The sequence below is a fragment of the Janthinobacterium sp. SUN211 genome (genome assembly GCF_030587315.1).
Lineage (GTDB): Bacteria > Pseudomonadota > Gammaproteobacteria > Burkholderiales > Burkholderiaceae_D > Janthinobacterium > Janthinobacterium kumbetense.
The window spans coordinates 1197312-1312654 of sequence record NZ_JAPWIC010000001.1; the positions used below are offsets into that span (position 1 = coordinate 1197312).

General features: G+C 65.1%; 101 protein-coding genes (1 of these 101 only partly in view). 53 read left to right on the forward strand and 48 right to left on the reverse strand.

Annotation, left to right across the window (positions count from 1 at the left end):
* From O3301_RS05210 to O3301_RS05230, 5 genes are all read right to left on the reverse strand, one after another.
* On the reverse strand, positions 1-297 hold the 5' end (the start) of the coding sequence (locus tag O3301_RS05210; protein WP_305055759.1) for a TonB-dependent siderophore receptor. It extends 2193 nt beyond the left edge of the window; 297 of the gene's 2490 nt are visible here — the first part of the coding sequence; the start codon lies at positions 295-297; its stop codon lies beyond the left edge, outside the window.
* A 100-nt stretch (positions 298-397) separates the two neighbouring features.
* Positions 398-1402 (reverse strand): FecR domain-containing protein, encoded by a 1005-nt coding sequence (locus tag O3301_RS05215; protein WP_369812168.1) that lies wholly within the window; start codon positions 1400-1402, stop codon positions 398-400.
* On the reverse strand, positions 1392-1913 hold the full coding sequence (locus tag O3301_RS05220; RefSeq protein ID WP_251348349.1) for a sigma-70 family RNA polymerase sigma factor: 522 nt from the start codon (positions 1911-1913) through the stop codon (positions 1392-1394). The genes O3301_RS05215 and O3301_RS05220 overlap by 11 nt, the downstream gene beginning before the upstream one ends.
* A 110-nt stretch (positions 1914-2023) precedes the next feature.
* Positions 2024-2524: a GNAT family N-acetyltransferase gene (locus tag O3301_RS05225; protein ID WP_305055760.1), complete on the reverse strand. Its 501-nt coding sequence runs from the start codon at positions 2522-2524 to the stop codon at positions 2024-2026.
* A 98-nt stretch (positions 2525-2622) separates the two neighbouring features.
* Positions 2623-2850, reverse strand: coding sequence for a hypothetical protein (locus O3301_RS05230; RefSeq protein ID WP_077405728.1), 228 nt, complete (start codon positions 2848-2850; stop codon positions 2623-2625).
* A gap of 164 nt (positions 2851-3014) precedes the next feature.
* Here O3301_RS05230 and O3301_RS05235 point away from each other — a divergent pair, with 164 nt between their 5' ends.
* On the forward strand, positions 3015-4208 hold the full coding sequence (locus tag O3301_RS05235) for a hypothetical protein (protein ID WP_305055761.1): 1194 nt from the start codon (positions 3015-3017) through the stop codon (positions 4206-4208).
* Positions 4201-5148 (forward strand): AAC(3) family N-acetyltransferase, encoded by a 948-nt coding sequence (locus O3301_RS05240; protein ID WP_305055762.1) that lies wholly within the window; start codon positions 4201-4203, stop codon positions 5146-5148. Before O3301_RS05235 ends, O3301_RS05240 begins: the two co-directional genes overlap by 8 nt.
* Positions 5149-5198: 50 nt before the next feature.
* Here O3301_RS05240 and O3301_RS05245 read toward each other — a convergent pair whose 3' ends face one another.
* Positions 5199-7466, reverse strand: a complete 2268-nt coding sequence (locus O3301_RS05245) for an OPT family oligopeptide transporter (protein WP_305055763.1) — start codon at positions 7464-7466, stop codon at positions 5199-5201.
* A gap of 211 nt (positions 7467-7677) precedes the next feature.
* On the opposite strand from O3301_RS05245, the gene O3301_RS05250 reads away from it, so the two are divergent.
* A complete protein-coding gene (locus tag O3301_RS05250; RefSeq protein ID WP_305055764.1) occupies positions 7678-10002 on the forward strand; it encodes a penicillin-binding protein 1A in 2325 nt (774 codons plus the stop codon).
* Positions 10003-10046: 44 nt separating this feature from the next.
* Here O3301_RS05250 and O3301_RS05255 read toward each other — a convergent pair whose 3' ends face one another.
* Entirely contained in the window at positions 10047-10703 is a 657-nt protein-coding gene (locus tag O3301_RS05255; protein WP_052140174.1) for a TetR/AcrR family transcriptional regulator, read from the reverse strand.
* Positions 10704-11078: 375 nt separating this feature from the next.
* Between O3301_RS05255 and O3301_RS05260 the strand changes: the two genes are divergently transcribed.
* Together O3301_RS05260 and O3301_RS05265 are read left to right on the forward strand one after the other, a co-directional pair.
* Positions 11079-11993, forward strand: a complete 915-nt coding sequence (locus O3301_RS05260; protein WP_305055765.1) for a triacylglycerol lipase — start codon at positions 11079-11081, stop codon at positions 11991-11993.
* Positions 11994-12003: 10 nt separating this feature from the next.
* Positions 12004-12915: a lipase secretion chaperone gene (locus O3301_RS05265; RefSeq protein ID WP_305055766.1), complete on the forward strand. Its 912-nt coding sequence runs from the start codon at positions 12004-12006 to the stop codon at positions 12913-12915.
* 3 nt (positions 12916-12918) lie between these two features.
* On the opposite strand, the gene O3301_RS05270 is transcribed toward O3301_RS05265, so the two are convergent.
* From O3301_RS05270 to O3301_RS05285, 4 genes are all read right to left on the reverse strand, one after another.
* Positions 12919-15696, reverse strand: coding sequence for a winged helix-turn-helix domain-containing protein (locus O3301_RS05270; RefSeq protein ID WP_305055767.1), 2778 nt, complete (start codon positions 15694-15696; stop codon positions 12919-12921).
* 51 nt (positions 15697-15747) lie between these two features.
* Positions 15748-16665 carry an EAL domain-containing protein gene (locus O3301_RS05275; RefSeq protein ID WP_305055768.1) on the reverse strand — a complete coding sequence of 306 codons (918 nt, stop codon included), beginning with the start codon at positions 16663-16665 and terminating at the stop codon, positions 15748-15750.
* On the reverse strand, positions 16665-18263 hold the full coding sequence (locus O3301_RS05280; protein ID WP_305055769.1) for a methyl-accepting chemotaxis protein: 1599 nt from the start codon (positions 18261-18263) through the stop codon (positions 16665-16667). Before O3301_RS05280 ends, O3301_RS05275 begins: the two co-directional genes overlap by 1 nt.
* Before the next feature lie 344 nt (positions 18264-18607).
* The gene (locus O3301_RS05285) at positions 18608-20383 is read right to left on the reverse strand and encodes a methyl-accepting chemotaxis protein (RefSeq protein WP_305055770.1); all 1776 of its coding nucleotides are present in this window, start codon (positions 20381-20383) and stop codon (positions 18608-18610) included.
* Positions 20384-20722: 339 nt separating this feature from the next.
* Here O3301_RS05285 and O3301_RS05290 point away from each other — a divergent pair, with 339 nt between their 5' ends.
* The 7 genes from O3301_RS05290 (at position 20723) to O3301_RS05320 (ending at position 29072) form a co-directional block, all read left to right on the forward strand.
* Positions 20723-21658 (forward strand): 5'-nucleotidase, encoded by a 936-nt coding sequence (locus O3301_RS05290; RefSeq protein ID WP_077405756.1) that lies wholly within the window; start codon positions 20723-20725, stop codon positions 21656-21658.
* Positions 21659-21876: 218 nt separating this feature from the next.
* Positions 21877-25320, forward strand: coding sequence for a transcription-repair coupling factor (mfd, locus tag O3301_RS05295; protein ID WP_289914340.1), 3444 nt, complete (start codon positions 21877-21879; stop codon positions 25318-25320).
* Between the two features lie 55 nt (positions 25321-25375).
* Positions 25376-26218: a phosphoserine phosphatase SerB gene (gene serB / locus O3301_RS05300; protein ID WP_289911456.1), complete on the forward strand. Its 843-nt coding sequence runs from the start codon at positions 25376-25378 to the stop codon at positions 26216-26218.
* Between the two features lie 98 nt (positions 26219-26316).
* On the forward strand, positions 26317-27045 hold the full coding sequence (locus O3301_RS05305; protein WP_305055771.1) for a nucleotidyltransferase domain-containing protein: 729 nt from the start codon (positions 26317-26319) through the stop codon (positions 27043-27045).
* Positions 27042-27965: a TIGR04222 domain-containing membrane protein gene (locus tag O3301_RS05310; protein WP_305055772.1), complete on the forward strand. Its 924-nt coding sequence runs from the start codon at positions 27042-27044 to the stop codon at positions 27963-27965. The genes O3301_RS05305 and O3301_RS05310 overlap by 4 nt, the downstream gene beginning before the upstream one ends.
* A complete protein-coding gene (locus tag O3301_RS05315; protein WP_305055773.1) occupies positions 27955-28809 on the forward strand; it encodes a DUF692 family multinuclear iron-containing protein in 855 nt (284 codons plus the stop codon). Before O3301_RS05310 ends, O3301_RS05315 begins: the two co-directional genes overlap by 11 nt.
* The gene (locus O3301_RS05320; protein WP_305055774.1) at positions 28806-29072 is read left to right on the forward strand and encodes a hypothetical protein; all 267 of its coding nucleotides are present in this window, start codon (positions 28806-28808) and stop codon (positions 29070-29072) included. Before O3301_RS05315 ends, O3301_RS05320 begins: the two co-directional genes overlap by 4 nt.
* A 7-nt stretch (positions 29073-29079) precedes the next feature.
* Here the strand turns inward: O3301_RS05320 and O3301_RS05325 are convergent, their stop codons facing one another.
* Entirely contained in the window at positions 29080-30969 is a 1890-nt protein-coding gene (locus tag O3301_RS05325; RefSeq protein ID WP_305055775.1) for a serine hydrolase, read from the reverse strand.
* Positions 30970-31055: 86 nt separating this feature from the next.
* On the opposite strand from O3301_RS05325, the gene O3301_RS05330 reads away from it, so the two are divergent.
* Positions 31056-31418, forward strand: coding sequence for a hypothetical protein (locus tag O3301_RS05330; RefSeq protein WP_289897546.1), 363 nt, complete (start codon positions 31056-31058; stop codon positions 31416-31418).
* A 39-nt stretch (positions 31419-31457) separates the two neighbouring features.
* Here O3301_RS05330 and O3301_RS05335 read toward each other — a convergent pair whose 3' ends face one another.
* The 4 genes from O3301_RS05335 to phaC form a co-directional block, all read right to left on the reverse strand.
* Positions 31458-32624, reverse strand: coding sequence for a cystathionine beta-lyase (locus tag O3301_RS05335; protein ID WP_305055776.1), 1167 nt, complete (start codon positions 32622-32624; stop codon positions 31458-31460).
* Between the two features lie 209 nt (positions 32625-32833).
* Positions 32834-34189, reverse strand: a complete 1356-nt coding sequence (rimO, locus tag O3301_RS05340; RefSeq protein WP_176389289.1) for a 30S ribosomal protein S12 methylthiotransferase RimO — start codon at positions 34187-34189, stop codon at positions 32834-32836.
* Positions 34190-34383: 194 nt separating this feature from the next.
* Positions 34384-34947: a polyhydroxyalkanoate synthesis repressor PhaR gene (gene phaR / locus O3301_RS05345; protein ID WP_010399000.1), complete on the reverse strand. Its 564-nt coding sequence runs from the start codon at positions 34945-34947 to the stop codon at positions 34384-34386.
* A 225-nt stretch (positions 34948-35172) separates the two neighbouring features.
* Positions 35173-36918, reverse strand: a complete 1746-nt coding sequence (gene phaC, locus O3301_RS05350) for a class I poly(R)-hydroxyalkanoic acid synthase (RefSeq protein ID WP_305055777.1) — start codon at positions 36916-36918, stop codon at positions 35173-35175.
* A gap of 91 nt (positions 36919-37009) precedes the next feature.
* Here phaC and O3301_RS05355 point away from each other — a divergent pair, with 91 nt between their 5' ends.
* Entirely contained in the window at positions 37010-37234 is a 225-nt protein-coding gene (locus O3301_RS05355) for a hypothetical protein (RefSeq protein WP_306508607.1), read from the forward strand.
* A 16-nt stretch (positions 37235-37250) separates the two neighbouring features.
* On the opposite strand, the gene pgeF is transcribed toward O3301_RS05355, so the two are convergent.
* A complete protein-coding gene (gene pgeF / locus O3301_RS05360) occupies positions 37251-38036 on the reverse strand; it encodes a peptidoglycan editing factor PgeF (RefSeq protein WP_305055778.1) in 786 nt (261 codons plus the stop codon).
* Positions 38036-39061, reverse strand: coding sequence for an RluA family pseudouridine synthase (locus tag O3301_RS05365; RefSeq protein ID WP_099667537.1), 1026 nt, complete (start codon positions 39059-39061; stop codon positions 38036-38038). Before O3301_RS05365 ends, pgeF begins: the two co-directional genes overlap by 1 nt.
* 89 nt (positions 39062-39150) lie before the next feature.
* On the opposite strand from O3301_RS05365, the gene O3301_RS05370 reads away from it, so the two are divergent.
* On the forward strand, positions 39151-39954 hold the full coding sequence (locus O3301_RS05370; RefSeq protein ID WP_219116005.1) for an outer membrane protein assembly factor BamD: 804 nt from the start codon (positions 39151-39153) through the stop codon (positions 39952-39954).
* Between the two features lie 35 nt (positions 39955-39989).
* On the opposite strand, the gene yaaA is transcribed toward O3301_RS05370, so the two are convergent.
* A complete protein-coding gene (gene yaaA / locus O3301_RS05375; RefSeq protein WP_305055779.1) occupies positions 39990-40760 on the reverse strand; it encodes a peroxide stress protein YaaA in 771 nt (256 codons plus the stop codon).
* Between the two features lie 30 nt (positions 40761-40790).
* Here yaaA and O3301_RS05380 point away from each other — a divergent pair, with 30 nt between their 5' ends.
* The 3 genes from O3301_RS05380 (at position 40791) to O3301_RS05390 (ending at position 43637) form a co-directional block, all read left to right on the forward strand.
* Positions 40791-41225 (forward strand): putative toxin-antitoxin system toxin component, PIN family, encoded by a 435-nt coding sequence (locus O3301_RS05380; RefSeq protein WP_034781135.1) that lies wholly within the window; start codon positions 40791-40793, stop codon positions 41223-41225.
* 83 nt (positions 41226-41308) lie between these two features.
* Entirely contained in the window at positions 41309-42487 is a 1179-nt protein-coding gene (locus tag O3301_RS05385; RefSeq protein ID WP_305055780.1) for a pyridoxal phosphate-dependent aminotransferase, read from the forward strand.
* A gap of 46 nt (positions 42488-42533) precedes the next feature.
* Complete coding sequence (locus tag O3301_RS05390) at positions 42534-43637, forward strand: HD-GYP domain-containing protein (RefSeq protein WP_099667534.1); 1104 nt, start codon at positions 42534-42536, stop codon at positions 43635-43637.
* A 38-nt stretch (positions 43638-43675) separates the two neighbouring features.
* Here the strand turns inward: O3301_RS05390 and O3301_RS05395 are convergent, their stop codons facing one another.
* Together O3301_RS05395 and O3301_RS05400 are read right to left on the reverse strand one after the other, a co-directional pair.
* On the reverse strand, positions 43676-44134 hold the full coding sequence (locus tag O3301_RS05395) for a nuclear transport factor 2 family protein (protein ID WP_289904694.1): 459 nt from the start codon (positions 44132-44134) through the stop codon (positions 43676-43678).
* Between the two features lie 229 nt (positions 44135-44363).
* Complete coding sequence (locus tag O3301_RS05400; protein ID WP_305055781.1) at positions 44364-45044, reverse strand: DUF2625 family protein; 681 nt, start codon at positions 45042-45044, stop codon at positions 44364-44366.
* Between the two features lie 320 nt (positions 45045-45364).
* Here O3301_RS05400 and O3301_RS05405 point away from each other — a divergent pair, with 320 nt between their 5' ends.
* Together O3301_RS05405 and O3301_RS05410 are read left to right on the forward strand one after the other, a co-directional pair.
* Complete coding sequence (locus tag O3301_RS05405) at positions 45365-46216, forward strand: helix-turn-helix transcriptional regulator (RefSeq protein WP_099667531.1); 852 nt, start codon at positions 45365-45367, stop codon at positions 46214-46216.
* Positions 46217-46245: 29 nt separating this feature from the next.
* Positions 46246-47280 carry a serine hydrolase gene (locus O3301_RS05410; protein ID WP_305055782.1) on the forward strand — a complete coding sequence of 345 codons (1035 nt, stop codon included), beginning with the start codon at positions 46246-46248 and terminating at the stop codon, positions 47278-47280.
* Positions 47281-47287: 7 nt separating this feature from the next.
* On the opposite strand, the gene O3301_RS05415 is transcribed toward O3301_RS05410, so the two are convergent.
* From O3301_RS05415 to O3301_RS05490, 16 genes are all read right to left on the reverse strand, one after another.
* On the reverse strand, positions 47288-48190 hold the full coding sequence (locus tag O3301_RS05415) for an alpha/beta hydrolase (RefSeq protein WP_305055783.1): 903 nt from the start codon (positions 48188-48190) through the stop codon (positions 47288-47290).
* Positions 48191-48216: 26 nt separating this feature from the next.
* Complete coding sequence (locus O3301_RS05420; protein WP_305055784.1) at positions 48217-49278, reverse strand: tetratricopeptide repeat protein; 1062 nt, start codon at positions 49276-49278, stop codon at positions 48217-48219.
* Positions 49279-49295: 17 nt separating this feature from the next.
* A complete protein-coding gene (locus tag O3301_RS05425; RefSeq protein ID WP_251348319.1) occupies positions 49296-50201 on the reverse strand; it encodes an ExeA family protein in 906 nt (301 codons plus the stop codon).
* On the reverse strand, positions 50202-51989 hold the full coding sequence (gene mshL / locus O3301_RS05430) for a pilus (MSHA type) biogenesis protein MshL (protein WP_289897537.1): 1788 nt from the start codon (positions 51987-51989) through the stop codon (positions 50202-50204).
* Between the two features lie 38 nt (positions 51990-52027).
* The gene (locus O3301_RS05435) at positions 52028-52429 is read right to left on the reverse strand and encodes an MSHA biogenesis protein MshK (RefSeq protein WP_257218982.1); all 402 of its coding nucleotides are present in this window, start codon (positions 52427-52429) and stop codon (positions 52028-52030) included.
* Complete coding sequence (gene gspM / locus O3301_RS05440) at positions 52414-53103, reverse strand: type II secretion system protein GspM (protein WP_305055785.1); 690 nt, start codon at positions 53101-53103, stop codon at positions 52414-52416. Before gspM ends, O3301_RS05435 begins: the two co-directional genes overlap by 16 nt.
* Entirely contained in the window at positions 53103-53783 is a 681-nt protein-coding gene (locus O3301_RS05445) for an MSHA biogenesis protein MshA (RefSeq protein WP_305055786.1), read from the reverse strand. Before O3301_RS05445 ends, gspM begins: the two co-directional genes overlap by 1 nt.
* Positions 53780-54739 (reverse strand): agglutinin biogenesis protein MshI, encoded by a 960-nt coding sequence (locus O3301_RS05450; RefSeq protein ID WP_077405827.1) that lies wholly within the window; start codon positions 54737-54739, stop codon positions 53780-53782. The genes O3301_RS05445 and O3301_RS05450 overlap by 4 nt, the downstream gene beginning before the upstream one ends.
* A gap of 131 nt (positions 54740-54870) precedes the next feature.
* Positions 54871-55323 (reverse strand): agglutinin biogenesis protein MshP, encoded by a 453-nt coding sequence (locus tag O3301_RS05455; RefSeq protein ID WP_305055787.1) that lies wholly within the window; start codon positions 55321-55323, stop codon positions 54871-54873.
* Positions 55320-56222, reverse strand: coding sequence for a prepilin-type N-terminal cleavage/methylation domain-containing protein (locus tag O3301_RS05460; RefSeq protein WP_305055788.1), 903 nt, complete (start codon positions 56220-56222; stop codon positions 55320-55322). Before O3301_RS05460 ends, O3301_RS05455 begins: the two co-directional genes overlap by 4 nt.
* Positions 56219-56776 (reverse strand): prepilin-type N-terminal cleavage/methylation domain-containing protein, encoded by a 558-nt coding sequence (locus tag O3301_RS05465; RefSeq protein WP_305055789.1) that lies wholly within the window; start codon positions 56774-56776, stop codon positions 56219-56221. The genes O3301_RS05460 and O3301_RS05465 overlap by 4 nt, the downstream gene beginning before the upstream one ends.
* Entirely contained in the window at positions 56766-57356 is a 591-nt protein-coding gene (locus O3301_RS05470; protein ID WP_305055790.1) for a type II secretion system protein, read from the reverse strand. The genes O3301_RS05465 and O3301_RS05470 overlap by 11 nt, the downstream gene beginning before the upstream one ends.
* Positions 57357-57460: 104 nt before the next feature.
* The gene (locus tag O3301_RS05475; RefSeq protein WP_305055791.1) at positions 57461-58015 is read right to left on the reverse strand and encodes a type II secretion system protein; all 555 of its coding nucleotides are present in this window, start codon (positions 58013-58015) and stop codon (positions 57461-57463) included.
* A 32-nt stretch (positions 58016-58047) separates the two neighbouring features.
* Entirely contained in the window at positions 58048-58554 is a 507-nt protein-coding gene (locus tag O3301_RS05480; RefSeq protein ID WP_305055792.1) for a type II secretion system protein, read from the reverse strand.
* Positions 58554-59789 carry a type II secretion system F family protein gene (locus O3301_RS05485; protein WP_289904674.1) on the reverse strand — a complete coding sequence of 412 codons (1236 nt, stop codon included), beginning with the start codon at positions 59787-59789 and terminating at the stop codon, positions 58554-58556. The genes O3301_RS05480 and O3301_RS05485 overlap by 1 nt, the downstream gene beginning before the upstream one ends.
* A gap of 1 nt (position 59790) precedes the next feature.
* The gene (locus tag O3301_RS05490; protein WP_034781098.1) at positions 59791-61494 is read right to left on the reverse strand and encodes a GspE/PulE family protein; all 1704 of its coding nucleotides are present in this window, start codon (positions 61492-61494) and stop codon (positions 59791-59793) included.
* Positions 61495-61702: 208 nt separating this feature from the next.
* Between O3301_RS05490 and O3301_RS05495 the strand changes: the two genes are divergently transcribed.
* The 17 genes from O3301_RS05495 (at position 61703) to O3301_RS05575 (ending at position 82625) form a co-directional block, all read left to right on the forward strand.
* Complete coding sequence (locus O3301_RS05495; RefSeq protein WP_305055793.1) at positions 61703-62431, forward strand: ABC transporter ATP-binding protein; 729 nt, start codon at positions 61703-61705, stop codon at positions 62429-62431.
* Positions 62428-63960: an ExeA family protein gene (locus O3301_RS05500; protein ID WP_305055794.1), complete on the forward strand. Its 1533-nt coding sequence runs from the start codon at positions 62428-62430 to the stop codon at positions 63958-63960. The genes O3301_RS05495 and O3301_RS05500 overlap by 4 nt, the downstream gene beginning before the upstream one ends.
* Before the next feature lie 107 nt (positions 63961-64067).
* On the forward strand, positions 64068-66035 hold the full coding sequence (mshL, locus tag O3301_RS05505; RefSeq protein WP_305055795.1) for a pilus (MSHA type) biogenesis protein MshL: 1968 nt from the start codon (positions 64068-64070) through the stop codon (positions 66033-66035).
* The gene (locus O3301_RS05510; RefSeq protein ID WP_305055796.1) at positions 66032-67447 is read left to right on the forward strand and encodes a tetratricopeptide repeat protein; all 1416 of its coding nucleotides are present in this window, start codon (positions 66032-66034) and stop codon (positions 67445-67447) included. The genes mshL (O3301_RS05505) and O3301_RS05510 overlap by 4 nt, the downstream gene beginning before the upstream one ends.
* Before the next feature lie 7 nt (positions 67448-67454).
* Positions 67455-69158 carry a GspE/PulE family protein gene (locus O3301_RS05515; RefSeq protein ID WP_099667516.1) on the forward strand — a complete coding sequence of 568 codons (1704 nt, stop codon included), beginning with the start codon at positions 67455-67457 and terminating at the stop codon, positions 69156-69158.
* Positions 69158-70363, forward strand: a complete 1206-nt coding sequence (locus O3301_RS05520; protein ID WP_305055797.1) for a type II secretion system F family protein — start codon at positions 69158-69160, stop codon at positions 70361-70363. Before O3301_RS05515 ends, O3301_RS05520 begins: the two co-directional genes overlap by 1 nt.
* 7 nt (positions 70364-70370) lie before the next feature.
* Entirely contained in the window at positions 70371-71927 is a 1557-nt protein-coding gene (locus tag O3301_RS05525) for a hypothetical protein (protein WP_305055798.1), read from the forward strand.
* Positions 71924-72595 carry a hypothetical protein gene (locus O3301_RS05530; protein WP_305055799.1) on the forward strand — a complete coding sequence of 224 codons (672 nt, stop codon included), beginning with the start codon at positions 71924-71926 and terminating at the stop codon, positions 72593-72595. The genes O3301_RS05525 and O3301_RS05530 overlap by 4 nt, the downstream gene beginning before the upstream one ends.
* Entirely contained in the window at positions 72592-72999 is a 408-nt protein-coding gene (locus O3301_RS05535; protein WP_289910493.1) for a hypothetical protein, read from the forward strand. The genes O3301_RS05530 and O3301_RS05535 overlap by 4 nt, the downstream gene beginning before the upstream one ends.
* Positions 72996-73754 (forward strand): hypothetical protein, encoded by a 759-nt coding sequence (locus tag O3301_RS05540; protein ID WP_305055800.1) that lies wholly within the window; start codon positions 72996-72998, stop codon positions 73752-73754. The genes O3301_RS05535 and O3301_RS05540 overlap by 4 nt, the downstream gene beginning before the upstream one ends.
* Complete coding sequence (locus O3301_RS05545; protein WP_305055801.1) at positions 73751-74467, forward strand: type II secretion system protein; 717 nt, start codon at positions 73751-73753, stop codon at positions 74465-74467. Before O3301_RS05540 ends, O3301_RS05545 begins: the two co-directional genes overlap by 4 nt.
* Positions 74467-75240 (forward strand): ABC transporter permease subunit, encoded by a 774-nt coding sequence (locus O3301_RS05550; RefSeq protein ID WP_180278756.1) that lies wholly within the window; start codon positions 74467-74469, stop codon positions 75238-75240. Before O3301_RS05545 ends, O3301_RS05550 begins: the two co-directional genes overlap by 1 nt.
* Positions 75240-75962 (forward strand): hypothetical protein, encoded by a 723-nt coding sequence (locus O3301_RS05555; RefSeq protein ID WP_305055802.1) that lies wholly within the window; start codon positions 75240-75242, stop codon positions 75960-75962. The genes O3301_RS05550 and O3301_RS05555 overlap by 1 nt, the downstream gene beginning before the upstream one ends.
* A 76-nt stretch (positions 75963-76038) precedes the next feature.
* Entirely contained in the window at positions 76039-76611 is a 573-nt protein-coding gene (locus O3301_RS05560) for a prepilin-type N-terminal cleavage/methylation domain-containing protein (RefSeq protein WP_099667508.1), read from the forward strand.
* 27 nt (positions 76612-76638) lie between these two features.
* The gene (locus tag O3301_RS05565) at positions 76639-77001 is read left to right on the forward strand and encodes a YgiW/YdeI family stress tolerance OB fold protein (protein WP_099667507.1); all 363 of its coding nucleotides are present in this window, start codon (positions 76639-76641) and stop codon (positions 76999-77001) included.
* A gap of 234 nt (positions 77002-77235) precedes the next feature.
* Complete coding sequence (locus O3301_RS05570; protein ID WP_305055803.1) at positions 77236-81705, forward strand: PAS domain-containing protein; 4470 nt, start codon at positions 77236-77238, stop codon at positions 81703-81705.
* Complete coding sequence (locus O3301_RS05575) at positions 81702-82625, forward strand: diguanylate cyclase domain-containing protein (RefSeq protein ID WP_099667505.1); 924 nt, start codon at positions 81702-81704, stop codon at positions 82623-82625. Before O3301_RS05570 ends, O3301_RS05575 begins: the two co-directional genes overlap by 4 nt.
* Before the next feature lie 323 nt (positions 82626-82948).
* Here the strand turns inward: O3301_RS05575 and O3301_RS05580 are convergent, their stop codons facing one another.
* The 6 genes from O3301_RS05580 to O3301_RS05605 all read right to left on the reverse strand — a co-directional run bounded on the left by O3301_RS05580 (position 82949) and on the right by O3301_RS05605 (position 87461).
* Positions 82949-83404, reverse strand: coding sequence for a MaoC family dehydratase (locus tag O3301_RS05580; protein WP_305055804.1), 456 nt, complete (start codon positions 83402-83404; stop codon positions 82949-82951).
* Complete coding sequence (locus tag O3301_RS05585; RefSeq protein ID WP_099667501.1) at positions 83397-83894, reverse strand: MaoC family dehydratase; 498 nt, start codon at positions 83892-83894, stop codon at positions 83397-83399. The genes O3301_RS05580 and O3301_RS05585 overlap by 8 nt, the downstream gene beginning before the upstream one ends.
* Positions 83891-85036 carry an acyl-CoA dehydrogenase family protein gene (locus O3301_RS05590; RefSeq protein ID WP_305055805.1) on the reverse strand — a complete coding sequence of 382 codons (1146 nt, stop codon included), beginning with the start codon at positions 85034-85036 and terminating at the stop codon, positions 83891-83893. The genes O3301_RS05585 and O3301_RS05590 overlap by 4 nt, the downstream gene beginning before the upstream one ends.
* A gap of 16 nt (positions 85037-85052) precedes the next feature.
* On the reverse strand, positions 85053-86243 hold the full coding sequence (locus O3301_RS05595; RefSeq protein ID WP_305055806.1) for an acyl-CoA dehydrogenase family protein: 1191 nt from the start codon (positions 86241-86243) through the stop codon (positions 85053-85055).
* A 182-nt stretch (positions 86244-86425) separates the two neighbouring features.
* The gene (locus tag O3301_RS05600; RefSeq protein WP_305055807.1) at positions 86426-86776 is read right to left on the reverse strand and encodes a VOC family protein; all 351 of its coding nucleotides are present in this window, start codon (positions 86774-86776) and stop codon (positions 86426-86428) included.
* A 97-nt stretch (positions 86777-86873) separates the two neighbouring features.
* Positions 86874-87461 carry a TetR/AcrR family transcriptional regulator gene (locus tag O3301_RS05605; RefSeq protein ID WP_305055808.1) on the reverse strand — a complete coding sequence of 196 codons (588 nt, stop codon included), beginning with the start codon at positions 87459-87461 and terminating at the stop codon, positions 86874-86876.
* A gap of 156 nt (positions 87462-87617) precedes the next feature.
* Here O3301_RS05605 and O3301_RS05610 point away from each other — a divergent pair, with 156 nt between their 5' ends.
* A complete protein-coding gene (locus O3301_RS05610) occupies positions 87618-88826 on the forward strand; it encodes an MFS transporter (RefSeq protein ID WP_305055809.1) in 1209 nt (402 codons plus the stop codon).
* A 12-nt stretch (positions 88827-88838) separates the two neighbouring features.
* On the opposite strand, the gene O3301_RS05615 is transcribed toward O3301_RS05610, so the two are convergent.
* From O3301_RS05615 to O3301_RS05630, 4 genes are all read right to left on the reverse strand, one after another.
* Positions 88839-90428, reverse strand: a complete 1590-nt coding sequence (locus tag O3301_RS05615; protein WP_289904642.1) for an aspartate:alanine exchanger family transporter — start codon at positions 90426-90428, stop codon at positions 88839-88841.
* A 244-nt stretch (positions 90429-90672) separates the two neighbouring features.
* Positions 90673-91167, reverse strand: coding sequence for a hypothetical protein (locus tag O3301_RS05620; RefSeq protein WP_305055810.1), 495 nt, complete (start codon positions 91165-91167; stop codon positions 90673-90675).
* A 232-nt stretch (positions 91168-91399) separates the two neighbouring features.
* Positions 91400-93685, reverse strand: coding sequence for a 5-methyltetrahydropteroyltriglutamate--homocysteine S-methyltransferase (gene metE / locus O3301_RS05625; RefSeq protein WP_305055811.1), 2286 nt, complete (start codon positions 93683-93685; stop codon positions 91400-91402).
* A gap of 280 nt (positions 93686-93965) precedes the next feature.
* Entirely contained in the window at positions 93966-95000 is a 1035-nt protein-coding gene (locus O3301_RS05630) for a LacI family DNA-binding transcriptional regulator (RefSeq protein ID WP_305055812.1), read from the reverse strand.
* A 418-nt stretch (positions 95001-95418) separates the two neighbouring features.
* On the opposite strand from O3301_RS05630, the gene araD reads away from it, so the two are divergent.
* From araD to glpK, 15 genes are all read left to right on the forward strand, one after another.
* Complete coding sequence (gene araD, locus O3301_RS05635) at positions 95419-97086, forward strand: L-arabinonate dehydratase (RefSeq protein ID WP_369811582.1); 1668 nt, start codon at positions 95419-95421, stop codon at positions 97084-97086.
* 37 nt (positions 97087-97123) lie between these two features.
* Positions 97124-97936: an HpcH/HpaI aldolase/citrate lyase family protein gene (locus O3301_RS05640; RefSeq protein ID WP_305055813.1), complete on the forward strand. Its 813-nt coding sequence runs from the start codon at positions 97124-97126 to the stop codon at positions 97934-97936.
* A gap of 75 nt (positions 97937-98011) precedes the next feature.
* Positions 98012-99115: an ABC transporter ATP-binding protein gene (locus O3301_RS05645; RefSeq protein ID WP_099388104.1), complete on the forward strand. Its 1104-nt coding sequence runs from the start codon at positions 98012-98014 to the stop codon at positions 99113-99115.
* Between the two features lie 48 nt (positions 99116-99163).
* Positions 99164-100426 (forward strand): ABC transporter substrate-binding protein, encoded by a 1263-nt coding sequence (locus O3301_RS05650; protein ID WP_305055814.1) that lies wholly within the window; start codon positions 99164-99166, stop codon positions 100424-100426.
* Between the two features lie 76 nt (positions 100427-100502).
* Positions 100503-101417 carry a carbohydrate ABC transporter permease gene (locus O3301_RS05655; protein ID WP_305055815.1) on the forward strand — a complete coding sequence of 305 codons (915 nt, stop codon included), beginning with the start codon at positions 100503-100505 and terminating at the stop codon, positions 101415-101417.
* Positions 101414-102244 carry a carbohydrate ABC transporter permease gene (locus O3301_RS05660; RefSeq protein ID WP_034755232.1) on the forward strand — a complete coding sequence of 277 codons (831 nt, stop codon included), beginning with the start codon at positions 101414-101416 and terminating at the stop codon, positions 102242-102244. The genes O3301_RS05655 and O3301_RS05660 overlap by 4 nt, the downstream gene beginning before the upstream one ends.
* A gap of 2 nt (positions 102245-102246) precedes the next feature.
* Complete coding sequence (locus O3301_RS05665) at positions 102247-103143, forward strand: aldose 1-epimerase (RefSeq protein ID WP_305055816.1); 897 nt, start codon at positions 102247-102249, stop codon at positions 103141-103143.
* The gene (locus tag O3301_RS05670) at positions 103136-104044 is read left to right on the forward strand and encodes an SMP-30/gluconolactonase/LRE family protein (protein WP_305055817.1); all 909 of its coding nucleotides are present in this window, start codon (positions 103136-103138) and stop codon (positions 104042-104044) included. The genes O3301_RS05665 and O3301_RS05670 overlap by 8 nt, the downstream gene beginning before the upstream one ends.
* A 27-nt stretch (positions 104045-104071) precedes the next feature.
* A complete protein-coding gene (locus O3301_RS05675) occupies positions 104072-104860 on the forward strand; it encodes an SDR family NAD(P)-dependent oxidoreductase (protein ID WP_305055818.1) in 789 nt (262 codons plus the stop codon).
* A gap of 23 nt (positions 104861-104883) precedes the next feature.
* Positions 104884-106338, forward strand: a complete 1455-nt coding sequence (locus O3301_RS05680; RefSeq protein WP_289910515.1) for an NAD-dependent succinate-semialdehyde dehydrogenase — start codon at positions 104884-104886, stop codon at positions 106336-106338.
* Positions 106339-106403: 65 nt separating this feature from the next.
* A complete protein-coding gene (locus O3301_RS05685; RefSeq protein ID WP_305055819.1) occupies positions 106404-107801 on the forward strand; it encodes a porin in 1398 nt (465 codons plus the stop codon).
* Between the two features lie 82 nt (positions 107802-107883).
* Positions 107884-109905 (forward strand): alpha-glucosidase, encoded by a 2022-nt coding sequence (locus O3301_RS05690; protein ID WP_305055820.1) that lies wholly within the window; start codon positions 107884-107886, stop codon positions 109903-109905.
* Positions 109906-109912: 7 nt separating this feature from the next.
* Positions 109913-110674, forward strand: a complete 762-nt coding sequence (locus O3301_RS05695; protein WP_305055821.1) for a TSUP family transporter — start codon at positions 109913-109915, stop codon at positions 110672-110674.
* Positions 110675-110720: 46 nt separating this feature from the next.
* The gene (gene glpD, locus O3301_RS05700) at positions 110721-112280 is read left to right on the forward strand and encodes a glycerol-3-phosphate dehydrogenase (protein ID WP_305055822.1); all 1560 of its coding nucleotides are present in this window, start codon (positions 110721-110723) and stop codon (positions 112278-112280) included.
* Entirely contained in the window at positions 112277-113767 is a 1491-nt protein-coding gene (gene glpK, locus O3301_RS05705) for a glycerol kinase GlpK (RefSeq protein WP_305055823.1), read from the forward strand. The genes glpD and glpK overlap by 4 nt, the downstream gene beginning before the upstream one ends.
* A 185-nt stretch (positions 113768-113952) precedes the next feature.
* Here the strand turns inward: glpK and alaC are convergent, their stop codons facing one another.
* A complete protein-coding gene (gene alaC, locus O3301_RS05710; RefSeq protein WP_289914286.1) occupies positions 113953-115170 on the reverse strand; it encodes an alanine transaminase in 1218 nt (405 codons plus the stop codon).
* Positions 115171-115343 lie beyond the last annotated feature (173 nt).

Sequence of the window (115343 nt, forward strand, 5' to 3'; positions counted from 1 at the left end):
CGCGTCGTCCACCGTGTAGCTGCCGCTGACGCCGCCGCTGCGCAGCCCTTCCGTCGCGGCCGAGCCAAAGGCGATCAGCAAGCCCGCTTCACGTCCCAGCCGGTTCAATGTCGCTTCCAGCGGCCCGGCCGGGATGGCGTAATGGCGCAAGGACGCGGCCTGTCCGGCCGTTTGCGCCTGCGCCGGCGCGCCAGCCAGGCTGGCCAGTGCGCCCAGGCACAGGGCGTGCACCAGGTGGGCCAGCGGCGTCATGGCCAGCAAGCGCGTGGATGGGGGGAATGTGCTGCGGTCGTTCATGGCATGCCTTCGTATCATGGGATGGGTGGAACGGGCCAATACCTGCGCCCTCACTTCCCTTGACAAGGCAGCGTACAAAAACAGTCCATGTATTTTCAGTTTATTTTTTCGCCGCGCGCGGCCGCAAGGTGACCCAGTAGCGCGTCAGGTAGTGCAGCTCGACGGGCAAGGCTTCCACCAGCGCCAATAGCACCCTGTCGGTATCGGCCAGCGGATAGGCGCCCGACACCAGCATGTGCGCGAGCGCAGGATCGCATCCCAGGTGGCCGCGCCGGTGGCGCGACAACTCCAGCAGGAAATCATCCAGGCGCATGTGCGCGGCGACCAGCATGCCGTCCGCCCAGGCACCGGCGCCGGCATCGAGCGCATGCGCCGCGCCCACGCCGTCGCGCGTAAAACCGCCCTCCTCGCCCGCCCGCAGCACGCGTGGCTGGCCGTCGGCCGCAGCAGGCCGCAGCTCGACGGCCCCCTCCAGCACGCCCACCTGCACGAAGCCCGCGTGCTGGCGCACGATGAATCGCGTGCCCAGCGCGCGCGCCGTGCCGTCGGCGGTGTACACGCGGAAGGGCCGCTGCTGCGCATCGGGCGCCGTCTGCAGCAGCACCTCGCCGCGCAGCAGCTGCACCGCGCGCTCGCTGGCGTCATAGCGCAGCTGGATGGCGCTATCGGTATTGAGCACCAGCGTGCCGCCGTCCGGCAGGCGCACCGTGCGCCGCTCGCCCGTGGCCGTGCTGGCATCGGCGTTCCACGACTGCCACGCCGGTGTCTGGCGCAGCATGGCGGCGCTGCCGCCCGCCACCACCAGCGCCGTGAGCAGGCGCACCGCGCGGCGCCGCTGCGCGCCTGCGGGTGCGGCCAGGGCGGCGCTGGCCAGCGGCGGCGGAATGCCGGCCAGCTGGCCGCTGACGGCCTCGATGCGCTGCCAGGCCCGCTCATGTTCGGCTTCCTCGGCGCGCCAGCGCTGCCATGCCTGCAGCTGTGCGGCAGTGGCGTCGCCGCCCTGCAACGCCAGCCACCACTGCACGGCCCGCCGCGCCACGGCGGGCGCCACGCTTGCGGCGGCACCCGTTCCGTCCAGGGCGAGGCTTGCCTCTTCATCCATCATGCTGCTCCGGGAAAAAGCAGCGCAGGGCCGCCCGGGCCAGATGGCGCTTGACGGTGGACAGGGAAATGCCCAGTTCAGCGGCGACCTCCTGCTGCCCCATGCCGTCGAGCTGCACCAGCAAAAAGGCTTGCCGCGCCTGCGCCGGCAGCCCGGCCAGGCGCCGGTCCAGCTCCACCAGCCGTTCGAGGAACATCAGGCGCACTTCGGGCGGCGGCGCCACCGGCTCCGGCATCAGGGCAAGGGCGTCGAGGTAGGCTTGCTCGATGGCGCGCCGGCGCACATGGTTGATCAGCAGGTTGCGGGCGATCGTCGTCAGGTAGGCGCGCGGCTCCTGCACGCCCTGCATGCCCTGCGGCGCGAGCACGCGCAGGAAGGTGGCCTGCGCCAGGTCGGCCGCGTCGAAGGCGTTGCCCACCTTGCGCTGCAGCCAGCCGCGCAGCCAGCCATGGTGCTGGCGATACAGAATGGCGATGTCATCGAAATCATGCAGGGAGACGTGGTCGGCGGACATGGAGCGGCGGGTCTGGCGGGCAGCACAAACTTAATGAGAATTATTCTCAATTATAGGCAGAAGTGCGCACCCAGGCAAGATCCGCGGTCGCCGCAGCCATGGCAGGAAGCTCAATCCGGCCTGCAGTCAGCCTGCAGCAAACCGAAGACATGCAGGTCGACAAACACGCCGTTTAACAGTTCCGCCTGCCGCAGCACGCCTTCGTGCGCAAACCCCAGCCGTTCGGCCAGCGCCATGCTGGCCCCGTTACCGGCCGCGCACTGCAATTCGATGCGGTGCAATTGCAGCGCGCCAAACGCATGCGCGAGAACGGCGCGCACCGCCGCGCTGGCGATGCCCCTGCCCTGGAACTGGCGTCCGAGGTAATAGCCGATTTTCGCCTTGCGGTCCTCTGTATCGATGTCTTTCAGGCGGATGCTGCCGCACAAGGCCGTGCCGAAGAAGACATGCCACTCCAGCACTTCGCCGCTGGCCGCGCGCGCACAAGCGGCCTGCAGATACCCCTGCGCCTCGACGAACGAGTCCAGTTGCACCACGGCGGGCAGGTAGGCTTGCAGGTGTTCGCGGTTTTCCGCCACCAGCGTGGCGAGCGCCTGGGCGTGTTCAGGCAAGGTTGGAACAATGGAAATATCAGGAAATGCTGAAAGAGTCAGGTGCATATGTCCCTGGCGGGCCGGTAAAGTTAGAGTAGAAACACGCGGGCGTATCGCTACGCCGCAATCGAATGCGACACGCTCAGCCACTCGCCCGGCTGCAAATTCGCCGCCGCCTCGCGCGTGGCCAGCACGCTGTCCGGGTCCAAGTCGGAGCGTTTCAGCTTGTAGGAGTAGGCGAAATCATCGGCATCGAATGCCTGCCCCGCCTTCACGTAATACTTGAAGCCGACGAACGCGTCGGGATTGGTGACGACTGTGTATTCAAGCGTGACGCTGTTCATGGCGGGCCTCGTCGACAACGGTGAAGTGTCTATTATGCGTCAATTCCGGCGGCAGCGATGCGACGGCCAATCCTTGCGGCAAGTCAATAACCCTGCCGCCTGCCGGCGCTACAGTAGCCTGTGCCAACCAGCACGCCACTGCTGCCATTACGACCATGACTGCCATGCGCACCTTGCTCACGAAGATCAGGAACACGCTGTCGCCGCAGGCGAGCCTGCCGGCGGCGGCGCGCATGGAGCGGCTGTCGGACCGGCGCGGCCTGCCCGCCTTCGACCCCGGCCCGCAAGCCGTCGTCAAGGCCTGCACGGCCTGGCTATGCGCGGCGCAGGACCATTCCAGCTCAAACGACGGCGGCGTCGCGCGCGACTACAGCCTGCTCACAGGGTGGTCGAGTTCCTACCCGGAGACCACCGGCTACATCATCCCCACCCTCATCGCCCTGGCGCAGCGCACGGGCGATGAGGGTGGGGATGAGGCGCTGCACGGGCGCGCGCGGCGCATGCTCGACTGGTGCCTGGCCATCCAGTTCGCACAAGGCGGATTCCAAGGCGGGAAGATCGATTCGACGCCGCGCGTGCCCGTCACTTTCAATACGGGCCAGATCCTGCTCGGCCTGGCCGCCGGCGTGGCGGCGTACGGCGCGGCCTACGCAGACGCCATGCATCGCGCGGCAAGCTGGCTGCGCGACAGCCAGGATGCGGACGGCTGCTGGCGCCGCCATCCGACGCCGTTCGCCAGCGCCGGCGACAAGGCCTACGAAACGCACGTCGCATGGGGCCTGTTCGAAGCAGACCGCGTCGCGCCGGGCCACGGCTATGGCGCGGCCGGCTTGCGCCAGGTCGACTGGGCGCTGACAAAACAGCGGCCCAATGGCTGGTTCGCGTCGAACTGCCTGGACAACCCGCTCCTGCCCCTGACCCATACCATCGGCTACGCCTTGCGCGGCCTGCTCGAAGCGCACCGCTTTTCGGCGCGCGCCGACCTGCTCGACGCCGCCGCGCGCACGGGAACAAGCGTCGCCAGGGCCGTGGCGGCCGACGGCTACCTGGCCGGCCGCCTCGGTCCGGACTTCCAGCCGGGAGCGAACTACGCCTGCCTCACGGGTTCCGCCCAAAACGCGCATTGTCTGTTCCTGCTGTATCGGCTCACGGGCGAGCGGCCCTACCTCGACGCGGGGCGCCGCCTGAACCGCTACGTGCGGCGCGCGGTCAGCATCGACGGTCCCGCGCACGCGCGCGGCGGCGTCAAGGGCTCGTTTCCCGTCGATGGCGACTACGGCACCTGGGCTTACCTGAACTGGGCCGCCAAGTTCTGCATCGATGCCAACCTGCTGGAATTGGAGTTAGGCCATGCTTGACGGGGCCAGACGCGCCGCCAGGGCCGCGCTGCAAGCGTGGCGCCGCGCCGCCGGCGCCCGGCACGTGCGCCAGAATGCCCCCCACGTGACGCGCGCCGGGCTGACTGCCGGCCTGGCGCGGCTGGGCATCGCGCCAGGCGATACGCTGTTCGTGCATTCCTCGCTGAAAAGCCTGGGCTATGTGGAAGGCGGCGCGCCAGCCGTGATAGCCGCCCTGCAGGACGCCGTCGGCCCGCAAGGCGCCCTGCTGCTGCCCGCCTACTATCTGCCGGGCGGCACCGTGCGCGCCGCCTGCGCCATGCCCGATTATGTATTCGACCCGCGCCGCCACGGCACGCACATGGGACGCCTGCCGGAAGCCTTCCTTGCCAGCCCCGGTGTCCGGCGCAGCATCCACCCGACGCACTCCGTCTGCGCGTGGGGCCGCCATGCCGCCGACCTCACCGAAGCGCACCACCGCGCGCCCTCGATCTTCGGCATGGGCTCTCCCTGGCAGCGCTTCATCGGCTGCGACCATGCGAAGGTGCTGGGCCTGGGCATTTCCATGGGGCCGGTGACGTTCTATCACGCGCTGGAAGACGCCATGGGCGAGGCCTTTCCCGTGCCCGTGTGGGAAGACGAGACAAGGCTGCTCGCTTGCCTGGACCACGACGGCCGGCGCTGGGACGTGCCCGTGCGCCCTTTCGATCCGGCCATCGCACGGCGCCGCATCGACCATCCCGGCCGGGAGGATTTGCGCGAGTACTTTCAGCGGGAATTCGATGCCGCCGGCCTGCGCGTCAACGGGCAAGTGGGCGACGCGGCGTCGTGGTGCATACCCGCGCAGGCGTTTTATGACCACCTGCGCCACATGGCGTCAGAGCACGTAACGATCTACGCGAGCGCGGCGCAACTGGCGGCGCGGCCCGTATCGCAGCCATCGTTTCATGCGCGCGCATAAAAAAACCGCCCGGTGCGACCCGGGCGGTTTTCCTTGGAGTGGCTATGACATCAAGCCTGCGAACTGTCCGCTTTCTTCTCGCGCGCCACGATATACAGCAGCACGATGATGAGCGCATACGGCAGCAGCGACAGCGCGTCCGAGTGCAGGCCCGCGTAGAACGGGTTGCCGTGCTCGGCCCAGTCGGCCATCATCTGGTCGAAGTGCGTCAGCACGCCGGCCGTGATGGCGATGATGATGCCGGCCAGCGCGCCGCCGGCGATGTAGCCGGACGCCAGCAGCACGCCCGAGCTGCGGTCGCCCGCCAGCTGGCGCTCTTCCTCGTTCAGCTTGGCGTTGTGTTCCAGCTTGTTGTTGCGGCGGTCCGCCAGCCAGCGCACCAGGCCGCCGACGAAGATCGGCAAGGTGGACGACAGGGGCAAATACACGCCCACCGAAAACGCCAGCGATGGAATGCCGGCCATTTCCAGCACCACGGCGATCATCACGCCGAACAGCACCAGGGTCCACGGCAGCTGCTGGTCGAGGATGCCCTTGATGATGTAGGACATCAGCACGGCCTTCGGCGCATCGTATTTCTTCACTTCCGAACCGTCGGGACGCTTGCTGTAATGGCCATTGATACCCGGATCGACCAGGTAAGCCAGCTGGCCATCATCCTTGACAAAATACTTGCCGGCCGGGCCGCCCACGGTATCCGTCTTTTGCCAGACTTTATACGTGTTGTGGTCCGTCTCGGCTTGCGGGCCATGCAGCTCGCCCGTCACCGTCAGCTTCGACGCATCGACCGTCAGGCCGGGCGCCACTTGCGCGGCCGGCACGTAGACGGTGCTCGCCTCGTTCAATTTGAGCAGAATCGGACCAAGGATCAGGGCGGACGACAAGGCGCCCGCCAGGATCGCGTACTGCTGCAGGCGCGGCGTGGCGCCCACCAGGTAGCCCGTTTTCAAGTCTTGCGACGTGGTGCCCGCATTGCTGGCGGCGATGCAGACGATGGCGCCCACCGACAGGGCCGTCACATAGTAACGTCCGCCCGTCCAGCCCATGATGAGGAAGATCAGGCAAGTGAACAGCAAGGTGGCCACGGCCATGCCGGAAATCGGGTTCGACGACGAGCCGATTTCGCCCGTCAGGCGCGACGACACGGTGGCGAACAGGAAGCCGAAGACGAGGATCAGCAGCGCGCCGAGGAAATTCATGTGCAGCGGCGTGGCGAAGGTGATCACGGCGATGATGGACAGGCAGCCGATGACGACCCATTTCAGGGGGATGTCCTGGTCCGTGCGCAAGGTGGAATCGCTCTTGACGCCCTTGCCGATGCCTTTCAGGCCGGCCGACAGGCTGCGCCAGATCATGGGCATGGCGCGCACCAGGGAAATCAGGCCGCCGGCGGCCACGGCGCCCGCGCCGATGTACAGCACGTAGGCGCTGCGCACGTCGTCCGCGCCCATTTCGCTGATCAACTTGGTGCCCGGCGAAAGCACGGTGGTCAGGCTGTCGCCGAAGAACTTGATCATCGGGATCAAGAGCAGGTACGACAGGACGCCGCCGGCCGCCATGGTGGCGGCGATGCGCGGGCCGATGATGTAGCCCACGCCCAGCAATTCAGGCGAGATTTCGGCGCCGATGGAGCCGCCCTTGAGCGGCGCGGCGAATTCCACGCCCGGCGTATCCTTCCAGCCCTTGAACGAAATATTGAACACTTTATACAGCAAGCCGACGGCAAAGCCGCCGAAGATGATCTTCGCGCGGCGCTTGGCGTCCAGCGCGGCAGCCGAATCCTTCTCGATGCTTTCGCCCGCGGCGATGCGCGATTCTTCCGTGGCGGCCGCCTTCAGCACTTCGGCGCACGCCGTGCCTTCGGGGAATTTGAGTTCCTTGTGCTGGTCGACGATCATGGTGCGGCGCATGGGGATCATCATCAGGATGCCCAGCAGGCCGCCGAGGACGCCGACCAGCATGACGCGCGAGATTTCCAGGTCGAAGCCGAGAATCAGGATGGCGGGCATGGTCACGCCCAGGCCGAAGGCCAGCGATTCGCCGGCCGAACCGGCCGTTTGCGTGATGCTGTTTTCCAGGATCGACGAATCCTTGCCGCCCACCTTCTTGGCCAGGCCGAACAGGGTGATGGCGATCACGGCGACGGGAATCGAGGCACTGACGGTCAGGCCCACTTTCAGCACCAGGTAGAGCGAGGAAGCGCCGAAGACCATCCCCAGGATGACGCCCATGAACAGGGCGCGGAAGGTCATCTCGGGCAGCTTCGCATCGGCCGGGATGTAGGGCCTCACGACGCTCGGTGTTGCATCTTTTGCCATGGATATTTCCTTAATTTTTAAAAATAAACAGCCCGGATTGACGCCCGGGCTATTTTCTTGAAGCCGAGACTATCGCACAGCCGCGTTTCGATGAAAAGGTTTTTTGCTCCCGGTCCCCGAGGCCCGCCCGCCGCCCTGCCCGCGCGGGAAGCACCGGCGCATTGGTCTATAATCGCTGCCACCGTGCCTTGCACGCTCACGTGAGACTGCCTTGACTGCCAAACGAACCGGATTCCCCTGGCCTTCCCGCCGCGCCACCGTGCGCGGTTTCATCATCGCCGGCTGCGCCGCGCTGGCCGCCGCCCTGCTGCTGGCCGCCTACCTGTTCCTGTATGTGCGCCCGCGCCTGCCCGAGCTGGACGTCATTACGGACTACCAGCCGAAGATTCCGCTGCGCGTCTACACGGCCGACAATGTGCTGATCGGCGAATTCGGCGAAGAGCACCGCGACTTCGTGCCGATTGCGCAAGTGCCGGAAATGATGAAGAAGGCCCTGCTGGCCATCGAAGATGGCCGCTTCTACGAACACCACGGCATCGACTTCGTGCGCGCCGGCGGCGCCGTGCTGTCGAACCTGCGCCACGGCTTCGGCCACGGCGGCGGCTCCACCATCACCATGCAGGTGGCGCGCAATTTCTTCCTGACGCGCGAAAAAGTCGCTTCGCGCAAGCTCAATGAAATCATGCTGGCCCTGAAGATCGAGTCGGCCCTGTCGAAAGACCAGATTCTCGAGCTGTACATGAACCAGATGTACCTGGGCCAGCGCTCGTTCGGCTTCGGCAGCGCGGCACAGACGTATTTCGGCAAGCCCTTGTCCGAACTGTCGATCGCGGAAATGGCCATGCTGGCGGGCCTGCCGCAAAACCCTTCGCGCCACAACCCGATCAGCAATCCGAAAAAGGCGCACGCGCGCCAGCAACTGGTGTTGAAGCGCATGCGCGACCTCGATTACATCAGCGAAGGCCAGTACCAGCAGGCGCTGGCGCAGCCGCTGCATATCAACAGCCGCGGCAAGCAGGGTTTCGACACGCACGCCGAATACGTGGCCGAACTGGCGCGCCAGGCCGTGTATGCGCAGTACAAGGAAGACAGCTACACCAGGGGCATCAGCGTCTACACGACGATCTTGAAGGCGGACCAGGATGCGGCCTACGCCTCGACGCGCCGCAACGTCATCGCCTACGACCAGCGCCACGGCTACCGCGGCCCGGAAACCTTCATCGACATGCCGCTTGAGGCCGAGCAGCGCGACGACGCCATCGATGCTGCACTGCAAAAACGCCCGGACAGCGACGGCCTGATCGCCGCCGTCGTCACGGAGGTCTCTAGCGGCAAGGTGGTGGCCGACATCGGCGACGGCGACGCCAAGGCCATCACGGGCGAAGGCTTGCGCTTTGCCGCCCCCGCCTTGTCCGCCAAGGCAGGCGCCGGCATCAAGCTGCGCCCGGGCGCCGTGATCCGCATCACCCAGGACGCCAAGGGCAACTGGGCCATCACGCAAGTGCCGCTGGTGGCCGCCGCCTTCGTCTCGCTGGACGCGGAAACGGGCGCCTACCACGCCATGGTGGGCGGCTTCGACTACAACCTGCAAAAGTTCAACCACGTGACGCAAGCCTGGCGCCAGCCCGGTTCGGCCATGAAGCCCTTCGTGTATTCGGCGGCGCTGGAAAAAGGCTTTTCGCCGGCCACCCTGATCAACGACGTGCCACTGGAAATGCAGGCGGGCGGCAAGGTATGGGCGCCGCAGAATGACGACTTCAAGTTCGACGGCCCGATCACCATGCGCTACGCGCTGGCGCAATCGAAGAACGTGGCCTCGGTGCGCATCCTGCGCGCGCTGGGCGTGTCGTACACGCACGACTTCATGGAAAAATTCGGCTTCGACCTGGCCCGCCAGCCCAGCAACCTGACGATGGCGCTGGGCACGGGTTCCGTCACGCCCGTGCAGATGGCGGGCGCCTACGCCCTGTTCGCCAATGGCGGCCACCAGGTGGAACCGTATTTGATCGACCGCATCGTCGACGCCAAGGGCGCGGTGCTGATGCAGACCAAGCCGCCCGCGCCGAACGACGAGAAGACCTTGGCGCTGGACCCGCGCAACGCCTTCGTGATGGACAGCATGCTGCGCGAAGTCACGCGCACCGGCACGGGCGCGGCGGCGACGAAAAAACTGGGCCGCAGCGACATCGCCGGCAAGACGGGCACCACCAGCGACGCCGTCGACGGCTGGTTCGCCGGCTATGGCGGCGGCATCGTGGCGGTGGCGTGGATGGGCTATGACGAACCCAAGTCCCTGGGCGGACGCGAATTCGGTTCCTCGCTGGCCATGCCGATCTGGATCGACTACATGCGCACGGCCCTGTCGACGCGCCCGCAAGTCACGCGCGCCGTGCCGGCGGGCCTGAGCCAGGTCGACGGCGAGTGGCTGTACGACGAATTCATCGACATGAACGGGATCAGGACGCTGGATATGGAGGCGGAGACGCCGACGGATCCGGCGGCCGTGCCGGAGACGGTGCCGGTGGAAACGAACTAGTGAAAAAGCCAGGAGCGATCCTGGCTTTTTTTTCGGCGGCCTTCTTACGGCGCCTTGACCATGCTCAGGTAGCCGCGCACCGTACTGACGACGCTATCGGCGAAATCGTCGACATTGACCTTCGCTGCGCGGTACTTCCAGCGTTTCACGTACCAGTCCTGGAACAGGGCCAGGCAGTGCGCGGCCAGCAAGGTGGGATCGCCCTGCGGCTTCGGTTCGATTTCCCCGATCGTGGCGGCGATCAGGGTCTGCACGTACAGTTCCGAATTCTTCGCCATGCTGCGCTGCTCCACCTGCAGCACGCGCGAATCCATGAAGACAAAATAAAACCACGGCTGCAGCACTTCGGACAGGTAGATCGACGAACGTATCATCGCTTCCAGGCGGTCCAGCGGCGACTTCACGTCGGCAAACAGCAAGGGCAAGGCTTGCGTGGCGTGGCGCACCACGTCCTCGATCATTTCGGCCAGTTGATCCTTGCTGGTGATGTAGCCATACAGGCCGCCCATCGACAAGCCGGTCTCGCGGCATAAATCGCGCAAGCTCATGGCGCGGAAACCCACGTCATTGGCCAGGCGGAAGGTGGCGACGAAGATGCGTTCAAGATTTTCCAGCGCCGGCTTGCGGCGCTTGACGCCGATGCGCTCCGCGTGGCGGTCAAGAATATATTCCCAGATGTTTTCGCCATTTAAAGGCGTCATCTGCTGAAACTGTTCAAAATTAAAATGGGTCGACAAGTGCATTCCCAAGTAACGGTGTAGGAGCGATATCCATGCCATGCCGGTACGCGGCATTGCAAGATGGCGGGACGGCTGATGCCGGGCCGATTATAGCTCAGGAAAACAACTATTTGACTTTTCAACTATGCAATGGGCACATAAGCAACGCCAAATTCCCACAGTTATTGCGCTGCATCATGCAATTCAAATGCAATTTAAATCCAGCGGTGCTACATTCAAAAAACCGAGCGCTCGCTATTTTTAATGCATCGAGAATGTACAGGAGTGCACGGTTCATCGCTACAGCATCGACATTTCCACTCATTTCCACTATTAATAATACATAACGGAGACAAAATGAAGACACGCTTCTGGCAACTGCTTTCCACCCTGCTGTTTTCCCTCGCCATCCTGCCCGGCAGCGCCAGCGCCGCCGGCTACACGCAAACCAAGTACCCGATCGTGCTCGTACACGGCCTGTTCGGCTTCGACAAGCTCGGTCCCGTCGAATATTTCTATGGCGTCCCCGCCGCCCTGCGCAGCGGCGGCGCGCAAGTGTATGTGACCACCGTGTCGGCCGCCAACAGCACGGAAGTGCGCGGCGAGCAGCTGCTGTTGCAGGTGCGCCAAATCCTCGCCGCCACGGGCGCAAGCAAAGTCAATTTGATCGGCCATAGCCATGGCGGCCCCACGGCCCGCTATGTCGCTTCCGTGCGCCCCGACCTGGTGGCGTCCGTCACCAGCGTGGCCGGCGTCAACAAGGGCTCAAAGGTGGCCGATATCCTCAGCGGCGCCATTCCCAACACCAGCGGCGCGCTGGGCAACGCGCTCGCCTCCCTGATCGGCATTTTGTCGGGCAACAAGGGCTTGCCGCAAAACGCGGGCGCCTCGCTCACCTCCCTGTCCACGGCCGGCTCGCTGGCCTTCAACAGCCGCCACCCACAGGGCGTGCCCACCTCCGCCTGCGGCGAAGGCGCCTACCAGGTGCAAGGCGTGTACTATTTCTCGTGGAGCGGCGCGCAACCGTACACGAACGTGCTCGACGTGGGCGACCCTGCCCTGGCGGCCATCAGCCTGGCCTTCGGCGGCGTCAAGAACGATGGCCTGGTGAGCAGCTGCTCCAGCCACCTGGGCAAGGTGATCCGCGACGACTACGCCATGAACCACCTCGATGAAGTCAACCAGTTCGTCGGCATCGTCAACCTGTTCGAGACGAACCCCGTCACCGTCTTCCGCCAGCAAGCCAACCGCCTGCAAGGCCTGGGACTGTAAGGAGAAGCGCATGCACGCGAAATGGATCATCGGCGGCAGCCTGGCAGCCCTGGCCCTGTACCTGGTGCTGCGCCCAGGCGAGCCGCCCGCCCCGCCGCCGGAAAAAGCGGAACCGGACCTGTTCGCGTTCGTGCGCTCGATGCAAGGCACGCGGCCCGACGGCGACGTGACGGTGGCTGCCGGCGACAAGCTGGTGGTCGATGCGGAACTGGGCCACCTGTTCGACTACTACCTGGCGGGCCTCGGCGAAAAGCCGCTGGCCGCCATCCGCAGCCAGATCGAGGCGGAGCTGGACAAGCGCCTGGCGCCCGTGCCCGCGCGCGAAGCGAAGCGCCTGCTGGGGGCCTGGCTGGCCTACAAGCAGGCGCTGGCCGGCGCGGAACAGGCCTTGCCGACGCAAGCCGATCCCGCCGTGGCGGCGCGCGCGCGCCTGCAAGCCATGCGCGCCCTGCGCGGCAATTACTTTACGCCAGAGGAAAGCGCCGGCCTGTTCGGCGCCAGCGACGCGTATGACGACGACGCCGTGGCGCGCATGGATATCCTCGGAAACACGACGCTCGATGAAGCCCAGCGCCAGGCGCAGCTGACGGCGCTGGACCAGAAAATGTCGCCGGCCCAGCGCGCCGCGCGCGATGCGCCGCTGCAGGTAGCCAGGCTGGATGAATCGGTCAAGGCCTTGCGGGCACAGGGCGGCGGCGAGAATGAAGTCTACCGCCTGCGCGCCAGCACCTTCACGCCGGCGGCGGCGGCCCGTCTGGGGGAACTGGACCGCGAGGAATCGCAGTGGCAGCAGCGCATCATCGCCTACCAGGCGCAAAAAAACAGCCTGCCCGGCGGCGCGCAGGATGCGGCGGCCCTGCAGCAGCTGCGCAACGCCAGTTTCACGCCGGAGGAACAGCGCCGGCTGGGCGCCTACGAATAGCATTCAGGCCAGCTGCGCCAGCAAAGCTGCCGCCGCCATCACGTCCGTCGTGTCGCGCCCCTGGCTATAGAGCGCATGCACAGGGGCCAGCACGGCATGCGCGGCGCCGCCGCGGCCTTGCGCCAGCAGCACGGCCGCCAAGCTGGTGGCGCAGCGCAGTTCCCAGCCCGGCGCCTGCTGGCCCCTGGCCAGCTGCAGCGCTTCTTCCAGCTGCACCCGCACCGCGTCCAGGCCGGCCGCATCGTCGTGCGCCAGCGCCCGCCAGCGGTGGTGCGCGTCGCGGCGCAGCACTTCCGGCGCGCTCCACGGCGCCAGGCCCGTGCGTGCGCGCCGCAGCGCGTGGCTATCGGCGGCCGCGTCGTGCAGGGTGGCCATCAAATCGACCTGTATCGGCCAGCTGCGCACCGAAGGCCAGGGGAATGGCGTCATCGCCTCGCCCCCGTCGAGCAGGCGCTGGTAGGCGGCGCCCCAAGCGCTCCAGTACAGCAAGCCATAGCGGGCCGCGTGCTCGCACAGAAGGCAAGTCCACGCCTGCGCCAGTTCCCGCCGCCCGCACCACAGGGCGACGGGAATGGCATGGATGGCCAGCGCCACGCACAGCGTGACGCCATTGTGCTCGAAGCCCACCGTCACCGCCTCGCGCGCCAGCGCCAGGGCGTCGTCGGGGCGGCCCTGCATCCACAGGCAGCGCGCCAGCGTGCCGCGCAGGCACACCTGGTGATCGGCCAGCAAGGCATTGTTGAAGCCAAGCTGCGCCGCACCCCCAGGGTGCGCGAGCACCATGCGCGCCAGCGCCGCCGACTGCGCGTAGCGTCCCTGCACATACTCGCCCACGGAGCGCATGCGCGCCAGCACCAGGTGCATCGCCGTGTCGTCGCGCGTTGCGCACAGGACGGCAAGCTCTATGACGTAACTGTCGGCGCGCTGGAAATCGGCCAGCTTCAGGCAACAGATCCACATGCCGCAAATCGCTTCGGCCCGGCGGCTGCCATCGTCCGTGCGCATGGCCAGCGCATAGCCGCGCTGGAACGAACGCAGCATGGTGCCGGTAATGCCTTGCGTATGCAGCAGCAGGTGCGCCTGCGAGGCATGCAGCTGCATTTCGCTGTCGGGGTCGTCCACCGCATGCGTGGCCATGCGCTCGAGCGCCCGCTCGACGCGCACGCGGTATTCATCCATCAGCGACAGCTGATAGAACAGGGTTTGCGCGGCCAGGGTCAGCGCCACGCCCAGCGCCACGTCGCCCTCCTCGCCGAAAGCCCAGTCGATGGCGGCCCGCAGGTCATCGACATGGCGGCCGTAGCGCGCGCTCCAGTGGGCCGGCGGCATGCTTGCCCAGTCGGCGGCGATGCGTGCGGCCAGTCCCAGGCAATGGCGCGCATGGCGCAGCAGCACGGCGCCCGCGCCACCGCCCGCCGACAGCTGCGCGCCAGCATACGCGCGCGTGGTGTCGAGCAGCCGGTAATACACGTGCTGGCGGCAAAATTCGATGCTGACGAGGGACTTGGCCACCAGGTCGGCCAGCGTGTCGAACACGTCGCATCCCGCCACGGCGCTGGCCGACTCCAGGCGGAAGCGGCTCCTGAACACGCTCAGCGCCTGCAGCGCCTGGCGCTCGCGCGCGTCGAGCAGGCCGTAGCTCCAGTCCAGCGTGGCGCGCAGGGTCTGGTGGCGCAAGGGCATGTTGCGCGCGCCGCGCGTGAGCAGGCGAAAGCGGTCATCGAGCTGGCGGCGCAATTCGTGCAGGCCGAAATGGGCAATGCGCCCGGCCGCCAGTTCCAGCGCCAGCGGGATGCCGTCGAGGCGCCGGCAGATGTCCACCACCACGGGCACGTCGGCGTCGGCCAGCACGAAGGCGTCGTCGACGGCCGCGCAGCGTTCGCAAAACAGCTGCACCGCGGAGAAATGCCGGGCCGCCGCCGCATCGGGCACGGCATCGGCAGGCGGCAATTCCAGCGCGGGCAGGCGCTGCAGCTGTTCGCTGGTGAGGCGCAGCGGCTCGCGGCTGGTGGCCAGCACATGCAGCAGCGGCGCGCCCTTGAGCAAGGCATCGGCCAGCGTGGCAGCCGCGCCGATCACGTGTTCGCAGTTATCGAGCACGAGCAGCATGTGGCGCGGGCGCAGGTAGGCCAGCAGGACCGGCATGGCGTCGCCGGCCGGCACCGCCACCCCCAGCGCCGTGGCCAGCGCCAGCGGCACCAGGCGGCCCTCGTCCAGCGGCGACAGGTCGACGAAACACACGCCGTCGGCATAGCGGCGCAGCACGCGCGTGGCCAGGCCGACGGCCAGGGTGGTCTTGCCGATGCCGCCCGGGCCGGCAATGCACAGCAGGCGCAATTGCAGCAGCTGGTTGGCCATCGTTTGCAGCACCTCGGCGCGGCCCAGCATGCGCGTCAGCATGACGGGCAGGTTATGCCGCGGCTCGGCGCCCGCCGCACCGGACGCCGGCCGGCCCGTGTGCGCCAGCGGCGCCAGGAAGCCGTAGCCGCGCCCGGGGATCGTGGTGATGTAGCGCTGGCCGTCGCGGCCGTCGCCGAGCGCCTTGCGCAACGCCGCCAGGTGCACGCGCAAGGTCGCGTCGTCGACCACGGCATTGGGCCAGACGATGGCCACCAGTTCATGCTTGTCGACGATGTCGCCGGCGCGCTCCAGCAGTGCCAGCAGCAAGTCCATGGCCCTGCTGCCCAGGCGCAGCGCGCGGTCGCCCTCGAACAGCAGGCGTTCTAGCGGCAAAAGGCGAAACGGGCCGAAGACATAGGCCGGGACGGGACTGTTTATCATTCTTGCGTGGTGGTGTAGGTGTTAAAGCACGCGGCTTGCAGTGGCCATATTCTACTGAGCATCCGCGCCATGCCGCATGGCGCCATGTTGCGGCACCGTTACAAGGCCGGCGGACAGCAGCGCGGCCACCTCGGCCGCGGGCGCCGGGCGGTGCAGATAAAAGCCCTGTACCTGCGGGCAGCCCAGCCGCCGCAACTGCGCCAGCTGTGCACCGTCTTCCACGCCCTCGGCCAGCGCCAGCAAGCCCAGGCCGCGCGCCAGCGCAAGGGTCGAGGCGACGATCACGGCGTCGCTACCGCAGCTATCCACGTCGCGGATGAAGGAACGGTCGATCTTGATGGTCTGAATCGGCAGCATCCGGACATGGCTCAAGCCCGAATAACCGGTGCCGTAATCGTCGAGCGAAAGGGCCAGCCCCAGCGCGCGCAGGCGGCGCAAGCCCTGCGCCGCCTGCGCCATGTCGTCGATGCGGCAGCTTTCCGTCACTTCCAGCTCCAGCAGGCGGGCAGGAATGGCGTGGCGCCGCAGGCAGTCCAGCACGAAGTCGGGCAACTGCGGCTGGCACAGCTGGCGCGCCGAGACATTCACCGAGACCGGCACCAGGGGCAGGCCCGCCGCGCGCCACTGCGCCAGCTGGCGGCAGGCCGCATCGATGCCCCAGTTGCCCAGCGCGGCGATGGCCTGCGTCTGCTCGGCCAGGCCGATGAATTCGTTCGGGTAGACCAGGCCGTGGCGCGGATGATCCCAGCGCAGCAACGCTTCCAGGCCGACCAGGCGCAGCTGCGCCGTGTCGAACTTGCCCTGGTAGTGAAAGCGGAATTCGCCGTCGACGATGGCGCCGTCCAGGCGCGCCTGCAACTCCCGGCTGCGCGCCGACGCCCTCGGCTTGCCGCCCTGCCCCTCCCGCGCCTGGCGCCGCGCCCGCCACAGCACGACGCAGCCGCGCCAGAACCTTGCCAGGCGCGCCACTAGGCCAGCAGGCGCGGCACGGCCGGCGCGCTCCGGCGCGGCAAGGTGTGCGCCGGCCCCTGCTGCAGGCGGAACACGCTGACCACCTGCAGCAGCTTCGCCGCCTCGCCTTCCAGCGATTGCGACGCGGCCGCCGCTTCTTCCACCAGGGCGGCGTTCTGCTGCGTCACTTCATCCATCTGCACGACGGCCTGGCTGACCTGGCCGATGCCCGTGCTTTGCTCGGCGCTGGCGGCCGTGATGTCGGCCACCATCTGGCTCACGCGTCCCACGGCCGCCACCACGTCCCGCATCGTGGCGCCGGCCTGCGCGACGAGGGCCGCGCCCGCGTCCACCTGCTGCGTGGAATTGGCGATCAGGGCGCGGATATCGCGCGCCGCCGCCGCGCTGCGCTGCGCCAGGTTGCGCACTTCCGTCGCCACGACGGCAAAGCCGCGCCCCTGCTCGCCCGCGCGCGCCGCTTCCACGGCCGCGTTCAGGGCCAGGATATTCGTCTGGAATGCCAGCATGTCGATCACGCCGATGATGTCGGCGATCTGCGCCGACGACGCGCTGATGGCATCCATCGTATGGATCACCTGTCCCACGGCTTGCCCGCCGGCGCCGGCGATGTTCGCCGCCTCGACGGCCAGCACGCTGGCATGGCGGGCATTCTCCGCGTTCTGCTGCACGGTAGAGCTGAGTTCCTCCATGGCCGACGCGGTCTGTTCGAGCGAGCTGGCCTGCTCCTCCGTGCGCGACGACAGGTCGATATTGCCGGCCGCAATCTGCGACGATGCCGTGGCGATGGTATCGGTACCGCTGCGCACCTGCTGCACGATGTCGAGCAGGTTGCCGTTCATGATGCACAACGCATCGAGCAGCTTGCCCGTTTCATCGCCCGCATGGCGGCCGAAGGTCGACGTCAGGTCGCCGGCGGCCACGGTCTGCGCCACCGTCAAGGCATGGCGCAGCGGGTTGACGATGCTGCGCGTGACCAGCCAGGCGGTGACGAGCGAAAACAGCACGGCCAGCGCGCTCAGCGCCAGCATCATGTTGCGCGCCGTCGCGTATTCGTGGCTGACCTGGGCGCCCGCCTCCTCCATCAGGTCATGCTGGAGCGCGATCAGGCTTTCCAGCGCCGCCATGTAGCGCAGCTGGTCGCCGCGCACCGTGCCGAGCAGCAAACTGGTCGCTTCCTCGCGCGCCCCCTGTTCCAGCAGGGCCAGCACCTTGTCGCGCCCGCCGTTGAAGGTGGCGCGCGCCTGCGTCACGGCCGCCATCTGCTGGCGCCCCTGCGGCGACAGCACCACCTTGTCCAGCTGCGCCAGGCCCTTTTCCGTTTCGCCGCCCGCCCTGGCGATGGTGGCCCGCTCCTGCGCCAGCTGCTGCGGCTCCGTCATCAGCAGCAGGTTGCGCGAGGAGCGCGCGATGATGTTGACATTCTTGATGATGTCGTTGGCCAGCACGGTTTTCGGATATTTGTCGTCGATCACGTCGCGCATGCGCAGTTCCAGGCTGGACAGGCGCAGCATGCCCTGCATGGCGGTCGCCAGCAGCAGCAAGGTCAACAACGCAAAGGAGCAGCGCAGGCGCGTGCCGATTTTCATATTTGCCATCTTCATTCGCATCCTTCAGTGTGGTGCATCGGTCATTGCGCCGGGCTCGCATGCAAGGCTGACGGCAATGGCTGCCGCCTGCCACGAATGGCTGGACGCAGCAGGCGGAGGGGTCAGCCGGGATGTGGCCGAGGCGGGAACAAGGGTGGTACGGCAGGCAGTGTGAGTTATCTCACAAGCAATGTCGCGTTAAGTTTTGAAAAGATTTGCTTAGATGGCAAAACAGCTATTTTTATAACGCTGTTTTTTTAGTAAGTAGTAACCGCAGTGCGAACCTGTGCGCGCATGTAGAAACGGCCGCGCAAGGCGGCCGTCCGTTAGCGCAGGCTGGCGCCGTCAAGCCATCAGAACACTTCCCACTCGTCGTCGCGCGGCGCGCTCTGGCGCTGGGACGGCACGGCGTGCAAGGCCGGGCGGCCCGCGGCGGGACGGGAAGCCGGACGCGGTGCGGGACGCTTCGGCGCCGCGCTGGCCACCGCGGCGCGCGTCGCGGCAGGCTTTGCGTTCGCGTTTGCGCGCGCTGCAGGCGCCTGGGCGCCATCGAGCTTGAAGACGCTGACCGCCTCGGCCAGCTGGCCCGATTGCTCCTGCAGCGATTCGGCCGCGGCGGCCGCCTCTTCCACCAGGGCCGCGTTTTGCTGCGTCACCTGGTCCATCTGGCCGATGGCCTGGTTGATCTGGTCGATGCCCGAGCTTTGCTCCTGCGTCGCCAGGCTGATTTCGGCCATGATATCCGTCACGCGCTGCACGCTGGAGACGATTTCGGCCATCGTGCTGCCCGCCTCGGCCACCAGCTTGCTGCCTGCGTCGACGGCCACCACGGAGTCGCCGATCAGGGTCTTGATTTCTTTCGCTGCGCCAGCCGATCGTTGGGCCAGATTACGCACTTCCGTCGCCACCACGGCGAAACCGCGTCCCTGCTCGCCCGCGCGCGCCGCTTCCACGGCCGCGTTCAGCGCCAGGATATTCGTCTGGAAGGCGATGCCGTCGATGACGGAAATGATGTCGACGATCTTGCGCGACGAATCGTTGATGGCGTCCATGGTCTCGACCACCTTGCCCACCACGGCGCCGCCCTTCACGGCCACGCCCGAGGCGCTCAGCGCCAGCTGGTTGGCTTGCTGGGCATTGTCGGCGTTCTGCCGTACGGTCGACGTCAGCTCTTCCATCGACGACGCCGTCTCTTCCAGCGAACTGGCTTGCTCTTCCGTGCGCGAGGACAGGTCCAGGTTGCCGCTGGCAATCTGCGACGACGCCGTGGCGATGGTCTCCGTGCCGCTGCGCACCTGGCCGACGATGCTGACCAGGCTGGAATTCATGTCCTTCAGCGCCTGCAGCAGCTGGCCCGTTTCTTCCGTCGTGTGCACCTCGATCTGGCTCGTCAGGTCGCCCGAGGCCACCGTCTGCGCCACTTTCACGGCCGAATTGATCGGCTGCGTGATGGCGCGCGTGATGTAGGCGGCGCAGCCGATGCCCAGTGCGGAGGCCAGCAAGCCGAGGATGACCATCAGGCTTTCCGAGCGGATCACGGCCGCGCTGCCGTCCTTGACGCTGGCGTCGGCCACGCCGTTATTGAGCTTGATGATGTCGTTGAGCGTGCCTTCGGCCTTGCCGAACAGCGCGCGCGAATCCTGGTACTGCTTGTAAAAGCCCACGAACAGCTCTTTCTGCCGCGCTTCGTCGCGGTTGTCGGCCAGCTGGCGCAGGATGGCGCGCACCTTGTCGTCGTCCGCCTTCCAGGCCGTCCACTCGCCCTGGAAGCGCTGCCACAGCACGGCTTCCTCGGGCGTTTGCGGCAGCGGTTCGTACAGCTTGCGGCCGGCCTCGATATTGTTCCAGGCGCGCGTGCGCAGCTGCAGCGCTTCCGCGAACTTGTCCTGTGCCTGATAATTGTTTTCATAGATGGCCGCCGTCAGGGTGGCGGCGGCGACGGCCGTCTGGCCTTCGCTGATCATCATCAAGCCCTGGATCGACGGCAGGCGCACGACGCCGATTTCATTGACGGCGCGGCCGACGGTGGCGATGCCCGTGTAACCGCTGATGCCCACCACCAGCAAGGCCGCCATCATCACGGCGACGAGCGTCGCCAACTTCCATTTGATCAGTAAATTCTTAAACATGGCTAGGCCCTTTATATAATCACGATTTTTGCTGGCGAGGTTGAGGCTGGCATGTTCGAGTAAAACAGCTGACACTTGTATAAAGGTGGCGGGGATGGGGCGTACGCTTCGTTACAATTGGCGAGATTTGATAATAGGAGCATAGTGGAAAACGGGAACGCTGACTGCTACATACTTGATACAAATCAATATTTATTTCCTGACTGTGGCGCGCCTTGCACAGTGGCATCAAAAAGCCATCCGATGCCCTGCTTTGGTGCAAAAAATCCCCGCGCGCCGCTATTGGCTACGCAGTTAATAGTCGTATAAGATGGTCAACACCCACACCACAGGTACAGCATGGCTTATCCTATCGAACACAAACTGGTGATCGGGGTCGCTTCCAGCGCCCTGTTCGACCTGGCCGAATCGCACCAGATCTACCTCGACAACGGCCCCGAGGAATACCGCAAGTATCAGGAGACGCACATCGACACGGTTCTGCCGCGCGGCGTGGCCTTCCCCTTCATCCGCCGCTTCCTGAACATCAACAAGCACTACCCGCGCCAGTCGCCCGTGGAAGTGGTGCTGTTTTCGCGCAATTCGCCGGAAACGGGCTTGCGCGTGATGCATTCGATCGCCCACTACGGCCTGGACATTTCGCGTGCCGCCTTCATGACGGGCAAGTCGCCGTATCCCTACCTGCCCGCCTTCAATGCCTCGCTGTTCCTCAGCGCGAACGAAGGCGACGTGCGCAGCGCCCTGGCCTGCGACTATCCGGCCGGCCTGGTGCTGCCGTCGCGCACGGAAGACGACGAAAACGACGAGGAATTGCGCGTGGCCTTCGATTTCGATGGCGTGATCGCCGACGACGAAGCGGAAACCGTCTTCAAGCGCAACAATGACGTCGATGAATTCCACGCCCATGAAACCCTCAACGTGGGCACGCCGCACCGCCCCGGCCCGCTGGCCGGCCTGTTCCAGAAGCTGGCCACCATGCAGCGCCTGGAAGAAAGGGCCCAGCGGCGCGACCCCGGCTATAAAAAGATCCTGCGCATCGCCATCATCACGGCGCGCAACGCGCCCTCGCACGAGCGCGTCGTGACGACCCTGAAAAGCTGGGGCGTGGCGGCCGACGAGACGTTTTTCCTCGGCGGCATGGACAAATCGCGCGTGCTGGCCGTGTTCAAGCCGCATATCTTCTTCGACGATCAATTGAGCCACCTCAAATCGGCGGGCGGCACCATCCCGATGGTGCATGTCCCGTTCGGCATCGCGAATGTCCGCGCAGGATAAAACCTGCTGCGCGTCGTGCTTTGCGGCCTGCGATGCTCACTGTGCTCAAGCACAGTTGCGCTTCTTAGCCACAAATCACTGCCGCTCGCGACGGTTTTCTCAAGCGCGGAGATATAAGTGATGGTCTATAATCTCGCCTGTCAGCGCCGTCACTGGCGGCGCTGCGCGCACCACAGCTGTCCCACTCAACTGCCTCTGCCACTAGTGTCATCGCCTGCATGTCCTTAGACTTAACAAAAGCCCTCCCCAAGCCCGGCAACCGCTACGCGCTGCCCGCCCTGTATGGTTCATCCGACGCCTATGCCCTGGCGCTGGCCGCGCTGGAATTAAAAGCGCGGGGCCAGATGCTGGCCGTAGTGGTGGCGCAGGCCAGCGACGGCCAGCGCCTGCTCGATGAAATCCCGTGGTTTGGCGGCAAGGACTTGCGCTGCCACCTGCTGCCGGACTGGGAAACCCTGCCCTACGACGCCTTTTCGCCGCACCAGGACCTGGTCTCCGAGCGCCTGGCCACCCTGCACGAAATCCAGACGCGCCAGTGCGACGTGCTGATCGTGCCGGCCACCACGGCGCTGGTGCGCCTGGCGCCGCCATCCTTCCTGGCCGCCTACACCTTCTTCTTCAAGAAGGGCGAAAAGCTCGACGAAGCGCGATTGAAGTCGCAGCTGACCCTGGCCGGCTACAGCCATGTCTCGCAAGTGATGTCGCCCGGCGAATACTCGGTGCGCGGCGGCCTGCTCGACCTGTTCCCCATGGGTTCCGCCCTGCCCTACCGGCTGGACCTGTTCGGCGACACCATCGAGACCATCCGCACGTTTGACGCCGACACCCAGCGCTCGCTGTACCCCGTGCATGAAGTGCGGCTGCTGCCGGGGCGCGAATTTCCCATGGATGAAGCGGCGCGCACCACCTTCCGCAACCGCTGGCGCGAACAGTTCGAGGGCGACCCATCGCGCTCGGTCGTCTACAAGGACATCAGCAGCGGCATCGCCTCGGCCGGCATCGAATATTATCTGCCCCTGTTCTTCGAACAGACGGCCACCCTGTTCGACTACCTGCCGCCCGACGCCTCGCTGGCCCTGGTGGGCGAAATCGATGCGGCCATCGGCCGCTTCTGGACCGATACGCAGTCGCGCTACCGCTTCTTAAAAGCCGACCGCGAACGGCCTATCCTGCCGCCCGAATCGCTGTTCCTGTCCGACGAGCAGTTCTTCGGCCTGGCCAAGCCGTATCCGCGCCTGGCGATCGCCAAATCGAACGATGCGCTGGCGTCCGAACTGTCGGCCCCCGTGCCGAACATCGCCGTCAACCGCCGCGCCGACGACCCGCTGGCCAACCTGCGCAGCTATTTGCTGCAAGCGGGCCGCCGCGTGATGATCTGCGCCGAATCGAACGGCCGCCGCGAAACCCTGCAGCAGTACTTCACCGAATACGACCTGCACCTGACGCCCGTGGAAGGCAGCGACGGTTTTCTGCAGTCCGACGCCAAGCTGATGCTGGGCGTGGCGCCGCTGCACGCGGGCTTCGAACTGTTTACGCCGGAAGGTCATTTATCCTTCATCACGGAGACGGAGCTGTATGCCGGTTCCGGCCGCCGCGTCGGCACCAAGAAGCAGGAAGGCGTGACGCAGGTCGAATCGATGGTGCGCGACCTGTCGGAGCTGAAGATCGGCGACCCCGTCGTGCACATCAACCACGGCATCGGGCGCTACATGGGCCTGACCAGCATGGACCTGGGCGAAGGCGAGACGGAATTCCTGCACCTCGAATACGCGAAGGACACCAAGCTGTACGTGCCCGTATCGCAGCTGCACGTCATTTCCCGCTATTCGGGCGCCTCGCCGGAAGACGCGCCCTTGCACTCGCTCGGTTCAGGCCAGTGGGAAAAGGCGAAAAAGCGCGCGGCCGAACAGGTGCGCGACACGGCCGCCGAGCTGCTCAACCTGTATGCGCGCCGCGCGCTGCGCCAAGGCCATTCGTTCGAATTCTCGTCGCACGACTACCAGCGCTTCGCCGACAGCTTCGGCTTCGACGAAACGCCGGACCAGGCCGAAGCCATCCACAACGTCATCAAGGACATGACTTCCGGCAAACCGATGGACCGCCTCGTGTGCGGCGACGTCGGCTTCGGCAAGACGGAAGTGGCGCTGCGCGCCGCCTTCATCGCCGTCATGGGCGGCAAGCAGGTGGCCATCCTGGCGCCCACCACCCTGCTGGCCGAGCAGCATGCGCAAACCTTCGCCGACCGCTTCGCCGACTGGCCCGTGCGCATCGCGGAATTGTCGCGCTTCCGCAGCGGCAAGGAGATCACGCAAGCGTTCAAGGGCATGGCCGACGGCACCATCGACATCGTCATCGGCACGCACAAGCTGCTGTCCGACGACGTGAAGTTTACCCGTTTGGGCCTGGTCATCATTGACGAAGAACACAGGTTCGGCGTGCGCCAGAAGGAAGCCTTGAAAGCCCTGCGCGCGGAAGTCGACGTGCTGACCCTGACGGCCACGCCGATCCCGCGCACCTTGGGCATGGCGCTGGAAGGCTTGCGCGACTTTTCCATCATCGCCACGGCGCCGCAAAAGCGCCTGGCCATCAAGACGTTCGTGCGCAGCGAAGGCGAAGCCATCATCCGCGAAGCGTGTTTGCGCGAACTCAAACGGGGCGGCCAGATCTACTTCCTGCACAACGAGGTGGAAACCATCCAGAACCGCCTGGCCATGCTGACGGAATTGCTGCCCGAGGCGCGCATCGCCGTGGCGCATGGCCAGATGCACGAGCGCGACCTGGAAAAGGTCATGCGCGACTTCGTCGCCCAGCGTTTCAATATTTTGCTGTGCACGACGATCATCGAAACGGGCATCGACGTGCCGACGGCGAACACCATCATCATGCACCGCGCCGACAAGTTCGGCCTGGCGCAGCTGCACCAGCTGCGCGGCCGGGTCGGCCGTTCGCACCACCAGGCCTACGCCTACCTGCTGGTGCACGACGTGCAGGGCCTGACCAAGCTGGCGCAGCGCCGCCTGGACGCCATCCAGCAGATGGAAGAACTGGGCAGCGGCTTTTACCTGGCCATGCACGACCTGGAAATCCGCGGCGCCGGCGAAGTGCTGGGCGAAAGCCAGTCCGGCGAGATGACGGAAATCGGCTTCCAGCTGTATTCGGACATGCTGAACGAAGCCGTGCGCTCGCTGAAAGCGGGCAAGGAGCCGGACCTGGCCGCGCCGCTGGCGTCGACGACGGAGATCAACCTGCACGTGCCGGCCCTGCTGCCGGCCGACTTCTGCGGCGACGTGCACGAGCGCCTGTCGATCTACAAGCGCCTGGCCAACTGCGCCACGCAGGACAAGATCGACGATATCCAGGAAGAGCTGATCGACCGCTTCGGCAAGCTGCCCGACGCCGTCAAGGCCCTGGTCGAGACGCACCGCCTGCGCATCGCCGCGAAAACCGTGGGCATCGTCAAGATCGACGTGCATGGCGAGGCGGCCACCCTGCAATTCATGGCCAAGCCGCCCATCGACCCGATGCGCATCATCGACTTGATCCAGAAGAACCGCCATATCAAGCTGCATGGCCAGGACAAGCTGAAAATCACGGCCGCCATGCCGGACCTGGCCGCGCGCGTGACGCAGATCAAGACCACCATCAAGCAATTGACGGTTTAGACTATTCCTATCATTTATGCAGGGCTGACCCATGACCAATACCAAGACCATCACCATGAATCTGATCCTGCAGGGCCTGGACGGCGATAGCGCCCGCCTCGAGCGCATCGCCGCGCTGGCCGCACCGACATCCATCACGCGCCTGGGCCCGAACGCCGTGCGCTGCGAGCAGATCGCCTACTCGCCCGCGCTGCGCCCCACCATTGAAGTGGCGGCCCAGGCGGCGCAACTGGACGCCACCTACATGATGGGCCAGCGCGAGCTCGGCGAATTCAAGCTCGTGGCGATGGACATGGATTCGACCCTGATCACCATCGAATGCATCGATGAAATCGCCGACATGCAGGGTCTCAAACCGCAGGTGGCGGCCATCACGGAAGCGGCCATGCGGGGCGAACTCGATTTCAGCTCCAGCCTGAAACAGCGCGTGGCCCTGCTCGAAGGCCTCGACGCGTCGGCCCTGCAGCGCGTCTACGATGAACGGTTAAAACTGTCGCCGGGCGCGGAAGCCATGCTGGCGGCCGTGCAAAAGGCGGGCTTGAAAACCCTGCTGGTGTCGGGCGGCTTCACCTTCTTCACGGAGCGCCTGAAGGAACGCCTGGGCCTCGATTACACGCATGCGAACGAACTGGAAATCGTCGACGGCAAGCTGACGGGCAAGGTGTTAGGCGGCATCGTCGACGCCGAGGAAAAGCAGCGCACGGTGGAAAGAGTTTGCGCGGAGCTGGGCATTTCCCCGTCCGAGGCCATCGTCATGGGCGACGGCGCCAACGACTTGAAAATGATGGGCATCGCCGGCCTGTCCGTGGCCTTCCGCGCCAAGCCCGTGGTGCGCTCGCAGGCCGACGTGGCGCTGAACTTCGTGGGACTCGATGGCTTGCTCAACGTATTGACCTGAGTCGGCGCCATCTGGCGGACGGTGCGCGCACGATGGCATAAGTTTGCTATATTGCAAACTTATGCGCATCCTGCCAACCCATCGTGAAAGAACACCGCATGCCGCCACCGTTGCCAGAAGAGATACAACGCCACCTGGATGTGTTTGTCGCCGCCGCGCAAAACACCTTTGGTGACGACCTTGCCGCCGCCGTGCTGTTTGGCTCGGCCGCCGATGGCCAGGTGCGCGCCACCTCCGACGTCAACCTGCTGTTGCTGCTCAAGCGCTTTGCGCCGCAGGCGGCCGATGCGCTGCGCGGGCCCTTGCGCCTGGCGCACGCCGCCATCGATTTGCAGGTGATGTTCCTGCTCGAGGGCGAATTGACGCAGGCCGCCGACGCCTTCGCCGTCAAGTTCGCCGACATCATCGCGCGCCACCAGGTGCTGCATGGCGCCGACCCTTTCGCCAGCCTGCGCACGAACCGCGACGCCGTGCTGCGGCGCTTGCGGCAAGTGCTGCTGAACCAGCAGGTGCGCATGCGCGAACGGTATCTGCTATTGAGCCTGAATGAAGAACAGCTGGCCGGCGCCATCGCCGACGCAGCCGGCCCCCTGCGCTCGTCCGCGGCGTCGCTGGCGCAGCTGAAGGGCAAGTCCGGGCTGTCCGGCAAGCAGGCGCTCGAAGCATTTGTCGACCAGCTGGGCGAGCCAGCCCTGCACGCGGCCCTGCAAGCCATGTCGGCGGCGCGCGAAACGGCGCGCCTGGCGCCCGGGCAGGCCTTGCCCGCCTTCACAAGCCTGATGACGATTACCGAACACTTGCGCGAACACGCGGAGCAGATGCGGTGAACGGCGCCAATCCGTTCGACTGGAGCGGGCCCTGGTTCCTGCTCGCCTACCTGGTCTTTGGCATGCTCGTGTACTACCTGGCGCGCGAGCTGCTGATACGCATGGAATTGCGCAATCCGCACGCCCAGCTGTCGCTGGCCGATGATCCCTACCGCATCGCCTTCCTGCGCGGCGGCGCCCTCGAAGCCGTGAAAGTCGCCACCATCGTGCTGGTCGACCGCGGCTTGCTGCGCGCCGACGGCCCGCTGCTGGAAACGGTCAGCGCCGACAGCCTGCGCTTCGCCAGCCATGACATCGAACGCGACGTGCTGCAGCTGTACCTGGGCCGCCAGGGACACAGCAAGGAACTGGCCGTGCAAGCCGAAATGCTGCCCTCGTGCCGCGCCTACCTGGAAACCTTGACGCAGCAGCAATTGCTGGTCGGCCCGCCGCTGCTGCGCCGGCGCGAACGCATCACCTGGACGGCGCACTGGCTGCTGCTGACGGTGGCCGCCGTCAAGGCCGTCATCGCCATCAGCCGCCAGCACTACAACCTGCTGTTCCTGGCGCTGCTGCTGGCGATCTTCCTGCTCATGCTGCGCGGCTTGCGCACCCAGGCGACCAGCTGGAGCGCGCAGCGGCTGCTGACCGACCTGCGCATGCTGTTTGGCCGGCTGAACATGCGTTCATCGCGCCTGCAGGCGGGCAGCAGCAGCGCCGACATGGCCCTGCTGGCGGCCATCTTCGGCCTCGGCGCCCTGCCGCCGTCGGTGTACGCGTATGTCGCCCAGCTGTACCCGGTGCCGCGGCAAAACGGCGGTGGCGATTCGTCGTCCGGCAGCTCGGGCGACTCCGGCGGCGGCTCGTCGGGCGGCGGCGATGGTTCTTCCTGCGGCAGCGGCTGTGGCGGTTGCGGCGGTGGCGGCGGCTGTGGCAGCTAGCCAGGGGACCGCGCGCGACCGCGTCGGCCTTGGCTGGCGCGGCGAACTGGCGACCGGCATCCTGTCCAACCTGGCGCACATCGACGTGCTGGAAGTGATCGCCGACGATTATTACCACGCCGCGCGCGCCGGCATCGCCGCCTTGCGCAGCCTGGCGCGCCAGGTGCCCGTCAGCCTGCACGGCGTGGGCATGGGGCTGGCGTCGACGATTCCCGCCGACCCGCGCCGCCTGCATGCGATGGCGCGCCTGATGAAGGAGGTGCAAGCGGAATCGTGGTCCGAGCACCTGAGTTTCGTGCGCGCCGGCGGCGTGGAAATCGGCCACCTGGCGGCGCCGCCGCGCACGCCGCGCAGCGCCGCCGGCGCCATCGCCAATATCGCGCTGGCCACGCGCATCGTCGGCAGCGCGCCGCTGATGGAAAACATCGCCACCCTGGTCCAGCCGCCCGCCAGCACGCTGGACGAAGCCGAGTGGCTGACGCACATCCTTGACGGCGCGCAAGTGCCGCTGCTGCTGGACCTGCATAATCTGTATGCGAACGCCGTCAATTTCGGGCATGACCCGGAGCAACTGCTGCTGCGCCTGCCCCTGGACAGGGTCGGCGCCGTGCACCTGAGCGGCGGCCACTGGATCGACGCGCCTGGCGGCGGCCAGCGCCTGCTGGACGACCATATGCACGACGTGCCGCCCGCCGTCTTCGCCCTGTTGACCGTGCTGGCGCGCCAGGCGCCGCAACCGTTGACGGTGATCGTCGAACGCGACGGCAATTACCCGTCGTTCGGGCATGTGCTGGACCAGCTGGAGCTGGCGCGCGCGGCCTTGCGCGCGGGGCGAAACGCATGAGTTCCCCCGCACTGGAAACCTATCTGGCAAGGCTCTACACGGACGACGCCCTGCGTGCCGCCTTCCTGCTGGAACCCCGTGCACACGCGTTGCGGCATGGCTTGTCGCCGCAGGAGGCGGACGCGATGGCGGCGATGGACCGCATCGGCCTGCAGATGGCGGCCGCCAGCTATCGCGCCAAGCGGACCGGCCGCACCGGGCATGGCAGCCAGTCCAGGCCAGCGCAACGCTGGTGGCGCCGGCTGCTGCACGCCTGGCGCTGAGCGCCGGCTACAGGTGCCACAGGCGCAGCGGCAGCAATCCCCACCAGGCCAGCACCAGCAGCAGTTGCAAGGCCGCCAGCAAGGCCACCCAATCCCATTTGGCCCACGAACCCGCCTCGGCCGCCGTGCCGCGGCTGCGCCAGCAGCGCGCCAGACCGAACGCCGTCGCCAGCGGCAGCGCGCCCGTCGTCAGCGCCAGCAGCACGCTGGCGATGGTGACGTCGCCCAGGCGCAGGTAGGACTGGAAATAGAAAAACGGCAGCGGCAAGAGCAGCGCCAGCAGCGACAGCAAGGGCGCGAACAGGTGGTCGCCCCGCCCCAGGCTGCGCAGCGCGGCGCGCCAGACGCCCACCACCAGCACGTACAACAAGCCAGCCGCGCCCAGGGCCAGGCTGCCCCACAGCACCAGCATGCGCAGCATCGACGCGCGCTCATAGCTGCGCAAGCCGTCGCTGAGCACATGCTTGCCATCCTCCTGCATCAGCACGTGCGATGGCGTGCTGCGGTCGCTGGCGCGGAACAGCAAGCCGCCCACCGGTTCCAGCTCCTTCGGCTCGCCCTGGAACGGGATCAGAAACAGCGATTCGCCATCCCATTTCAGGCGCGTAAAGCCGAAGACGGCATCGACCCAGGCCATGCTGGCCATGGGGCTGGGCGACGGCAGGTAGACGCCCTGCCAGTTTTCCACCGTGGGCGCGGGCGTGCCGCGCGGGGCCGGCGCGCGCAGCGGCAGTTCCAGGTCGCGCAGCAGCAGGCGGTTGAAGCGTTCATAGTCGGCTGCTTCCGCATCCGTATTGAAGGCAACAAAAAAGGCGCTGTCCTGCTCCGGGTACAGGCACAGCATGGCGCGGAAACCCACGGCCGTGCCCGGATGGCAAGCGCCCACCACATTGTGGCGGTCGCGCACGGCCAGCGCCAGGCCGTGGCCCGTGGCCAGGCCCGCCTGCGCCGCATCCGTGCCGGACGGCTCGGACAAGGCGCCCATCAGCGCCAGGTCGATGAAGCGCTTGCCCTGCAGCTTGCCGTCGCCCATCAGGAATTGCGCCAGCTTGCCCATGTCGGCCGCCGTGGTGGTAAATTGCGCGGCCGGACGCAAATACTGGGGCACGGCCGGCTGCGCCACGCCATGCTCGAAGTAGCCCATGGCCAGGCGCGGATCAGCCTGCGCACCCGCCTGCGTACTCATTTGCGTGCTCACTTGCGTAACGAAGGCGAACGTGCTGTCCGCCATGCCCAGCGGCTGCAGCAGCTGCGCATCGAGATAGCGCTCGTACGGCTGGCCCGTGATTTTCTCGATCACCATGCCCAGCAAGCCATAGCCCATGTTCGAATATGCATAGCGGCTGCCGGGCCGGGCGCGCACGCGCAGCAGGTTGCGGTCGCCGTCAAAAGCGTCGACCAGCGGCGTCTGCGGCGCCGGGTTCAGGCTGAACGCCTGCCAGAAGCGCACATTGTCGAGGCCGGACGTATGCGCCAGCAGGTGGCGGATGCGCACGGGGTCGCTGGCTTGCCACGGGTTTTTCAGCGCCAGTTCCGGCAGCACCTGCTGCAGGGGCGTGTCGAGCGTGAGCCGGTCTTCGCTGACCAGGCGCAAGACGCCCAGCGCCAGCGCCACCTTGCCCACGGAACCCACCTGCATGCGCGTGTCCGCCTGCATGGGCATGCGCCTGGCGGCATCGCGCAGGCCGGACGCGCCGACTTTGACTGTTCCGTCAGGCAAGACTTCACTCCAGACGGCGCCCGCCAGGCCCTCTTCCTTCAAGCCGGCGGCAAACTCCGTCTCCAGCGGGGCGCCGGCGGCATAGGCCGCCGAGGCGCACAGCAGCAAGGCCGGCAAAGCCTGGCGCAGCCATGACCTGGCGCGCGCGGCCAGGGTGGGATAGCGATTTCGTTTCAACAATGTATTCTGCCTTTTTCCATGGACTGCGCTCCTGCTCCGCTTTGCTTGTTACAATTAAAAATTGAGCAACGACAGGAGCCTTCATGTCACAAGATATTATTTTGGATACCCAACTCCAGCAGACCAAGAACCTGGCCTGGTGGTTGTACCTGATACATGGCGCCAGCTTCGTGTTTTCGCTGGGCGCGTTTTCCTTCATTCCGCTCATCATCAATTATGTGAAGCGGGACGAGGCGGCCGGGACCTTCGTGTACAGCCATCACAGCTGGATGATCCGTTCCTTCTGGTGGTACGTGGCCTGGATCGTCGTCGGCGCCATCCTGTGGATCACGCTGATCGGCATCCCGCTGGCCTTCCTCGTGTGGGGCGTGGCCTGGCTGTGGAAAGCCTACCGCCTGCTGCGCGGCTTCCTCGACTTAAACAACAACAAGCCCGTGCCCCTGTAAATTGCTTGTGGGCAAGCTATCGTGCTTGCCCGCTTACCTCTACATCGCCGCGAACGCCCGTTCGATATCGGCGATCAGATCCTGCGGATCTTCCAGTCCCACGTTCAGGCGCACCAGCTGGCCCGGCAATTGCCAACCCTTGCGCATGGCGGCGATGCGGTACGGCATCACCAGGCTGTTCGCGCCGCCCCAGCTGTAGCCAATCTTGAACAACTGCAAGGCATCGACGAAGCGGTCCGTCTGCGCCTCCGTGTAGCGGGCATCGAACAGCACGGAAAACAGGCCGCCCGCGCCCGTGAAATCGCGCTGCCAGATGGCGTGGCCCGGGCAATCTTCGTATGCCGGATGCAGCACCGTGGCAATCTCGCTGCGCCCCTTGAGCCAGGCGGCCACCGTGCGCGCGCCCTGGTCGTGGGCGTCGAAGCGCAGCTTCATGGTGGGCAAGCCGCGCAGCACCAGGTAGGCGTCGTCCGCCCCCACGCCCATGCCCAGACGCATGTGCGCCTGCGCCAGCCGGTCGTGCAGCGCCCGCTCGCGCGTGATCAGGGCGCCCATCAGCACGTCCGAGCCGCCCGACTGGTATTTCGTCAGCGCCTGCATGATGATGTCCACGCCCAGGTCAAAGCCGCGCAAGGCCAGGCCCGCCGACCAGGTATTGTCCAGGGCGACGAGCACGCCGCGCGCATGGGCGGCCGCGCAAATGGCGGGCAAGTCCGGCACTTCCATCGTCACGGAGCCAGGCGCTTCCGTCCAGATCAGCTTGGTATTGTGCTGGATCAAGCCCGCGATGCCGGCGCCGATGAGCGGATCGTAATAGCGGGCCGTGATGCCGAAATCCTGCGCCAGCCAGCGTCCCAGTTCGCGGTTCGGGTTGTAGATGTTTTCCGGCAATAAAACGTCATCGCCCGTTTTCAGCAGGGCAAAGTCCGCCATGGCGATGGCCGCCAGGCCCGACGGCGCCAACAGGCAGTGCGTGCCCCCTTCGATCTCGGCCAGCCGCGCTTCCAGGGTGAAGGTGGTGGGCGTGCCGTGCAAGCCGTAGGTGTAGGCGTTCTTCTCTTTCCAGTCGCCCGAGCGCATGGCCGCCACGTCCTTGAACAGCACGGTCGAAGCATGATGGATGGCGTTGGGAAACGCCGCAAAGCCTTGCGGCGCCTGGTAATCGCTGTGGATCAGCGCCGTCTGGGGGGATTTGGGTGTGGTCATGGCGTCGTCGGCAAATAAAAAGGCGGGCCAGCAATTGCTGGTCCGCCTTGATTGTAAGGGCTTTACGCCCTGTACGCCGTACGTATGACAGAGTGTTACACCTTGTCAAATATCATCTTCACCGCGTAAAAACGTTCAGGCCAAGGCGCGCTGCCGCAGGCAGTACCTTACTGTACGGCAAGGCAGCGCAACGCCGGCATGGACGTTTTTTACTCGGCAGCGCCCCACAGGTCGTGCGCGTCGGCCGAGGTGATGGTCACGTCGACGAACTGGCCGACAGCCAGCTTGCGGTGCGGCTCGAATGGCGGCTTCACATACACGACGCCGTCGATTTCCGGCGCGTCGGCGGACGAGCGGCCCACACCGCCGGAGCGGGTGACTTCATCGATCAGCACGCGCACGGTCTTGCCGACCTTGGCTTGCAGGCGTTTCTTGGAAATTTCTTCCTGCAGCAGCATGACGCGGCCGCGGCGCTCTTCGCGCAGCTCTTCCGGCACGGGATTGGCGATTTCGTTGGCGGTCGCGCCTTCGACAGGCGAATACGCGAAGCAGCCGAGGCGGTCGATCTGCGCTTCCTTGAGGAAGTCCAGCAAGTACTCGAATTCCGCTTCCGTTTCGCCAGGGAAACCGGCGATAAAGGTCGAGCGGATGGTCAGGTCCGGGTTGATGGCGCGCCAGGCCTGGATGCGGTCCAGGTTTTTCTCGCCGCTGGCCGGACGCTTCATGCGTTTGAGCACGTCAGGGTGCGCATGCTGCATCGGAATGTCCAGATATGGCAGGATGTGGCCGCCGCTCATCATCGGGATGATCTGGTCCACGTGCGGGTATGGATACACGTAATGCAAGCGCACCCAGGCGCCGTAGGACTTGGCCAGTTCGCCCAGCGCTTCCGTCAGCTGCGTCATGTGGGTCTTCACGGGACGGCCATTCCAGAAGCCGGAACGGAATTTCACGTCCACGCCATACGCCGAGGTATCTTGCGAAATGACCAGCAATTCCTTGACGCCGGCCTTGAACAGGTTTTCCGCTTCGATCATCAATTCGCCGATCGGACGCGAAACGAGGTCGCCGCGCATGGACGGGATGATGCAGAAGCTGCAGCGGTGGTTGCAGCCTTCGGAAATTTTCAGGTAGGCGTAATGCTTGGGTGTCAGCTTGACGCCTTGCGGCGGCACCAGGTCGAGGAAAGGCGCGTGTGGTTTCGGCAGGTGGAAGTGGACGGAGTCCATCACTTCGGCCAGCGCGTGCGGGCCCGTGACGGACAGCACTTTCGGGTGCACCTTCATGATGATGTCGTCGCCGGCAGCATCTTTCTTGGCGCCCAGGCAGCCGGTCACGATCACTTTGCCGTTTTCAGCCAGCGCTTCGCCGATGGCGTCGAGCGACTCTTGCACGGCAGCATCGATAAAACCGCAGGTATTGACGATCACCAGATCGGCGCCAGCGTAGGATTTCGCCGTTTCGTAGCCTTCGGCGCGCAGTTGGGTCAGGATTTGTTCGGAGTCGACCAGCGCTTTCGGGCAGCCGAGCGAGACAAAGCCCACTTTCGGCGCCGCACCTGGCATGGCCAGCATGGCCTCGGGCTGGGCGGAAGGAACGGGAATACGGTGAATTTCAGACATAGTTGGCAGCTAGTAAAATGGTGAGGCGAATCGGCTATTGTACCCCGAGCCGCCCCTTGCTGGCAGAACTATGCTGTTTTGATGACGCCAATACAACTCCCGGGCAAGCGAATCGCCCGGTGAGTGTGTCGGATCGATTACTTTTTGTCGGTTGGAGGTACCGGCGGCACAAACGGGAAGGTGCCGAACAGATTCTTGCTCTGGCTCTGCATCTGTTCCTGCATCTGCACGAACAGGCTCTTGCTCTGGTCGATGTAGTTGTTCATCATGCCTTGCATCATCGGACCCTGGACATTCATGAACTGGGTCCACATTTCAGGGCTGAAGGGCTTGCCTTCGAAACTGCCGGCCGACGTGCCCGTGAATTTGTGCTGGATATCGGTGAACGCTTGCACGTTCTTTTCCAGGTAGGATCCCATCATGCCCTGCATGGCGTGGCCATAGTAGCGGATGATCTGCGACAACACGCTGCTCGAGAACATGGGCGCGCCATTCGCTTCCTCTTCCAAAATGATTTGCAGCAAGATGCTGCGCGTCAAATCTTCATTGGATTTGGCATCGACGACGGTAAACACCTCATTGTCCAACACCAGCTGCTTGACGTCCGTCAAGGTGATGTAGGAACTGGTTTGCGTGTCATACAGACGGCGGTTGGGATATTTTTTAATCAGGCGGTCTATACTTTTTTTTGCACTACTCATCACAAGTTCCACTTATTGCGCCGCAGCGCATACTGAGTTAATCCGAAAAAAAAGCGAACGTGGGTCCGCTTTCGCACCTGCCTACGTTTTCCATTATAGAGTGGAAAACGGCTCCATTGCACATCAGGGTAGTAGATTCCCGCATTTATTGCAACGCAACTAAAAGTAGATTCCTGACAAGACCGGAGATTACGCCGGTCTTGCCGGGCCAGAAGCTTTTGTAAACTAGTCCGCCCTGACTTTAACATACCGCCCCGGCGCCGGCTCGATTGCCGCGTGGCGTTTGTTGCCCGGCTTGCCCGGCGCCTTCACCTGCGCGCCGCCGTGTTCAGCCAGGAAAGCCGCCCATTCGGGCCACCAGCTGCCCACGTGCTCGGTCGCGCCTTCCATCCACTGTTCGGCAGTCAAGGGCTTGGCTTTCGCCGTGCGTGCGCCTTTGCCCGCGTCATTGCTCCAGTAGCTGCGCTTTTTCTTCGAGGCAGGATTGATCACGCCGGCGATATGGCCCGAGGCGCCAAGGATGAAGCGGTTGGCTTTCGGCTTTTTCGGGTTCAGCACGGCCGTGCTGGCGTACGCCGCGCCCCAGGGCACGATATGGTCTTCGCGCGAACCGTAGATGAATGCGGGCGCGTCGATGCTGCTCAAGTCGACCTTTTCGCCGGCCACCGTCAGCTTGCCCGGCACTTTCAGGCTGTTTTCCAGGTAGGTGTTGCGCAGATACCAGCAGAACATGGGGCCCGGCAAGCCCGTGCCGTCGCCATTCCAGTACAGCAAGTCGAACGCGGGCGGTTCCTTGCCCTTCAGGTAATTCGACTGCACGTAGTTCCACACGAGGTCGTTCGGCCGCAGGCTCGAAAAAGTGCTGCCCAGGTCGCGGCCCGACATCAGACCGCCCTTGGCCAGCGTCTGCTCGCGCAGCGCCACTTGCGGCTCGTCGATAAAGACGTCGAGCGCGCCCGTGTCGCAGAAATCGAGGAAAGTGGTCAGCAAGGTCAGGCTGGCGGCCGGATTCTCGCCCCGCGCCTTGAGCACGGCCAGCGCCGTCGAGACGATGGTACCGCCCACGCAAAAGCCGAACATATTGAGCTTGTCCTGGCCGGAAATGTCCTGCGTGACCCGAATCGCTTCGATCACGCCTTGCTCGACGTAATCGTCCCACGTCAGGTGCTGCATGCTCAGGTCCGGATTGCGCCAGGACATCAGAAACACGGTATTGCCCTGCTCCACCGCATAGCGCACGAGCGAGTTTTCCGGCTGCAAGTCAAGGATATAGAATTTATTGATGCACGGCGGCACCATCAGCAGCGGCCGCTGGTGTACCGTGGCCGTCGTCGGCGTGTACTGGATCAGCTGGAACAGCGCGTTTTCGAACACCACCGTGCCCGGCGTGGTGGCCACGTTGCGGCCCACTTCGAAGGCCGATTCGTCGGACTGCGAAATGCGGCCCTTGCCCATGTCGGCCAGCATGTTGCTCAAGCCCTTGGCCAGGCTTTCACCCTTGGTCTCGATCAGGGTTTGCTGCGCGTCGGGATTGGTGGCAAGAAAATTGGCGGGCGACATGGCGTCGACGATTTGCTGCACGGCAAACGCAATCTTTTGCTTCTGGTGCGGCGTCGCTTCCACGGCGTCGGCCATGGCGCTGAGAAATTCCGCGTTCAGCAGGTAGGCGGCCGCATTGAAGGCCGACAGGGGGCTGGCGTGCCAGGCGGGCGCGGAGAAACGGCGGTCTTTCAATTCCGGCGCCTTGCCGGCCATAAAGTCTGCCCACAAGCCCGTCAGCTTGGCCACGTAGGCATTTTTCAGCTGCTCGATCGCTTCCGGCTTGATGCTGGCACCCGCATCCTGCAAAATGCCGGCAATCGGATTGCCGGCCGGCTGCGGTACCATGTTGAACCACGTCTTCCACTGTTCAGGATTGCTGATCTGCGCCATCCATTCCTTGGTCATCATTTGAGGATCGGGCATGTTCATAGCTATATAAATCCATTCAAGAATTGATAAATAATTACTTCCGGGCCACCTGCATGCAAACTCTTACTGACTGCCAATACCAATGATGCTCATGACCGCTGTTGCCTGGATCTATGTCGTCGGCCTCATGGCGCTGACGGAACCGTCCATCGTCGCCGGGGTGATGACCTTCGTGCTGTACTGCGTCATCCCGCTGTCCATCCTATTCTATCTGACGGGCTCAAGGAGACGCAAACGCAAGGCGGCGCGCATCGCGGAACTGCAAGCCCGCGCGCTGGCCTCAGCAGACGATAAAACAAAAACGGCAGACACATAAGTGTCTGCCGTGCAGATTATTTGCGCCAGATCAAGCTGGCCTGTCTTCCCGTGACGCCATCGCGCCGGTACGAGTAAAACTGCGCCGCATCGCTGACGGTGCAATATTCCCCGCCTGCCACTTGCGCCACGCCATCGCGCAGCAGCATGGTGCGCGCCAGCGCATAGATGTCGGCCAGGTACTTGCCCGGCTTGCCAGCGATGGCGACGAAGGAAGCGCTCAACACTTGCCGCTCGGCATCATCGCGCGCGCCGTCGCGGAACGCTTGCAACACATCGTGCCCCACTTCGAATTGCTGTGGACCAATGGCCGGCCCCAGCCAGGCGAGGATATCCGTCGCGCCCTGCGCACGCATGCTGTCCACCGTGCGCTGCAAGACGCCGTTGGCCAGGCCGCGCCAGCCCGCGTGGGCCGCGCCGACGACGAGGCCATCCGTCGAACAAAACAATACCGGCAGGCAATCGGCCGTCATCACGACGCACACGGCGCCAGGCTGCGTTGCCACGCTGGCGTCGGCATCGGGCACGCAACCGTCCAGCTTCCCGGCATCGGCGACGGCCACGCCGTGCACCTGCGACAGCCAAGCGGGCTCGGATGGCAAGGCGCCCGCCAGCCGCGCGCGGTTGGCTGCCACGTGCGCGGGTTCGTCGCCCACGTGCGTGCCCAGGTTCAAGCCACCGCAGCCCTGCCCGTCACCATACGGGCCCTGGCTGACGCCGCCCGCGCGCACGGTCGCCAGCGCGCCCACGTTCGCGGGCAGGCCGGGCCAATGGGGAGTGATATAAGGCAAGGCAGCCGTCATCAGACCTGTTCCGGCTCGGGAATGCCGGCCGTGGCGATCAGTTGCGCGAAATCGTCGGCCAGCGGCACGATCCACTCGCACGCTTCCAGGGTGCCCGGATGCACGAGGCCCAGGCGGCGCGCCTGCAGCGCCTGGCGCGAGAAGACGGACACCAGGTGCTGCTTGCCGTACACATAATCACCGACCAGCGCAAAGCCCAGATGCTGCATGTGCACGCGGATCTGGTGCGTGCGGCCTGTTTCCAGGCGGCATTGCATCAGGCTCACGGGACGGCGGTCGAGTTCGCCGCTGCCGATCAATTCATAGTGCGTGATGGCGGGCTTGGCCGTGAAGTTTTCCGAGACGGCCATCTTGACGCGGTCGCGCGGGTGGCGCGCGATGGACGCATCGATGGTGCCCGCCGCCTTCGGCGTGCCCCACACGAGCGCGAAATATTCGCGCTTGACGGTGCGCGCCTGCAACTGGCGCACCAGGTCCGTTTGCGAAGCGAGGGTCTTGCCGACCACCATCAAACCGCTCGTATCCTTGTCCAGGCGGTGCACGATGCCGGCGCGCGGCACGCCCGCCAGTTGCGGGCAGTGGTGCAGCAGGCCGTTGAGCAGGGTGCCCGACCAGTTGCCGGGGCCCGGATGCACGACCAGTCCGGCCGGTTTGTTGATGACGATGATATGCTCATCTTCGTGCACGATGTTCAATTCCATCGCTTCCGGCTTAAAAGCCTCGTCTTCCGGCGCGCTTTGCGGCAGAATGACGATCTTCTCGTCGCCGTAGGCGGTCATGTTGCGTTTGGCAACTTTTCCATCGACGGTCACGAAACCGGCTTCCAGCCACAATTGCAAGCGGCTGCGCGAGTATTGCGGCACCAGCTGGGCGATGACTTTATCGAGGCGGTGGCCGCAGGCGTCCGGCGTCAGTTCCAATGTAATCGGGGCCATTTCCTCGAAGACGTCGTCGGCGGCAAAATCGCCGTCAAACGCCTCTTCGGCAACATGGTCAGAAAGGGAGTCAAACGCGGGGTCAGCCAAATTAGGCTTCGGAGTTAATATCACAGCATTCCCATCGGCTATAATCAGCCTATTGTAAAATCTTGGTTAAAACCTTCTTGCAAAACGTCATGCAAAAAAAATTATCGTTGGTAGTCGCTTCAGTCGTTCTGCTCGGCATGTCCGCTTGCAGCTTGTTGCCTGAAAAAGTGGATGAGACCAAAAACTGGTCCGTTACGAAATTATACTCGGAGGCGCGTGAAGAAATGGCCGGGCAGCACTATGAAGCTGCAATCGGCCTGTTCCAGAAGCTGGAGGCTAACTATCCTTTCGGCAACTATGCTCTGCAAGCGCAGATGGAGATCGCTTACGCGTATTATAAGTCGGGAGACCAGGCTCAGGCACTGGCTGCCGTCGAACGCTTCATCAAGTTGCATCCGAACCACGCCAATGTGGACTATATGTACTACTTGCGGGGTCTGATCAGCTTTAACGACCAGATCAGCTTCCTGAACTTCCTGTACGAGCAAGATCCGACCGAGCGCGATCCGAAGGCCACGCGCGAAGCGTTTGCCGCCTTCAAGCAACTGGTCGACAAGTTTCCAAATAGCAAATACGCGCCCGATTCGCTGGCCCGCATGAACTATTTGATCGATGCCATGGCGAAATACGAAGTGCACGTGGCGCGCTATTACTACCGCCGCGGCGCCTATCTGGCCGCCGCCAACCGCGCGCAAACGACGGTCAGCGACTTTGCCGCTTCGCCGGCCATCGAAGAAGCGCTGTTCATCATGTACCGCTCGTATGACAAGCTGGGCTTGACCGACTTGCGCGACGATGCCTTGCGCGTGCTGACCAAGAACTACCCGAACACGGCATTCCTCAGCCCGGAAGGGGTGAACAAGGAACGCAAGTGGTGGAAATTCTGGCAGTAAGATAAGAAAAAACCGGGCTAGCCCGGTTTTTTTACTTATACACCCACTTTGCGCCGGAACACCCAGTTCTTGTCGTTCGAGGCTTCCGGCACGAAACCGTAGCCGTCGACGTCGAACTCCTTCAGCTGCTGCGGGTCGCGGATGGCGTTGACGGCCGCATAGCGGGCCAGCATGCCGCGCGCGCGCTTGGCGTAGAACGAGATGATTTTATATTTGCCGTTCTTCCAGTCCTCGAACACGGGCGCGATGACGGGCACGTCCAGCTGGCGCGGCTTGACGGATTTGAAATATTCCTCGGAAGCAAGATTGACCAGCACCTTGGCGCCCTGCTCTTTTGCCGTGCGGTTCAAGCCGTTGGTAATGGTGTCGCCCCAGAATGCGTACAGATCCTTGCCGCGCGTGGTCGACAGCCGCGTGCCCATTTCCAGGCGGTGCGGGTGGATCAAGTCCAGCGGGCGCAGCAAGCCGTACAGGCCCGACAGGATGCGCACGCGCGACTGGGCATAGTCGAGCTGGGCCGGCAGCAGGCTGCGCGCCTCGAAACCGGCATACACGTCGCCATTGAAGGCCATGATGGCTTGGCGCGCTTCCGCCAGCTTGGGCGTCCAGGAAGCGTAGCGGGCCACGTTGAGGGCCGACAAGGCATCGGAAATGCCCATCAGGCTGCCCACTTCGGCGGGCGAAAACTGGCGCATGCGCTCGATCAGCTGGGCGGAATGGTCGAGAAAATCGGGGGTGCTGTGCAACGAGGTTGTTGGCGGCGTCTCCAGGTCGAGACTCTTGGCGGGCGAAAGCACGATCAACATAAATTATCACTACAGAATAGAATTGCCGACATGATACCTGCTCCACAAAAACTCGTCCTCGACACCAACGTTTGCCTCGACCTGTTCGTCTTCAACGACCCGCGCTGGGCGCCCCTGCTGGCGGCCATGGAAAGCGGCGCCGTGCATGCCATCACGCGCGAAGATTGCCGTGCGGAATATCTGGTCGTATTGCATTACAAACATTTGCCGCTCGATGAAGCCAGCCGCGCCGTCGCCGCCGCCCGCTTCGACGCGCATATCAGCGTGGTGGCGCCGCCCGTCTCCGGCGTGCGCCTGCCCGTCTGCACGGACAAGGATGACCAGAAATTCCTCGAACTGGCGCGCGACGCCAACGCCGACATCCTCATCACCAAGGACAAGGCCCTGCTGAAACTGGCCCGCAAGACGGCCAAGGCCGGCATGTTCAAGATCATGGTGCCGGAAGGCTGGGCCTTGCCAGGCTGAGGCGCCAAAGCCCCGCACGCAACGGGGCGCGCTGCGCTAGAATGAGACACGATTCCACTTTCCGCACCGCGCCCCTACCGCTCATGAACAGCCCGTCCCTGCCCTGCACGACTCCCACCCTGACCACCCGCTTGCCTCTCGTGGGCACCACCGTGTTTACCCGCATGTCCAGCCTGGCGGCCCAGCATGGCGCCGTCAACCTGGGCCAGGGTTTTCCCGACTTCGATTGCGACCCGGCCCTGGTCGACCTCGTCAGCGACGCCATGCGCGCCGGCCACAACCAGTATCCGATGATGACGGGCGCCGCGCCCCTGCGCGAGGCCATCGCCGCGAAAATCGCCAGCTTGTACGGCCACGGCTATGATGCCGGCACGGAAATCACCGTCACGGCCGGCGCCACGCAGGCGCTCACCACCGCCATCCTGTGCTGCGTGCACCCGGGCGACGAAGTCATCGTCATCGAACCGGCCTATGACAGCTATTTACCCGCCATCGCGCTGGCCGGCGGCGTGCCCGTGCTGGTGTCCATGCAAGTGGGCGAGTCCGGCTACAGCGTGCCGTGGGACCAGCTGGCCGCCGCCGTCAGCAGCAAGACGCGCTTGATCATCATCAACACGCCGCACAATCCGACGGGCACGATCTTGCGCCCGGCCGATGTTGCCGCGCTGGCCGACATCGTGCGCGGCACGCAAATATTGATATTGTCCGACGAAGTGTACGAGCACATGGTGTACGACGGCGTGCCGCACGCGTCGCTTTCGCGCAACGCGGAACTGGCGGCACGCAGCTTCATCGTTTCCAGCTTCGGCAAGACGTATCACGTGACGGGCTGGAAAGTCGGCTACGTGGCGGCACCAGCAGCCCTGACGGCGGAATTTCGCAAGGTGCACCAGTACAACGTGTTTACCGTCAACACGCCGATGCAGCACGGCATCGCCGGCTACATGGCGAATCCGCAGCCCTACCTGGACTTGCCCGCGTTTTACCAGCGCAAGCGCGACCTGTTCCGCGACGGCCTAGCGGGCAGCCGCTTTACCCTGCTGCCGGCCGACGGCACGTATTTCCAGTGCGTGCGCTACGATGCGATTTCGCAAGAAACCGAAGCGCAGTTCGCCGAATGGCTGACGACGGAAATCAAGGTGGCGGCCATTCCCGTTTCCGCGTTTTACGTGCAGGGCAAGGAGTCGGGCATCGTGCGCTTCTGCTTTGCCAAGAAAGACGAGACCTTGCGCCTGGCGCTGGAGCGCCTGCGTAGCATATAACCGAGCACTGAACATGGCTTCGCTGCGGCGGGGCAAAGGATGACAGATGGTACAGCGTCGCATCGGCCCGGCCGACCTGGTTCCCGGCGAACCCCTGCCCTGGGATCTGTTTTTGGCTGACCATAGTGCCGGCCCGCAACTGCGCAAGGGGCAGATCATCACGGATGGCACGCAGCTGGGCCGTTTGCTGCAGCTGGGCCTGTACGTGGGCGCGCCGGACCAGCCATCCGTCTTGCGCTTGCTCAATGAGGCAGCGCAACGCCTGGAACGGCTGCTGCTGGACTTGCGCAGCGAAAGCAATGCCGAGCGCGACGTGCGCGACATCGCCCGCGAACTGCTGCGCGCGCTCGAACACGATGCCGATATCGCCCTGGCCAGCATCCTGCTCAACCAGATCGCCGGCAGCTACGCCGTGCGCCACTGCATCGAAACGGCCTTGCTGGCCATGCTGGTGGGCCGCGGCATGCACAAGTCCCACGATGAACTGCTGCTGATCGGCGCGGCCGCGCTGACGATGAACGTGGGCATGCTGCGCCACCACGACAGTTTCCAGGACCGGCGCGGCCCCCTGAACGACGATGAAATGCGCATCGTGCGCCAGCATCCGCAGGAAAGCACGGAATTGCTGCGCTGCGCCGGCGTCGATGACGAGGAATGGCTGAGCTGTGTACTCTTGCACCATGAAAACGACGACGGCAGCGGCTACCCGCAGGGGCGCACGGCCGATGAAATCCTGCAAAACGCCAAGCTGATCGGCCTGGCCGACCGCTATTGCGCCCGCGTCTCGGCGCGCAACTACCGCCGCTCCATCGTCCCCGACCAGGCGCTGCAGCACATCTTCCTCGACCAGGGCGTGCCCATCGACCCGCTGCTGGGCGAGCAATTCGTCAATCTGCTGGGCAAGTATCCGCCCGGCACCCTGGTACGCCTGCGCAGCGGCGAACTGGGGGTGGTGACGCAACGGGGCGCCGGCCATGTGCATCCACTCAGCGACCCGCTGGGCGCGCCGCTGGCCGCCGCCGAGCTATCGCAGATGACGCCGCGCGACACGGGCGACAGCCAGTTCGCCATCGTTTCGTCGCTGCACGAAGACGATGCCGGCATGCATTTCAGCATGCGGCACGTGTGGGGCGACGAGGCGCGGCTGTAGGCTGGCCGGGCACCGCTAGGCGCCAGGCACGGCTCACTTCACGGTTTCGGCGGGCGGATGCCCGTGTACTGTGCGCTGACCAGCAGCCATTGCTTGTCGACAAGCCGAGCGACATAGCCGGCGCGCAGGGCGAAATTGCGGGCTACCCCATCCTGGTTGAGACGGTAGGACAGCCGCGCCGAGATGAGCGCCGTATCGCCAAACTGACGCACCACCGGTTCATCGACCTGCAGCTGGGGACTCGGCCGCTTCTGCTCCGGCGCATAGAAGGCGAGCATTTTTGCACGCCCGTCCACCTCACCGACCGGCGATATTTCCACATAATTCTCCGCCGTGATGGCGTTCAAGGCCACTTGATCAAAGTTGCTCTGCGCCTGCGCATGGCGCTGCACCAAGGCGACCAGTTCGGCATCGGCGGGAGCCGCGTGCGCGCTGCCGATCGCACCGAAGGCGCCCAGCAGACAAGTGGCAAGGACATGTGGAAGGGTCAATTTCATGCGTATTCATCCTGATCGAGGTCATTGAAAAGCATCCGTTGCCTGCCGCGGCAGTATCGGACACTCGCTGGCGGGCGGCGCATCGCGAGAAAGCCCACCGTATGCTATCCCCTTGCCCTTTTCTCGCGCATGCCATTGCGACAAAGCGCTTGAATCGGGGGTTGAAATGACATTTCGCCGGCCCGGGATGCGCAGGGCGATGCCGTCAAAGACGCCCGCAAGCCATGCCTCAGTTCGCGCCCGCAGGAGCGTCCAGCAACTTTTGTTGCAGATCAAGGTTGAGCGCCCACTGCTCTTCCACGGGAATGGCGCGCCGCGAGCTGGTCTTGAGGGAACCTTCTTGCGTCCACAGAAACGGATAAAAATTCAGGCAGAGGTCGCCGGGCAAAGGCAATTCGGGCAATTCGGGCAATTCGTCAAACTCCTGCCCATCGCCGGGCTGCCGGCCGTAAAACTGCCGCAACTGGCGAGTAAAAGCCCATTCGACGAACGCCGTGTAGCCGATCTCCAGCGCTTCCCACGCCAGCGTCTCGGGCGCCAGGTAATACATCTTGCCCTGGTCGGCCCCGAGTGCGCCGCCGTTGATGGCAAAAAAGCCGCCGAGCACGTCGTCGGCCACCAACAGAAAGCCTTCGGCCTTTCCTTCGTTCCACGTAGCAATGTTCCGCTCCAGCTTGCCATGTCCCGAGCCCAATATCCGCAGCCAGCCGTCATCCACCAGGATGCCGCCCGTTTCATAGGCGATGGCGCCGAGGGGGGAACGCGTGGTGACCTGCAGGCTCAGCAGCACATCTTCCCTGCCGGCCGAGGGCGGCAGCAATTCCACCGGGATGTCGGCCTCGCTGGCCCATTGCCGGATCAGCGGAAACGCCGGGTCTTCACTATCCAGTAATTCATTCAATGTACGCATTGCACCTGACCTTATCGATGACCGCTTCCGGCGGTCGGAGAGTTCATGACGACGCTGGCACTGCCTGGCCGGCGGCGCCCGGCATTCCAGCGGCTCGCCCCTGGCGCGATCCAGTATCGACGACGACATCTGGACGCTGCGCAAATTTTACACATAGCCGCCCCGGCACCCCTGCACGCCTGCCAGCGGCCACGCAACGCCGGCCGGATGCCGCCGTCCGGCACGCCGTGCATTCCCCCGAATCGACCGTTCATCCTGCGCCTGGCGCCATTCGTCGTCCCGCGCTCGCCCGTCAGGGCGGCCGCACATACCATGCCGATATGACCACTCCACTCCAGTTCAAGTCCGGCCAATTCTATGGCGACGTGCATCACGGCGCGCGCGGCAGCATTTTCGACATCCGCCGCCTGAAGGCCACGCGTGGCGAAGATGAAGTCGAAACGCACCGGCATGACGATGCCCACTTCGTCTTCGTTTTGTCCGGCACGTATATTTCCAGCGCCCTGCACGCCCCGCCGCGCGCGCCTTCGCCCACCCTCGTCTTCAACCCTGCCGGCACGACGCACCGCGACCGCTTCGTCGATGGCAAGGGCAGTTTCATGACGGTATCGCTCGACCCTGCCCTGCTGTCGGGCGCCGAGGAATTGCATGCGGCCCAGGAGTGCGCCACCGTGTTGCGCGATACGGCCAGCGCGGCGGCCGCGTTCCGGCTCGCGCGCGAAGTGGGCCGCGGCGGCGACGGCGCCCTGCTCGAAGCGGGCGCGTGGGAGATGCTGGCCAGCCTGCACAAGGCGCCCCGGCAGGCGCGCCCCGCCCTGCCCGGCTGGGCCCACCAGGCGTATGAAGCCGTGATGGACCTGGCCAATGACACGCATCTGCGCATCGCCGACGTGGCCGCCGCCCTGGATGTGCATCCCGTGCACCTGGCCCGCGTGTTCCGCCAGGCCTGGGGCTGTTCGCCGGGCGACCTGCTGCGCTGGCGCCGCGTCGACCAGGCCAGCGGCTTGCTGCGCCGCCCGGAACTGAGCATGGCCGACGTGGCGCTGAGCGTGGGCTTTGCCGACCAGAGCCATATGACGCGCGCCTTCCAGGCCCGTTACGGCATGACGCCCAGCAACTATCGCCGCCAAATGTTTCAAACGTCCAAGACAATGCCCAATTTGCAAGACTAGACTGCACTTTTCCAACTCAGGAGTACACCATGTTGCGATACCTCCCCCTTCTTCTCGCCTTCGGCAGCAACGTCCACGCAGGCGAACTGAACGGCGTCACCACCGCCATCGAAGCGGGCGACTTCAAGCAGGTCACCAGCGTCGTGGTGGCGCAGCATGGCAAGCTGCTCTACGAACACTACTTCGACAAGGATGGTGCCGAAAGCCTGCGCAACACGCGCTCCGTGGGCAAGACGGTGGCCGGCATGCTGGTCGGCCTGGCCATCGAGCGCAAGCTCTTGCGCACCGACACCCCCGTCCTGCCCTACTTTCCGGAACTGCGCCCGCTGGCCCATGCCGACCCGCGCAAGGACAAGATCACGGTCGAGGACTTCCTGACCATGAGCTCACTGCTCGAGTGCGACGACGACAATCAGCATTCGCGCGGCAACGAAGAGCGCATGTATCTGGTGGAAGACTGGAGCCGCTTCGTGGCGGACCTGCCGATCCGCGGCTTTCCCGAATGGCAGCCCCGCCCCGAGCAATCGCCGTACGGCCGCGCCTGGAGCTATTGCACGGCCGGCGTAACCCTGCTGGGACCGCTGCTTGAAAAGGTGAGTGGCCAGGGCGTGCCGGACTTCGCCGCCGCCAATCTGTTCAAGCCGCTTGGCATCGACAAGGTGAAATGGCAATTCCAGCCCAAGGGCAGCGCCATGACGGGCGGAGGCTTGCAGCTGCGCAGCGTGGATCTGATGAAGCTAGGCCAGCTCTACCTCGACGGCGGGCGCTGGCATGGCAAGCAGGTGATGCCGACCGAATGGGTCAAGCGCTCGATCGCGCCCCACGCCAACGCGCGCGAAGGCATGGACTACGGCTACCTGTGGTGGCTGCAACCGTTCACGGCCAATGGCCGCACGGTGCAAAGCTATGGCATGGCGGGTTCCGGCGGCAATAAAGTGCTCGTCCTGCCGGAACTCGATGCCGTGGTCGTCATCACCACGACCAACTTCCAGGTGCGCGACGCCCATGGCATCAGCGAAAAATTGCTGACCAAGCTGATCCTGCCGACATTGATGCGCCCGTAAGCGCCCTTCATTTTGCGGACGTCAAGTACGCCCGCAAGCCATGCGTGAGCACGAAAGGAAACACGCTCGCGTGATCTTCATCCGCGAAGACGCGCAAGCGCGTCTTCAAGCCGGGGAACTTGCGCGATGTCAACTTTCCATCGAATTCGCGCAAGTCGGCCACCATGTCGGCGTCCTCTTCCGAACGCGAACGCTTCTTGCCCGCCGCCAACTTCTCCAGGCCACCGATGCCGAAGAACACGGAGGCGGGCAAATCCTTGTGGCTGGCGGCATACGCCTGTTCGCGGTCGAACATGACGCCGGCGTCGTACCACAGCGACGGGCTGCCAAGGATGTAGTGCTCGAAGGTGCGCGGTTCCGTCAGCAGGAATTGCAGGCCCAGCAAGCTGCCGTAGGAATGGCCGATGAACACCTTGCGCTGCATGTTCGCGCGATATTGCTGCGCAATAAAGGGAAACACCTCTCCCGAGATGAACTGGCCATACGCCTTCGCTTCGCCGAACGCGGGCTGCCGTCCCGGCATGTCCGAGCGGTAATCGTGCTTGCGCGGCGTGGTGGGCGTGTAGTCACGGCGCCGGCTGTACACGCCGCCATCGCCGTTGGCGTACGACAAGCCGACCACAATGACTTCCTCCATCCCCGCATGCTTGTTCAGGCGCTGCGCGATATTGCGCACGACGGGAAATGCATAATTGGCGTCGACGACGAACAGCACCGGATAGCGCTTATTGCCCTGCCGATAGGAATCGGGCAAGGCGACATACAGCTGGTAATCGCGCTTCAAGGCTTGCGCGCGGAGGTCGCGCACTTCCGTATTCTCAAGAACGTAGCTGGCAGGCGCGCTGGCGGGGGCGGCCAGTGCGCTGTTGGCCAGGCAGCAAAGAACGATGAGCAGATGCAGAGGCTTCAAGCTGGTTTCTTTCAGTGAGGTAATAGTTACTTCGCCGCAGCCGCCGTCAGCTGCACCAGCTTGCGCTCGACAAACGCCTGCAGCTGGGGCGACAGGGTTTGCAAGCCCTTGGCCCGCTCGAACGCCTGGCGCGCCTGGGCCGGGTGGTTGTCGGCTTGCAAGGCGATGCCGAGGCCCATCCACCAGACGCTGTTGTCGGGCGCCGCCTGCAGGGCCAGCTGGTAGTGTTCGGCCGCTTCGCGGTAGCGCTGCTCGCGCTGCAGCACGCCGGCCAGGAAGGCGTGGTATTCGCCGTTGTCGGCGGCGTACGGCAAGCTACGCATGAGGGTATCGAGGGCCGCCGCGCCGCCATTGGCCTTGTCCAGCTGCAAACGGGCCAGCATCATCGCCTGCGCCGGCTGTTTCGGATCCAGCGCCAGACTCAACTGCAGTTGGCGGGCCGCCTCGTCGGGACGCTGCGCTTCCAGCAGCAGGCGCACCAGGGTTTCGCGCGCGCCCTGGTGGCGCGGATCCAGCTGCAGGGTCTGCTGCAAGGCCAGCATGGCGTCGGAGACGCGGCCATCCTGCAACTGGGCCAGCGCGCGCCGGTATTCATTCTCCACGCGCTGCTGCGGCGTGACTTGTTTTCCGTCAATGATGCGTTCACTCACAGCGGACGCTGCCGTCTTTACCACGGGCGCAGCGGCAGGCTTGGCGGCTTGTTGCGTGATGCGGCGCATGTCGGCGGCACGCAGCTTGGCGGGCGCGGGCGTGGCTTCCTCGGCCTGAAATACGGGCTCGGGTTCCGCCGCCACAACGGGTACGGGCGCGGGCGCGGGTGCAACGACGACAGGCGCCGGTGCCGGCACTGGAACCAGGACCGGCGTACTGGCCACGCTGACCAGCACGGGCGGCACGGCCGGGCGCTTCAGGTAGACCCAGCCCAGGGCGATGGCGGCGGCCGTCAGGCCCGCTGCGCCGCCGAAGACCAGCGCGCGCGAGACGCCACGCTCGCGTTCGGGCACGGAGCGGATACCGGCCGCGTCGCCGCGTCCATCGGGGGTACCGCGGGCATCGAGGTCTTGCAACATCTTGTTAATCAGGCTCATCTACAGGCTCATCTTCGTCATCGGTTCAATAAAGTCCAGCTCGCGCCGCAGGCGGCGGCCAGCACGCCGGCGCCGGCCAGCCATGGCCACGGCCTGCGCCAAAAGCGGCGCGGCTTGCTGGCCAGGGTGTCGCTGGCGGCCAGCGCCACGTGGCGGCCGCCGACCTGCTGCCGCCCTTCGCCGTACGCCACCATCAGCGCCTTGTGCGCCATGATATTGATCAGGCGCGGGATGCCGCCGGACGCCTTGTACAGCTTGGCCACGCCGCCACGGCTGAACAGGCGCGCGCCATCGAAACCGGCCACGCGCAGGCGGTGCGCCACATAAAAATCCACGTCGTCGCGCGACAAGGGCCCCAGGTGATAGTGAAAGGTGATGCGCTGCGCCAACTGGCGGATTTCCGGCAGGGCCAGCTTGACGTCCAGTTCCGGCTGGCCGAACAGCACGATCTGCAGCAGCTTGCGCTTTTCCGTTTCCAGATTTGTCAGCAGGCGCAGCGCTTCCAGGCTGTCGACGGGAATCGCCTGCGCTTCGTCCAGGCACAGCAGCACGCGCTTGCCTTGCGCCGCCAGGTTGAGCAGGCGCAAGTTGAGTGCGCGCAGCAACTGATGCTGCTCAATATCCTTTTCCAGCAAGACATCGAGGTCCTCGGCCAGCGCCAGGATCAGCGAACGGGGCGACAAGTTCGGATTCGGGATGTAGGCCGTGACGAAGTCCGGCCCCAAGGATTGCATGAACTTGCGGCAAAGAAAAGTCTTGCCGGTGCCCACTTCGCCAGTGATCTTGATGAAGCCCTCGCCATTGCGCGCCGCCACCAGCAAGGTGTTGAGCGCCTTTTGCGACTGCGGGCCGTTAAAGAAGAAACTGGTATCGGGCGTGAGGCCGAACGGCGCCTCGCGCAAGCCGAAATGGGCCTGGTACATTTAGCGCCGCTCCGACGGACGGCGCGGGTCGAGCGCCTCGATGCGCTTGCCCGAATCGAGCAAGTCCTCGTTCCAGCTATTGGCGCCATCGACGATGGTCGGCTTGATCAGCACCACCAGCTCGCGCTTCTGGATCACCTGCCCCGTGTTGCGGAACAGCGCGCCCAGCACGGGGATATCGCCCGCGCCCGGTACTTGCGAGCGGTCCGACGTCGTGGCCTGGCGCATCAGGCCGCCGATGGCGACGATGCGGCCATCCTGGCTGCGCACCATGCTGTCCATCTCCGACGTGCTCGATGCCGCCAGCGGCAGTTTCAGGGAACCGGCGCTGCCCAGGTCGATTTCCTTGCTGATGGTCGACACCTGGCTGACGGACGGGTGCACGTGCAGGATGATGTTGCCATCCGCGTCGATCTGCGGCGTCACGTCCAGCACCACGCCGGAAAAGAAGGGCTGCAAGGTCACGTTGGGGCTGGTCGTCGCGCCGCTGGCCGTCGTATTCGTCGTGGTCGACACGCCCGTCACGTAAAACTCGTCCGTGCCGATCTTCAGCACGGCCTTCTGGTTGTTCATGGTGGCGATGCGCGGGCTCGACAGCACATGCACGGAGCCTTGCGATTCCAGGAAGGAAATCATCGCCGCGAAATTGGCCGTCTGGAAGGCCAGGCCGAACATGGAACCGGCCGAAGTCGCCGCCGAGCTGAGGCCAAAGCCGCTGCTGGCCGTCAAGCCGCTGCCATTCGTCATGTTGGGCGGCTGGCCGCCGTTGAAGGGCAGCGGCGCCAGGGTGCCGCCCGGCTGGATGAAGCCCGTCGAGATGCGGTTCGTGTGGCCGCTCTTGATCGAGGCAAACGAGGCCCAGTTGATGCCCGTCTGTGTGTTGTCGTTGAGTTCGACTTCGAGGATTTTCGCTTCCAGGATCACCTGGCGGTCGACGGACAATTGCGTGGCCTTCAGGTACATGTCGACATTGCGCAACTCTTCCGGCATGGCGCGGATGACGATCACGCCCGATTGCGGGCTCAGCACCACTTGCCGGCCGCCGTCGCTGCTGCCGACGATGGCTTCCAGCGCCGCCTTCAGTTCCGGCCAGAAATCCGCCGTCGACGAGGTGGTCAGGTTGCTGCTGTCCAGGGTACGGCCGCCCTGGCCGCCATTCGTTTGCTGGTTCTGCTCGTTGTTGTTGCCCTGATTGTTATTGCCGCCATTTCCGCTGTTGCCGGAGCCGCCCGAGTTGGTCGAGCCCACGGAACCGACCGACGTCGACGACACGCGCAGGTTGGAACTGCCACGGCGCGCGCCCGTCAGGTAATTGACGTGGAACAAGCGCGTCTGCATGGTCAGGGGCTTGATGTAGATCTGTGTGCCCTCGACCTTGTAATCGTAGCCATACAGTTCGCGCACGGCGTCGAGCGCCTGGAACAGGGTCACGTCCTTCAGATTGGCGGAAATCGTGCCGCCGATGTCGGGATGGACCAGCATGTTGTAGCGCGTGCCGGCCACGATGGAAGTGAAGAACTGGCGCGCCGGCACATTGTTGAACGCCACGTTGAAGCGCTCGTCGAGCGCGGCGCGGGCCTTCGGCAATTGCTGGGCCAGGGCAGCCACGGGCGGCAGCAGCGCCGCTTCCACGGCGTCCGGCTGGGCCGCTGGCGCCGTGGTGGCTGCCGCGCCCTTGACGGCATCGGTGATCGCATTATAGGTGTCGCGCTTGACGGGCGCGACGTTGCAGCCGCCCAGGCCCAGGCTGACGCTGATGACAGCCGCCATCGTACTGATCTTGAACATGCTCGCCTTGTGTTGATTGAGTTGCTTGGCCACTTCTTCTACTCCTGCTTGCGGTCGGTCTTGCTATCGGTCTTGCGATCGGCCTTGTTATTGGTCTTGCTACTGGGATACAGCTTGAAGGTTTCCAGTGATTTGCCTCGCCGCAACAATACGGCCGTGTCGCGGATTTCCACCACCACGGCGTCGCCCACCTTGCCGCCCACCTTGACCGTCTGGCCATCGATGACGGCCAGGCGGCGCCCGCCCGGCTGGGTGGAAACGAGCACCGATTGCAGCTGCGGCCGGGCCGCGACGACGGGCGCGGCGTCGGCGGGCGCCCACAGGGCCGCGGGCGGGCGCGTCGGGTCGTCGAGCGCCTGCGCCTGCGCACCCGGCGATGCCAGGCTCAGGATCAGGAAGGGCGCCAGCAGCGCGGAACCCAGGGTCAGAGTGCGATCCATGTATCGTCCATGCTGAGGGTATGTAAGGTCAGGGTCAGGGTGGCGCCCGGGTAACTGGCGGCGTCGAGGTGGGCGGCGCCCCAGAAGACGCGTGTCGGCATCGCTTGCAGCGCCTGCATGTATTGCACCATGTCGGCATAACTGCCTTGCAGCACCACTTCCACCCCATGCTGGTGCAGCAGAGGGGCCGGGGCCGGGGCCGGCGCCCTGGCCGCTGCATCGCCGGTCGCGCTGTCGGCCTGGCGCGCGCCCACGGCGCTGGCGGGCAGGGTTTTCAGCGACACCACGCGCAGTCCTGCGTGCCGGCGCAGCAAGTGTTCGAGCAAGGTGAGCATGCGCTCGGGCGCCACCAGACCATGCTGCTTCTCGCGCAGCGCCTGCGCCAGGGACGCCGTTTCCGCCTGCAAGGCCGCCAGGCGCTTGCGCGCTTCCTGGTCGGGATCGGTGGCATGGGCCAGCATGGTCAGCTCGATTTCCTTGTCGGTGGCGCTCAGGAGGCTTTGTTTTTGCGCAATGCTCGCCTCCAGCGCGGCGCGTTTCGCCAACAGGGGATTGAAGCTCATGAAATAGAACACGAACAGGACGGCGGCCGCACCGGCGCCGAACACCATCAGCCGCTCGCGCAGGCTGAGGGCGTCGAAGGCGGCGGCCCATTTCTTCAGCAAGGGCAGCATCAGCGTGTTCCTTCCGTAACAGGTTTCGGCGGCGTGGCAGGCCCGGCCGGGCCGGCGGCGCGGTCGGCCGACTGCAGGCTGAACGCGACATACGGCAGGCCAGGCGCCTTGCCCTCGGCCACGGCCGGCTGCCCGGACTGGTTAATGTCGAGGCTGGCGAAAGTCTTGCCTCGCAGTACTTCCTGCTGGCCCAGGCGCGTGATGTACGCGGGCAACAGCGACGCGTGCAAGGCGCGGCCCTGCAAGCCGAAGTCATTGCCGGCGCCGGCGATATCCACGCCCGTCAGCCATACGCCCTCGACCCTGGCCTGCGCCAGCGCGCGGAAATAGCCGGCATAGCCGAGGGTATTGCCCAGCTTTCCGCTTTCCAGCACGTTCGACGCATCCTGCAGCAACTGGCGCTGCGCCTCGACGGCCGCCAGTTCCTGCGCCAGCGTCGGATCTTTCTTGCGTGGAGGAAAATCGCGCAAAGCCTGGTCGCGCTTCGCCTCGCCTTGCGCCAGCGCCGCCTTGACGCCCGCTTCGCGCCGTTCCAGGCCGGTCAAGGCTTGCTGGGCCAGCACGCCCACGGCCAGCAGGGCCAGCGCCAGGCCGCCCAGGGCCAGCCCGGCCGTGCGCGCCGACATATGGTGTTTTTGCAGTTCAAACTGGGGATTGAACAGATTGATCTGCTGGCTCATGCGCCCTTCCCTTCATGCTTGCCCGGGTGCAGGCCAACCTCGCGCAAGCCGGCGCCGATGGCCAGGAAGTAGCGTGCCTGCATGGCGGGGTCGCGCAATTCGGCGGCCTGCGACAAGTCCAGCACCGTGGCCAGGTCCAGCTGCTCGACGGGCATGTAGAGGTTGTCGGCCAGATAGGCGTGCAAGCCGTCGGCCGCGCCCGTCATCAGCATCAAGCGGGCCAGCGAAATGAAATGGAACTGGCGGTCGAAGTGGTCGAACGAGCGCTGCAGTTCCAGGGTGACGCGGTCGTAATACTGGCTCGCGTCGGGCGACTGCAATTGCGTCAGGGTCACGTCGATGCGGCGCGCCTGGTACAACTCGCCATTGAAACTCATGGTCAGCAAGCCGCCGTCGCCATCGAAATACAGCACGGCGATGCCGCGTCCCGGCGTTTCCAGCAAGGTAGCGATATTACGCTGCGCCATCTCGGGGATATCGATCACGGACAGGCCGATCTTGCATTCGGCGTACAGCGCCTGGCGCCGCGATACGGCGCTGTTGCGCGCGGCGACGGCAAACACGCTGCTGCCCCGCTGGGTACCGTTCGGGTCGCCGGGGATGTCGAACACGTCGATGGTGGCTTCGGCCAAGGGAAAGTCCAGCATGTCCTTCAGGCGCCAGCCCACGGCCGTCTTCAGCTCCTCGCGCGGCACGGCCGGCGCTTCCAGCGACAGCAACTGGTACTCGCCGCCGGCCAGCACGGTGGTGCAGTGGCGCGCTGCCGCCTGCACGTCCTTGCCCAGTTTCTCCAGCACCTCGGCCGGTGCCGGCCGCGCGGCCGCCTGGTAACTGGCGCCCAGCACGCGCGGCATGCCGTCGGCGGGACGTTCGACAACGACAGCGCTGACGCCTTCCCGGCCAAACGCCGTGGCCAGCCAACCCTCATACTTCCTTGCTCTTGCGAATAAACCCATGCGACCTATCCAGTGTAAGTGCCTGCCCGATCTTGTCGCGCAGTTAATGCATCCAGCCAATTTTAATTCATGAAGCCAACTTTATTGTGTAAAAACAATAAATTAGCGATCTTTTTTTCATGCAGTTGACCTTACTGCGACAGCACGGCTTGCAGGCGGCGCTGGACGTAATCGGCGTTATTGCCCGCATTCGGACAGCCAGAGGCGCCAGGCTGGTTGCACGCCGTGGCCGTGATGGTCCAGCTGGTCAAGGTGCCGGGCCCCGTGGCCGTGCTGCATTGCACGCTGACGCTGAACGACGACAGCGTCGTGCCAGCCGGCAATTTGAAATCGGCCGGACCGATGCACGCCGCGCCGGCGGTCAGGCCGGCGCTGATCTGCTGCTGCAGCCCCCATTCGAGACCGGCGCGCGCGGCCTGTTCGGCGCGCACGCCCTGCACGTCCATGGCCGACTCCGTCTGCTGGAAAGTGGAGATATTCACCATCACGGCCGCCAGCGCGGCCAGCACCACCAGCAGGAAAATGGCCGTGACGAGGCTGAAACCGCGCATGCGGCCCGTGCGGTGGCGCAGCAAGCGCCTCATGGCGTATTCCTCGCCTGTACCTGTTGCACCAGACGCAGCACGCCCGTATTGCTGTTCGCCGCCCCCAGACTCAGGTCGATATTCACCAGACCCCGCTGCACGTTGGCCAAAATGCCATAGCTGAAACGGCAAGCCGTCACCTGGCGCGCCAGCAGTGCTCCCTTCTTCGCCTCCAGCGGCGCCGTGTTTTCCACAACCGGCTGGGTAGCCTGGATGACATAGCCCGCGTAACGGGTCAGGGTGCCGGTCGCCAGATCGCACGCATAGGTAACGGGCGTCGATACCACCTGGAAACGGTTCGATGGCGATGGCAGCGGCGCGGGCGCCGTCGTGAAGGGATAGCTGCCCAAGGTGACGACAGTGCCGGACACTGCCGTCACGGGCGCGCGGTTGCAGCCATTCGCCGCGCTGCAGGCATACGCATTGTTCGGCGCGTCGTCCCCGCCCAGGTTGTAGACGACGATCTGATCGCCCACGCTGATCGCCTGGCGCGTGCCCAGCGCATCGGCGGGCATGGCGCCGACGACGGTGAAGCTCGCCGGAACGCCGGGGGCGGGAGGGGTCTCGAAGCTCAGCACATTGCCCAGACCGGCCGGGTCGCTGTCGCTCAGGTAGCGCCCACCCGTCTTGGTCAGCAACAATTCCAGGAACAGGCCGTCGTTCGACACGCGCACGCTGTTGGGCAGGGCCAGGCGCACGTCGCGCGTCAGGCGGCGCGCTGCCGTGTCGGCCGTGTCGGCCAGCGCGGCGCGCGCGGTGGTGTCGATATAGCCTTGCACGGGCACGCGGATGAAGACGGCGACCATGGCACCGATGATGCCCGTGATGACGATCACGATGACCATCTCGACGAGGGTAAAGCCGCGCGCGCGGCGCCTGGCGTTGAGGATTGTTTTCATGGAATACTGTTCGGCGCATAGCGCACGCGATAGCCGTCGAGCACGATCTTCTGGTCGGCATACGGCACGACCACCTGGATATGCAGGCTTTCCGTCGCAGGCAAGCCGTTCAGGGCTTGCTCGGTGATCGTCACCAAGGCAGTGTAATTCTGGGTGGGGCTGGCAGCCCAGGCATTACCCTGGGCATCCGTCGTGTACTCCTTGGCCGTGCCATACGCGCTCACGTAATCGTTGACGTTGTCGAACGGCCGCCCCGCGCCGTTCGCCTCTTCCCCCGGCCCTTCCGGGATGGCGCAGCCGGCCGGGCTGGTCGCCGTTTGCGCGGCCGGGTCTTGCGGATCGCAATAGGTAAACCGCGCCAGCTGGATTTCTTCCAGCATGCCTTCGGCAATCGCCAGCGCCTGCTTGCGCAACTGCGGATCGGCGCTGTGTTGCGTCGTCAGGCTCATCACGCCCAGGATGGCGGCCGAGGCCAGGCCGACGATGACGATGAACAGCACCAGTTCGATCAGAGTCACGCCGCGTTCACGCCGGCGCCGCTGGCTAATGGACATAGCCCGTCTCCCCCTCGACCGTGACGACGCGCTCCGTGCCGTCACCCAGGATGCTGATGTTCAGCCGCGCCGGGAAAGCCGATGGCGCCGGGAACACATCGTTCTGCGCATATGGTTTGCCCAGCGCGTCGAAATAAAAACTGGGCTCGCCTGTCACATCGGTGGACAGCTTGACGTTGGACGGGCGGCCTTCGCACAGCCAATTGCTCCCCAGGCAATACTGCTGCGTCTCCTTGCTGCCGCTGTTCTTGCCCGCGGGCGGCACCACTTTCTGGTCAGCGCTGCAAACGGCATCGAAGCACAGGGCCACGCTGTTGGCATCGATGCGCACAAACACGGCACGGTTTTGCGCCACCGCAAGTTTTTGCCCGTAGCGCACGATATTCGTCACCTGGTCGGCAAAACCGCGCGCGTCAAAAGTGTCGCGCTGGAAAAACCGGTTGACGGCAAAGGTCGCCAGCAAACCCGCCAGCACCAGCACGGCCACCAGCTCGATCAAGGTGAAGCCGCGTGGGCGGCACTGCAGCCTAGCCCGCGGTAGCGCCAGACGTTGCGGCAAGATGATCGATGGCAAGGACAATGGAGATACCCGTAAAAAAGCCCAACCGGCATAGCCTGGCGTTGGGCGGGCGGAAACATGGCGCGGCCGTGCCGGTTTGCCGGCACGGCATCTGCACGCCTGTATTAACTGCAGTTGGCCGGCGTGTTCAGGGCCGTCGCGTCAACCACCGGCGGCTGGATCGGTGTGGTGCCTGCGGCAGCCACGGCAGCCGTATAGGTCACCTTGCAATTTGGATGTTTACTGTCAGGCAATACAGTCAACACGGTCGCCGTTGCAGCAGTGGTGGTGGTATCGTAGTCAAGCAGACCACCTGCCGCCGCGGCGATGCCAGGCGAAGCGATAGACGGATAGCCGCTGACGCCCTTGACGTCCGTGCCTTCCATGGTGATGGCAACGCTGTCCGCAGGCGAACCCTTGACCAACCATTGTGCGTGGAACAGGGCCGAACCAGACTTCAAGGCACCCGCCGCCGCCTGCATCTTGGCCACGCGCGCCTCGGTCGACATGTCGATGAATTTAGGAATCGCCGTGGCGGCCAGGATGCCGAGGATCACGATGACGACGATCAATTCGATCAGGGTAAAACCTGCCTGGGCGCCGCTTTTCATACTACGTAAAGACTTGTTCATTCTTGCTTTCTCCAAAATCAAATAAAAAAACTTCAAAACCAACGCCATGACACTGTCGCTGCACCGGACCAGGAAGCGCGTCAGTTTGCCGCCGGGTCCGGCGATTGCCACACCACAATATCGGGTTCCTGGGCGAGCTTGTCAAGATCGGCATCCGCACGTGGCAAGGTTACCTTAAATTTCACTAAATCAACCCTTTTACTGGGAAAAATATTGCCATTACTAAACAAATAGATGATTTTTTGTTCTTTTTTATCGTACAGCCAATTCCCCGCAGGTAATTTTGCAAGCTCCGGCTGCGCGAACTCGCCCAGGTAGTTGGCCGGCTTATCCATCAGCCAGTCGAACGGGTTTTGCCGCGCCAGCGCCGGCAACCGGTCGCGCCGATCCGCCAGGTACAGATGCAGCACCTGCACCCGCAAGCTGGTGCGCAGCACGCCCAGCATCTGCGCCACGGCCACCTGCTGCGCCTGTCGCTGGTAATAGCCGACGCGGTTCAGGAACACGGCCGTCAGGATGGCGAACACGCCCGCCACCACCGCCAGCTCGAACAGGGTGAAACCGCGCTGGCGGAACGGTTTTGCCATCAGTGCAGGGCCGCCCGGCCCAGGTCCCAGATCGGCAGGAAGATGCCCAGCGCCAGCACCAGCACCATGGCGCCGAGGAAGACGATCAAAATCGGCTCGATCTGCGCCGACAGGGTTTTCAGCTCGTAATCGACTTCGCGCTCGTACATGTCCGCGATCTCGTCCATCAGGTCGTCGAGCGAACCGGATTCCTCGCCCACGGCGATCATCTGCAGCACCACGGGCGTAAACACGCCGGCCGCGACCGAGGTGCGCAAGATGCTTTCTCCCCGCTCGACGCCGTCGCGCATCTGCTCCACGCGCGCGCTCAGATACGTGTTGTCGACCGTTTGCGACACCACCGTCAGCGCCTGCACGATGGGCACGCCGCTCGTACTCGACAGGGCGAAGCTACGCGCGAAGCGGGCCATCGTGCCTTTCAGGATGATCTTGCCGGCGATCGGCAGGCGCAGCTTGGCGCGATCCCACTTATATAAACCCTCTTTCGTGCGCAGCCAGGCGCGCCAGCCGAAAAAGCCGCCCACGCCCAGCATCAGCAGGATAGGCCAGTACGTCACCGTAAAGCGCGAGATACCGATCAGGATGCGCGTCATCAGGGGCAGTTCCGCATGGAAACTGGCAAACACCTTCTCGAACTGGGGAATGACGAAGATATTCACCACGATCATGGCGGCCAGCATGGCGAAGACGACGAAGGTCGGGTAGCGCGTCGCCGTTTTCACGCGCGCGCGCATGTCGCGGTCGAATTCCAGGTGGTCGAACAGGCGCAAAAACACTTCATCGAGGCGCCCCGTCATTTCACCCACGCGCACCATCGACAGGTAGAACGGCGTGAAGATGGCGGGATGGCGCGCCATGGCGGCCGACAGCTCGCGGCCCGCGTCCAGCGATTCGCGCACATCCTTGATGATGCGCCCGAATGCGGGGCTGATGGCCGACTCCTGCAAACCGGCCAGGCCGCGCATGATGGGCACGCCCGCCTTGAGCAGCGTGTACAGCTGGCGGCTGAACAATTGCACGTCCATGGGCGTGACCTTTTTCTCGGTCAGCTTGTCCCACCAGCCCAGTTGGTTGGCGCCCGCCTTCGTCACCGTCTGTTTCGTGGCGCTGATGTCGACGGGCGTGCTGCCGCCCGCCATCAATTGATCGGCCACGGCGCCGCTGTCGGCGCCTTCCATGACGCCGGTCAACAGTTCGCCGCTGGCGCTGCGCGCCTTGTAGGAGAAAAACGGCACCTCAATCCTCGCTCTGGTTGCTGATGCGCATCGCTTCCATCACCGTCGTGCGGCCCTGGACCACCAGCTGCACGGCGTGGCGGCGCAGGGTTTCGCCCGCCATCTGCGCCGTCGCCACCTTCATGAAGTGGGACGGATCGGCATGGTTGGCGGCATCGGCCACGGCGCGCGTGATTTCCAGCAATTCGTACACGCCCGTGCGGCCCCGGTAACCCATGCCGTTGCAATGCGAACAACCCTTGCCGTGGAAGTACTGGTTGCGTTCGACCAGCTCGCCCAGTTCCAGGCGCAGCCATTCGTATTCGTTCGGCGTGGGCGCGTACGGCGTGCTGCAGCTTTCGCAGATCACGCGCACCAGGCGCTGCGCCAGCACGGCTTGCAGCGAGCTGCCCACCATGTAGCGGGGCACGCCCATGTCCATCAGGCGCAGCGGCGTGCTGATGGCGTCGTTCGTATGCAGGGTCGACAGCACCAAGTGACCCGTCATGGCGGCGCGCAAGCCGATTTGCGCCGTTTCCTGGTCGCGCATCTCGCCCACCAGCACGATGTCGGGATCTTGCCGCAGGGCCGAGCGCAGCACTCTGGCGAAATTCAGCTCGATCTTGTCGTTTACTTGCACCTGGTTAATGCCCGGCAAGCGGTACTCGACGGGGTCTTCCACCGTGATGAGCTTTTTTTCCACGGAATTAAGTTCGGACAAGGCGCAGTACAAGGTCGTCGTCTTGCCGCTGCCGGTCGGCCCCGTCACCAGCACGAGGCCGTTCGGGCGGCTGACGATGGCGCGGAACTGCGCCACCAGCGCGGGCGGCATGCCGATGGCGTCCAGGCGCAAGGTCGTGCCGCCCTGGTTCAACAAGCGCATCACCACCGATTCGCCATATTGCGTCGGCATGGTGGAAATACGCACGTCGATGCGCTGGTTTTTCACGCGGATGGCGAAGCGGCCATCCTGCGGCAAGCGTTTCTCGGAAATATCGAGGTCCGACATCAGTTTCAGGCGCAGCGCCAGCGAACTGGCGATCTTGCTGTCCGCTTCCGTCTGCAGATGCAGCACGCCGTCGATGCGGAAGCGGATCTGCAGCCGGCCTTCCTGCGGCTCGATGTGGATGTCCGAGGCGCGCACCTGCGTGGCATCCTCGAACACGGATTGCAGCAGCTTGACGATGGGCGCCTCTTCCAGGCCAGGATTGGCGGCCAGCGCGCCGAAGTCGACGGAAACGTCGCCCAGGTCCTGCTCCAGCTCGCGCGTCAGGGTGGAAATGTCTTCCGTGCGGCGGTAGATGCGGTCGATGGCGGCCAACACTTCCGTCTCATTGACGACGGCCAGCTCGATATGGCGCTTGACCAGGCGCGAGATTTCATCGTACGCGAACAGGTCCGTGGGATCGGACATGCCGACCAGCAAGCCCTCGCGGCGGTCTTCCAGCACCAGCGCGCGGAAGCGCCGCGCCTGGGTTTCCGGCAGCAGCCGCACCAGTTCGGGATTGATGTTGAAAAACTTCAGATTGATGTAGGGAATGTCGAGCTGGCGCGCCAGGGCGCCCGAAATCTGCTCTTCCGTGACGAAGCCGTGCTCGACAAAAACGCGGCCCAGCTTGCGTCCCGAACGCTTCTGTTCCGTCAAGGCCTGGCCCAACTGTTCTTCCGTCAGCAATTTCTGCTGCACCAAAATTTCACCGAGCCGGACTTTCTCTGGCCTTGCCATGCTTGCTCCTCGACAGATTCATCAGACGATGCACGCCAGCGGCGCGCGGGGGTATTTTATTCCAGAACCTGTTGTTTCTTAAAGAAAATACATTCCATCATTTGATTTTTGCGCATTTCAACACTCAGCAAGTAAACACTTGCCGCCCGCCAGCACCCATGGCAATAATGGCGGTCGTCCCCCGTCTTGCCTGCCGACCATTGCCACTATGAACGCCTGCGCCATCGAGTTCCACAACGTGCATCTGCAGCTGGCGGGCAACGCCGTGCTGCGCGGCGTCGACCTGCAGGTGCGCGCGGGAGAACTGTTCGGCCTGGTTGGCGTGAATGGCGCGGGCAAGACTTCCCTGCTGAAATGCCTGCTGGACTTCTGTACGCCGGAGCGGGGCGAGATCGCCATCTTCGGCCAGCCGCACCGGCATGGCGCGGCGCGCCAGCCCCTGTCGTTTCTGCCGGAGCGCTTCCAGGCGCCGTATTACCTGACGGGCGGCGACTTCCTGCGCTACCTGGCGCGCCTGCACAAGGTGCGCCCCGATGCGCAAGCGCTGCAGCAAACCCTGGACGCGCTGGACCTGGCGCCGGACGCCCTGCTGCGCCCCGCGCGCGAGTATTCGAAAGGCATGATGCAGAAACTGGGGCTGGCCGCATGCTTGCTATCGGGCAAGCCGCAACTGGTGCTCGATGAACCGATGAGCGGACTCGACCCGAAGGCGCGCGCGCAATTCAAGCAAGTCTTGCGGCAAGCGCGTGCGCAAGGCCGCGGCGCCCTGCTCACCTCGCATGCGCTGGCCGACGTGGAAGAATTGTGCGACCGCATGGCCATCCTGCATGGGGGCCGCATCGTGTTTACGGGCACGCCCGCCGAATGCCGCGCGCGTCACGGCGGCGCGCAAGACGCCAGCCTGGAACAGGCTTTCCTCAATTGCATCGCGGCATGAACGCCGACACGCACGTCCCGCCCTCCACGCCGCCCGGACGGCCGTATGCGCCCTCGCCGCACGGCATGTATCTGCGCCATTTCGGCTTGCGCACGGCGCCGTTCGGCATCACGCCGGACCCGGCCTTCTTTTATACGGGCAATACGCGGGGCGAGCTGCTCGCTGCGCTGCTGTATGCCGTCACGCAAGGCGAAGGCATCATCAAGCTGACGGGCGAAGTGGGCAGCGGCAAGACCATGCTGTGCCGCATGCTGGCCGAGCGCCTGCCGCCCCGGGTCGACGTGCTGTACCTGCTCAATCCCCGCCTGGAACCGGACGAAGTCCTGCACGCCATCGCCGCCGAACTGGGTCTGGAACTGGACGGCTGCCGCGCCGACGCCGTCCTGCGCGCCCTGCACGGCGAGCTGATCGCCAGGCATGCGGCGGGACGCCAGGTGGTGTTGCTGGCCGAAGAAGCACAAGCGATGCCGGGCGCCACCCTGGAAGCGCTGCGCCTGCTGACGAACCTGGAGACGGCCAGCCACAAGCTGCTGCAGATCGTCCTGTTTGGCCAGCCGGAATTGCAGGACACCCTGGACTTGCCCCAGTTCCGCCAGTTGAAGGAACGCATCACCCACAGTTTCAGCGTGCCGCGCCTGCCGCCAGCCTTGCTGGACGACTATCTGGCATGCCGCCTGGCCGCCGCCGGCCGCCCGGCGCCGCTCGTTTTCACGCCGGCCGCGCTGCGCCGGCTGGCGCGCGCGGCGCAGGGCATCGTGCGCAGGATCAATATCCTGGCCGACAAGGCCTTGCTGGCCGCGTTTGCGGACGATGCGCAGGAAATCAGCGCGCGCCACGTGCGCCTGGCCATCGCCGACAGCCCCTTCTACCGCCCGCCCTGGCATGCGGGCAAGTTGCTGGCAGGCGCCTTGAGCTCGCTGATGCTGTTGCTGGCCTTTGCTCTGCTGTGGCAATGGCGGGCGGGCAGCGAAGATCGGATAGCGGCGACAGCCAGCATGGCGACGCCGGCAAGCCAGGCATCCCAGGCACACCACGCATCCCAGGCACGCTCCGCCGCGCCCGCCGACGTGGCCCCAGGCACGCTCAAGGCAGCGCTTATGCGCGCACCGCAGCCCGCCCCGTCGACGCTGCTCGACAGCAAGCTGGCCGAATCGCGCGACTGGCTGGCGCGGCAAGGGCCGCGGCAACTGGTGCTGCACATCGCCAGCTTGCCCGCCACCGAGACAGTTGCGGCGGAAACCTTCCTGCGGCAGGCGCAGCAAGCCACCGGCCTGCACGACCTCCACGTGTTTCGCCTGCCTGGCGCCGCGTCCGCAACCGCGTCCGCGTCCGCAAATACGCCGCCCGCGACCTCCGCCGCGCGCCTGCTCATCGTCTATGGCAGCTTTGCCGACCAGGCCAGCGCCGAAGCCGTGTGGGCCAGGCTGGCCCCGGCGTCGCCGCAGAAAATATTGCTGAGCGACATAGACAGTATCCGCACAGAAATAAAAGCCCTGACACCGGAAAAACCGGGGCGTGGCGCCCCCTGACTTTATTTCAGCATATTGCCTCCCAAGCCTGCACAGCCGATTGCTTTTAAGCGATCATGCTGGGTAAAATTACAAAAGCACAACACGACTTCAAGGGCGAACTTTTCATGACTCAACACCCTATTCCTGTGCTGACCTCTTGGGTCGCCCTCGCCTGCAGCACCATGCTGGCCGGCTGCGCCACGCATCAAACGCCGCTGTCGCCGGCCCACCTCAATGCCGCGCCCGTCGCCGCCGGCGTCATTCCCGAACCGGTGCAGCAAAGCAGCGCGCTGGCCGCGCCCCTGCCCGCGCCCAAGGTGGAAACCTACAGCGTCACCGTGCACAAGGTGCCTGTGCAATCGCTGCTGTTTGCGCTGGCGCGCGACGCGGGCATGAATATCGACATCCACCCGCAGATCGAAGGCAGCGTCACCCTGAATGCGCTGAACCAGACCCTGCCGCAATTGCTGGCGCGTATCGGCAAGCAAGTCGATATGCGCTACGAAATCGATGGCAAGAACCTGACGGTGCTGCCCGACGCGCCCGTCTGGCGCACTTACAAGGTCGATTACGTCAACATGGCGCGCAGCACCAACAGCAGCGTGAATATCGCCACGCAAATCTCCACGGCGGGCGGCGGGTCGAACAACGCCAGCAACCCCGTGGGCAGCACGCAAGGCAGCGGCGGCAACGGCAATAACAATTCGACCACCCTCGTCGTGAATCGTTCGGAAAATAATTTCTGGTACAGCCTGGAAAAGAATATCCGCGACCTGCTGCGCGAGACCACGCTCAACGACGTGCAGGTGGACCCGCTGGCGCAGCTGAACCAGCAATTGACGAGCATGCCTGTCCAGCAGGGACAGCAGGGACAGCAAGGCCAGCAGCAGAACCAGGCCGGCGCCTACCCTGCCGCCGGTGCGGCCGGCCAGTACGGCGCCCAGCCGCCGATGCAGTATGGCAACCCGAACGGGAGCCAGAATACGCCGGGACAGCAGGCGCCCGGCCAGAATGCGGCTCCCGGCCAGCCGCTGGACGCGAACGGCATGCCGCTGCTCAAACTGGCCAACAAGGGCAGCCCCTCGTCCGTCGTCGTCAACGTCGAGGGCGGCCTGATCGCCGTGCGCGCCACGGGCCGCCAGCATGAAAAGATCGCCGAATTCCTCGACGCGGTATTGCACAGCGCCAAGCGGCAAGTGCTGATCGAGGCAACCATCATCGAGGTGCGCCTGAGCAATGAATACCAGCAAGGCATCAACTGGTCGCGCCTGACTGGCAGCCTGCAATTGCGCCAGGGACAAGTGGGCACGGCGGGCCTGTCCAGCGGCGTCACGCCGAACGCCACGCCCGGCATCTTCCTGCTCAATTATCTGAAGGACAGCTTTTCCACCACCATCCAGCTGCTCGAATCGTTCGGCAAGGTGAAAGTGCTGTCCAGTCCGAAGATCAGCGTGCTGAACAACCAGACGGCCATGCTGAAGGTGGTCGACAACAATGTCTTCTTTACCATCAAGGTGACGCCCGCCGTGATCAGCTCGACGGGCACCATCACCACGCCGGCCACCTATGAATCGAAGCTGGAAACGGTGCCCGTCGGCTTCGTCATGAGCGTCACGCCGCAGATTTCCGACAGCGATGAAGTGACCCTCAACGTGCGCCCCACCATCACGCGCATCGTCGGCTACGTGCAAGACCCGAATCCGGCCCTGGCCACGGCCAACGTGCAAAGCCGCGTGCCCGTGATCCAGGCGCGCGAGCTGGAATCGATCATGAAAGTGGGCAATGGCCAGATCGCCGTGATGGGCGGCCTGATGCAAGACTCCATCGACAATGCCAAGGACGGCGTGCCGGGCCTGTCCAGCCTGCCCTTGGTGGGCAATCTGTTTACCTACCGCAATGAGGCAAGCAGCAAGACGGAGCTGGTGATCTTCATGCGCCCCGTCGTCGTCAAGGATGCCAGTATCGAGGGCGATTACCGCGATTACCGCTACCTGCTGCCCGGCCAGGCGCCGCTCAACACCCAGCCCTACACGGATGGCCCGCCAGCGGCGCCCGTCCGGCCGCAGGCGCGCTTGCAGGGAGACTTCCCATGAGCTTGCTGATGCAGGCGCTCAAGAAAGCCGAGCGCGCCAAACAGAACAGCCTTTCCGACGAAGAACTGGAAAAGCCGTCCGAAGCCTACGACCAGGTGCTGGAACTGGCACCGGCCGACGCCCTGCCGCCCCGTCCCGCACCAGCGCCAGCGCCCGTGCAGCCGGCAAGCACCTTGCGCCTGGAACCGCTGGCGGACGCGCCCGCGCCGCAGCCGACACAGAGTGCCTCCCAGCCTGAGCCACAGCCAGGGTCGCAGCAAGGCGCGCAGTCAGGCCCGCCGCCCGAGCCGCCGCGCGCCCGTCCGGAACCGCCGCCCGCCCGGCCACGCTCCAGCCGCAGCAATCCGCCGCCGAAAGGGCCCACCGGACCCATCAGCGTCGACCCGGTCACCGTGCGCCTGGCCGTGCTGCTGGCGATCCTGCTGCTGGTAGTCGGCTCCATGGCGTACTGGTACTGGCGCGCCAGCACCAGCCCCGGCGCGGGCGCCAACTTGCCCGGCGTGCCCATGCCGCTGACGGATGCCCCTGGCACGGCCGGCGTCGCCGGCCCCGTCGTGGTGGTGCCGGCGACGGGTGCCGCGCCGCCGGACGCCATGACGCCCGCGGCGCTGCCGCCCGACACCCCGCGCGACGCGCGCCAGCCAGAGTCAGCACAGGACCAGCAGGCGATGATACAGGCGGCGGCCCAGGCCGCCGTAGCGGCGCAGCTGGCGCACATGGCGCCGCCCGCAGCGCCCAGCCTGCCACCGGTGGCCGCGCCCGACAACAGCCAGATCCAGGTGCAGCGCAGCGTGGCCGCGCCGCAAATCAACCCCGACGTGCAGCAAGCCTATCAAGCCTTCAACGGGGGCCAGTTGGGTCTTGCTCGTCAGCAATATGAAACGGTGCTGCGGCAGGATGCCACCAACCGCGACGCGCTGCTGGGCCTGACGGCCGTGGCCCTGCGCGAAAACCAGGGCGCGCAGGCGGCGGCCCTGTACGTGCGTTTGCTGGAAATCAATCCCGACGATGGCGAGGCGCTGGCCGGCCTGATCGGGCTGCGCCAGGGCGACGTGGCGCAGAGCGAGGCAAAATTGAAAGCCATCCTGGCGCGCAACCCCGACAGTGCCCCCGTGCTGTTTGCACTGGGCAATGTGTACGCCAAGCAGCGCCGCTGGAACGAAGCGCAGCAGCAATTTTTCCGTGCCTACGGCGCCGCACCCGGCAATCCCGACTATGCCTTCAACCTGGCCGTGGGCCTGGACCGGCTGAACCAGCCCCGGCTGGCCGCCACGTATTACCAGCGCGCCTTGACCCTGGCGCAAACGACGCCCGCCGCCTTCGACCAGGCCGTCGTGCAAACGCGCTTGCGCGAACTGGCGGCCCCTGCGGCCCCGGCCGAGCCGACCGTCATCACCCCCCGTCAGGAATAAGCATCACATGGCAGAACAGGCAAAACTTCCCCTCGGCAAGCTGCTGATCCAGAAAGGCGTGATCAGCGAAGACCAGCTGCGCATCGCCCTGATCGAACAGCGGCGCAGCAGCGAACCGCTGGGCAAGCTGCTGATCACCCTGGGTTTTGTCACGGAAGCCACCGTGCGCGAGGCGCTCAGCGAAAACCTGAAACAGGTCAGCGCGGACCTGTCCAGCCTGGTGGTCGACGCCATCGCATTAAAGCTGATACCGAAGGACGTGGCCAAGCGCTACCGCGTCTTTCCCATCGTCTACGAGCGGCAGGCGGATAACCTGATCCTGGCCATGGCCGACACGAGCAACATCGTTGCGCTCGATCAAATCAGCGCCATGCTGGTCAAGGGCATCACGATTTCCACCGTGCTCGTCAACGAATCGGACATTTCGCGCGCCATCGACCAGTACTATGGCTTCGAGCTGTCGATCGACGGCATCCTGCACGAAATCGAAACGGGCGAAGTCAGCTATCAGAGCATGGCCTCGCCGTCGGACGAATACAGCCAGCCCATGGTGCGCCTGATCGATGCGCTGCTGGCCGATGCCGTGCAGAACGGCGCCTCGGACATCCATTTCGAACCGGAACAGTCGTTCCTGCGCATCCGCTACCGCATCGACGGCATCCTGCGGCAAATCCGCAGCCTGCACAAATCGTACTGGCCGGCCATGGCCGTGCGCCTGAAGGTGATGTCGAACATGAATATCGCCGAGGCGCGCGCGCCGCAGGATGGGCGCATCAGCATCAAGTTTTCCGGGCGGCAAATCGACTTCCGCGCGTCGGCGCAGCCCACCACGCATGGCGAAAACGTCGTGCTGCGCGTGCTGGACCGGCAAAAGGGCATCGTGCCGCTGGACGCCCTGGGCCTGGCCGAGGCGGAATTGAACTTGTTGAAACTCATGATCGCGCGCCCCGACGGCGTGATCCTCGTGACGGGCCCGACGGGCAGCGGCAAGACCACCACGCTGTATTCGATACTCAACCATATCAATACGGAAAGCGTCAACATCATGACCCTGGAGGACCCGGTCGAGTATCCGATGAACATGATACGCCAGACCTCCGTCAACGAATCCGTCAAGCTGGGCTTTGCCGACGGCATCCGCTCGATGATGCGGCAAGACCCCGACATCATCCTCGTGGGCGAGATCCGCGACCGCGAAACGGCGGAAATGGCGTTTGCCGCCGCCATGACGGGCCACCAGGTGTATTCCACCCTGCATACGAGCTCGGCCATCGGTTCCGTGGCGCGCCTGCTCGACATCGGCATCTTGCCCGACATCATGGCCGGCAACATCATCGGCATCGTGGCGCAGCGCCTGGTGCGGCGTTTGTGTCCGCATTGCAAGGAAACCGTCATCGCCGATACCATCGAACGGCGCCTGCTGGGCCTAGCACCCGAAGCGCCCGCCGTCAGCATCTGCCGTGCCGCTGGCTGCGAACGCTGCGCGCACCAGGGCTACAAGGGCCGCCTGGCCATCATGGAAATCCTCAAGATGACGGCCGAACTCGATGAATTGACGGCGCGCCGCGCCAGTTTGCGCGAGCTCAAGGCCGCGGCGCGCGCGGCCGGCTTCAAGGGCATCGTCGACGACGGCATGCGCCGCGTGCTGGAAGGCGTCACCACCCTGGAAGAAGTGGGCCGCGTGGTCGACCTGACGGAAAGGCTGGCCTGATGGCGCAATATGTCTACCGCGCAATGGATGCGGCCGGCGCCCTGATTCCCGGCAGCATGGAGGCGGCCAACGTGCCGGACCTGGAAGCGCGCCTGCACCGCATGCAGCTCGACTTGATCGACTGCAAGATCACGGGCCAGTACCTGGTGCTGCTGGGCAAGCGCATCATCCACCGCCGCGACCTGATCAATTTCTGCTTCCATATGGAGCAATTGACGGGCGCGGGCGTGCCCATCCTGGAAGGCTTGAACGACTTGCGCGAAAGCACGGACCACCCGCGCCTGCGCGAAGTCGTCACGGACCTGATCGAAAGCATTGAGGGCGGCCTGCCCCTCTCCGGCGCGCTGGCCCAGCATGGCGACATCTTCGACGCCACGTTCACCAGCCTGATACTGGCGGGAGAACAGAGCGGCCGGATCGCCGACGTCTTCAAGAACCTGTCGGAAAGCCTGAAATGGCAGGATGAGCTGGCTTCGCAGACGCGCAAGATCGTCATGTACCCCGTCGTCGTCGCCATCGTCGTGGCGGCCGTGACGTTTTTCCTGATGATCTACCTGGTGCCCCAGCTGACGGCGTTCATCCGCAACATGGGCGGCGAACTGCCGCTGCACACGCGCGTGCTCATTGCCGTGTCGAATGTCTTCATCGATTACTGGTATCTGCTGCTGGCCTTGCCCGTGCTGCTGTTTTTCGGGCTGCGCGCGCTCATCCGCCGCAGCGGGGCGGCCCGCTACGCCTGGGATGGCTTGAAACTGCGGCTGTGGCTGGTCGGTCCCGTGCTGCACAAGATCATCCTGGCCCGCTTCGCCACGTTTTTTGCCCTGATGTATGCCTCCGGCATCACCATCCTCGAATGCATCCGCCTGTCCGAAGGCATCGCCGGCAACCAGGTGGTGGCGGCCGGCCTGCGCCGCGCCGCCCAGCTGATCAGCGAGGGTTACGGCGTCACCGCCGCCTTCCAGCACACGGGCATCTTCCCGCCGCTGGTGATCCGCATGCTGAAGGTGGGCGAGTCCACGGGTTCGCTGGACACGGCCTTGCGCAATGTCAGTTACTTTTACAACCGGGAAGTGAAGGAGCTGATTGAAAAAGTGCAAGCCATGATCGAGCCGGTCATGACGGTCATCCTGGGCCTGCTGCTGGGCTGGATCATGCTGTCGGTGCTGGGGCCGATCTACGACACCATCAGCACGATCAAAACCTGAGGCCGCCGTGTTCCGCAAACAATTACTCTACCTCACCAGCGACGCCCTGTGCGCCTACGACTGGAACCACGGCGTGCTGGGCCCCGGCCAGGCCTTCCCCGCCAGCGCGGCCGGGCTGGACGGCTTCGCCGCATGGCTGGAAGACCCGCAGGAGCGCAGGCTCGACGTGCCCGCCTACCTGCTGACGGACTTGATCGAGGAAGATTTCCAGCATCAGCTCGTACCCCACGTGCACGGCAAGGCGGGCCGCGCCCTGCTGGAGCGGCGCAAGCAGCAATTACACCGCGACACGCCCTACCGGGGCAGCACCCTGCTGGGGCGCGAAAGCACGGGCCGCCACGACGACCAGGTACTGTTTTTCGCCCTCACCAATCCCACCTTGCTGCAACCGTGGACGGAGGCGCTCGAACACTTGCGCGTGCCCGTGGCCGGCATCTATTCGACCAGCCTGCTCAGTATCGCGCTGGTCAAAAAGCTGTCGATCGCGCATGAACACTTGCTGCTGGTGACGCAGCAATCGGGCGGCTTGCGGCAAAGTTACTATGAAAAGGGCCAGCTGCGCTTTTCGCGCCAGACGGCGACCATCGCGCTCGACGGCGTGGCCGTGAATATCGCGCTGGAAACGGAAAAGACACGGCAATTTCTCACCAGCACGCGCATGCTGGCACGCGGCGACGTCCTCAATACCGTCATCCTGGCACCGGCCGCGCAGATCGCCAAGCTCGAGCTGCTGTGCGACAACGGCGTCGAAGTGGCTTACCACTTCATCGACCTGCAGTTGGCCGGCGAACGGGTGGGCTTGCGCCAGACGCCGGCGCTGGCCGACGAATTGCTGCTGACCTTGCTGGGCAAGCATCCGCCGTCCAGCCACTATCCGCCCGGCGCGCTGGCCCGCTATTACCACTTCCAGCGCGCGCGCAAGACGCTGTACGGCGCCAGCGCCCTGATCGGCGCGTCGGCCGCCCTGTGGTGCGTGATCAATTTGCTTGGAGGCATCGCCGACGGGGCCAGCACGCAGCGGCTGGCGCAGGAAACGGCGTCCTACCAGGAGCGCTACCGCAGCGTCATGTCGACCCAGCCGCCGGCGCCGGCCAAGACGCAGAACATGAAAGTGGCCGTGACCCTGGGCCAGATGATCGCCAGCCAGGCGCCGGAGCCGGGCCGCCTGTTGGGCATGCTGAGCGCCGCGCTGGACCAGGCGCCGCAGGTCGCGCTGGGCCAGCTGCACTGGCATGCGGGCCAGGCGCCCGCGCGCACGGCCGCGGGCCAGCCGCCGCCGCAGCAGACTGCGCCGCCCCACAGCGCCCTGGCCGGCATCCCTGTCGCGCCGCCGCAGGCGCTACGCCTGGAAGCGGACGTGGCCATGCCAAATAATGACTACCGCGCCGCCCTGGCCGCCATCACGGCCTTCGCGCAAACCCTGGCGCGCCAGCCGGGCATGCAGGTGACGATCGAGGAAACGCCGCTCGACCTGCGTCCCAGCGCGGCCCTGTCCGGCAAGAGCGCCGCGCCGGCGCAGGACAGCCAGGCCCGCTTTACCCTCTTGCTGGAGTGGCAGCCATGAGCGGCCCCGTGAAGCAGCCGCCCCTGCCCGGCATGCAGCGGGCAGGCACGCCCACGCGCACCCTGCCCGCCTGGCTGGGCGAACTGCACCTGGTGCGCGCCGCCCTGCTGTGCTTTGCGCTGACCTTGCTGGCCAGCCTGCTGCTGCTGAGCCTAACCGCCGCCTATCGCATGCGCGAAGCGCAACAGCTGTACCTGGCCCAGCACACGCGCGCGGCGGCGGCCACCCTGTTCAACCACGCGGAAGCGGAAAAGCAGGAAATCCGCGCCTACGAACCGCAATTTTTGGCCCTGCGCCAGCGCGGCCTGATCGGCGAGGAAAACCGCCTGGCCTGGATCGACGCCATCCGCCGCAGCCAGGAACAGCGCAAATTGCTGCCGATCAGCTATGACATCAGCCCGCAGCAAGCGCTGCCCGTGCCGTTGCCCATGGTGATGGGGCAATATCACCTGCGCGGCAGCCGCATGCGCCTGCAGATGGATTTGCTGCACGAGATGGACTTGCTGAACCTGTTTGACGATTTGCGCCAGGCCGGCTATTTCGCCGTGCAGGATTGCACGCTCAAGCGCCATGGCGCGGCCGGCGGCGAGGCGGTGCCGACCCTGGGCGCCGAATGCGAACTGCTGTGGCTGACCGTCAACAGCGTGCCCGTGCCGGGGCGGCCATGAGGTCCGCCCGCATCCTGTGCGCGCTGCTGGCCGGCGCCGCGCTCACGGCGCAGGCACAGCCGCTGGGACGTTTGTTCCTGTCGCCCCAGCAGCGCGCCCAGCTCGATGCGCAGCGCTACGGGCCGCCGCCCCCCGATCCCGCCCTGGCTGCCCCCACGCCCCCGCCACCGCCGCCGCCCGCGCCGCCCGTGGAATTGAATGGCGTGGTGCAGCGCAGCAGCGGCCGCTCCACCGTCTGGCTGAACCAGGAAGCGCAAAACGAGCCGCACAACCGCCTTGCCCGCGACAAGCCCGGCACCCTGACCCTGCGCCTGTCGAATGGCCAGGCGGTGCTGCTGAAACCTGGCCAGCGCTACGACCCGGCCAGCGGCACGGTCACCGAGGCGCAGGAGACGCCGCCATGACGCCACGGCAAGCTCATTGTCAACCTCATCGGCAAGCTCGTTGGCAAGCTCGTCGCCAGCGGGGCGCCGCCCTGTTGCTGCTGGTGGCCGTGCTGGGCCTGGGCGCGGCCAGCCTGCTGATCAGCGCCTTTGGCCGCAAGACGGGCGAGGCCGAACGCCAGCAGCGCACGCTGGACACCCTGGCGCAGGCGCGCGAAGCCTTGCTGGGCTTTGCGGCGGTCAATGGCCGCCTGCCCCGTCCGGCCGCCTCCGCCCTCGACGGGCGCGAACGGGCCGCCGACTGCGCCGACGATGCCGCCTGCAGCGGCTTCCTGCCGTGGGTGGCGCTGGGCGTGGCGGGCAGCGACGCCTGGGGCAAGCTGCTGCGCTACAGCGTCACGCCGGAAATGGCGCGCGCGCCCATCGTCTCGTTTTCCGCCGTCGCCAACCGGGTCGTGCTCGAGCGCGACGCGCGCGGCGAATTCGCCTACGTCGCGGGCCAGGCACTGTGCGACGTCAGCGTCGAATGCCTGCCCGTCGTACTGTTCTCGCAAGGCAAGGACCACTACGGCACGGCCGCCAGCGGCGTGACGCAGATCAATACGGCACGCGGCAATGTCGACGAAGCCGCCAACGACCGCGCCAGCCGCAGTTTCATCGCCCGCCCCGCCACCGACAATGCCGCGCTGCCCGGCGGCGCCTTCGACGACATGCTCACCTGGATTACTTTGCCCACCCTGTACCAACGCATGCGCGCCGCGCGCAACCTGCCATGAGCCCCCGCCCGCATCCATCGCGCCGCCAGGGCGGCTTTTCCCTGATCGAGATCGCCATCGTGCTCGTCATCGTGGGCTTGATGATAGGCGGCCTGGTCACGCCCTTGACGGTGCAGCTGGAACAGCGCAAGGTGGCCGAGACGCAACAGGCGCTGAATGAAGCGAAGGAAGCGCTGACGGGCTACGCGCTGCGCTACGGCTACCTGCCCTGTCCCGCCGTCTCCGCCATGAGCGGCCTGGAAGACCGGCGCGGCACCCGCTGCACGGGCGAAAAGCGCGCCGGCTTCCTGCCCTGGGCCACCCTGGGGCTGCGCCAAGGCGACAGCTGGAACAATCTGTTCCGCTACAGCGTGACGCCGGCCTTCAGCGACAGCGGCCAGCTTTTCAGCCTGTCGACGCCGCGCGACATCAGCATCGTCACGCGCAATGGCGGCGCGCTGCTGCAGGCGACGGCCTTGAACGACATCCCCGCCATGATCATGTCGCACGGCAAGAACGGTTTCGGCGCCACGGGCGTGCAGGGCCAGCGCCAGGCTGTGCCTTTCGGCAACAATGTCGACGAGCGCAACAATGCTACGAACGCCACCACCGTCATCAGCCGCGCCGCCAGCGGCCCGCAGCAGCCCGGCGGCGAGTTCGACGATATCGTCGCCTGGCTGTCGCCGAACATCCTGTTCAACCGCATGGTGGCCGCGCAAAGGCTGCCCCGCTGATGCCCATGCTCTCGCCCGCCGCCACCATCGCCCGCTACACCTTGCTCGAAGCGCTGCGCAGCCGCCTGCCGTGGCTGTTCCTGCTGGCCGCCTGCGGCGCCGCCGCCCTGGCCGGCTTCCTGCAGCAACTGGCGCTGACGGAAAGCGGCGCCGTGCAGGCGGCGCTGCTGGCGGCCGCCTTGCGCCTGGCCGGCGTCTTCCTGCTGGCCACCTTCATCATCACCAGCATGGCGCGCGAAGCGGCCGACCGGGGCCTGGAACTGCTGCTGGCGCTGCCCATGCCGCGCGCCGCCTACCTGCTGGGCAAGCTCCTGGGCTACGGGGCGCTGGCGGCCGTGCCCGCCGTGCTGTTCGGCCTGCTGATGGCGCTGTTCGCCGCGCCCGCGCAAAGCGCGCTGTGGGCGCTGTCGCTGCTGGGGGAATTGTGGATCGTCGCCGCCTTCAGCCTGCTGTGCGCGGCCAGCCTGCAGCAGGCCCTGCCGGCGCTGGCCGCCACCAGCGGCTTCTATGTGCTGGCGCGCATGCTGGGCAGCCTGCAACTGCTGGCGCACGGCCCGCAGGCGGGCGACTCGCTGGCGCAGCGGGCCACGGCCGGCGCCATCGACGTGCTGGCCCTGCTGCTGCCCCGCCTGGACGCCTTTGCGCGCACGGAATGGCTGCTGTACGCCACCGGCGACTGGCCAGCCCTGGCCAATGTGGCGGCGCAAACCGGCATCTACGTGGCCTTGCTGGCCAGTTGCGCGCTGTGCGACTTTTACCGCAGGAACATCTGATGGCCGCCGCCCAGCGCCCCTGGAGCAGCGTGCCGCGCCCCCTGTGCTGGCTGCTGGCGGCATGCCTGCTGCTGCAGCTGGGCTGGCGCCTGGCGCAGCAGCAAGCGCCGGCGCAGGCGCGGCCCCTGCCCGCAGCGCCGCCGGCGGGCGTGGCGCGCCTGGCCAGCCTGGGAGAGCCGCTGGCCATGTCGAAAGCCATGCTGCTGTACCTGCAGTCGTTCGAAGACCAGGCCGGCGTCAGCCTGCCGTGGCGCCAGCTCGACTATGACCGGCTGGCCGGCTGGCTGGAGACGGCGCAAACGCTCGATCCGCGCAGCCAGTATGCGCTGGTGGCCGCCAGCGAAGTGTACGCGGGCGTGGCCGACCCGCTGCGCGTGCGGCGCATGCTGGCCTTTGTCGCCGCCAGCTTCGCGGCCGACCCGCAGCGCCGCTGGCCCGCCATGGCGCAGGCGGCGCTGGTGGCGAAGCACCAGTTGCGCGACCTGCCGCTGGCCCTGTCGTATGCGCGTGAACTGCGCCGGCTGGCGACGGGGCCGCAAGTGCCATCCTGGGTGCGCGAGATGGAAGCGTTCATCCTGGAAGACATGGACCAGCTCGACAGCGCCCGCCTGGTGATCGGCGGCCTGCTCGCCAGCGGCCAGATCAGCGATCCGCACGAACTGGCCTTCCTCGCGCGCCGGCTCGACGAACTTGCCAAGAAGAAAGCAAAGGTCACGCCATGACCCTGCCCTGCGCGCCCGGTACCAAATGCAGTAAACTGCCAATCCAAGTTGTCGCACTTTTTTCCAAGGAAATCCCATGCCCCCACGTCGCCAGCACGGCTTTACGCTCGTAGAAATCGCCATCGTCCTGGTCATCATCGGCTTGCTGCTCGGCGGCGTGCTCAAGGGACAAGGCTTGATCGACAGCGCCAAGGTGAAAAACATCATCCAGCAATCGAATGCGCTGACGGCCGCCGTCAACGCCTACCAGGACAAGTTCCGCGCCCTGCCCGGCGACGACCTGCAGGGCACCCTGCACGTGCCCAATTCGGCCGGCAACGGCAATGGCGACGGCCAGATCGGCGACGGCCAGCCGCGCGAATTCACCCTGGCGCCGCAGCACCTGGCCCTGGGCGGCTTCATCACCGGCTCGTTCAACGGCACCTCGCAATTCATGACCAGCGCCCAGGGCGGCGCCGTCTACCTGTACAACGACGAAGTGGGCGGCCGCGCCGGCAACGGCATCCGTTTCGACAACTTGCCCGAAAGCTACGCGGAACAGATCGACAGCAAACTCGACGATGGCGTGGCCAGCACGGGCAGCGTCCGGGCGAACATGCCCTATGGCAATGCCGGTGCTATCATCCCCCGCACCGCCGTCTTCTTCTGAGCCGTCAGTCACTATCAAAGGAATATCATGCCACTGCACCGCAAACTCATCGTCTCCCTGGCCGCCTGCGCCTTGCTGGCCGGCAGCGCGCACGCCCAATACGTGGGCCCGACGGCCGGCCCGGCCGCGCCCAGCAGCGTGGCCGCCATCCTGAAAAACCCCGTCGACGACCAGGCCGTCGTGCTGCGCGGCCATTTGCTGCGCAAAGTGGGCAAGGAGAAATACACGTTCTCCGACGGCACGGCGGAAATCCGCGTGGACATCGACGACAAGGTCTTCATGAACCGCAAGATCGACGCCAAGACCCAAGTGGAAATCCGCGGCGAAGTGGAGAAGGATTTCATGGAAAGCCCGGAAATCGATGTCGACGTACTGACCGTGGTGCCGTAAACCCGCCTTGCCATCCCGCCGCCACGGCGGGATGGGCGTTCCCCCTCCTCTGTATGCCTTGCGCAACCTTTTTTCCATTCCAGAAACTAGGCTTGTCAGAAGAATCAATTTCGTCTAGCATCTTTTCATTCAAGGTCAGCCAGCGCCAGCGTGAGCCTGCCTGTCGACTCATCCATTCTGGGAGCTTTCCGGGTGCAAGATTTGCCTTCGATACGCTCAAGAATTTCATGGCTGGTGCTCGCCTGGGTCATTCCGACGGCGCTCGTGTTTCTCCTGCTCGTGGCGCAAAGTTACACGCGCGAACGCGACCATGTCGTCAGCGAAACGGCGCAGGCGGCGCGCGCGGTGGCCGCCGCCGTCGAACGCGACTTGAACGGCGCCCAGATGGCCGCGCGCATCCTGGCCGGCTCGCCCGCCCTGCAAGCGGACGACATCGGCGCCCTGCGGGCCCTGGCCGCCGGCCTGCTGCAGCCTGGCCTGGCCGTCAGCGCCTTCATCGTCTCCGACGCCAAGGGCCGCCAGCTGATCAATACGACCCTGCCCGCCAGCCAGGCGCCGCCTCCCCTGCCGCAAAAATGGGCCGCCAGCATGGAGCGCACGCGCGACTCCGGCAAGCTGCGGCTGACCAGCCTGACCAAGGCGCCCGACAGCCTGCCGCAGCTGGCCCTGAACCTGCCCTTGCCGCGCAGCCAGGGTAGCGCCTACGTGCTGACGGCCCTGTACCCGCCCGACTACCTGGCCGTGCTGCTGCGCGAGCTGCACCTGCCAGCCTACCTGGGCGCGGCCATCATCAATGCCGACGGCATCAACGTGGCGCGCACGCTGGCGCCGCAGCGCTATGTGGGCCAGCGCAGCGCGGCGCCCCTGCTGGAACAGATACGCCAGGCGCGCGAAGGCGTGCTGCGCCATGCCACCCTGGAAGGCATCGACGTGTATACGGGCTTTCGCCGCGCCCCGGACGCCGCCTGGACGGTGGCCGTCACCATGCGCACCAGCACGGTGGCGCAAGCCCTGCTGCGCTCGGTAGTCACGGGTTCCCTCATCCTGGCGCTGCTGCTGGGCGCCGGCTTCGCCCTGGCCTGGCGCGTGGGCGGCCGCCTGGCCAGCACCCTGCAGGAACTGACGCAGCAGATCCATGCGCTGGCGCAAGGCAAACCCCTGCTCTCGAACCGGCATGCGGACCGCGAATCGGCCGACATGGCCAGCGCCCTGGGCGCGCTGGAGCGCGACCTGCGGCGTCACCGCACGCAGCTCGAAAGCCTGGTGGCCGAGCGCACGCTGGCCCTGGGGAAATCCACGCGCCTGCTGGAAACCGTGTACGCGACGGCGCCGATCGGCATGCTGTTCGTGGACCTGGACTTGCGCATTGTCATGATCAACCACTACCTGGCCGCCATCAACGGGGCCAGCGTGGCGCAGCACCTGGGCCGTCCCGTGGGCGCCATGCTGTTCGACGACGCCGTGCGGGCGGAGGTGGAACGCTGCGTGCGCCAGGTGCTGGGGACGGGACAGCCTATCGTCGACATCGAATTGAAGGGCCATAGCGGCCAGCAACGCGAGCAATTGAGTCACTGGATCGTCTCGTACCACCCGATCTTCGGCCCGGAACAGCAGTTGCTGGGCGTATCGGGCCTGTGGCTGGATATTAGCGAGCGCAAGCGCAGCGAAGCGGAATTTCGCCGCTCGAAACACTTGTTTGGCACCATCATCGAAAACATCCCGGCCATGGTCTTCGTCAAGCGCGCCGACAAGCTGAGCTTTGAAATGGTCAACCGCCACGCGGAACTCACCCTGGGGCGCTCGCGCGAGCAATTGCTGGGCAAGACGGACCACGATTTCTTCCCGCCGCAGCAGGCGTCCGCCTTCGTCAGCGCCGACCGCAAGCTGCTGGCCACGGGGCAGATGGTGGAAATCGAACAGGAAGCGATCAATACGGCCGACGGCACCACGCGCCACTTCACCACGCGCAAGGTGGTCTTGCGCGACGATGCGGGGCGCGCCAGCCATGTGCTGGGGGTATCGATCGACATCACGGAACGCAAGCGCGCCACAGAGGTGCTGCACGCCACCACCTGGCGCCTGGAACAGAACGAGCGCTTCATCCGCACCGTCACCGACAACCTGCCCGGCATGGTGTCGTACTGGGGCGCCGATTTGCGTTGCCGATTTGCAAATAAATTCTATAACGAATGGTTTGGCCGCAGCAGCGCCGAGCTGGCCGGCATCCACATGAGCGAATTGCTGGGGCAGGAACTGTTCGACGTGTATGCGCCCCACGTGGAGGGCGTGCTGGCGGGCCGGCCGCAAAGCTTCGAGCGCGACCTGCTCGATCCCGGCGGCCAGGTGTGCCACACGTGGACCAATTACATCCCCGATTTCGACGACGGCGGCGGCGTGCGCGGCTTCTTCGTGCTGGCCTCGGACGTTTCCGAACTCAAGCGCACGGAATTGCGCCTGCATGAACTCAACGAGCAGATGGTGCGCGCGCGCGACAAGGCCGAGGCCGCCAGCGTCGCGAAAAGCGAATTCGTCGCCAACATGAGCCATGAAATCCGCACGCCGATGAACGCCATCATCGGCCTGGCGCGCCTGCTGGAAGAGTCGCCGCTGGAACGGCGCGAGCGCAGCTATGTGGGCAAGATCCAGATGGCGACGCAGTCGCTGCTCAATATCGTCAATGACGTGCTCGATTTTTCCAAGATCGAGGCGGGACAGATGGTGCTGGAACAGCGCCGCTTCCAGCTCGAGCGCATGTTGGGCAGCGTGGGCGTCTTGCTGGCCAGCAGCGCCTGGGCGCGCGGCGTGGAACCCGTGTTCGTGCTCGCCCCCGGCGTGCCAGACGAGCTGATCGGCGACGCCCTGCGCGTGGAGCAAATCCTCATCAACCTGATGGGCAACGCCGTCAAGTTCACCTCGCATGGCGAAGTGGTGCTGGCCATCGACAAGGTGGCCGAGGATGCGGACAGCGCCACCCTCGAGTTTTCCGTGCGCGACACGGGCATCGGCATCGGCGCGGCCGAGCAGGAACGCATCTTCGACGCGTTTTCCCAGGGCGACAGCGGCACCAGCCGCAAATATGGGGGCACGGGACTGGGGCTGGCCATCTGCCGGCGCATGGTGGAATTGATGGGCGGAACCCTCAGCGTGAAAAGCACGCTGGGCAAGGGCTCCGACTTCCGCTTCCGCTGCCGCTTCGACAAGGTGGCGCCGCCGCCCGAGCCGCCCGGCAAGAGCGCGCCCAGGGTCCAGTCGCTGCTGATCATCGACGACAACGCCAGCGTGCGCGCCATGCTGGAAGAGTGGTGCGCGGCGCAGGGCTGGCACAGCCGCAGCGCCGACAGCGGCGCGGCCGGCCTGGCCCTGCTGCGCGCCCACGCCAGCGGCGGGCCGGCGGCGGACCTGGTGCTGCTCGACGCGGCCATGCCCGGCATCGATGGCATTTCCATGCTCACCGAGGCGCGCGCCGACGAACGCCTGGTGCTGCCGCCCGTGATCATGCTGGTGGCCGACCAGGATAGCGAAAACCTCGAACGCCTGGCCGACAGCCTGATGCTGGCCGGCATCGTTTCAAAGCCGGCCACCCCGGCGCGCCTGCTGGCGGCCGTGACGGCCGTGCGCGAAGGCCGCAGCACCCCTTCGGCGCTGCCCGTGTCCACGCCCTTGTCGGGTTTGCTCACCGGCATGCGCGTGCTGCTGGTGGAAGACAATGAAATCAACCAGGAAGTGGCGCAGTACATCCTGCTGCACTCGGGCGCGCGCGTGACCGTGGCCGCCAACGGCCGACTGGCCGTCGACTTGCTCACCAGCACGCCGGACGCCTGGGACGTGCTGCTGATGGATTTGCAGATGCCCGTCATGAACGGCTACGACGCCACCCTGGCCATCCGCGCCCTGGGCTTGCCGGACTTGCCCATCATCGCCATGACGGCCAATGCCATGGACGAAGACCGCCTGCGCGCCATCGCCAGCGGCATGAATGCGCATGTGGCCAAGCCCATCGATGTCGACGAGATGATACAGACACTGACCCGGCTGGTGCCGGCGCCCTTGGGGGGCGATAGCGCCGTGCCGGCAGCCGACGCCGTCGCGCGGACGCTGGACTTGCCCGCCACGGTGCCCGGCATCGACCTGGCGGCGGCCCTGCACCGCTTCGGCGGCGACTATGGCGCCTTCCTGGCCCTGCTCAAGCGCTTTGAGAATTCGCAAGGCGACGCCGTCGAGGAAACGCGCCGCCTGCTGGCCGCCGGCCAGGCGCAGCAGGCAGCGCAATTGCTGCACCGCGTGTGCGGCGTGGCGGCCAACCTGGGCGCCACGCAGATCGCCAGCCTGGCCGCCGAGACGGAGAAAACGCTGAAAACGGGGCAATCGCACGCCACGGCCGCCATGCTGGGCCGCCTGGAACAGGCGATGGCCGAAGTCATCGAAGCGGCGCGCACCCTGCCTTCGCCCTTGCGGCGCAGCCAGCCGGCGGCGGCCGCGCCCGGCAGCGGGCCCGTCGACCTGCACGCCGGCCTGGCCGAATTGCTGGTCTTGATCCGCAACAACAACCTGAAAGCGCTGGCGCAATTTCACGCGCTGCACCCCGCCCTGCAACAGTCAGACCGGGAAGCGGCCCTGGCGATGGCACATGCGATTGAAACGCTGAATTTTGCCGAGGCGGAAAAACTCGTGCTCGATCAGCTGAAACGAGAGGAAAACAAGTGAGCTGGACCAACCTTGCCATGAACGGGCGCATCCTCATCGTCGATGACGCCATGGAAAACATCCAGATCCTGCACCAGCTGCTGCGCGAGGAGCACGACGTGCTGTTCGCCCTGAGCGGTGTGAAGGCGCTGGAAATTGCGCATAATCAACTGCCGGACCTGATCCTGCTCGACGCCGTCATGCCCGGCATGGATGGCTATGCCGTGTGCAGCGCGCTGCGCGAATCGGCCCTGCTGAGCGCCATTCCCGTCATCTTCGTCACGGCCCTGAACCAGCCCGAGGACGAGACGCGGGCGCTGGAAGCGGGCGCCGTCGATTTCATCACGAAACCGTTCAACGCGGCCGTCGTGCGCGCCCGCGTGCGCAGCCAGCTGACCATCAAGCGGCAGGCGGACGCCATGCGCGAACTGTCGCTGACGGATTCGCTCACGGGCGTGGCCAACCGGCGCAGCTTCAACGACACGATGGACAGCGAATGGCGGCGCTGCGCGCGCGACGGCGTGCCGATGGCCATCATCATGGCCGATATCGACCATTTCAAGGATTACAACGATACGTATGGCCACCAGGCGGGCGACCTGTGCCTGCAGCAGGTGAGCGCCGCCCTGCGCCGCTGCGCCGTGCGCCCGCCCGACCTGCTGGCGCGCTATGGCGGCGAGGAATTCATCATCCTGCTGCCGCAGGAAACGCGCGACGGCGCCGAAGTGGTGGCCCAGCGCATCCTCGACGAAGTGCGCGCGCTGGACATTCCCCATGCCAAATCGAGCGTCGGCCCGCACGTCACCGTCAGCCTGGGCATGGCCAGCGTCATGCCCACGGAAGGCATGGACCCCAGCACCCTGATCCGCGCCGCCGACGCCCTGCTGTACCGCGCCAAGCATACGGGGCGGGACAGGTATTGCGCGTCGGAAGAGGAGTGAGGGAAGAGGAGTGAGCTGGCAGGCTAGCGGCTCCTTGCCGGCGCGGCATTGGAACGATTGGTCCCCGATGGCCGTCCCGTCGTGCTGGGCCAGCCGCCTGCATTTCCCGGGCCAGGACCTCTGCCCGTAGCGCCGCCGCCCCCGGCGGCGGCCTTGCCGCTGCCCGTGGCGCCCTTGCCGGCGCCGCTATTTCCACTGTTTGCCTTGTTGGACATCATCGCCTCCTTCGCCGGAAAACGCCGGCGCGCCACCAGCGTACACCTGGCGCACGCGCAGAAGCGCACGACTGCCTGCCGGCCGGCGAAGCGGGTTCAACTTGCCGCTCAGGGATAGCAGCGCATCAAAAACTCCGCCACGCACACGGGTTTCGCGTCGCCTTCCCGCTCCATGGTGACGGCCCAGTTGACTTGCGCCCCTTCCGGCAAGTCGTCGACGGAGAGGATGTCGAGGCGCGCGCGCAGGCGGCTGTTCACGGGCACGGGCGCGGGGAAGCGCACCTTGTTGAGCCCATAATTGATGGCCATGCGGATGCCGGCCATGTGCAAGGCCCCCTGCAGCATGGCCGGCAGCAAGGATAGCGTCAAGAAGCCGTGCGCCACGGTGCAGCCGTACGGCGACTCGCGCGCGCAGCGCTCCGCGTCGACGTGGATCCACTGATGGTCGTCCGTCGCGTCGGCAAAGGTATCGATGCGCTGCTGGGTGATGGTGAGCCAGTCGGAAATGGCCACGTGCTGTCCCGCCAGGGCCTGGAAACCGGCGATGCCGGCGATATCACGCATGGTGTTGCTCCGCTGGCTCCGCCGGGCGGCGGCCGAACATGCCCATGCCCTCCACCGTCGTCACCACTTCGCCATGCTGGTTGCGCACGCTCCACACGGAAATGACGATGCCGCGATCCGGTTTCGACGTGGATGGGCGCACTTCCTTGACTTGGTAGGTCAGCTGCAAGGTGTCGCCCGCGCGCACGGGCTTGAGCCAGCGGATGCTGTCCAGGCCGGGCGAACCCATGCTGGACGAGTGCTTGAGCAGGTTATCCACCACCAGGCGCATCATCATGCCGCACGTGTGCCAGCCGCTGGCGATGACGCCCTTGAAGATGGTTTTTTCAGCGGCCGCATGGTCGACGTGGAACGGCTGCGGATCGAAATCCGTGGCGAAGGCGATGATTTCCCGCTCCGTCACGTGGCGCTGGCCCAGGTCGATTTCCAGGCCTTGCGTAAAATCTTCGAAATACCAGTGCTTGGGTTTGATTCCGGTCAATGCGGTCATGCGGTCTCCGTCGGCAAAAAGCCCGGCTGGGCGATAAAGCGCTCGATATGGTGCTCCACGTCGCCCAGGGTCAGGGCGATCATGGAAAGGCGCTTGAAATGGTGGGCGGCAGGTAACTCATCGGTCACGCCCATGCCGCCATGCAATTGCACGGCTTGCTGGCCGACAAAGGTGGCGGCCAGTCCCACGCGCGCCTTGGCGGCGGACACCGTGCGGCGCCGCTCGGCCGCGTCGGCACTGTCGACCTTGGTGGCGGCCAGCATGGCCATCGAGCGCGCCTGTTCCAGGTGGATGAACATGTCGGCCATGCGGTGCTGCAAGGCCTGGAACTTGCCGATGGGCGCGCCGAACTGCTGGCGCGTTTTCAGATACTCGAGCGTGGCGGCGAAGATGGCGCCCATGGTGCCCACGGCTTCCGCGCACAGCAGGGCCGCGCCGTAATCGACGGCCGCGTCCAGCACGGCCCAGCCCTGCCCCGCCTGACCGATCAGCGCGTCATGCCCCAGCACCACTTGCACGAGGGTGACGGTGGCGGCGCGCTGGCCGTCGATGGTGCGGCAGTCGCGCACGGTCACGCCCGGCGCATCCACAGGCACGAGGAATAGCGAAATGCCATCCGTGCCGTCCTGGCCGCCGCCGCTGCGCGCGGAAACGATCAGGGCGCCCGCCTGCGCGCCGTGGATGACGACGGTTTTCTCGCCATCCAGCACAAAACCGTCGCCGCTGGCCGTGGCGGTGGTGGCGATGTCATGTAAATCGTGGCGCGACTGGCGTTCGCCCAGCGCGCAGGCGAGCTTCAGGTTGCCGCCGGCAACCTGCTCCAGCACGGCGTCATGACCGCCCGCCAGGGTCAGGAAGCGCGCGCCCAGCACCGTGGCGAAATACGGTTCGACCACGAGGCCGCGTCCCAGTTCCTGCATCACCAGCAGCATGTCCACGGCCGTGCCGTCGAAGCCGCCCGCGCCGGCCGGCAGCGGCAAGGCCGTCATGCCCAGTTCGGCCAGGGTGGCCCAGGCAGCGCTTGAGACGCCCGTGGCCGAGTGGATGATCTGCTTGCGCGTTTCAAACGAGTAATCCTTGTCGACCCAGCGCCGGAGCGCGTCGGCGAATTGCTGCTGTTCCTGATTAAAATGGAAGTCCATGTCGTCTCCTTCTGGCTTACAGGCCCAGGATCATCTGCGTGATGATATTTTTCTGGATTTCATTCGAGCCGCCATAGATCGATGTCTTGCGGTAATTGAAGTAATACGCGGCCAAGGGCGCTGCCAGGTCGTCGCCGCCAGCGCCATGCGGCGCGCCGCCATCGAGGAAAGCGGGATCGAAGGGCAAGGCTTGCGGGCCGATGGCTTCCACCATCAGTTCCGTCAGCTGCTGCTGCAGTTCCGAACCGCGCACCTTCAGCATCGACGCCTGCGGTCCCGGCCCCTTGCCTTCATCGCTGATGACGCGCAAGACCGTCATTTCCAGCGCCATCAATTCGATTTCCAGGGTAGCGACCTTGGCCGCGAAGGCGGGATCGTGCAGCAGCGGCGCGCCGCGCTTGGTTTGCTGCATGGCAAGCTGCTTGAGGAAAGTCAATTCGCGCTTGGAGCGACCGACGGCGGCGATGCCCGTGCGCTCGTGCCCCAGCAGATACTTGGCATAGGTCCAGCCCTTGTTTTCCTGGCCCACCAGGTTGCTGACGGGCACGCGCACGTTGTCGAAAAAGACTTCATTCACTTCATGTTCTTCATCGAGCATGATGATGGGACGCACGGTGATGCCCGGCGTTTTCATGTCGATCAACAGGAAACTGATGCCTTCCTGCTTGCGCACCGTGCTATCCGTGCGCACCAGGCAAAAGATCATGTCCGCGTGCTGGCCCAGCGTGGTCCAGGTTTTCTGGCCGTTGACGATGTAATGGTCGCCGTCGCGCTGGGCCGTGGTTTTCAGGGAAGCGAGGTCGGAACCGGCGCCCGGCTCGGAATAACCCTGGCACCACCAGTCGTCGCAGTTCAGGATGCGCGGCAGATAATAGGCTTTCTGTTCGGCGTTGGCGAAGGCCATGATGACGGGCGCCACCATGTTGACGCCGAAGGGCAGGATAGGCGGCGTGGCGGCGCGCGCGCACTCGTCTTCCCAGATGTGGCGCTGCACGGCCGTCCAGCCCGTGCCGCCATGTTCGACGGGCCAGGCCGGCGCGGCCCAGCCTTGCTTTGCGACAATCTTGTGCCAGCGCACGTAATCGTCGCGGTTCAGGCGCAGATGCTGGCGCACCTTGCGCTGCAAGTCCGCCGGCAAATGGGTGTCGAGGAAGGCGCGCACCGTATCGCGGAACGCCGTCTCCCCGGCCGTGTAATGCAGGTCCATGTCTGTCTCCTTGTTCTTATCGGTTGCCGTGATGACTGCACGCAAGGAAGCTCAGCGCACAAAAAAGCACGACCGTTCTCAATGATTGTACAACAGATTGGGAGCGGCGCCAGGGGTTTTACAAAGGCTGGCGCGCGAGGGAAGCGGGCGGAATTGACTGCCTGCTGCCGCAGGCACTTCACCTATATGTGCGACAGGATATTAATGAGCTTGCCGAAAGGGTCGCGCACGAAAAACCGCCTGACACCCCAAGGTTCATCGGCAGGACCATATTCAATGGGAAACCCTGCTCCACGCATGCGTGACAATGCGGCATCCACGTCATCGACTTCTATGGAAAGGTCGGGCACAGCGGTGTTCGAGCCGCCTTGCGTCGCGAAGCTCACTTGCACTCTCATCTCGCTTTGCGAACCATACGTCATGATCCAGCCATGGTCCATCAACAGGCTCAGACCCAGCACGTCCTCGTAAAACGTCCGCGCCAGGCCCGGATCCGACGCCGGGAAATTTGCAACGATACGCTTGACTTGCATATTTTTCCTCCATGTCTATATAAGTCCAACCCTGCTCAATATCGTCATCCACGTCTCCAGACGTGTCCGCTTCTGGCGAGATTGCCACTGTACACAATTACCTTTGAAGCAACATCCCCCGCAGCAGCAATTCCAAAGCCGCCACTCCTTTTATCAGGCGCGCATTGCCTTCGTCACCGTCTGCGATCCAGAACGCCGCTTCTGCCAGGCTGCCGTAGATCAGCGAAGCCAATGCCTCTGGGCAAGCGTCAGCCACGATGCCTTGCTGAATCAGCTGCTGGATCAGCCCTTGCATCGATTCGAGGCAATGGCGCTGCGAATCCGGTGAAGCGCCACCGAGGACTGCCCTGGCATCGAGTAAGACGATGCGCTGAATTTCCGGCTCCAGGGCCATCTCCAGATAGGCACGGCAGCGCTGGCGAAAGCCTTCCCACGAGTCTGCGGCGCTGTCGGAGATGGCTTGCAGGCGGCCATCCGTTTCCGCGTCGAGCTGCTCCACCACGGCCAGCAGCAAGCCCTTCTTGTCGCCGAAATGATGATACAGCGCCCCACGCGTCAGCCCTGCCTGCGCGGTGAGGTCGTCCATCGATGTGTCGGCATAGCCGCGCTCGCTAAACACTTTGCGGGCCGTGGCCAGCAACGATGCACGGGTTTCTTCCATTTCCACACGGGTGCGGCGAACCATTGCTCTCTCCTTACATACGCAGCGTATGATTATTTACATTCATTGCGTATGTATATATACTATTCATACGCGCTGTATGTATTATCACTTTGATGCACCTCCGTTGCAAGCAGGGCATGCGCCGCTTATCGAATGATCACATGAAGGATATGAACCATGAGTACGTCTCCCCACGTTGCCACAGAAACCGCTGTCCGCCACCCATGGCTGGCGGTCGGCGCGGTCGGCATGGCCACCTTTTCGGTCGTGACGACGGAAATGCTCCCGGTCGGCCTGTTGACGCCGATTGCAGACACGCTGGACACCTCCACGGGAACCGCCGGCCTGATGATCTCGCTGCCAGCATTGCTGGCGGCCTTGTTCGCGCCGCTGGTCGTGGTCGCATCAGGCAGCCTGGACCGGCGCAAGATTCTCTGTGGTTTGCTGACACTATTGGTGATCGCGAACATTGCCGCGGCCCTGGCGCAAAATATGGCGTGGATGCTGGCTGCCCGTGTGCTCGTCGGTTTTTGCATGGGTGGCATCTGGGCCATCGCCGGCGGCCTCGCTTCCCGCCTGGTTCCTGCCCGCTCGACCGGCCTGGCAACGTCGATCATCTTCGGTGGCGTGGCGGCAGCTTCCGTGCTGGGCGTGCCGCTAGGCGCACAAATCGGCGACGTTGCGGGATGGCGCTGGGCCTTCGGCGTCATGGCGCTGTTCAGCAGCCTGGTACTGGCGCTGCATCTGGCTGTCATTCCCGCACTGCCCGCTGCCGGTTCGACGACCTGGCGCCAATTCAGCAGACAGCTGCGCAACAGGCAGTTGCAGGCGGGGCTGCTTCTGACTCTGTTGCTGGTGAGCAGCCATTTCATGGCCTTTACCTTCGTGCGCCCGCTACTGCTGTCCGTGTCGGGGTTTGATGCGCAATGGCTGGGCGCGCTGCTGTTTGCCTATGGCTGCGCGGGCATCATTGGAAACTTCCTGGTAGGCGTGGTTGCCGTGCGGCGCACGGCGACTACCATCATCGCCATCTCGGGCGGCCTGCTGCTCACGCCACTGCTGTTCCTGGCGATCGGCGATTCCGGCATCGGCGGCGGCATGGTATTGCTGGCCTGGGGACTGGCCTACGGCGGCGTATCGGTCGGCCTGATGACCTTGATGCTGAAGGCAGCGCCCGGAGCCGTGGAGATCGTCGCCGCGCTGTATGTGGGTGTCTTCAATATCGGCATTGCGCTCGGGGCGTGGACCGGTGGCCAGGCAGTGGACAGGCTGGGCCTCTCAGCCAACCTGTGGCTTGCCGCAGGATGCGCCGCAGCCGCCTTGCTGCTGTCTTTTGGCATCCGTTTTATTGAGGCCAACAAGCAACTTCGCCCTGCAAGCGATTGACGCTGGCCACCATCACCCATACAAATGCAGCAGCACTTGCACGGCCACGATCTTGACGATGGTCATGCTGGGGAAGATCATGGCGTAGCCCAGGTTCGGGCGGTCCGATTTGGCCAGGCGGTTGGCGAACACCAGCACGGCCGGGTTGCCCGTGGCGCCGGCCGCGATGCCCAGCAATTCAGGAAACGGCAGGCGCAGGAAGACCTTGCCCAGGATCACCACCAATGCCACTACCACCAGCACCGTCACGGCCCCCAGCGCCAGCATGGGCAAGCCATCGGCGCCCACTTGCTGCACGAAGGGCAAGCCGGACGCCATGCCGACGGAGGCTAGGAAAATCGTCAAGCCATAGTTGCGCATCACCAGGTTGGCCGACAGCGGCAAGCGCCAGCTGATCTTGCCGACCCTGCCCAGGCGCCCCAGGATCAGCGCCATCACCAGCGGACCGCCCGCCAGGCCCAGGCTGAACGAACCGATCCACGGCAAGGGGATAGGCACCAGGCCCAGCAATACACCCAATACCATGCCCATGCCCAGCGAGACATAGCTGAACTCGGCCGTGGCCGTGATGGAATTGCCGAACAGCTTGCGCACGTCGGCTGCATGTTTCGCTGGTGCAATGGCCATCACCCTGTCGCCGAATTCCAGGGTCAGGAACGGGTGCGGCAGGATCATGGCGTCGCCGCGGCGTATGAAGGCGATCTGCAGGGGAAAATCCTTGCCCAAGTTCAATTCTCCCAGGGGCACGCCGACGATTTCCGCATCCGACACGAACACTTCCGTGCCATCGAACGCGCTGCGGTCCTTCATCAGCCGGCCCGGATCCAGGTGGCCCAGCGCCGTGCGCGCCGCTTCCACGCCCGCCACCGTGCCCGACACCATCAGCGCATCGCCCACGCCGAGCACGAGGCCCGGATCGGGCAAGCGGTTCTGGTGGCCCTGGCGCACGCCGATCACTTGCACGCCCGCCAGGGGACCATCGGCCAGTTCGGACAGGGCCGCCCCCGCCAATTTGGCTTCATCGATGGTAATTTCGGACACGACGATGGGCGCCGGCGGCGGCGTCAGCACGGGTTTTAATATGCGCCCCGCCAGGTACAGGCCCAGCATGGGGCCGACGACGCCGAACGGATACGCGACGGCATAGCCGACGGCCGCGTCGCCATTGCCGTGCGACGCTTCCAGCGCGGCCTGCAGGGCGGCCGTGCTGGTCATGGCGCCGGCAAACACGCCGCTGGCCATGCGCAGCGAGATATCGATCCACTGCCCGCCCCAGACGGACACGGCCAGGCCGCCCATGACGGCGGCAAAGGCGATCAGGTTATGTTTCTGCCCCGCACCGCGCAAGCCGGCGAAAAACTGCACGCCATACTGCACGCCTATGCCATACAGAAACAGCAGCAAGCCGATGGAGCCGACCATCGGCGGCGGCACGGCGCCGGGAGCAAACGCGCCCAGCGCCAACCCCGCGAACAGCACGCCGCCCACGCCCAGCGAAAAGCCGAACACGCTGATGCGTCCCAGCGCATAACCGGCGCCGATGACGAGAAACAGGGCGAGGATGGGCGTGGACTCCAGCGTGTGGCGAAATAATTGAAGCATCAGGCAACCTTGGTCTGGGGAAGGCCCAGTTTAGCATGCACAAAAGCAACACGATGGCGATGATGGCAAGCAAGCGTGCGCAGCTTTGTGCATATAAAACGGGCAAAAAAAAGCCCGCTGCGGGAGCGGGCTGAATCTAATTCCTGTGAGGAAGTAGAGGAGACAGGTGCAATGATGCCGCATCGCAACATATAAATCCAATTGCATGTTGTGATGATGGAAATATGTTTCATCAATATCTGACCTAGGACGTTCCAAAAATGAGGAGTTTTCGATGCGATCGTTGTTCGCGCGTCACCAGCACGCGGGCTTGCTCCACGCTTACGCAAGTCTGCGGCGCAAACCCTGCCGGCACGGTCTCCACATCTCGCGCGATGACTTGCGGATCATTAAGCACGTCATAGTCTGCACGCTTGAAAAACAGTTGCTCGATACCGGCGTCTCCCGCCGGCAACGGCTTGACGACGATGAGCGACCAATGGCCTTCATCCCCCAGAAATTGCTTTTGCTTCAGGAAGGCGTTGACGCGACCTGCATGGGGCGCCGATTCGCTCAGCTCGCTCTGATAAATACCCAGCGGGCACAGCGCCGTGCCGGCCGGCCACCCCATGTCGGGCAACGCTGCGACCGTGACCGGGCGCAACTGGGCCAGATGGCGGTCGAGCGAATGCTTTTCCGCCGAACAGGCGCCAAGCGCCGTCAGCGCGAGCATGCCGGCGGCGCGTAACAGAGACATCATCAGGTGGTTTCCTTCTGGAGGGTAGGATTACGTGAAGGTATGGTAAGCGATAAGCCGATGGAAACGGGCAAAAAAAAGCCCGCTACGGAAGCGGGCTGAATCTATTTCCTTGGAGGAGATAGAGGAGACAGGTGAATGATGCCGCATCGCAGCATCATTATCCAATTGCATGTTGTGATGATAGAAATACGATCCCGCTATATCTCTACAGGCCTCCCCTGCCCCGCCATTCTCAGACCTTGTCGCCGCGCAAGGTTTTCGCCGCCGCCACCATATTGGCCAACGCGGGAATGACCTCTTTCCAGCCGCGCGTCTTGAGGCCGCAATCGGGGTTGACCCACAGGCGGTGCGCGGGGATGCGTTCGGCCGCCTTGCGCATCAGCTTGACCATCTGTTCCTGGCTCGGAATGTTGGGCGAGTGGATATCGTAGACGCCGGGGCCGATTTCGTTCGGGTAATTAAAATCATCGAAGGCGTCGAGCAATTCCATGTCGGAACGCGACGTTTCGATCGTGATGACGTCCGCATCCATGTCGGCGATCTGCGCGATGATATCGTTGAATTCCGAATAGCACATGTGCGTGTGGATCTGCGTTTCATCGGCCACGCCATTGGCCGTGATGCGGAACGATTCGACGGCCCAGCGCAGATACTCGGCCCATTGCGACTTGCGCAGCGGCAAGCCTTCGCGCAGCGCCGCTTCATCGATCTGTATCACGCGGATGCCGGCCTGTTCCAGGTCCTGCACTTCGGCGCGCATGGCCAGCGCCAGCTGGTGGCACGACACGGAACGGGGCTGGTCGTCGCGCACGAAGGACCAGTTCAGGATGGTGACGGGGCCCGTCAGCATGCCTTTCATCGGTTTGTCCGTCAGCGACTGGGCATAGGTACTCCACTCCACCGTCATGGCGCGCGGGCGGCTGATGTCGCCGAACAGAATGGGCGGTTTCACGCAGCGCGAACCGTACGATTGCACCCAGCCGAACTGGCTGAAGGCGTAGCCGTCAAGCTGTTCGCCGAAGTACTCCACCATGTCGTTGCGTTCCGCCTCGCCATGCACGAAGACGTCCAGGCCCAGGCTTTCCTGTTCCTGCACGCAATGGGCGATTTCCGCCTGCATCAGCTTTTTATAGCCGGCTTCGTCCAGCTGGCCGCTGCGGAACTGGCTGCGGGCCTGGCGGATTTGCGCCGTCTGCGGAAACGAGCCGATGGTCGTCGTCGGGTACAGCGGCAGTTGCAGCAGCGCGGCTTGCTTGGCAGCGCGCGCGGCATAGCCGCTGGCGCGCTGGCCCAGGCTGGCGTCGATGCGGGCCACGGCAGCCTTGACTTGAGGATTATGCACGCGCGGCGACTGGCGGCGCGCTTGCACAGCGGCGAAATTCGCGTCCAGCGCCGCTTGCACGCAGGCGCGGCCCTGGTTCAGAGCGCTGGCGATGGTGTGCACTTCATCGAGCTTTTGACGGGCAAAGGCCAGCCAGGATTGGATATCGGCATCGAGCTTTTGTTCGCTGTCCAGGTCGACGGGCACGTGCAGCAGCGAACACGACGGCGCGATCCACAGGCGCGACTGCAGCCTGGCGTGCACGGGTTCCAGCCACGCCAGCACCTCGTTCAAATCCGCCTTCCAGATATTGCGGCCATTCACCACGCCCAGCGACAAGACGCTGGAACTTGGCAATTGGGCGATCACTTGCTCCACTTCCTCGCGGGCGTTGACGGCGTCCAGGTGCAAGCCTTGCACGGGCAATGTGCACGCCAGTTCCAGGTTGTCTTGCAGCTTGCCGAAATACGTGGCCAGCAGCAGTTTGACATGATTGACCTTGCTCAAGGCAGCGTAGGCCGTGACGAGCGCCTGCTGCCAGGCGCCGTCGAGTTCAGTGACGAGTATCGGCTCGTCGATCTGCACCCACTCCACGCCCTGCGCGGCCAGTTCCTGCAACAGTTGCACATAGACGGGCAGCAAGCCTTGCAGCAGCGCCAGCTTGTCGGAATCATCTTTCGCCTTGCCCAGCCACAAATAAGTGACGGGACCGATCAGCACGGGCTTGGCCCTTACATTCAGCTGGCGCGCCTGCGCCAATTGCTGCAGCAGGCGGCTGCTGTCGAGCTTGAATTGCGTGCCGGCCGAAAATTCCGGCACGATGTAATGGTAATTGGTGTCGAACCATTTCGTCATTTCGCCGGCGTGGACGCAGCTGCAATCGCTGTCGCTGGCCGAGCGGCCGCGGGCCACGCGGAAATAGTTGTCGAGCGCCGCGCCTTCCAGGCCGCGCACGCGCCGCGGCAGGTTGCCAAGCGCAAAGCTCAAGTCCAGCACCTGGTCGTAGAAGGAAAAGTCGCCGACGGGCGCCAGGTCCAGCGCATTCTGGTCTTGCCAGTGGCGCTGGCGCAACTCGGCGCCCTGCCCTTCCAGCGCGGCCAAGGTGCTGCCGCCCTTCCAGTAATCTTCCAGGGCGAATTTCAGTTCGCGTTTGGCGCCGATGCGCGGGTAGCCCAGATTGTGTGTGGTGACGGTCATGGCGGTAGTGCCTCCTAGTGAAGTATGAATGCATCATAGAGGCTTTCATCCATGAAAAATAATGGTAAAACTTCATACATCCATTATTACCACTCATGTGAATACATGTTCGAATACAGGCGGGGCAAAAAAAAAGCCCGCTGCGGGAGCGGGCTGAATCTAATTCCTGTGAGGAAGTAGAGGAGACAGATGAATGATGCCGCATCGCAGCATATCAAGCCAATTGCATGTTGTGATGATGGAAATATGATTCATCAATATCTGTCGCAGCCGGGGCATCTCAGGCGCTGGCCCGCGCGATCAGCTGGTAGGCCAGCGGCGCCAGGGCCGGCGGCGCGGCGCCCTCGTCCACTTCCCCCAGGCGCTGCAGGATGGCTTGCGCGGCCAGCCGGCCGATGTCATAGCGGGGCACGCGGATCGTCGTCAGCGCCGGCATGAGTTTTTCCGAGAACGGGAAGTCGCCAAAGCCCGCCACCGCGCATTGCTCGGGAATGCGGATGCCCAGGCGCGCCGCTTCATAGATGGCGCCGGCAGCCATGTTGTCGTTGGCAAAAAACAGGGCGTCGGGACGCTCGGCGCGCGCCATTTGCTCGCTGAATACCTGCCCGCCCGCGTCGAGCGGCGCCGTCACCGACGCTTGCACGATTTCCGGACGCAAACCCAGCTGCTGCATGGTTTCCTCATAGCCCTGGGCCCGCTTGCGCGCGCGGAAATCGCTGCCGATGCCGCTGTCGACGTAGACGATGCGCCGGTAGCCTTGCGCGTGCAAATACAAGGTCATGTCGCGCCCAGTGGCGATGTGCGAAAAACCGATTTGCGGATACGGCCGCTCGGGGCGGATATCCCACGTTTCGATGACGGGAATCTGCAAGCCGGCCAGCAAGGTTTCCGTGGCGGCGCTGTGGTCGGCGCCCGTCAGCACCAGCGCGCGCGGCGACCAGCCGAGAAAGGTGCGCACCACCTTCTCTTCCGTCTCGATCGAGTAATCGTGGGTGGCCAGCAGCAACTGGTAATTGTGCTGCGACAATGTGGTCGACAAGCCCTGGATGGTTTCCGCAAAGATGGAGTTCGACACGCTGGGCACGATGGCGCCCACGATGCGGCCCTGGGTCGACGCCAGGCCGCCGGCCGCCTCGTTGCGGATGTAGCCGAGCTGGTCGATGGCGCTCTTGATGCGCTCGCGCGTTTCCTGCGACACGCGGTCCGGCTCCTTGAAATAGCGCGACACGGAAATGGCCGAGGTCTGTGCCAATTTGGCCACATCGAACACGGTGCTGCGGCCAAGGCCACGCCGCTTGCGTACTGGGTCGTTCATGGGTACTGCCTTCTCAAAAATCGGTGATCACCACGCATCATGCCATGGCCGGCGGCACAGGGGATGCCAGAATGGCGCCGCAGCGCCGTGGCGTACCGACCGGGCCGCAGAAATTCCACTGTGGAAATTAGCGCCATTGAAATCATGCCGATAGTGTAATGGCTGCGCGCGGCAAGATGCCAGCCGGCGCGCAATCTCCCTGCATTAAATCTGTTGACAGCCCCCTGCGATTCAAATTATATTTCGCTGTACTTGCAATGTTAGCGCTAACAAAGGCGGCAGGCAAGACCCGAGACAGCCGCACTGGAACGCCATACGCAGCGCGCCAGGCAACCAAAAAGGACACACATTGAGCTCCGCTACCTCCCGCCGCACGCTGGAATCCCTGCGCAGCCAGCGCTGGCTGGCCCCAGACGACATGCGCTCGTTCGCCCACCGCCAGCGCCTGCAGCAGATGGGCCTGCGCCGCGAGGAATTCCTCGACCGCCCTGTCATCGCCATCATCAATACCTGGAGCGACCTGTCGCCGTGCCACTCGCACCTGCGCGAACGGGCCGAAGCCGTCAAACGGGGCATCCTGCTGGCCGGCGGCTTCCCCGTCGAACTGCCGGCCCTGTCGCTGGGCGAAGTGATGGTCAAGCCCACCACCATGATCTACCGCAACTTCCTCGCCATGGAAACGGAAGAACTGCTGCGCTCGCTGCCCATCGATGGCGCCGTGCTGCTCGGCGGCTGCGACAAGACGACGCCCGGCATGCTGATGGGCGCCATCAGCATGGACATCCCCGCCATCTTTTGTCCTGCCGGCCCCATGCTCAACGACCGCTACCGTGGCCAGAGCGTGGGCGCGGGCACGCATACCAAGAAATTCTGGGACGACTACGTGGCCGGCGACATCGCCAAGCCCGAGTGGATCAAGCTGGAAGCGAAAATGACGCGCTCGCCCGGCACCTGCAACACCATGGGCACGGCGTCCACCATGACGTCCATCGTCGAAGCCATGGGCTTTACCTTGCCCGGCGCCACCAGCATTCCCGCCATGGACGCCAACCACGTGCGCATGGCTTCGCAATGCGGCGAGCGCATCGTCGGCATGGTGTGGGAAGACTTGAAGCCGTCGCGCTTCTTCACCCGCGCCGCTCTGTCGAATGGCGTGGCCGCCTATATGGCGCTCGGCGGCTCGACCAACGCGGCCATCCACCTGGTCGCCATCGCCGGGCGCGCCGGCCTGGCCCTGTCGCTCGATGAAATGGATGCGATGGCGCAAAAAGTGCCCGTCATCGCCAACCTGTTCCCATCCGGCGACAAGCTGATGGAAGATTTCTTCTATGCGGGCGGCATGCCGGCCCTGCTCAAGGAAATCATGCCGCAGCTGGACTTGACGGCCTTGACGGTGACGGGCCGTACCTTGGGCGAGAACATCGCCGACGCCGTCTGCCTGGACGACAGCGTCATCCGCAAGGTGTCGCAGCCGGTGGCCGACGGCGCGGCGCTGGCCGTGCTGCGCGGCAACCTGTGTCCTGGCGGCGCCGTCATCAAGCCGTCGGCCGCCAACCCGAAGTTCGCCAAACACCGGGGACGCGCCCTCGTGTTCGACTCGAACGCCGAGATGCTGGCGCAGATCCACGCGCCCGACCTGGACATCGATGAAAACACGGTCTTGATCCTGCGCAATGGCGGCCCCATCGGCGCGCCCGGCATGCCGGAATGGGGCAATCTGCCCGTGCCGAAAAAGCTGCTGCAGCAGGGCATACGCGACATGGTGCGCATCTCCGACGCGCGCATGAGCGGCACCCATTACGGCACCTGCGTGCTGCACGTCACACCGGAAGCGGCCGTCGGCGGCCCGCTGGCCCTCGTGCGCAACGGCGACATGATCGAACTGGACATCGCCGCGCGCAGCCTGAACATGGATGTGACGGACGAGGAACTGGCGCGCCGCCGCGCCGAGTGGCAGGCGCCGGCGCAGAAATATGCGCGCGGCTACACCAAGCTGTACATGGAACACGTGACGCAGGCGGACCAGGGCTGCGACCTGGACTTCTTGCTGGGCAACGCCGCCACGCCGGAGCCGCCGATTTTCTGACGCCGCCGCCTTCCCTACCTATATAGAGAGCACAACTATGGATATCCTGGACAACCCTTTCCGCGCCTTGCTGGCGGACAACGCAGTACCGCTGGGCAGCTGGCTGATGGCCGGCGCGCCGGTCACGGCCGAAGCCATGGGCTGCGCCGGCTTCGACTGGCTGGTGCTGGACATGGAACACGTGCCCATCGACTACCAGGACGCCTACCAGATCCTGCAAGCCTTGGGCGGCACGCCGGCCTGCCCCGTCGTGCGCCTGGCCTGGAACGACCTGGTGCAGATCAAGCGCGCGCTCGACATCGGCGCGCAAACCTTGATGTTCCCCTTCGTGGAAAACGTGGCCGAAGCGCGCAGCGCCGTGGCCGCCACCCGCTATCCGCAGCCGGGCCAGGCCATTCCCGGCACGCGCGGTTTTGCCGCCATGCACCGCGCCAGCCGCTATGGCACCGTGCCTGACTACGCCACGCGCGCCAACGGCGCCGTCTTCTCGATTATCCAGCTGGAAACCCCGGCCGCGCTGGGGCAGCTGGAAGAAATCGCCGCCGTCGATGGCGTCGACGCCCTGTTCGTGGGGCCGGGCGACCTGTCGGCCGCCATGGGCCATATCGGCAATATCGGCCACCCGGACGTGCAGGCGGCGATCGCCGACGCGGCCCGCCGCGCCCGCGCCATCGGCAAACCCATCGGCATTGTCGGCCCCTCGCCGGAAATGGTGCACACTTTCATCCATTACGGCTATGACTACGTGGCCATCGCTTCGGACATGGGCATGATGATGCGCCAGGCCAACGCCTTTATCACGGCCCTGAAACCGTCGCTGGCGAAAGCCCTCGACACGGGCGCCTACTAATTGTTCTGTTGCAACACATTGTTGCAACGCACGTAACGCGCTCAGACGCGTCATTCGCATCTTTTGGAGACAAGCATGTCAGGTGTAAAACTGGAAAAGGTCGTCAAGAAGTACGACAACGGCGTCGAAGTCATTCATGGCATCGACCTGGAAATCAAGCAAGGCGAGTTCGTCGTCTTCGTGGGCCCTTCGGGTTGCGGAAAATCAACATTGATGCGCATGGTCGCGGGCCTGGAATCGATCACGGGCGGCACCATCTCCATCGAGGGACAGGTCGTCAACGACTTGCCGCCGCGCGAGCGCGATATCGCCATGGTGTTCCAGGACTATGCGCTGTATCCGCACAAGTCCGTGTTCGACAACCTGGGCTTTGGCTTGAAACTGCGCAAGTTCCCGAAGGCGGAAATCGAACAGCGCGTGCGCGCCGCCGCCACCATCCTGAAAATCGACCATTTACTCGACCGCAAGCCGCGCGCCCTGTCCGGCGGCCAGCGCCAGCGCGTGGCCATGGGCCGCGCCATCGTGCGCCAGGCCAAGCTGTTCCTGTTCGATGAGCCGCTGTCGAACCTGGACGCCCTGCTGCGCTCGGAAATGCGCACGGAAATCAAGAAATTGCACCAGCGCATAGGCGCCACCACCATTTACGTCACGCATGACCAGGTCGAGGCGATGACCCTGGCCGAGCGCATCGTCGTGCTGTCCGGCGGCAACATCATGCAGGTCGGCACGCCGGACCAGATCTACAACGAACCCGTGTCGAAATTCGTCGCCGGTTTCACGGGCTCGCCGCCGATGAACTTCCTCGGTGCCAAGGTGGCGCGCAACGGCGCCGGCCAGGCCGAGATCGTGCTGGGCGCGGCGCGCCTGGCCCTGCCGCCGGAGCGCCAGGCCGCATGCGGCAAGCTCGACGGCCGCGCGGTGGAATTCGGCATCCGTCCGGAAGACATCACGCTGGAAGCGGCCAGTCCCGCCAGCGCCGCCCTGGCCGCGACAGTCGTGGTGGTCGAACCGCTGGGCGCGGAAACCCTGGTCATCTTCCAGTGCGAAGGGGGCGAATTGACGGCGCGCCTGCCGCCCACCTTCGCCCTGGCGCCTGGACAGCAAGTGACGGTACAGCTGGACATGGAAAAATTCCATCTGTTCGATCCGCAAGGGGGCGCGGTACTGCCCTCCCGATAAGCCGCGAACGACCGGCATACCCATTCCAAAAAAACAGGAGACAACATCATGCGTATCAAATCCCTCGTCCTGGCGCTCGGCGCCACTTTCGTCCTTGCCACCGGCTTGGCCACCAACGCCCACGCGCAAACGGTCAAGGTGTTCGTCGGCGGCCAGGAGCGCCCCGAAGTCATGCGCGAACTGTTCGCCAAATTCATGGCCGCCAATCCCGGCGTCAAGATCGACCTGGAAACGGGCGGCGCCACGTCGGAATTGCAGCAGAAATACCTGAACACGGTGCTGTCGGCCGGCGACACCACCCTGGACGTGTTCCTGATCGACATCATCCGCCCGGCCCAGTACGCGTCGGCCGGCTGGATCGAAAGCCTGGACAAATACCTGGGCGCCGACCGCGACAAGATCATGGGCCAGTACCTGCCCGCCTACAAGCAAGCGAATATGGTCGACAACAAGGTCGTGGCCCTGCCCGCCTTTGCCGACGCCATGTTCCTCTATTACCGCAAGGACTTGCTGGCCAAGTACAAGCTGGCGGCGCCGAAAACCTGGGATGAGCTGGCCAGCGTGGCGCGCACCATCCAGGCCGGCGAAAAGAATCCGGATTTGCAAGGCATCAGCTTCCAGGGCAAGGCCATCGAAGGCGCCGTCTGCACCTTCCTGTTGCCGTACTGGAGCCAGGGCGGCGAACTGGTCACAAACGGCAAGCTGACCCTGGACAAGCCCAAGGCGGAAGCGGGCCTGGCCATGTGGCGCAAGCTCGTCGACCAGGGCGTGGCAAAGAAAAACATTGCCGAAGTGGCCACCGACGATACGCGCAAGGAGTTCCAGGCAGGCAATGTCTTGTTCGCCGTCAACTGGGGCTATGCGTGGAACCACTTCCAGGATGGCGCCGACAGCAGCGTGAAAGATAAGGTTGGCGTCGTCAGCCTGCCGGCCATGGCGGGCGGCAAGCCGGCCTCGTGCATCGGCGGCTGGCAGTGGGCCGTGTCCTCGTTCTCGAAGAACAAGGAGGCGTCCGCCAAGCTGGTGCGCTGGCTGTCGAGCCCAGAAGTGTCGAAGCAGCTGGCCCTCAAGGCGTCCAACCTGCCCGTCTACCCCTCCGTCTACCAGGACAAGGAAGTGCTGGCCGCCAATGGCTGGTTCGCCGATGCCCTGCCGGTGGTGCAAAGCGCCCGCTCGCGCCCCGTCACGCCGCGCTACAGCGAAGTGTCCGAAGCCGTGCGCGTCAACACGAATGCCGTGATGGCGGGCGTGAAGACGCCGGCGGCGGCCGTGGGCGAGATCGAAAACCGCGTCAAGCGCATCCTGCGCTAAGGGGATCACGCCCGTGCCGCCACGACGGCGGCGCGGGCGGCACACGCATACGCACACCGCAACAGACGAGGAAATCATGAGGCAACGCACCCTGAAAAGCCGCATCACGGACCCCAGCGAAACAACGCTGGCCTGGGTCCTGCTGACGCCGGCGATTCTCTTTTTACTGCTGATCGTGGCCTACCCGGTCAGCAAACTGATCTACAACAGCTTTTTCGACATCCGCCTGTCCGGCGGCAGCCTGCCCAGTTTCGTGGGCCTGGACAACTACAAGATGGCGCTGGAAGATGCGCTGTTCTGGAAATCGCTGAAAAACACCGTCATCATCACCGTCGTCACCGTGCCGGGCGCGCTGGTGGCGGGCCTGGGCCTGGCTATGCTGGCCAACATGCCGTTCAAGTACCGCTGGCCCGTGCGCCTGGCGCTGCTGCTGCCGTGGGCACTGCCGCTGGCCTTCGTCGGCCTAATCTTCGCCTGGTTCTTTCACAGCGAATACGGCCTGGTGAACGACCTTATCCGCCGCATCGACCTCTTGATCCCCGGCCTGGGCTGGGAACCGCAGATCTGGTTCAATTCGCCCGCGCTGACCATGGCCGCCATCTGCATCACGACCATCTGGAAAACCTCGTCGTTCATGGCCCTGATTTTATTGGCCGGCCTGCAAACCATCCCCGCCTCGCTGTATGAGGCGGCCGAAGTGGACGGTGCCAGCAAATGGAAGCAATTTACGGAAGTGACCCTGCCGCTGCTGGTGCCATCGATGCTGGTGGCGCTGATCTTCCGCACCCTGACGGCCATCCAGTCCTTCGATATTCCCTACAACATGCCCGGCCCTGGCGACGAAACCAAGACCCTGGCCATGTATATCCAGTCCAATACCGTCGACTACCTCGACGTGGGCTACGGCTCGACCCTGGCGGTCTTCATGTTCCTGCTGTCGATGGCCACCACGTTTGTGTATCTGAAATATGTAAGAGGAGACAAAGAATGAGCGGCCTGTTTTCATCGAAGCGCCTGCGCTGGTTCGCCGCCGCGATCGTCATCCTCAACGGCGTCTTCCCCGCCCTGTGGATCCTGTTTACCTCGCTCAAGACCGAAAGCGAACTGACGCAAAAGCCGATCACCTACTGGCCGCACGAACCGACCATCGGCAATTTCATCTCCGCCTTCCAGGACCAGCCGCTGCTGACGTTCCTGACGAACAGCCTGATCGTGGCCGGCCTGTCGACCCTGCTCAGCCTGTTCATCAGCGCGCTGGCCGCGTATGCGATTGCCCGCTTGCGCCTGCGCTTCCGCGGCCTGATCCTGACGGCCATCATCGGCGTGTCGATGTTCCCGCTGGTGACCCTGATGGTGCCGCTGTTCGAAATCATGCGCAGCCTGGGCTTGCTGAACTCCTACTGGGCGCTGGTGCTGCCGTACACGGTGCTGAACCTGCCCATCTGCACCCTGATGATGGTGAGCTTTTTCCAGGATATCCCGCGCGACATCGAAAACGCGGCCATGCTCGACGGCTGCACCCGCCTGAGCGCCCTGTGGCGCATCGTGCTGCCGCTGGCCGCACCGGGCGTGGCGACGGCCGCCATCCTCGCGTTTGTGAATTCCTGGGACGAGTTCCTGCTGGCGCTGTCGATGAATTCGGCCGTGGCTTACCGCACCCTGCCCGTCGGCATCCAGCTGTACCAGGGCGAGTTCGCCTTCCCGTGGCCGATCATTTCGGCGGCGCTGGTGGTGGCCATCGTCCCCATCGTCGTGCTGATCGTGATTTTCCAGGAAAAGGTCGTCAGCGGCCTGACCTCGGGCGGCTTGAAGGGCTGAAAATGGACCACCAGTCTCCCTTCACCCTGGCGCACGGCGACTGCCGCGCCGACGTCCACCCGGCCACGGGCGGCGCGCTGGCGGCTTTCCGCTGGCGCGGGCGCGACATCCTGCGCGCCGCGCCAGCCGCTGCCGACGTGCGGCAAATGGCCTGCTACCCTTTGGTGCCGTATTCGAACCGCATCGGCGGCGCCGTGCTGCAGGCGCAGGAACAGACGCATGCACTGCGCGCCAACTTCCCGCCCGAGCCGCACAGCATCCACGGCTTCGGCTGGCAGCGCGCCTGGCACGTGGCGGCGCGTGCGGACGACAGCGCCGAACTGCTGCTGGTGCACGGCGGCGACGCCGACTGGCCGTTCGCCTGCGAGGCGCGGCAAACCGTGCTGCTCGACGCTGCCGGCTTGCGCCTGACCTTATCGGTGCGCAATGACGATACGCGCGCCATGCCCGCCGGCCTGGGTTTTCACCCCTACTTTCCGCTGGCGCCCGGCCTGCGCCTGCAAACGCAATGGGATGGCGTGTGGAGCATGGGCGCCGACCACCTGCCGGCCGGTCTGGCGCCCGTGGCGCAAGCGTCGCCATTCGCCACGCCGCAGCCGGTGGCCGGCTGGCACAGCGACCATTGCTACAGCGGCTGGACGGGCCGCGCCAGCCTCGATTACGGCGACTACAGCGTGCAGCTGTCGGCCAGCGACAATTGCCGCCACCTCGTATGCTTCGCGCCCAACGACGAACGCAGCTTCATCGCCATCGAACCCGTCACGCACGCCAATAATGCGTTTGCGCTGGCCGCGCGCGGTGCGCACGACACGGGCATGCGCCTGCTGGCGCACGGCGAGACGCTGCACATCGCCATGCGCCTGGCCATGCAGGAAAATGCGGAGGAGGCCCATGCGTGAATGGCAACCCGAACTGGCCCTCGACGCGCGCGCCCAGCTGGGCGAATGCCCGCTGTGGAGCGTGGCCGAACAGTGTTTGTACTGGATCGACATCGCCGGACGCCGCCTGCACCGCTACGATCCGGCGACCGGTCTCGATCGCGTCTGGTGGGTGCCGTGCGAGCCGGGCTGCATCGCCCTGGCGGAAAAAGGCGGCCTGGTGGCGGCCCTGCGCGACGGTTTCTACCGTTTCTACCCGCAGGAAGGCTTGCTCGACAAGCTGGCCGATGCGCCCTACGACAGCGCCGACATGCGTTTCAACGATGGCCGCTGCGACAGCGCCGGGCGCTTCTGGGCCGGCGCCATGTACGAGCCGCGCACGGCGGAACTGGCTGCCATGTTTTGCCTGGAACGGGGCGCCACCCGCCTGGGCTGGGGGCCGCAGCAGGGCCTTGGCGTCAAAGTCAGCAACGGCCTGGCGTTCGCCGCGGATGGCCAAGCCCTGTTCCAGTCCGACACGCCGAACCACGTGATCTACCGTTACGCCTTTGACGCGGCCAGCGGCCAGGTTGGCGAACGCAAGGTGTTTGCCCGCCTGCCCGCCAAGGGAGAGGACGCCGTGTACGGCGGCCGCCCCGATGGCGCGGCGCTCGATGCGGAAGGCTGCTACTGGAGCGCGCAATACGAAGGCGGCCGGGTGCTGCGCTTTTCGCCGCAGGGCGAAATCATCGGCATCGTGCGCGTGCCCGTCACGCGCCCCACCATGATCGCCTTTGGCGGCGCCGACCTGCGCACCCTGTACATCACCAGCGCGCGCGAAGGCGCCAGCGACGACGAACTGGCGCGCCAGCCGCAGGCCGGCGGCCTCTTTGCCGTGCGCCTGGACGTGGCCGGCCGCCCCGAACCCCTGTACCGGGATTGATACCCGGATCTTCACCCTGAGGACAGCATGAACGCCAACATCACTCTCTACCCCAGCCTGCAGGACCGCGTGGTCTTCGTCTCCGGCGGCGGCTCCGGCATCGGCGCTGCGCTGGTCGAACACTTCGCCCTGCAAGGCGCGCAAGTGGCTTTTTGCGACATCGATGGCGACGCCAGCGCCGCCCTGGCCGCGCGTCTGGCGCCCCTGTGCCGGCACGCGCCCTGTTTCGTGTACAGCGACATCCGCGACATCGCCGCCTACCAGGCCAGCCTGGCCGACGTCGAGGCGCGCTTCGGCGCCATCCGCGTGCTGCTCAATAACGCGGGCCGCGACGACCGTCATTCGCTGGCCGAACTGACGCCCGAATACTGGGACAACTGCCTGGCGCTGAACTTGAAACACCACGTGTTCGCCATCCAGCAGGTGGCGCCCGGCATGGCGGCCGCCGGCGGCGGTTCCATCATCAACCTGGGCTCGATTTCGTGGATGCGCGGGCGCCCCAACCTGGTCGGCTACACCACGTCCAAGGCGGGCATCGCGGGCCTGTCGCGCACCCTGGCGCGCGAGCTGGGCGAACAGAATATCCGCGTCAACGCCATCGCGCCGGGCGCCATCGCCACGGACCGCCAGGCCGCGCTGTGGCGCGACCCGGAAGAAGACCGCCGCTTCATCGAACTGCAATGCCTGAAATACCGGCTCGACGCGGGCCACGTGGCGCGCACGGCCCTGTTCCTGGCGGCCGACGATTCGGACGGCATCACGGGACAGAACATCATCGTCGATGCCGGCCTCGCGCAAGTATCTGTAGCTGGCTAAGCCCCCATTCAAGGAGAATCCTCATGTTGAACCTGCAAGACGCAAGCCTGTTGAAACAACAATGTCTGATCGACGGCGCCTGGTGCGACGCCGATGACGGCGCCACCATCGCCGTCACCAATCCCGCCACCGGCGAAGTGATCGCCACCGTGCCGCGCATGGGCGCGGCCGAGACGCGGCGCGCCATCGCCGCCTCGCATGCGGCCTTCCGGCTGTGGCGCAAGCAGACCGTCAAGGCGCGCGCCACGGTACTGCGCGCCTGGCATGCCTTGATTTTGCAGCACGCGGACGACCTGGCGCTGATACTCACCACGGAACAGGGCAAGTCGCTGGCCGAAGCCAAGGGCGAGATCGTTTCGAACGCGGCCTACCTGGAATGGTTCGCCGAGGAAGGCAAGCGCGCGTATGGCGACGTCATCGCGCCGCCGTCGAATGACAAGCGCATCGTCGTCATCAAGCAGCCGATTGGCGTGTGCGCGGCCATCACGCCGTGGAATTTCCCAAACGGCATGATCACGCGCAAGGCCGGTCCCGCCCTGGCGGCCGGCTGCAGCATGGTCTTGAAGCCGGCGTCGCAAACGCCGCTGTCGGCCCTGGCCTTGGGCGAACTGGCGCTGCGCGCCGGCGTGCCGCCTGGCGTCTTCAATGTGGTGACGGGCGCGGCGCAGGCCATCGGCACGGAACTGTGCCACAACGACCTGGTGCGCAAGATCACGTTTACGGGGTCGACCGAAGTGGGCGCCTGGCTGTCGCGCGAGGCGGCCGGCACGATCAAGAAGCTGTCGCTGGAATTGGGCGGCAACGCGCCCTTCATCGTCTTCGAGGATGCCGACATCGACGCGGCCGTCGAAGGCGTGCTGATGTCGAAATACCGCAACAGCGGCCAGACCTGCGTCTGCGCCAACCGCATCTACGTGCAGGACAGCATCTACGACGACTTCGCCGCCCGCCTGGTGGCCAAGGTGGCCGAGCTGAAACTGGGCAATGGCCTGGACGCGGGCGTCACGCAAGGCCCGCTGATCGATGAAAACGCCGTGCGCAAGATCGAGCAGCACATCGCCGACGCGCTGGCCAAGGGCGGCAAGCTGGCCATCGGCGGCAAGCGCCACGCGCTGGGCGGCAGCTTTTTCGAGCCCAGCGTGGTGCTGGAAGCGAACAGCGACATGCTGGTGGCCACCGAGGAAACCTTCGCCCCGCTGGCGCCGCTGTTCCGCTTCGGCAGCGAAGAGGAAGTCGTCGCCATGGCCAACGCCACGCAGTTCGGCCTGGCCGGCTATTTCTACAGCCGCGACCTGGGCAGAGTCTGGCGCGTGGCGGAAGAACTGGAAGTGGGCATGGTCGGCATCAACACGGGCATGATCGCCAATGAAATGGCGCCGTTTGGCGGCGTCAAGCATTCGGGCATGGGCCGCGAAGGCTCGCACTATGGCATGGACGACTTCCTCGATATCAAATACTTGTGCATGGGAGGAATTTGATTATTTCAATGTAAGCAAGGCAGGGATCAGCAACCATACTCATAAAAAACACAGGAGACAAGATCATGCAAACGACATTCCGCAAGACCACCCTGGCCGCGGCCATCACCGGCGTGCTTCTCGCGACGCCATTTGTTAGCCCTAACGCACGCGCTGACGAGCTCAGCGACATGAAGGCCATGCTGGCGCAGTTGCAGGACCGGGTGGCGCAGATGGAAGCGAAAGCGGCGCAACCCACACCGGCGGCGGCGATGGCGGCCGCACCGGCAACGGTGGCGGCCCCCATGCAGCCCGCCACCGGCTTCAACTGGAAACTGTACGGCCGTGGCGACATCGGCTATACGGTGTCGCGCGGCAAGGATGCCAGCGGGCGCCAGCTGACCAACCACCGCCTGAACCAGGGCGAGATGGCCAGCCGCCTGGGCCTCACGGGCGCCTGGGTCTTCAGCGACGAGTACAAGGCCATCTTCGGCGTCGAGACGGGCTTGAACTTGTTCAACGGCAATGCGGGCGGCGGCACGCAAAACAACACCACCTCGTCCGTGCTGTTCAACCGGGGTTCCACCGTCGGCTTTGCCTCGACCACCTGGGGCTCGATCGAAGGCGGCACCATGTACATGGCGCCGTTCTGGGTCTCGCTTGGCGCCGACCTGGCCTCGGCGCACAATTACGGCGCCAACGACTTCAGCGCCCTGTTCTCGCTCACCCGCCCGGAATCCCTGGGCCGCTACCTGAAGGACCCCGTGACAAACAACGCCAGCAAGACGACGAGTTTGGCCGGCAACAACTCGGGCACGGCCTTGTTCTACGGCAATGCGCTGCGCTACCGCAGCCCCACCTGGAACAACATTTCTGCGGAAGTCTCGTATTCGGCCGGGCAGCAAGCGTCTTCCGCCACCGACCTGGAAAACGATGGCCGTAGCTGGGCCGCCAACGTGCTGTACAAGAAGGGCGACCTGTTCCTCGGCTACGCGCACATGGATTACCAGCAGAGCAACGACATCAGCACGGGCGGCACGCCGAACTTCCTCAAGCGCAACCAGGTCACGGACATCGTCGGCGCGCGCTACAAGTGGAACGATTTTACCTTGGGCGGCTCCTACACCTCCTACCGCGTGTCGAACGCGGGCGGCTATGCGGCCGACGCCTTTGGCGTCTCGGGCGCCTACGACCTCGGCAAACACCGCATCGAGGGCAGCCTGGCGCACATCAGCTATGACGGCGCCAACGCCAAAGGCGCTTTCGGCACCAACACGGGCGATGGCGTGGGCAAACCCACGTCGACGGCCTACTCGCTGGGCTACCTGTACAACTTCCAGCCGACCCTGTCGTTCTACGCCTACGCCACACGCATCGCCAACAACAGCCACGCCAAGCTGGGCGTATTGCAGTTCCGGGGGGACAATAACTACTTCGGCTACAGCCCCGTCGAGCTGACCGCCGGCATGTTCCTCGTCTTTTAATTCAGTGCTTATTTGTTGATGCACCGCCGGCCCGCCCCACGCCCACCATGCGGGCGGCCGGTTTTCACAGGAGTTGATCGTCATGCAGTACACACTACACCAGGAAAATGACAGCGTCGCCCTGCGCTGCGCCGGCCGCTTGCTGCTGCGCCACGGCGCCGATGCGCCATGCGTGTTCGTCGGCCAGGGCCGCGAAAGCATGGAAATGTACCGCGGTAACTTCGCCATCGAAGATTACGTCGAGGAGCGCAGCGCCCTGCGCGCGCTGGCCGTCACGCAGGACGGCGACGGCGCCACCCTGAGCTTTGCGCGCCATGCGGGCGACACGCCGCAGCTGGTGCTGGCCGTGCAAGCGGCGCCGCATGGCGTGCACCTGGTGGTGCGCTACGCGGCGCCGGGCTGGAACCGGCTGTGGCTGCGCCTGCCCGCGGAACAGGACGAGCATGTGTGGGGCTGCGGCGAGCAGATGTCGTACTTCGACCTGCGCGGCCGCCACTTCCCCCTGTGGACGTCGGAGCCGGGCGTGGGCCGCGACAAGTCGACCCATTTGACGTGGCAGGCGGACGTGACGTCGAAATCGGGCGGCGACTACTATCACACGAATTATCCGCAGCCGAGCTTCATCTCGTCGCAGCGCTACTGCCTGCATGCCGAGACGACGGCGTATGCGGACTTCGATTTCCGCCAGCCGGACTTCCACGAGCTGCAATTCTGGGCCATGCCCGAGCGCCTGGAATTCATGCTGGCCGACTCCTTCGTCGACCTGGTCGGCGTGGTCTCGCAACGCTTCGGCCGCCAGCCGCAATTGCCCGCCTGGCTGCAAAATGGCGCCATGCTGGGCCTGAAAGGCGGAGAAGAGCATGCCCGCACCATCCTCGCACAGGCGCAGGAACACGGCTTGCCCGTCAGCGCCCTGTGGTGCGAAGACTGGGTGGGCTTGCGCCAGACGTCGTTCGGCAAGCGCTTGTTCTGGGACTGGCGCTGGCAGCCGCAGCGCTATCCCGACCTGAAAAACTGGATCGCCGACCTGGCCAGGCAAGACATCCGCTTCCTCGGCTACGTCAATCCGTATTTGTGCAACGACGGCACCCTGTACCAGGAAGCGCTGCAGCAGGGATTCCTGGCCACGGCCACCGATGGCGGCGCCTACCTGGTGGACTTCGGCGAATTCGATTGCGGCGTCGTCGACTTCACCAACCCGGCAGCCGCGCTGTGGTTCGAGGAACGCATCCTGCGCCAGGAAATGCTCGACTTCGGCCTGTCCGGCTGGATGGCCGATTTCGGCGAATACCTGCCGATCGACCTGCGCCTGCACAATGGCGTCGATGCGCGCCTGATGCACAACGCCTGGCCGACCCTGTGGGCCGAAGTCAATGCGCGCGCCATCGAGCGGGCCGGCAAGACGGGCGACGCCACCTTCTTCATGCGCGCCGGCTACACGGGCGTGCAGGCGCACTGCCCGCTGCTGTGGGCGGGCGACCAGTCGGTCGACTTCAGCCGCCACGACGGCTTGCAGACGGTGATTTGCGGCGCCCTGTCGTCCGGCTTGCTGGGCAACGCCTACCACCACAGCGATATCGGCGGCTATACCAGCCTGTTCGGCAACCTGCGCACGGCGGAACTGTTCCAGCGCTGGACGGAGATGGCCGTCTTCACGTCGATGATGCGCACGCACGAAGGCAACCGCCCGGACGAAAACTTCCAGTTCTACCAGGATGAACAGGTATTCCAGCACTTCGCCCGCATGACGCGGCTGCACGTGGCGCTGGCGCCGACCATCCGCGCCCTGGCCGAAGATGCCGTGGCGCGCGGCCTGCCGCTGCAGCGCCCCCTGTTCCTGCACTATGAACACGACCGCGCCACCTACGCCATCCAGGACCAGTACCTGTTCGGCCCCGACCTGCTGGTGGCGCCCGTGCATGCGGCGGGCGCTGCGCGCTGGAGCGCCTACCTGCCGCAGGGCGACGCCTGGATCCACCTGTGGAGCGGCGCCGTCTTCGAAGGCGGCCAGCGCGTGGAAGTCGACGCGCCCCTGGGCCAGCCGCCCGTCTTCGTGCGGCGCGGTTGCGCACAGCAGGATTTCTTCCTGTCGCTGGCGAAATGAGCCTGGCATGAGCGTGGCGTCGCACTTGCTGTTCCTGGCCTGCGTGGCGCTGGCCAGCGGCGCGCAGAACCTGACGGGCTTTGCTTTCGGCCTGATCCTGCTGGGCCTGACGGCCGTGCTGCACCTGGCCAGCCTGGGCGACGTGGCCAACGTCGTCAGCGTGCTGGTGCTGGTGAATGCGGCCATCACGTTTGGCCGCACGCGTCCGCAACTGGCCTGGCCCGTGTTCGGCCCTGCACTGGCCGTCAGCCTGCTGGGCGTGGGCGCTGGCGTGGCCCTGTTGGGCTGGTTCAGCGCGCAACAGGTGACCCTGCTGCGCTTCCTGCTCGGCTGCGCCATCGTCGTCTGCGCATGCATGCTGGTGCTGCGCGCCAGCGCGCGCCGGCGGCAATCCGGCCTGCCCGCCTTCCTGTTCTTCAGCGGCGTGTCCGGCGTGATGGGCGGCCTGTTCGCCAGCGCCGGTCCGCCCATGGTGTACCACCTGTACCGCCAGCCATGGCCGGCCGACATGATCCGCCATTCGCTGATCGTGCTGTTTGCCGCGAATGCCGTGCTGCGCCTGGCCCTCGTGCTGGCGCACGGCCAGTTCAGCCTGACGGCCCTGTGGCTGACCCTGGAAGCCTTGCCGCTGGTGACGGGGCTGACGTGGCTGGCGCGCCGCCACCCTTCGCGCCTGCCCATCGAGCACGTGCGCCGCGCCGTCTTCGTGCTGCTGCTGATCGCCGGCCTGGCCCTGGTGCTACCGCCCGTGCTGGCCCTGGCCGCCTGAGGCGGCGCCTTTTCACTGTTTACCTTTTTTACGAGACGAACCTTCCATGTCCGCTTCCCGCTTTTCCTCCCTGCCCGCCGACTGCGACCTGCTGGTCGTCGGCGGCGGCATCAATGGCGCCGGCATCGCGCGCGACGCGGCCGGCCGCGGCTTGCGCGTGGTGCTGTGCGAACAGCACGACCTGGCGCAGCACACGTCGTCCGCCTCCACCAAGCTGATACACGGCGGCCTGCGCTACCTCGAATACTATGAATTCAAGCTGGTGCGCAAGGCGCTGCAGGAACGCGAAGTGCTGCTGCGCGCCGCGCCCCACATCATGTGGCCGATGCGCTTCGTCATGCCGCACGACGCCGCCCAGCGCCCCGCCTGGATGATACGCGCGGGCCTGTTCCTGTACGACCACCTGGCCAAACGGGACTTTTTACCCGCCTCGCAAGGCATCGCGCTGGACCGCCATGCGGCGGGCGCGCCGCTGAAGGCAGGCTACCGCAAGGGCTTCGTGTATTCCGACGGCTGGGTCGACGATGCGCGCCTGGTGGTGCTCAACGCGCTCGACGCGCAGGAACACGGCGCGCATATCCTCACGCGCACGGCCTGCGTCGACGCGCGCCGCGACGGCGACGCCTGGCACGCCACCCTGCAAGCAGAGGGTGGCCAGCGCAAGACCTTGCGCGCGCGCGCCATCGTCAACGCGGCGGGACCGTGGACGGCGCAATTTGCAGGCGCGGCCGGCGGCGGCAAGACGCAGGGGTTGCGCCTGATCAAGGGCAGCCACATCATCGTGCCGCGCCTGTTCGACCATCCGAACGCCTACATCTTCCAGAACCCGGACCAGCGCATCATCTTCGCCATCCCCTACCAGGATGACTTTACCCTGATCGGCACCACCGACGAGGAATACAAGGGGGACGTGAGCCAGGTGAAGATCAGCCAGGCGGAGATCGATTACCTGTGCCAGGCGGCGAACCGCTATTTCAAGCGCGAAATCGGCCCCGCCGACGTCGTGTGGACGTATTCCGGCGTGCGCCCCCTGCTCGACGACAGCGCGCAGAACGCGTCGGCCGTCACGCGCGACTACCTGCTGGAAGTGGCGCGCGGCGCAGCGGCGACGGGCGCGCCCCTGCTCAATATCTGGGGCGGCAAGATCACCACCTACCGCAAGCTGGCCGAAGAGGCGCTGGGCCTGCTGGCGCCCCTGCTGGACAATGGCTCCCCGGCCTGGACGGCCCACGCGCCCCTGCCCGGTGGCGACCTGCAGCAGGTGAATCAACTCGTGGACAGCCATGATTTCGACGGTTTCCTCGCGCGCTTCCAGTGCGACCACGCCTGGCTGCAGCCCGCGCTGGCACGCCGCTATGCGCGCGCCTATGGCAGCCGCGCCGCACGCCTGCTGACGGGCGCCACATCGATGGCCGACCTGGGCGCGCAACTGGCGCCCGGCCTGTACGAAGCCGAAGCGTGCTATCTGGTCGAGGTGGAATGGGCCAGGAGCAGCGACGACATCCTGTGGCGCCGCAGCAAACTGGGGTTGCGCTGCGCGCCGGCCGACGTGGCGCGCCTGCAGCAGTGGCTGGCCGCCCATCCGGCGCAAGAGGTGACGGCATGACGTATTTGCTGGCCCTCGACCAGGGCACCTCCAGCTCGCGCAGCATGGTCTTCGATGAAACGGGCGCCATCGTCGCCGTGGCGCAGCGCGAATTTCGCCAGATCTTCCCGCAGCCGGGCTGGATCGAGCACGATCCCATGGAAATCTGGCACAGCCAACTGGCTACCTGCCGCGAAGTGCTGGCCAAGACGGGCTTGCAGGCCGACGCCCTCGGTGCGCTGGGCATCACCAACCAGCGCGAAACGACGGTGGTATGGGACCGCGCCACGGGCGAACCCGTCTATAACGCCATCGTCTGGCAAGACCGCCGCACGGAGGCGCTGTGCGAGGACTTGCGCGCGCGGGGCCTCGCCGGCGCCATCCATGCGAAGACGGGCCTGGTGCTCGACCCGTATTTTTCCGGCACCAAGCTGCGCTGGATACTCGACGCCGTGCCCGGCGTCCGCGCGCGCGCCATGCGCGGCGAACTGGCCTTCGGCACCATCGATACCTGGCTCGCATGGCAGATGACGGGCGGCCGCCTGCATGTGAGCGACGTCACCAACGCTTCGCGCACCATGCTGTGGAACCTGCATGAAGGCTGCTGGGATGCCCAGCTGCTCGACTGGCTGGGCATTCCAGCGAGCCTGCTGCCGACCGTCCACCCTTCGAGCCACGTGTATGGCGAAACGGATGCGGCGGTGCTGGGCAGCCCCATCATCATCGGCGGCATCGCCGGCGACCAGCAGGCGGCGCTGTTCGGCCAGACCTGTTTCACGCCGGGCATGGCCAAGAATACCTATGGCACGGGCTGCTTCTTGCTGCTCAACACGGGCGAGCAGTGCGCGCAATCGCAGCATGGTCTGATCAGCACGGCCGCCTGCCAGGTGGGCGCGCAGCCCGCGTATGCGCTCGAAGGCAGCGTCTTCATCGGCGGCGCCGTGGTGCAGTGGCTGCGCGACGGCCTGGGCGCCATCGGCCACGCGGGCGAAGCGGAAGGCCTGGCCGCCTCCGTGCCCGATTCCGGCGGCGTCGTCTTTGTGCCCTCGTTTACAGGCCTGGGCGCACCGTACTGGGTGCCCTCGGCGAAAGGCGCCATCCTGGGCCTGAGCCGGGGCAGCACGGTGGGCCACATCGCCCGCGCGGCGCTCGAAGCGATCGCCTTCCAGAGTGCGGCCCTGCTGGGCGCGATGACGCGCGACGCGCAAGCGCCCATCACGGAGCTGCGCGTGGACGGCGGCGCCTGCGCCAACAACCTGCTGCTGCAATTCCAGGCCGACTTGCTGGGCATCCCCGTCGTGCGCCCGCAAGTGATCGAAACGACGGCCCTGGGCGCGGCCTGCCTGGCGGGCCTGGCCATCGGCCAGTACCGTGGCGTCGACGAGCTGGCAACGCACTGGCGCGCCGACAGGACGTTTCTGCCCACCATCGGCCGCGACCAGGCGGCCAGCCTGATGCAGCAGTGGGAGGTGGCGGTGCGGCGGTTTACGGGTGCCGGCGACGCATAGCCGTGCGGAATGACAGGCAAAAAAAAAGCCCGCTGCGGGAGCGGGCTGAATCTATTTCCTTGGAGGAGATAGAGGAGACAAATGAATGATGCCGCGTTGCAGCATATAAAACCACTTTATATTCGTGATGTCAGAAATACGCGGCAGTGATATTAGGGGCAACAGACAATTCCATGCGGCAACTTTTACGTTGCCGTTTCCGTTTTTACGTCGCCGGAACGCAACATATTCTTGATGCCGCGCAAGGCTTGCCGGACGCGCGCCTCGTTTTCGATCAGGGCGAAGCGCACGTATTCATCGCCGTATTCGCCGAAGCCGATGCCGGGCGACACGCTCACCTTCGCTTTTTGCAGCAGCAGCTTGGCAAATTCCAGCGAACCCAGGTGGCGATACGCTTGCGGGATATGCGCCCAGATATACATCGAGGCCTTCGGTTTTTCCACCATCCAGCCCGCCTCATGCAAGCCTTTCACCAGCACGTCGCGGCGGCGCTGGTACTGGGCGCAGATTTCCGTCACGCAACTTTGGTCACCTTCCAGCGCGGCGATGGCCGCCACTTGCACCGGAGTAAAACTGCCGTAGTCGTGGTAGCTCTTGATGCGCGCCAAGGCGGCCACCAGTTCCGCATTGCCCACCATGAAGCCGATGCGCCATCCCGCCATGTTGTAGCTTTTCGACATGGTAAAGAATTCCACGGCCACGTCGCGCGCGCCCGGCACCTGCATGATGGACGGCGCCTTCCAGCCGTCGAAAGTGATGTCGGCATACGCCAGGTCATGCACCACCAGGATATTGTGCTGTTTCGCCAGCGCCACGACTCTTTCGAAGAATTCCAGCTCCACGCATTGCGCCGTGGGGTTGGACGGAAAGCCCAGCACCATCATCTTCGGTTTCGGGTAGCTTTCGCGGATGGCCCGTTCCAGTTCGGCAAAGAAATCCACGCCCGGCCCCATGCGCACGGAGCGGATATCGGCGCCCGCGATGACGGCACCCCAGATGTGGATCGGGTAGCTGGGATTGGGCACCAGCACCGTGTCGCCACGGTCCAAGGTCGCCAGCATCAGGTGCGCCAGGCCCTCTTTCGAGCCGATGGTGACGATGGCTTCGCTGTCCGGGTCGATGTCGACCTCGTAGCGCTTCTTGTACCAGTGGGCAATCGCGCGGCGCAGCCGCGGAATGCCTTTGGAGGCGGAATAGCCGTGCGTATCGGGGCGTTTCACCGTCTCGACCAGCTTGTCCACGATGTGGGCCGGCGTGGCGCCATCGGGATTGCCCATCGACATGTCGATGATGTCCTCGCCACGGCGGCGCGCGGCCATCTTGAGTTCGGCGGTGATATTGAAAACGTAGGGGGGAAGGCGATTGATGCGCGAAAAGCTGCGCGGAGCTTGGCTGTCGGTCATGGTTATCTCTGTACGTAAGCGCCCGGATCCGTCCGAGCGACGTTGGCGCAGTGGCTGCGCCTGCAACGATACTAACCCGGCTTCGCAAGAACTGGCAAGGCCGATTCGGACAAGCTACAATACGCGCTGATCGAAAATGAGCGCACCGGTTGGTAACCCGGTAAGTGCCCGGC

What these genes read in the sequence shown, in the direction of transcription:
- gspM (WP_305055785.1), bottom strand. Translation starts at nt 53,103, where the DNA reads ATGCTGCCCTTGCTGAAGAAATGGGCCGCCGCCTTCGACGCCCTCAGC.
- glpD (WP_305055822.1), top strand. Translation starts at nt 110,721, where the DNA reads ATGTCCGCTTCCCGCTTTTCCTCCCTGCCCGCCGACTGCGACCTGCTG.
- O3301_RS05465 (WP_305055789.1), bottom strand. Translation starts at nt 56,776, where the DNA reads ATGTCCATTAGCCAGCGGCGCCGGCGTGAACGCGGCGTGACTCTGATC.
- O3301_RS05560 (WP_099667508.1), top strand. Translation starts at nt 76,039, where the DNA reads ATGCCCCCACGTCGCCAGCACGGCTTTACGCTCGTAGAAATCGCCATC.
- O3301_RS05640 (WP_305055813.1), top strand. Translation starts at nt 97,124, where the DNA reads ATGGATATCCTGGACAACCCTTTCCGCGCCTTGCTGGCGGACAACGCA.
- O3301_RS05565 (WP_099667507.1), top strand. Translation starts at nt 76,639, where the DNA reads ATGCCACTGCACCGCAAACTCATCGTCTCCCTGGCCGCCTGCGCCTTG.
- O3301_RS05220 (WP_251348349.1), bottom strand. Translation starts at nt 1,913, where the DNA reads ATGTCCGCCGACCACGTCTCCCTGCATGATTTCGATGACATCGCCATT.
- O3301_RS05265 (WP_305055766.1), top strand. Translation starts at nt 12,004, where the DNA reads ATGCACGCGAAATGGATCATCGGCGGCAGCCTGGCAGCCCTGGCCCTG.
- O3301_RS05675 (WP_305055818.1), top strand. Translation starts at nt 104,072, where the DNA reads ATGAACGCCAACATCACTCTCTACCCCAGCCTGCAGGACCGCGTGGTC.
- O3301_RS05255 (WP_052140174.1), bottom strand. Translation starts at nt 10,703, where the DNA reads ATGACGCCTTTAAATGGCGAAAACATCTGGGAATATATTCTTGACCGC.
- serB (WP_289911456.1), top strand. Translation starts at nt 25,376, where the DNA reads ATGAATCTGATCCTGCAGGGCCTGGACGGCGATAGCGCCCGCCTCGAG.
- O3301_RS05215 (WP_369812168.1), bottom strand. Translation starts at nt 1,402, where the DNA reads ATGATGGATGAAGAGGCAAGCCTCGCCCTGGACGGAACGGGTGCCGCC.
- mshL (WP_305055795.1), top strand. Translation starts at nt 64,068, where the DNA reads ATGACTCAACACCCTATTCCTGTGCTGACCTCTTGGGTCGCCCTCGCC.
- O3301_RS05455 (WP_305055787.1), bottom strand. Translation starts at nt 55,323, where the DNA reads ATGAGGCGCTTGCTGCGCCACCGCACGGGCCGCATGCGCGGTTTCAGC.
- O3301_RS05450 (WP_077405827.1), bottom strand. Translation starts at nt 54,739, where the DNA reads ATGGGTTTATTCGCAAGAGCAAGGAAGTATGAGGGTTGGCTGGCCACG.
- O3301_RS05435 (WP_257218982.1), bottom strand. Translation starts at nt 52,429, where the DNA reads ATGGATCGCACTCTGACCCTGGGTTCCGCGCTGCTGGCGCCCTTCCTG.
- phaC (WP_305055777.1), bottom strand. Translation starts at nt 36,918, where the DNA reads ATGAACATGCCCGATCCTCAAATGATGACCAAGGAATGGATGGCGCAG.
- O3301_RS05620 (WP_305055810.1), bottom strand. Translation starts at nt 91,167, where the DNA reads ATGATGTCTCTGTTACGCGCCGCCGGCATGCTCGCGCTGACGGCGCTT.
- O3301_RS05240 (WP_305055762.1), top strand. Translation starts at nt 4,201, where the DNA reads ATGCTTGACGGGGCCAGACGCGCCGCCAGGGCCGCGCTGCAAGCGTGG.
- O3301_RS05285 (WP_305055770.1), bottom strand. Translation starts at nt 20,383, where the DNA reads ATGTTTAAGAATTTACTGATCAAATGGAAGTTGGCGACGCTCGTCGCC.
- O3301_RS05380 (WP_034781135.1), top strand. Translation starts at nt 40,791, where the DNA reads ATGATACCTGCTCCACAAAAACTCGTCCTCGACACCAACGTTTGCCTC.
- O3301_RS05600 (WP_305055807.1), bottom strand. Translation starts at nt 86,776, where the DNA reads ATGCAAGTCAAGCGTATCGTTGCAAATTTCCCGGCGTCGGATCCGGGC.
- O3301_RS05595 (WP_305055806.1), bottom strand. Translation starts at nt 86,243, where the DNA reads ATGGACCTGCATTACACGGCCGGGGAGACGGCGTTCCGCGATACGGTG.
- O3301_RS05515 (WP_099667516.1), top strand. Translation starts at nt 67,455, where the DNA reads ATGGCAGAACAGGCAAAACTTCCCCTCGGCAAGCTGCTGATCCAGAAA.
- O3301_RS05545 (WP_305055801.1), top strand. Translation starts at nt 73,751, where the DNA reads ATGAGCCCCCGCCCGCATCCATCGCGCCGCCAGGGCGGCTTTTCCCTG.
- O3301_RS05585 (WP_099667501.1), bottom strand. Translation starts at nt 83,894, where the DNA reads ATGACCGCATTGACCGGAATCAAACCCAAGCACTGGTATTTCGAAGAT.
- O3301_RS05630 (WP_305055812.1), bottom strand. Translation starts at nt 95,000, where the DNA reads ATGAACGACCCAGTACGCAAGCGGCGTGGCCTTGGCCGCAGCACCGTG.
- O3301_RS05335 (WP_305055776.1), bottom strand. Translation starts at nt 32,624, where the DNA reads ATGACCACACCCAAATCCCCCCAGACGGCGCTGATCCACAGCGATTAC.
- O3301_RS05605 (WP_305055808.1), bottom strand. Translation starts at nt 87,461, where the DNA reads ATGGTTCGCCGCACCCGTGTGGAAATGGAAGAAACCCGTGCATCGTTG.
- O3301_RS05385 (WP_305055780.1), top strand. Translation starts at nt 41,309, where the DNA reads ATGAACAGCCCGTCCCTGCCCTGCACGACTCCCACCCTGACCACCCGC.
- O3301_RS05420 (WP_305055784.1), bottom strand. Translation starts at nt 49,278, where the DNA reads ATGAGCCTGATTAACAAGATGTTGCAAGACCTCGATGCCCGCGGTACC.
- O3301_RS05590 (WP_305055805.1), bottom strand. Translation starts at nt 85,036, where the DNA reads ATGGACTTCCATTTTAATCAGGAACAGCAGCAATTCGCCGACGCGCTC.
- O3301_RS05270 (WP_305055767.1), bottom strand. Translation starts at nt 15,696, where the DNA reads ATGATAAACAGTCCCGTCCCGGCCTATGTCTTCGGCCCGTTTCGCCTT.
- O3301_RS05555 (WP_305055802.1), top strand. Translation starts at nt 75,240, where the DNA reads ATGGCCGCCGCCCAGCGCCCCTGGAGCAGCGTGCCGCGCCCCCTGTGC.
- O3301_RS05445 (WP_305055786.1), bottom strand. Translation starts at nt 53,783, where the DNA reads ATGAGCCAGCAGATCAATCTGTTCAATCCCCAGTTTGAACTGCAAAAA.
- O3301_RS05480 (WP_305055792.1), bottom strand. Translation starts at nt 58,554, where the DNA reads ATGGCAAAACCGTTCCGCCAGCGCGGTTTCACCCTGTTCGAGCTGGCG.
- O3301_RS05460 (WP_305055788.1), bottom strand. Translation starts at nt 56,222, where the DNA reads ATGAAAACAATCCTCAACGCCAGGCGCCGCGCGCGCGGCTTTACCCTC.
- O3301_RS05475 (WP_305055791.1), bottom strand. Translation starts at nt 58,015, where the DNA reads ATGGCGTTGGTTTTGAAGTTTTTTTATTTGATTTTGGAGAAAGCAAGA.
- O3301_RS05290 (WP_077405756.1), top strand. Translation starts at nt 20,723, where the DNA reads ATGGCTTATCCTATCGAACACAAACTGGTGATCGGGGTCGCTTCCAGC.
- yaaA (WP_305055779.1), bottom strand. Translation starts at nt 40,760, where the DNA reads ATGTTGATCGTGCTTTCGCCCGCCAAGAGTCTCGACCTGGAGACGCCG.
- O3301_RS05495 (WP_305055793.1), top strand. Translation starts at nt 61,703, where the DNA reads ATGAACGCCTGCGCCATCGAGTTCCACAACGTGCATCTGCAGCTGGCG.
- O3301_RS05655 (WP_305055815.1), top strand. Translation starts at nt 100,503, where the DNA reads ATGAGGCAACGCACCCTGAAAAGCCGCATCACGGACCCCAGCGAAACA.
- O3301_RS05530 (WP_305055799.1), top strand. Translation starts at nt 71,924, where the DNA reads ATGAGCGGCCCCGTGAAGCAGCCGCCCCTGCCCGGCATGCAGCGGGCA.
- O3301_RS05680 (WP_289910515.1), top strand. Translation starts at nt 104,884, where the DNA reads ATGTTGAACCTGCAAGACGCAAGCCTGTTGAAACAACAATGTCTGATC.
- O3301_RS05400 (WP_305055781.1), bottom strand. Translation starts at nt 45,044, where the DNA reads ATGCGTACATTGAATGAATTACTGGATAGTGAAGACCCGGCGTTTCCG.
- O3301_RS05405 (WP_099667531.1), top strand. Translation starts at nt 45,365, where the DNA reads ATGACCACTCCACTCCAGTTCAAGTCCGGCCAATTCTATGGCGACGTG.
- O3301_RS05520 (WP_305055797.1), top strand. Translation starts at nt 69,158, where the DNA reads ATGGCGCAATATGTCTACCGCGCAATGGATGCGGCCGGCGCCCTGATT.
- O3301_RS05490 (WP_034781098.1), bottom strand. Translation starts at nt 61,494, where the DNA reads ATGGCAAGGCCAGAGAAAGTCCGGCTCGGTGAAATTTTGGTGCAGCAG.
- glpK (WP_305055823.1), top strand. Translation starts at nt 112,277, where the DNA reads ATGACGTATTTGCTGGCCCTCGACCAGGGCACCTCCAGCTCGCGCAGC.
- O3301_RS05695 (WP_305055821.1), top strand. Translation starts at nt 109,913, where the DNA reads ATGAGCGTGGCGTCGCACTTGCTGTTCCTGGCCTGCGTGGCGCTGGCC.
- O3301_RS05280 (WP_305055769.1), bottom strand. Translation starts at nt 18,263, where the DNA reads ATGGCAAATATGAAAATCGGCACGCGCCTGCGCTGCTCCTTTGCGTTG.
- O3301_RS05410 (WP_305055782.1), top strand. Translation starts at nt 46,246, where the DNA reads ATGTTGCGATACCTCCCCCTTCTTCTCGCCTTCGGCAGCAACGTCCAC.
- O3301_RS05500 (WP_305055794.1), top strand. Translation starts at nt 62,428, where the DNA reads ATGAACGCCGACACGCACGTCCCGCCCTCCACGCCGCCCGGACGGCCG.
- pgeF (WP_305055778.1), bottom strand. Translation starts at nt 38,036, where the DNA reads ATGACGGCTGCCTTGCCTTATATCACTCCCCATTGGCCCGGCCTGCCC.
- O3301_RS05670 (WP_305055817.1), top strand. Translation starts at nt 103,136, where the DNA reads ATGCGTGAATGGCAACCCGAACTGGCCCTCGACGCGCGCGCCCAGCTG.
- O3301_RS05305 (WP_305055771.1), top strand. Translation starts at nt 26,317, where the DNA reads ATGCCGCCACCGTTGCCAGAAGAGATACAACGCCACCTGGATGTGTTT.
- mshL (WP_289897537.1), bottom strand. Translation starts at nt 51,989, where the DNA reads ATGTTCAAGATCAGTACGATGGCGGCTGTCATCAGCGTCAGCCTGGGC.
- O3301_RS05245 (WP_305055763.1), bottom strand. Translation starts at nt 7,466, where the DNA reads ATGGCAAAAGATGCAACACCGAGCGTCGTGAGGCCCTACATCCCGGCC.
- metE (WP_305055811.1), bottom strand. Translation starts at nt 93,685, where the DNA reads ATGACCGTCACCACACACAATCTGGGCTACCCGCGCATCGGCGCCAAA.
- O3301_RS05260 (WP_305055765.1), top strand. Translation starts at nt 11,079, where the DNA reads ATGAAGACACGCTTCTGGCAACTGCTTTCCACCCTGCTGTTTTCCCTC.
- O3301_RS05645 (WP_099388104.1), top strand. Translation starts at nt 98,012, where the DNA reads ATGTCAGGTGTAAAACTGGAAAAGGTCGTCAAGAAGTACGACAACGGC.
- O3301_RS05685 (WP_305055819.1), top strand. Translation starts at nt 106,404, where the DNA reads ATGCAAACGACATTCCGCAAGACCACCCTGGCCGCGGCCATCACCGGC.
- O3301_RS05510 (WP_305055796.1), top strand. Translation starts at nt 66,032, where the DNA reads ATGAGCTTGCTGATGCAGGCGCTCAAGAAAGCCGAGCGCGCCAAACAG.
- O3301_RS05580 (WP_305055804.1), bottom strand. Translation starts at nt 83,404, where the DNA reads ATGCGTGATATCGCCGGCATCGCCGGTTTCCAGGCCCTGGCGGGACAG.
- O3301_RS05540 (WP_305055800.1), top strand. Translation starts at nt 72,996, where the DNA reads ATGACGCCACGGCAAGCTCATTGTCAACCTCATCGGCAAGCTCGTTGG.
- O3301_RS05650 (WP_305055814.1), top strand. Translation starts at nt 99,164, where the DNA reads ATGCGTATCAAATCCCTCGTCCTGGCGCTCGGCGCCACTTTCGTCCTT.
- O3301_RS05660 (WP_034755232.1), top strand. Translation starts at nt 101,414, where the DNA reads ATGAGCGGCCTGTTTTCATCGAAGCGCCTGCGCTGGTTCGCCGCCGCG.
- phaR (WP_010399000.1), bottom strand. Translation starts at nt 34,947, where the DNA reads ATGAGTAGTGCAAAAAAAAGTATAGACCGCCTGATTAAAAAATATCCC.
- O3301_RS05690 (WP_305055820.1), top strand. Translation starts at nt 107,884, where the DNA reads ATGCAGTACACACTACACCAGGAAAATGACAGCGTCGCCCTGCGCTGC.
- araD (WP_369811582.1), top strand. Translation starts at nt 95,419, where the DNA reads ATGCGCTCGTTCGCCCACCGCCAGCGCCTGCAGCAGATGGGCCTGCGC.
- O3301_RS05665 (WP_305055816.1), top strand. Translation starts at nt 102,247, where the DNA reads ATGGACCACCAGTCTCCCTTCACCCTGGCGCACGGCGACTGCCGCGCC.
- O3301_RS05320 (WP_305055774.1), top strand. Translation starts at nt 28,806, where the DNA reads ATGAGTTCCCCCGCACTGGAAACCTATCTGGCAAGGCTCTACACGGAC.
- O3301_RS05425 (WP_251348319.1), bottom strand. Translation starts at nt 50,201, where the DNA reads ATGTACCAGGCCCATTTCGGCTTGCGCGAGGCGCCGTTCGGCCTCACG.
- O3301_RS05535 (WP_289910493.1), top strand. Translation starts at nt 72,592, where the DNA reads ATGAGGTCCGCCCGCATCCTGTGCGCGCTGCTGGCCGGCGCCGCGCTC.
- O3301_RS05615 (WP_289904642.1), bottom strand. Translation starts at nt 90,428, where the DNA reads ATGCTTCAATTATTTCGCCACACGCTGGAGTCCACGCCCATCCTCGCC.
- O3301_RS05610 (WP_305055809.1), top strand. Translation starts at nt 87,618, where the DNA reads ATGAGTACGTCTCCCCACGTTGCCACAGAAACCGCTGTCCGCCACCCA.
- O3301_RS05395 (WP_289904694.1), bottom strand. Translation starts at nt 44,134, where the DNA reads ATGAAATTGACCCTTCCACATGTCCTTGCCACTTGTCTGCTGGGCGCC.
- rimO (WP_176389289.1), bottom strand. Translation starts at nt 34,189, where the DNA reads ATGCCAGGTGCGGCGCCGAAAGTGGGCTTTGTCTCGCTCGGCTGCCCG.
- O3301_RS05355 (WP_306508607.1), top strand. Translation starts at nt 37,010, where the DNA reads ATGACCGCTGTTGCCTGGATCTATGTCGTCGGCCTCATGGCGCTGACG.
- O3301_RS05235 (WP_305055761.1), top strand. Translation starts at nt 3,015, where the DNA reads ATGCGCACCTTGCTCACGAAGATCAGGAACACGCTGTCGCCGCAGGCG.
- mfd (WP_289914340.1), top strand. Translation starts at nt 21,877, where the DNA reads ATGTCCTTAGACTTAACAAAAGCCCTCCCCAAGCCCGGCAACCGCTAC.
- alaC (WP_289914286.1), bottom strand. Translation starts at nt 115,170, where the DNA reads ATGACCGACAGCCAAGCTCCGCGCAGCTTTTCGCGCATCAATCGCCTT.
- O3301_RS05330 (WP_289897546.1), top strand. Translation starts at nt 31,056, where the DNA reads ATGTCACAAGATATTATTTTGGATACCCAACTCCAGCAGACCAAGAAC.
- O3301_RS05550 (WP_180278756.1), top strand. Translation starts at nt 74,467, where the DNA reads ATGCCCATGCTCTCGCCCGCCGCCACCATCGCCCGCTACACCTTGCTC.
- O3301_RS05230 (WP_077405728.1), bottom strand. Translation starts at nt 2,850, where the DNA reads ATGAACAGCGTCACGCTTGAATACACAGTCGTCACCAATCCCGACGCG.
- O3301_RS05370 (WP_219116005.1), top strand. Translation starts at nt 39,151, where the DNA reads ATGCAAAAAAAATTATCGTTGGTAGTCGCTTCAGTCGTTCTGCTCGGC.
- O3301_RS05390 (WP_099667534.1), top strand. Translation starts at nt 42,534, where the DNA reads ATGGTACAGCGTCGCATCGGCCCGGCCGACCTGGTTCCCGGCGAACCC.